107 protein-coding genes, 1 rRNA gene and 1 pseudogene (1 of these 109 running past the window's edge) are annotated in these 112,924 nt (G+C 75.0%); 45 read left to right on the top strand and 64 right to left on the bottom strand.

Going from position 1 to position 112,924, the window contains the following annotated elements; genetic code table 11:
• Window positions 1-241, bottom strand: the 5' portion of a protein-coding gene (locus ACWIX6_RS07020; RefSeq protein ID WP_448616122.1) for an acyl-CoA dehydrogenase family protein. The gene continues 818 nt to the left of window position 1, outside the view; the window shows 241 of its 1,059 coding nt (coding positions 1-241); the start codon lies at window positions 239-241; its stop codon lies beyond the left edge, outside the window.
• 76 nt (window positions 242-317) lie between these two features.
• Complete coding sequence (locus ACWIX6_RS07015) at window positions 318-1,487, bottom strand: acyl-CoA dehydrogenase family protein (protein WP_448616121.1); 1,170 nt, start codon at window positions 1,485-1,487, stop codon at window positions 318-320.
• 117 nt (window positions 1,488-1,604) lie between these two features.
• Between ACWIX6_RS07015 and ACWIX6_RS07010 the strand changes: the two genes are divergently transcribed.
• The 5 genes and pseudogenes from ACWIX6_RS07010 (at window position 1,605) to ACWIX6_RS06990 (ending at window position 5,700) form a co-directional block, all read left to right on the top strand.
• Complete coding sequence (locus tag ACWIX6_RS07010) at window positions 1,605-2,027, top strand: DUF1810 domain-containing protein (protein ID WP_448616120.1); 423 nt, start codon at window positions 1,605-1,607, stop codon at window positions 2,025-2,027.
• Window positions 2,028-2,131: 104 nt separating this feature from the next.
• Entirely contained in the window at window positions 2,132-2,383 is a 252-nt protein-coding gene (locus ACWIX6_RS07005) for a hypothetical protein (RefSeq protein WP_448616119.1), read from the top strand.
• A 395-nt stretch (window positions 2,384-2,778) separates the two neighbouring features.
• Window positions 2,779-3,813 carry a hypothetical protein gene (locus tag ACWIX6_RS07000; RefSeq protein WP_448616118.1) on the top strand — a complete coding sequence of 345 codons (1,035 nt, stop codon included), beginning with the start codon at window positions 2,779-2,781 and terminating at the stop codon, window positions 3,811-3,813.
• A 201-nt stretch (window positions 3,814-4,014) separates the two neighbouring features.
• A complete protein-coding gene (locus ACWIX6_RS06995; protein ID WP_448616117.1) occupies window positions 4,015-4,284 on the top strand; it encodes a hypothetical protein in 270 nt (89 codons plus the stop codon).
• Between the two features lie 220 nt (window positions 4,285-4,504).
• Window positions 4,505-5,700 (top strand): annotated as a pseudogene (locus tag ACWIX6_RS06990) (IS30 family transposase).
• A gap of 289 nt (window positions 5,701-5,989) precedes the next feature.
• Here the strand turns inward: ACWIX6_RS06990 and ACWIX6_RS06985 are convergent.
• Window positions 5,990-6,529 (bottom strand): acyltransferase, encoded by a 540-nt coding sequence (locus tag ACWIX6_RS06985; RefSeq protein ID WP_448616116.1) that lies wholly within the window; start codon window positions 6,527-6,529, stop codon window positions 5,990-5,992.
• A gap of 167 nt (window positions 6,530-6,696) precedes the next feature.
• Window positions 6,697-7,428: an alanyl-tRNA editing protein gene (locus tag ACWIX6_RS06980; RefSeq protein ID WP_448616115.1), complete on the bottom strand. Its 732-nt coding sequence runs from the start codon at window positions 7,426-7,428 to the stop codon at window positions 6,697-6,699.
• Window positions 7,429-7,552: 124 nt separating this feature from the next.
• On the opposite strand from ACWIX6_RS06980, the gene ACWIX6_RS06975 reads away from it, so the two are divergent.
• The gene (locus ACWIX6_RS06975; protein ID WP_448616114.1) at window positions 7,553-9,871 is read left to right on the top strand and encodes a HelD family protein; all 2,319 of its coding nucleotides are present in this window, start codon (window positions 7,553-7,555) and stop codon (window positions 9,869-9,871) included.
• A gap of 120 nt (window positions 9,872-9,991) precedes the next feature.
• Here the strand turns inward: ACWIX6_RS06975 and ACWIX6_RS06970 are convergent, their stop codons facing one another.
• From ACWIX6_RS06970 to ACWIX6_RS06950, 5 genes are all read right to left on the bottom strand, one after another.
• The gene (locus tag ACWIX6_RS06970) at window positions 9,992-12,277 is read right to left on the bottom strand and encodes a SpoIIE family protein phosphatase (RefSeq protein ID WP_448616113.1); all 2,286 of its coding nucleotides are present in this window, start codon (window positions 12,275-12,277) and stop codon (window positions 9,992-9,994) included.
• Between the two features lie 11 nt (window positions 12,278-12,288).
• Window positions 12,289-13,050, bottom strand: a complete 762-nt coding sequence (locus ACWIX6_RS06965; protein WP_448616112.1) for an alpha/beta fold hydrolase — start codon at window positions 13,048-13,050, stop codon at window positions 12,289-12,291.
• 103 nt (window positions 13,051-13,153) lie between these two features.
• Entirely contained in the window at window positions 13,154-14,725 is a 1,572-nt protein-coding gene (locus tag ACWIX6_RS06960) for an SIR2 family protein (protein ID WP_448616111.1), read from the bottom strand.
• Window positions 14,722-15,489, bottom strand: coding sequence for a phosphodiesterase (locus ACWIX6_RS06955; protein WP_448616110.1), 768 nt, complete (start codon window positions 15,487-15,489; stop codon window positions 14,722-14,724). The genes ACWIX6_RS06960 and ACWIX6_RS06955 overlap by 4 nt, the downstream gene beginning before the upstream one ends.
• A 344-nt stretch (window positions 15,490-15,833) precedes the next feature.
• On the bottom strand, window positions 15,834-16,460 hold the full coding sequence (locus ACWIX6_RS06950; RefSeq protein WP_448616109.1) for a hypothetical protein: 627 nt from the start codon (window positions 16,458-16,460) through the stop codon (window positions 15,834-15,836).
• 179 nt (window positions 16,461-16,639) lie between these two features.
• Here ACWIX6_RS06950 and ACWIX6_RS06945 point away from each other — a divergent pair, with 179 nt between their 5' ends.
• Together ACWIX6_RS06945 and ACWIX6_RS06940 are read left to right on the top strand one after the other, a co-directional pair.
• Complete coding sequence (locus ACWIX6_RS06945) at window positions 16,640-17,476, top strand: DUF1206 domain-containing protein (RefSeq protein ID WP_448616108.1); 837 nt, start codon at window positions 16,640-16,642, stop codon at window positions 17,474-17,476.
• An 82-nt stretch (window positions 17,477-17,558) separates the two neighbouring features.
• Window positions 17,559-18,422, top strand: a complete 864-nt coding sequence (locus ACWIX6_RS06940; RefSeq protein WP_448616107.1) for a DUF1206 domain-containing protein — start codon at window positions 17,559-17,561, stop codon at window positions 18,420-18,422.
• A 19-nt stretch (window positions 18,423-18,441) separates the two neighbouring features.
• On the opposite strand, the gene ACWIX6_RS06935 is transcribed toward ACWIX6_RS06940, so the two are convergent.
• The 3 genes from ACWIX6_RS06935 to ACWIX6_RS06925 form a co-directional block, all read right to left on the bottom strand.
• Window positions 18,442-19,389 (bottom strand): alpha/beta hydrolase, encoded by a 948-nt coding sequence (locus ACWIX6_RS06935; RefSeq protein ID WP_448616106.1) that lies wholly within the window; start codon window positions 19,387-19,389, stop codon window positions 18,442-18,444.
• A 130-nt stretch (window positions 19,390-19,519) separates the two neighbouring features.
• Entirely contained in the window at window positions 19,520-19,867 is a 348-nt protein-coding gene (locus ACWIX6_RS06930) for an STAS domain-containing protein (RefSeq protein ID WP_448616105.1), read from the bottom strand.
• A gap of 204 nt (window positions 19,868-20,071) precedes the next feature.
• On the bottom strand, window positions 20,072-21,193 hold the full coding sequence (locus ACWIX6_RS06925) for a 5-methyltetrahydropteroyltriglutamate--homocysteine S-methyltransferase (RefSeq protein WP_448616104.1): 1,122 nt from the start codon (window positions 21,191-21,193) through the stop codon (window positions 20,072-20,074).
• 93 nt (window positions 21,194-21,286) lie between these two features.
• Here ACWIX6_RS06925 and ACWIX6_RS06920 point away from each other — a divergent pair, with 93 nt between their 5' ends.
• Together ACWIX6_RS06920 and ACWIX6_RS06915 are read left to right on the top strand one after the other, a co-directional pair.
• Complete coding sequence (locus ACWIX6_RS06920; protein WP_448616103.1) at window positions 21,287-21,634, top strand: hypothetical protein; 348 nt, start codon at window positions 21,287-21,289, stop codon at window positions 21,632-21,634.
• Window positions 21,635-21,856: 222 nt separating this feature from the next.
• Window positions 21,857-22,237, top strand: coding sequence for a hypothetical protein (locus tag ACWIX6_RS06915; RefSeq protein ID WP_448616102.1), 381 nt, complete (start codon window positions 21,857-21,859; stop codon window positions 22,235-22,237).
• Between the two features lie 122 nt (window positions 22,238-22,359).
• Here ACWIX6_RS06915 and ACWIX6_RS06910 read toward each other — a convergent pair whose 3' ends face one another.
• Window positions 22,360-25,335: a sacsin N-terminal ATP-binding-like domain-containing protein gene (locus tag ACWIX6_RS06910; RefSeq protein WP_448616101.1), complete on the bottom strand. Its 2,976-nt coding sequence runs from the start codon at window positions 25,333-25,335 to the stop codon at window positions 22,360-22,362.
• A gap of 112 nt (window positions 25,336-25,447) precedes the next feature.
• On the opposite strand from ACWIX6_RS06910, the gene ACWIX6_RS06905 reads away from it, so the two are divergent.
• A complete protein-coding gene (locus tag ACWIX6_RS06905; RefSeq protein WP_448616100.1) occupies window positions 25,448-26,953 on the top strand; it encodes an aldehyde dehydrogenase family protein in 1,506 nt (501 codons plus the stop codon).
• Between the two features lie 29 nt (window positions 26,954-26,982).
• Entirely contained in the window at window positions 26,983-27,384 is a 402-nt protein-coding gene (locus ACWIX6_RS06900) for a thiol-disulfide oxidoreductase DCC family protein (RefSeq protein WP_448616099.1), read from the top strand.
• Between the two features lie 85 nt (window positions 27,385-27,469).
• On the opposite strand, the gene ACWIX6_RS06895 is transcribed toward ACWIX6_RS06900, so the two are convergent.
• Window positions 27,470-28,786 (bottom strand): MFS transporter, encoded by a 1,317-nt coding sequence (locus tag ACWIX6_RS06895; RefSeq protein WP_448616098.1) that lies wholly within the window; start codon window positions 28,784-28,786, stop codon window positions 27,470-27,472.
• A 72-nt stretch (window positions 28,787-28,858) separates the two neighbouring features.
• Here ACWIX6_RS06895 and ACWIX6_RS06890 point away from each other — a divergent pair, with 72 nt between their 5' ends.
• The 3 genes from ACWIX6_RS06890 to ACWIX6_RS06880 all read left to right on the top strand — a co-directional run bounded on the left by ACWIX6_RS06890 (window position 28,859) and on the right by ACWIX6_RS06880 (window position 32,472).
• On the top strand, window positions 28,859-29,890 hold the full coding sequence (locus ACWIX6_RS06890) for a GlxA family transcriptional regulator (protein ID WP_448616097.1): 1,032 nt from the start codon (window positions 28,859-28,861) through the stop codon (window positions 29,888-29,890).
• Window positions 29,891-30,094: 204 nt separating this feature from the next.
• Complete coding sequence (locus tag ACWIX6_RS06885) at window positions 30,095-31,840, top strand: DEAD/DEAH box helicase (protein ID WP_448616096.1); 1,746 nt, start codon at window positions 30,095-30,097, stop codon at window positions 31,838-31,840.
• A 116-nt stretch (window positions 31,841-31,956) separates the two neighbouring features.
• Complete coding sequence (locus ACWIX6_RS06880; RefSeq protein WP_448616095.1) at window positions 31,957-32,472, top strand: hypothetical protein; 516 nt, start codon at window positions 31,957-31,959, stop codon at window positions 32,470-32,472.
• Window positions 32,473-32,509: 37 nt separating this feature from the next.
• Here the strand turns inward: ACWIX6_RS06880 and ACWIX6_RS06875 are convergent, their stop codons facing one another.
• Window positions 32,510-33,034 (bottom strand): helix-turn-helix domain-containing protein, encoded by a 525-nt coding sequence (locus tag ACWIX6_RS06875; protein ID WP_448616094.1) that lies wholly within the window; start codon window positions 33,032-33,034, stop codon window positions 32,510-32,512.
• 53 nt (window positions 33,035-33,087) lie between these two features.
• On the opposite strand from ACWIX6_RS06875, the gene ACWIX6_RS06870 reads away from it, so the two are divergent.
• Complete coding sequence (locus ACWIX6_RS06870) at window positions 33,088-33,447, top strand: hypothetical protein (protein ID WP_448616093.1); 360 nt, start codon at window positions 33,088-33,090, stop codon at window positions 33,445-33,447.
• A gap of 1 nt (window position 33,448) precedes the next feature.
• On the top strand, window positions 33,449-34,366 hold the full coding sequence (locus tag ACWIX6_RS06865; protein WP_448616092.1) for an alpha/beta hydrolase family protein: 918 nt from the start codon (window positions 33,449-33,451) through the stop codon (window positions 34,364-34,366).
• Here the strand turns inward: ACWIX6_RS06865 and ACWIX6_RS06860 are convergent.
• Window positions 34,340-35,026: an alpha/beta fold hydrolase gene (locus tag ACWIX6_RS06860; protein ID WP_448616091.1), complete on the bottom strand. Its 687-nt coding sequence runs from the start codon at window positions 35,024-35,026 to the stop codon at window positions 34,340-34,342. The two genes, ACWIX6_RS06865 and ACWIX6_RS06860, sit on opposite strands and share 27 nt — an antisense overlap.
• A gap of 96 nt (window positions 35,027-35,122) precedes the next feature.
• Here ACWIX6_RS06860 and ACWIX6_RS06855 point away from each other — a divergent pair, with 96 nt between their 5' ends.
• The gene (locus ACWIX6_RS06855) at window positions 35,123-36,520 is read left to right on the top strand and encodes an NAD(P)/FAD-dependent oxidoreductase (RefSeq protein ID WP_448616090.1); all 1,398 of its coding nucleotides are present in this window, start codon (window positions 35,123-35,125) and stop codon (window positions 36,518-36,520) included.
• An 88-nt stretch (window positions 36,521-36,608) separates the two neighbouring features.
• On the opposite strand, the gene ACWIX6_RS06850 is transcribed toward ACWIX6_RS06855, so the two are convergent.
• Window positions 36,609-37,328, bottom strand: coding sequence for a mycothiol-dependent nitroreductase Rv2466c family protein (locus ACWIX6_RS06850; RefSeq protein WP_448616089.1), 720 nt, complete (start codon window positions 37,326-37,328; stop codon window positions 36,609-36,611).
• A 72-nt stretch (window positions 37,329-37,400) separates the two neighbouring features.
• Here ACWIX6_RS06850 and ACWIX6_RS06845 point away from each other — a divergent pair, with 72 nt between their 5' ends.
• Together ACWIX6_RS06845 and ACWIX6_RS06840 are read left to right on the top strand one after the other, a co-directional pair.
• Entirely contained in the window at window positions 37,401-38,336 is a 936-nt protein-coding gene (locus ACWIX6_RS06845) for a GGDEF domain-containing protein (protein ID WP_448616088.1), read from the top strand.
• A 148-nt stretch (window positions 38,337-38,484) separates the two neighbouring features.
• Entirely contained in the window at window positions 38,485-38,709 is a 225-nt protein-coding gene (locus tag ACWIX6_RS06840) for a hypothetical protein (protein WP_448616087.1), read from the top strand.
• A 2-nt stretch (window positions 38,710-38,711) separates the two neighbouring features.
• Here the strand turns inward: ACWIX6_RS06840 and ACWIX6_RS06835 are convergent, their stop codons facing one another.
• Window positions 38,712-39,722, bottom strand: coding sequence for a hypothetical protein (locus ACWIX6_RS06835; RefSeq protein WP_448616086.1), 1,011 nt, complete (start codon window positions 39,720-39,722; stop codon window positions 38,712-38,714).
• Window positions 39,723-39,772: 50 nt separating this feature from the next.
• Entirely contained in the window at window positions 39,773-41,272 is a 1,500-nt protein-coding gene (locus ACWIX6_RS06830; protein WP_448616085.1) for a phospholipase D-like domain-containing protein, read from the bottom strand.
• Between the two features lie 158 nt (window positions 41,273-41,430).
• Between ACWIX6_RS06830 and ACWIX6_RS06825 the strand changes: the two genes are divergently transcribed.
• Window positions 41,431-42,348 carry an AEC family transporter gene (locus tag ACWIX6_RS06825; protein ID WP_448616084.1) on the top strand — a complete coding sequence of 306 codons (918 nt, stop codon included), beginning with the start codon at window positions 41,431-41,433 and terminating at the stop codon, window positions 42,346-42,348.
• Between the two features lie 5 nt (window positions 42,349-42,353).
• Here the strand turns inward: ACWIX6_RS06825 and ACWIX6_RS06820 are convergent, their stop codons facing one another.
• Window positions 42,354-43,166 (bottom strand): SDR family oxidoreductase, encoded by an 813-nt coding sequence (locus tag ACWIX6_RS06820; RefSeq protein ID WP_448616083.1) that lies wholly within the window; start codon window positions 43,164-43,166, stop codon window positions 42,354-42,356.
• A 104-nt stretch (window positions 43,167-43,270) separates the two neighbouring features.
• Between ACWIX6_RS06820 and ACWIX6_RS06815 the strand changes: the two genes are divergently transcribed.
• Both ACWIX6_RS06815 and ACWIX6_RS06810 read left to right on the top strand, forming a co-directional pair.
• The gene (locus ACWIX6_RS06815; RefSeq protein ID WP_448616082.1) at window positions 43,271-43,807 is read left to right on the top strand and encodes a DinB family protein; all 537 of its coding nucleotides are present in this window, start codon (window positions 43,271-43,273) and stop codon (window positions 43,805-43,807) included.
• Window positions 43,808-43,896: 89 nt separating this feature from the next.
• Window positions 43,897-44,841 carry a S1C family serine protease gene (locus tag ACWIX6_RS06810; protein WP_448616081.1) on the top strand — a complete coding sequence of 315 codons (945 nt, stop codon included), beginning with the start codon at window positions 43,897-43,899 and terminating at the stop codon, window positions 44,839-44,841.
• A 209-nt stretch (window positions 44,842-45,050) separates the two neighbouring features.
• On the opposite strand, the gene ACWIX6_RS06805 is transcribed toward ACWIX6_RS06810, so the two are convergent.
• The 7 genes from ACWIX6_RS06805 to ACWIX6_RS06775 all read right to left on the bottom strand — a co-directional run bounded on the left by ACWIX6_RS06805 (window position 45,051) and on the right by ACWIX6_RS06775 (window position 52,083).
• Window positions 45,051-45,482: a hypothetical protein gene (locus ACWIX6_RS06805; RefSeq protein ID WP_448616080.1), complete on the bottom strand. Its 432-nt coding sequence runs from the start codon at window positions 45,480-45,482 to the stop codon at window positions 45,051-45,053.
• Window positions 45,479-45,736 (bottom strand): hypothetical protein, encoded by a 258-nt coding sequence (locus ACWIX6_RS06800; protein WP_448616079.1) that lies wholly within the window; start codon window positions 45,734-45,736, stop codon window positions 45,479-45,481. The genes ACWIX6_RS06805 and ACWIX6_RS06800 overlap by 4 nt, the downstream gene beginning before the upstream one ends.
• A gap of 119 nt (window positions 45,737-45,855) precedes the next feature.
• On the bottom strand, window positions 45,856-46,023 hold the full coding sequence (locus ACWIX6_RS06795; protein ID WP_448616078.1) for a hypothetical protein: 168 nt from the start codon (window positions 46,021-46,023) through the stop codon (window positions 45,856-45,858).
• Between the two features lie 89 nt (window positions 46,024-46,112).
• Window positions 46,113-46,979: a DUF817 domain-containing protein gene (locus ACWIX6_RS06790; RefSeq protein ID WP_448616077.1), complete on the bottom strand. Its 867-nt coding sequence runs from the start codon at window positions 46,977-46,979 to the stop codon at window positions 46,113-46,115.
• Window positions 46,980-47,624: 645 nt separating this feature from the next.
• Complete coding sequence (locus ACWIX6_RS06785; RefSeq protein WP_448616076.1) at window positions 47,625-50,510, bottom strand: vitamin B12-dependent ribonucleotide reductase; 2,886 nt, start codon at window positions 50,508-50,510, stop codon at window positions 47,625-47,627.
• 118 nt (window positions 50,511-50,628) lie between these two features.
• On the bottom strand, window positions 50,629-51,171 hold the full coding sequence (gene nrdR / locus ACWIX6_RS06780) for a transcriptional regulator NrdR (protein ID WP_448616075.1): 543 nt from the start codon (window positions 51,169-51,171) through the stop codon (window positions 50,629-50,631).
• A gap of 546 nt (window positions 51,172-51,717) precedes the next feature.
• Complete coding sequence (locus tag ACWIX6_RS06775; protein ID WP_448616074.1) at window positions 51,718-52,083, bottom strand: LysM peptidoglycan-binding domain-containing protein; 366 nt, start codon at window positions 52,081-52,083, stop codon at window positions 51,718-51,720.
• 444 nt (window positions 52,084-52,527) lie between these two features.
• Between ACWIX6_RS06775 and lexA the strand changes: the two genes are divergently transcribed.
• Complete coding sequence (lexA, locus tag ACWIX6_RS06770; RefSeq protein ID WP_448616073.1) at window positions 52,528-53,313, top strand: transcriptional repressor LexA; 786 nt, start codon at window positions 52,528-52,530, stop codon at window positions 53,311-53,313.
• Window positions 53,314-53,440: 127 nt separating this feature from the next.
• Here the strand turns inward: lexA and ACWIX6_RS06765 are convergent, their stop codons facing one another.
• The 4 genes from ACWIX6_RS06765 to ACWIX6_RS06750 all read right to left on the bottom strand — a co-directional run bounded on the left by ACWIX6_RS06765 (window position 53,441) and on the right by ACWIX6_RS06750 (window position 57,448).
• Window positions 53,441-54,526, bottom strand: coding sequence for a hypothetical protein (locus ACWIX6_RS06765; protein WP_448616072.1), 1,086 nt, complete (start codon window positions 54,524-54,526; stop codon window positions 53,441-53,443).
• Window positions 54,498-55,238 carry a phosphatase PAP2 family protein gene (locus tag ACWIX6_RS06760; protein WP_448616071.1) on the bottom strand — a complete coding sequence of 247 codons (741 nt, stop codon included), beginning with the start codon at window positions 55,236-55,238 and terminating at the stop codon, window positions 54,498-54,500. Before ACWIX6_RS06760 ends, ACWIX6_RS06765 begins: the two co-directional genes overlap by 29 nt.
• Before the next feature lie 124 nt (window positions 55,239-55,362).
• A complete protein-coding gene (gene hflX / locus ACWIX6_RS06755; RefSeq protein WP_448616070.1) occupies window positions 55,363-56,835 on the bottom strand; it encodes a GTPase HflX in 1,473 nt (490 codons plus the stop codon).
• Window positions 56,836-56,902: 67 nt separating this feature from the next.
• The gene (locus ACWIX6_RS06750) at window positions 56,903-57,448 is read right to left on the bottom strand and encodes an ArsR/SmtB family transcription factor (protein WP_448616069.1); all 546 of its coding nucleotides are present in this window, start codon (window positions 57,446-57,448) and stop codon (window positions 56,903-56,905) included.
• Window positions 57,449-57,517: 69 nt separating this feature from the next.
• Between ACWIX6_RS06750 and ACWIX6_RS06745 the strand changes: the two genes are divergently transcribed.
• Both ACWIX6_RS06745 and ACWIX6_RS06740 read left to right on the top strand, forming a co-directional pair.
• Window positions 57,518-58,804: an MFS transporter gene (locus tag ACWIX6_RS06745; protein ID WP_448616068.1), complete on the top strand. Its 1,287-nt coding sequence runs from the start codon at window positions 57,518-57,520 to the stop codon at window positions 58,802-58,804.
• 75 nt (window positions 58,805-58,879) lie between these two features.
• Window positions 58,880-59,065, top strand: a complete 186-nt coding sequence (locus ACWIX6_RS06740) for a hypothetical protein (protein WP_448616067.1) — start codon at window positions 58,880-58,882, stop codon at window positions 59,063-59,065.
• Window positions 59,066-59,069: 4 nt separating this feature from the next.
• Here the strand turns inward: ACWIX6_RS06740 and dapF are convergent, their stop codons facing one another.
• The 3 genes from dapF to ACWIX6_RS06725 are packed head-to-tail and all read right to left on the bottom strand — an operon-like array spanning window position 59,070 to window position 61,608.
• Window positions 59,070-59,957: a diaminopimelate epimerase gene (dapF, locus tag ACWIX6_RS06735; protein WP_448616066.1), complete on the bottom strand. Its 888-nt coding sequence runs from the start codon at window positions 59,955-59,957 to the stop codon at window positions 59,070-59,072.
• Complete coding sequence (gene miaA / locus ACWIX6_RS06730; RefSeq protein ID WP_448616065.1) at window positions 59,954-60,901, bottom strand: tRNA (adenosine(37)-N6)-dimethylallyltransferase MiaA; 948 nt, start codon at window positions 60,899-60,901, stop codon at window positions 59,954-59,956. The genes dapF and miaA overlap by 4 nt, the downstream gene beginning before the upstream one ends.
• Window positions 60,898-61,608 (bottom strand): hypothetical protein, encoded by a 711-nt coding sequence (locus ACWIX6_RS06725; RefSeq protein WP_448616064.1) that lies wholly within the window; start codon window positions 61,606-61,608, stop codon window positions 60,898-60,900. Before ACWIX6_RS06725 ends, miaA begins: the two co-directional genes overlap by 4 nt.
• 41 nt (window positions 61,609-61,649) lie before the next feature.
• Here ACWIX6_RS06725 and ACWIX6_RS06720 point away from each other — a divergent pair, with 41 nt between their 5' ends.
• Window positions 61,650-63,569 carry a DUF349 domain-containing protein gene (locus ACWIX6_RS06720; protein WP_448616063.1) on the top strand — a complete coding sequence of 640 codons (1,920 nt, stop codon included), beginning with the start codon at window positions 61,650-61,652 and terminating at the stop codon, window positions 63,567-63,569.
• A gap of 16 nt (window positions 63,570-63,585) precedes the next feature.
• Window positions 63,586-64,287, top strand: a complete 702-nt coding sequence (locus ACWIX6_RS06715; protein WP_448616062.1) for an alpha/beta fold hydrolase — start codon at window positions 63,586-63,588, stop codon at window positions 64,285-64,287.
• Window positions 64,288-64,355: 68 nt separating this feature from the next.
• On the opposite strand, the gene miaB is transcribed toward ACWIX6_RS06715, so the two are convergent.
• Window positions 64,356-65,792, bottom strand: a complete 1,437-nt coding sequence (miaB, locus tag ACWIX6_RS06710; RefSeq protein ID WP_448616061.1) for a tRNA (N6-isopentenyl adenosine(37)-C2)-methylthiotransferase MiaB — start codon at window positions 65,790-65,792, stop codon at window positions 64,356-64,358.
• A 42-nt stretch (window positions 65,793-65,834) separates the two neighbouring features.
• On the bottom strand, window positions 65,835-66,335 hold the full coding sequence (locus ACWIX6_RS06705; protein WP_448616060.1) for a hypothetical protein: 501 nt from the start codon (window positions 66,333-66,335) through the stop codon (window positions 65,835-65,837).
• A gap of 195 nt (window positions 66,336-66,530) precedes the next feature.
• Between ACWIX6_RS06705 and ACWIX6_RS06700 the strand changes: the two genes are divergently transcribed.
• From ACWIX6_RS06700 to ACWIX6_RS06675, 6 genes are all read left to right on the top strand, one after another.
• Window positions 66,531-67,286, top strand: coding sequence for an amino acid ABC transporter ATP-binding protein (locus ACWIX6_RS06700; protein ID WP_448616059.1), 756 nt, complete (start codon window positions 66,531-66,533; stop codon window positions 67,284-67,286).
• A 25-nt stretch (window positions 67,287-67,311) separates the two neighbouring features.
• Window positions 67,312-68,202 carry a glutamate ABC transporter substrate-binding protein gene (locus ACWIX6_RS06695; protein ID WP_448616058.1) on the top strand — a complete coding sequence of 297 codons (891 nt, stop codon included), beginning with the start codon at window positions 67,312-67,314 and terminating at the stop codon, window positions 68,200-68,202.
• A gap of 78 nt (window positions 68,203-68,280) precedes the next feature.
• Complete coding sequence (locus tag ACWIX6_RS06690) at window positions 68,281-68,928, top strand: amino acid ABC transporter permease (protein ID WP_448616057.1); 648 nt, start codon at window positions 68,281-68,283, stop codon at window positions 68,926-68,928.
• Window positions 68,925-69,833 (top strand): amino acid ABC transporter permease, encoded by a 909-nt coding sequence (locus tag ACWIX6_RS06685; protein WP_448616056.1) that lies wholly within the window; start codon window positions 68,925-68,927, stop codon window positions 69,831-69,833. Before ACWIX6_RS06690 ends, ACWIX6_RS06685 begins: the two co-directional genes overlap by 4 nt.
• A 294-nt stretch (window positions 69,834-70,127) precedes the next feature.
• Window positions 70,128-70,541, top strand: coding sequence for a GlcG/HbpS family heme-binding protein (locus ACWIX6_RS06680; RefSeq protein WP_448616055.1), 414 nt, complete (start codon window positions 70,128-70,130; stop codon window positions 70,539-70,541).
• A gap of 246 nt (window positions 70,542-70,787) precedes the next feature.
• Window positions 70,788-71,174, top strand: a complete 387-nt coding sequence (locus tag ACWIX6_RS06675) for a hypothetical protein (protein ID WP_448616054.1) — start codon at window positions 70,788-70,790, stop codon at window positions 71,172-71,174.
• A gap of 142 nt (window positions 71,175-71,316) precedes the next feature.
• Here ACWIX6_RS06675 and ACWIX6_RS06670 read toward each other — a convergent pair whose 3' ends face one another.
• The 5 genes from ACWIX6_RS06670 to ACWIX6_RS06650 form a co-directional block, all read right to left on the bottom strand.
• Entirely contained in the window at window positions 71,317-71,532 is a 216-nt protein-coding gene (locus tag ACWIX6_RS06670; RefSeq protein ID WP_448616053.1) for a hypothetical protein, read from the bottom strand.
• Window positions 71,533-71,622: 90 nt separating this feature from the next.
• Window positions 71,623-72,360 carry a regulatory protein RecX gene (locus ACWIX6_RS06665; protein WP_448616052.1) on the bottom strand — a complete coding sequence of 246 codons (738 nt, stop codon included), beginning with the start codon at window positions 72,358-72,360 and terminating at the stop codon, window positions 71,623-71,625.
• A 7-nt stretch (window positions 72,361-72,367) separates the two neighbouring features.
• Window positions 72,368-73,399: a recombinase RecA gene (gene recA, locus ACWIX6_RS06660; RefSeq protein WP_448616051.1), complete on the bottom strand. Its 1,032-nt coding sequence runs from the start codon at window positions 73,397-73,399 to the stop codon at window positions 72,368-72,370.
• Between the two features lie 196 nt (window positions 73,400-73,595).
• A complete protein-coding gene (locus tag ACWIX6_RS06655; protein WP_448616050.1) occupies window positions 73,596-73,790 on the bottom strand; it encodes a DUF3046 domain-containing protein in 195 nt (64 codons plus the stop codon).
• A 163-nt stretch (window positions 73,791-73,953) separates the two neighbouring features.
• A complete protein-coding gene (locus tag ACWIX6_RS06650; RefSeq protein ID WP_448616049.1) occupies window positions 73,954-75,348 on the bottom strand; it encodes an MFS transporter in 1,395 nt (464 codons plus the stop codon).
• Between the two features lie 57 nt (window positions 75,349-75,405).
• Between ACWIX6_RS06650 and ACWIX6_RS06645 the strand changes: the two genes are divergently transcribed.
• Window positions 75,406-76,593, top strand: coding sequence for a glycoside hydrolase family 3 N-terminal domain-containing protein (locus ACWIX6_RS06645; RefSeq protein WP_448616048.1), 1,188 nt, complete (start codon window positions 75,406-75,408; stop codon window positions 76,591-76,593).
• Here ACWIX6_RS06645 and ACWIX6_RS06640 read toward each other — a convergent pair.
• Window positions 76,590-77,735, bottom strand: a complete 1,146-nt coding sequence (locus ACWIX6_RS06640) for an acyl-CoA dehydrogenase family protein (protein ID WP_448616047.1) — start codon at window positions 77,733-77,735, stop codon at window positions 76,590-76,592. The two genes, ACWIX6_RS06645 and ACWIX6_RS06640, sit on opposite strands and share 4 nt — an antisense overlap.
• Window positions 77,736-77,778: 43 nt before the next feature.
• Entirely contained in the window at window positions 77,779-78,000 is a 222-nt protein-coding gene (locus tag ACWIX6_RS06635) for a KTSC domain-containing protein (protein WP_448616046.1), read from the bottom strand.
• Between the two features lie 123 nt (window positions 78,001-78,123).
• On the opposite strand from ACWIX6_RS06635, the gene ACWIX6_RS06630 reads away from it, so the two are divergent.
• Together ACWIX6_RS06630 and ACWIX6_RS06625 are read left to right on the top strand one after the other, a co-directional pair.
• On the top strand, window positions 78,124-78,540 hold the full coding sequence (locus tag ACWIX6_RS06630) for a VOC family protein (protein WP_448616045.1): 417 nt from the start codon (window positions 78,124-78,126) through the stop codon (window positions 78,538-78,540).
• A gap of 65 nt (window positions 78,541-78,605) precedes the next feature.
• Window positions 78,606-83,243 carry an ATP-dependent helicase gene (locus ACWIX6_RS06625; RefSeq protein WP_448616044.1) on the top strand — a complete coding sequence of 1,546 codons (4,638 nt, stop codon included), beginning with the start codon at window positions 78,606-78,608 and terminating at the stop codon, window positions 83,241-83,243.
• A 171-nt stretch (window positions 83,244-83,414) separates the two neighbouring features.
• Here the strand turns inward: ACWIX6_RS06625 and ACWIX6_RS06620 are convergent, their stop codons facing one another.
• Window positions 83,415-84,008 (bottom strand): antibiotic biosynthesis monooxygenase, encoded by a 594-nt coding sequence (locus ACWIX6_RS06620; RefSeq protein ID WP_448616043.1) that lies wholly within the window; start codon window positions 84,006-84,008, stop codon window positions 83,415-83,417.
• A gap of 165 nt (window positions 84,009-84,173) precedes the next feature.
• Between ACWIX6_RS06620 and ACWIX6_RS06615 the strand changes: the two genes are divergently transcribed.
• Window positions 84,174-85,037, top strand: coding sequence for a DNA-formamidopyrimidine glycosylase family protein (locus tag ACWIX6_RS06615; RefSeq protein WP_448616042.1), 864 nt, complete (start codon window positions 84,174-84,176; stop codon window positions 85,035-85,037).
• Between the two features lie 131 nt (window positions 85,038-85,168).
• Here ACWIX6_RS06615 and ACWIX6_RS06610 read toward each other — a convergent pair whose 3' ends face one another.
• From ACWIX6_RS06610 to ACWIX6_RS06550, 13 genes are all read right to left on the bottom strand, one after another.
• A complete protein-coding gene (locus tag ACWIX6_RS06610; protein WP_448616041.1) occupies window positions 85,169-86,017 on the bottom strand; it encodes a PspA/IM30 family protein in 849 nt (282 codons plus the stop codon).
• Between the two features lie 115 nt (window positions 86,018-86,132).
• Window positions 86,133-87,785, bottom strand: coding sequence for a glycoside hydrolase family 13 protein (locus ACWIX6_RS06605; protein ID WP_448616040.1), 1,653 nt, complete (start codon window positions 87,783-87,785; stop codon window positions 86,133-86,135).
• Between the two features lie 125 nt (window positions 87,786-87,910).
• Complete coding sequence (locus tag ACWIX6_RS06600; protein ID WP_448616039.1) at window positions 87,911-89,173, bottom strand: ABC transporter ATP-binding protein; 1,263 nt, start codon at window positions 89,171-89,173, stop codon at window positions 87,911-87,913.
• Window positions 89,174-89,224: 51 nt separating this feature from the next.
• Window positions 89,225-90,058 (bottom strand): carbohydrate ABC transporter permease, encoded by an 834-nt coding sequence (locus tag ACWIX6_RS06595; protein WP_448616038.1) that lies wholly within the window; start codon window positions 90,056-90,058, stop codon window positions 89,225-89,227.
• Window positions 90,058-91,020 (bottom strand): carbohydrate ABC transporter permease, encoded by a 963-nt coding sequence (locus ACWIX6_RS06590; RefSeq protein WP_448616037.1) that lies wholly within the window; start codon window positions 91,018-91,020, stop codon window positions 90,058-90,060. Before ACWIX6_RS06590 ends, ACWIX6_RS06595 begins: the two co-directional genes overlap by 1 nt.
• Window positions 91,017-92,360 carry an extracellular solute-binding protein gene (locus ACWIX6_RS06585; protein ID WP_448616036.1) on the bottom strand — a complete coding sequence of 448 codons (1,344 nt, stop codon included), beginning with the start codon at window positions 92,358-92,360 and terminating at the stop codon, window positions 91,017-91,019. The genes ACWIX6_RS06590 and ACWIX6_RS06585 overlap by 4 nt, the downstream gene beginning before the upstream one ends.
• A gap of 120 nt (window positions 92,361-92,480) precedes the next feature.
• Entirely contained in the window at window positions 92,481-93,710 is a 1,230-nt protein-coding gene (locus ACWIX6_RS06580) for a DUF4032 domain-containing protein (RefSeq protein WP_448616035.1), read from the bottom strand.
• A 121-nt stretch (window positions 93,711-93,831) separates the two neighbouring features.
• Window positions 93,832-94,602, bottom strand: coding sequence for a TetR family transcriptional regulator (locus ACWIX6_RS06575; RefSeq protein WP_448616034.1), 771 nt, complete (start codon window positions 94,600-94,602; stop codon window positions 93,832-93,834).
• Window positions 94,603-94,953: 351 nt separating this feature from the next.
• Window positions 94,954-95,397, bottom strand: a complete 444-nt coding sequence (locus ACWIX6_RS06570) for a helix-turn-helix domain-containing protein (RefSeq protein WP_448616033.1) — start codon at window positions 95,395-95,397, stop codon at window positions 94,954-94,956.
• 175 nt (window positions 95,398-95,572) lie between these two features.
• A complete protein-coding gene (locus ACWIX6_RS06565; RefSeq protein WP_448616032.1) occupies window positions 95,573-96,076 on the bottom strand; it encodes a CinA family protein in 504 nt (167 codons plus the stop codon).
• A 16-nt stretch (window positions 96,077-96,092) separates the two neighbouring features.
• A complete protein-coding gene (pgsA, locus tag ACWIX6_RS06560; protein ID WP_448616031.1) occupies window positions 96,093-96,755 on the bottom strand; it encodes a CDP-diacylglycerol--glycerol-3-phosphate 3-phosphatidyltransferase in 663 nt (220 codons plus the stop codon).
• Between the two features lie 7 nt (window positions 96,756-96,762).
• Window positions 96,763-98,202 carry a MiaB/RimO family radical SAM methylthiotransferase gene (locus tag ACWIX6_RS06555; RefSeq protein ID WP_448616030.1) on the bottom strand — a complete coding sequence of 480 codons (1,440 nt, stop codon included), beginning with the start codon at window positions 98,200-98,202 and terminating at the stop codon, window positions 96,763-96,765.
• 117 nt (window positions 98,203-98,319) lie between these two features.
• The gene (locus ACWIX6_RS06550; protein ID WP_448616029.1) at window positions 98,320-100,854 is read right to left on the bottom strand and encodes a DNA translocase FtsK 4TM domain-containing protein; all 2,535 of its coding nucleotides are present in this window, start codon (window positions 100,852-100,854) and stop codon (window positions 98,320-98,322) included.
• A 92-nt stretch (window positions 100,855-100,946) separates the two neighbouring features.
• On the opposite strand from ACWIX6_RS06550, the gene ACWIX6_RS06545 reads away from it, so the two are divergent.
• Window positions 100,947-102,896: a prolyl oligopeptidase family serine peptidase gene (locus ACWIX6_RS06545; RefSeq protein ID WP_448616028.1), complete on the top strand. Its 1,950-nt coding sequence runs from the start codon at window positions 100,947-100,949 to the stop codon at window positions 102,894-102,896.
• A gap of 68 nt (window positions 102,897-102,964) precedes the next feature.
• Here ACWIX6_RS06545 and ACWIX6_RS06540 read toward each other — a convergent pair whose 3' ends face one another.
• From ACWIX6_RS06540 to thyX, 5 genes are all read right to left on the bottom strand, one after another.
• Complete coding sequence (locus tag ACWIX6_RS06540; RefSeq protein ID WP_448616027.1) at window positions 102,965-104,677, bottom strand: ribonuclease J; 1,713 nt, start codon at window positions 104,675-104,677, stop codon at window positions 102,965-102,967.
• Window positions 104,674-105,570: a 4-hydroxy-tetrahydrodipicolinate synthase gene (dapA, locus tag ACWIX6_RS06535; protein ID WP_448616026.1), complete on the bottom strand. Its 897-nt coding sequence runs from the start codon at window positions 105,568-105,570 to the stop codon at window positions 104,674-104,676. The genes ACWIX6_RS06540 and dapA overlap by 4 nt, the downstream gene beginning before the upstream one ends.
• A gap of 10 nt (window positions 105,571-105,580) precedes the next feature.
• Window positions 105,581-106,240: a dihydrofolate reductase gene (locus ACWIX6_RS06530; protein ID WP_448616025.1), complete on the bottom strand. Its 660-nt coding sequence runs from the start codon at window positions 106,238-106,240 to the stop codon at window positions 105,581-105,583.
• Window positions 106,237-107,085, bottom strand: coding sequence for a thymidylate synthase (locus ACWIX6_RS06525; RefSeq protein ID WP_448616024.1), 849 nt, complete (start codon window positions 107,083-107,085; stop codon window positions 106,237-106,239). The genes ACWIX6_RS06530 and ACWIX6_RS06525 overlap by 4 nt, the downstream gene beginning before the upstream one ends.
• A gap of 70 nt (window positions 107,086-107,155) precedes the next feature.
• Window positions 107,156-107,908, bottom strand: coding sequence for an FAD-dependent thymidylate synthase (gene thyX, locus ACWIX6_RS06520; RefSeq protein WP_448616023.1), 753 nt, complete (start codon window positions 107,906-107,908; stop codon window positions 107,156-107,158).
• Window positions 107,909-108,018: 110 nt separating this feature from the next.
• Between thyX and ACWIX6_RS06515 the strand changes: the two genes are divergently transcribed.
• The 4 genes from ACWIX6_RS06515 to ACWIX6_RS06500 are packed head-to-tail and all read left to right on the top strand — an operon-like array spanning window position 108,019 to window position 110,010.
• Entirely contained in the window at window positions 108,019-108,438 is a 420-nt protein-coding gene (locus ACWIX6_RS06515) for a YkvA family protein (protein WP_448616022.1), read from the top strand.
• Window positions 108,439-108,487: 49 nt separating this feature from the next.
• A complete protein-coding gene (locus tag ACWIX6_RS06510) occupies window positions 108,488-108,661 on the top strand; it encodes a hypothetical protein (protein ID WP_448616021.1) in 174 nt (57 codons plus the stop codon).
• A gap of 16 nt (window positions 108,662-108,677) precedes the next feature.
• Window positions 108,678-109,163: a toxin-antitoxin system HicB family antitoxin gene (locus ACWIX6_RS06505; protein ID WP_448616020.1), complete on the top strand. Its 486-nt coding sequence runs from the start codon at window positions 108,678-108,680 to the stop codon at window positions 109,161-109,163.
• Between the two features lie 25 nt (window positions 109,164-109,188).
• Window positions 109,189-110,010, top strand: coding sequence for a DUF4097 family beta strand repeat-containing protein (locus ACWIX6_RS06500; protein WP_448616019.1), 822 nt, complete (start codon window positions 109,189-109,191; stop codon window positions 110,008-110,010).
• A 7-nt stretch (window positions 110,011-110,017) separates the two neighbouring features.
• Here ACWIX6_RS06500 and ACWIX6_RS06495 read toward each other — a convergent pair whose 3' ends face one another.
• Window positions 110,018-111,256 (bottom strand): winged helix-turn-helix domain-containing protein, encoded by a 1,239-nt coding sequence (locus tag ACWIX6_RS06495; RefSeq protein ID WP_448616018.1) that lies wholly within the window; start codon window positions 111,254-111,256, stop codon window positions 110,018-110,020.
• A 98-nt stretch (window positions 111,257-111,354) separates the two neighbouring features.
• Between ACWIX6_RS06495 and ACWIX6_RS06490 the strand changes: the two genes are divergently transcribed.
• The gene (locus tag ACWIX6_RS06490) at window positions 111,355-111,966 is read left to right on the top strand and encodes an N-acetyltransferase family protein (protein ID WP_448616017.1); all 612 of its coding nucleotides are present in this window, start codon (window positions 111,355-111,357) and stop codon (window positions 111,964-111,966) included.
• On the top strand, window positions 111,963-112,631 hold the full coding sequence (locus tag ACWIX6_RS06485; protein WP_448616016.1) for a DUF2461 domain-containing protein: 669 nt from the start codon (window positions 111,963-111,965) through the stop codon (window positions 112,629-112,631). Before ACWIX6_RS06490 ends, ACWIX6_RS06485 begins: the two co-directional genes overlap by 4 nt.
• A gap of 169 nt (window positions 112,632-112,800) precedes the next feature.
• Here ACWIX6_RS06485 and rrf read toward each other — a convergent pair.
• Window positions 112,801-112,917: ribosomal RNA gene (gene rrf / locus ACWIX6_RS06480) — 5S ribosomal RNA — on the bottom strand.
• Between the last annotated feature and the right edge of the window lie 7 nt (window positions 112,918-112,924).

Below are 112,924 nucleotides of genomic sequence, written 5' to 3'. Positions count from 1 at the left end.
GCTGCTCGGCGACCGGCACCGCGCCCGCCCCGCGGGCCAGGGTCGACACGATCGCGACGGCGTCGGCGAGCTCGCCGCCGGATCCGCCGGCCTCCTCGGGGAAGCCGACGCCGGTCAGCCCGGCCTCGGCCAGCGCGGACCACAGGCCGGCGTCCCACGGCCGGTCGTCGGTGAGGACGAACGGCTCGTGCCCGGCCAGGATGTCCCGGACGGTCTCGACCACCAGGTCGGTGTCGCTCATCGGTGCTCCCCGCTCGACTCCGCGCTCGTTCCGCTCCTCGGTCGCTGGCGCTCCCTGCGATGCTCGCTCGCTGTCGTCATCGCAGCCCCAGTCCCCTCGCCACGATCCCCCGCAGGATCTCGTTGGTGCCGCCGCGCAGCGTGAAGCCCGGCTGGTGCAGCTGCGCCTCGGCCAGCGCCCGGCCCAGCGGGTCCGGGGAGTCCAGGGAGGCCGGGACGTCGACGGCCCGGCGCACCTCCTCGATGACGTCGGCCTCGAAGGTCGTCCCGACGTCCTTCACCAGCGCCGCCGGGATGTCGGGCAGCTCCCCACGGTCCAGCGCCGCGGCGATCCGCAGCGACATCTGCCGCAGCGCCAGCAGCCGGGCGGACAGCCGGCCCAGCGCGGCCAGCCCGGCGGGGTCGCGGGTGTCGGCCACCCGGCGGCCGAACTCGGCGATCAGCGGGTAGGTCGACAGGAAGCGCTCCGGGCCGGACCGCTCGAACGCCAGTTCTGCGGTCACCTGGTGCCAGCCGGCGCCCTCCTCGCCCAGCAGCATGTCGCCGGGGACGACGGCGTCGTCGAAGACCACCTCGTTGAAGTGGTGGCCGCCGTCCAGGATCCGGATCGGGTTGACCGTGATGCCCGGCAGGGACAGGTCGACGAGCAGCTGGGTGAGCCCCTGGTGCTTGCCGCGCGGGCCCTCGCCGGGCGGGGCGGTGCGGACCAGGACGATGCCGTAGTGCGAGTGGTGGGCGTTCGACGTCCACACCTTGGCGCCGTTGACCACCCAGTCGCCGTCCCCGTTGCGTGCCGCGCGCGTGCGGATGGACGCCAGGTCCGAGCCGCTGTCCGGCTCGCTCATGCCGATGACGAAGTAGCACTCCCCCGCCGCGATGCGGGGCAGGATGTCGCGGCGCTGGGCCTCGGTGCCGTAGCGGAGCAGGTTCGGGCCCGACTGCCGGTCGGCGATCCAGTGCGCGGCGACCGGGGCACCGGCGGCGAGCAGTTCCTCGGTGACGGCGTAGCGCTCCATCGCCGTCCGCTCGTGCCCGCCGTACTCCTTCGGCCAGGTCATCCCCAGCCAGCCGCGCTCGCCGAGCTTGCGGGAGAAGTCGGGGTCGACGCCGGACAGCCAGGTGTCGACGTGCGTGCTGAAGGTGCCGGCCTCGAGCTCGGCGGCGAGGAACTCCCGCACCTCTCCGCGCACCCGCTCGGCGGCCTCCGACCGCGGCGCCGGGGCGAGGGCCAGCGGGTTGCCGCTCATGTGTCGCTGCTCATGTGTGCAGGTGCTCCCCACGTCGATGTGGTGTCCTGCGTCGGTTGTACAGGTCGCCGGCGTCCCGGGTTGCCGACGGGTGCGCCGGCGACGAGCGTGCGGGCGGTGGACGGGTTCGGGCTGCAGCGGTTCGTCGAGGCGCAGGACCGCGGCGGCACGTACGAGCAGGCGCTGCGCGAGCTGCGCGCCGGGCGCAAGCGCAGCCACTGGATGTGGTTCGTCTTCCCGCAGGTCGCCGGGCTGGGCCGGAGCGGGACAGCGCAGTACTACGCCGTCTCCGGGCTGGACGAGGCGCGGGCGTACCTGGCCCACCCGGTGCTCGGCCCGCGGCTGCGGGAGTGCGCCGCCGCGCTGACCGGGCTGGACGCCGCCGACCCGGTGTCGGTGTTCGGCCCGGTGGACGCCCAGAAGCTGCGCTCGTCGATGACGCTGTTCGCCGCTGCGGCGCCCGACGAACCGGTGTTCGTCCGGGTGCTCGACCAGTACTTCGGCGGCTCCCCCGACGAGGCGACGACCAGCCGGCTGTGACGCCACCTGCCCCCCGCCGCGCCCGACGGCTTCCGCCCTGAAGGCGGCCTTAGGGACACCGGATTTCTCGGACACGGGCACGGAAGCGCCCCTACCCTGACTCCATGGCGAAGCGAGAGGCCACCGAAAGGCTTTCAGCCTGGTACTGGTCCGGCCGTGACCGGGTCTCGCTGCACGACCTTGAGTACCTCGTGGCCGCCAACACACGGCATGACTGGCGAGAGACTGTCCTCCGGATGCGCCTGCCCGACTGGAAGAAGGCGGGCACGGTGAAGGGAAGCGATCCCCGTTTCGCCGTCGCCGCTGCAGAGCCAGGTCGCGTCTTCTGGCGAGAATTTGGTGAAGGAACAGAGTGACGAGATGAAGCCGCGTTTGAAGAGTTGCGGCGTACGTCCACCGTTCGAGAACTGAGCGCCGGGCGTTACTCCGACCCGGTGCACCGACGTGAGCCGCGCTGACTGAACGACTGCGCGGGTATCCCAAAGTGGGCCGCTCAGGGCGTCGGCACCACGTCGGTCACGCAGCTCCAAACGCCCTGGCGCCAGTCGCGACCGCGTCTATAGGAGCGACGTGTCCCTGTACGTACTAGTTTGTCGACGCTGCGACACGACGGGGGGCGTCACGACGGACCCAGCAGCGCGTGAAACGCGAGGCTTCACGGCAACGAGCACAAGGCGGAGCTTTGGTCTTCGCCGCCACCGGGCCCGCCGTCCCGTTCGGAGGCCCGGGGACCGTACGGCACGATCAGGGCATGGTGCTGTTCCGTGTCGCCGGCGAGGCGCTCGAACCGGTCGTGAAGACGACCTTCGCGATGGCGGAGATAAAGGAGCGGCAGGATCTCCAGCGCCTGCTCCGGCAGAGGCTTGACGTCCTCGGAGATGACCTCCTGTTCGTCGCGGAGGAGTACGGCGCGTTCGACGGCTCGCAGCGCCGCATCGATCTGCTGGCGATCGACAAGTCCGGACAGCTTGTCGTCATCGAGCTGAAGCGGACTGCCGACGGCGGCCACATGGACCTGCAGGCGCTGCGCTACGCCGCGATGGTGTCCACGATGACCTGGGAGCAACTGGTCGCCGTCTATGCCGAGCAGCACGAGGTGGACGCCGACGTGGCCCGAGAGACCCTGGAGCGGTGGACCGCTAGCGAGCCGGATGAGGACCGACAGCTGGCCGACCGGGTCCGCATCATCCTCGCCTCGGCGGACTTCAGCACCGAGATCACCAGCACCGTGCTCTGGCTGACCCAGCAGTACGCGCTCGACATCGCCTGCGTCCGGCTGGTGCCCTACCAGCTGGGGGCGGAGAAGCTAATCGACGTCCAGCAGATCATCCCGCTCCCCGAGGCCGTGGACTTCCAGATCCAGCAGCGTCGCAAGGAGACCGAGAAGGCGGCCGCGCTGGACGGCAGGGACTACACAAAGTACGACGTCACGGTCGGCGGGACGACCTCCGCCGGGCTCAGTAAGCAAACCGCGATCAAGACTATGGTCGTCGGCCTGTCCGGTAGCGGCCTGCCGCGGGCGGCGATCCAGGGCGCCACCGCGCCGAAGCGCTGGCACGCCGTCCAGCCCCTTGACGGCGAGTCCGTTCAGGCCGCGTTCGAGCGCCAGTTTCCCGATCGCGGCACCGGCTATTGGTTCGACCTCGCCATCAGCGACGAGCAAGGCTCCTGGGTCATGCCGCGCCTGGGTGGGACGAAGACGGAGCGCTACCTGGCTGACATGGTCGCGGCAGCCCAGGGCCATGTGCCGGTTTCCTGGTCGGTGGCGGCAGTCGACACGGTCTGAGCGAGCCCGCCTGTCGGCCCGGGCGTCAGACGCGGCGCGCTCGATGGTGTGCCGACTGCCGACCGCCCGTGTCCGCCACGCCCCCCCATCGGGTGTGGCCAAGGTGTCCCACGGTGGGCCGCTCAAGGACGGGGTCCGGCCGACGGGCGATCGCGAGGAGACGCCGGTGCGGTCGCCGACCACTAGCCCTACCGTCGGCACATGTCTCGAAGGCTTGTTCGCCTATACGTCGAAGCCGACGACGACGACGGCTACGTGCAGTTCGTCAACGACCTGTGGGCCCGCATGCCTGACGGGGACTGGCACCTCGTCCTGGACAGCAAGGCGAGTGTCGATCGCGCCAACGCGGACTACGACGCCCGCTACCGGCAGGGGGCGCCGAGGTGGACGATTGACGACGCCGCCGAGACCGAGGCGGACGCCGAGCGACTGGATGCGGTCGCTAAGGGCCGAAGTCGGTCGGGCAGCTGAGGATCGCGCACGGTAGTCGTCGCGGGATCGGACCCTGTGCACGGTTCCGCGGCAAGCAGCCGGCCCACTCCCGCTCACCTGCGGTCGGACTATGGCCTCGAGCTCGCGCCGAGCGAGCTCCTGGCGCCGGCCGCCAGGTGCCTCTGGTCCAGGTGTCCCAGAGTGGGCGGCGCGTTCAGGCGGTCGTCGCAACACCCCCCTTGTAGCGCGAGGTGTTGTGGTGGTTTCAGAATGGCGGCGCGTGCGGGATGAGCGGCAGCAGCGGTTCTGGGAGCTGGTGACGGCGGGAACGTCCTCTTCGCAGGCTTGCGAGGCTGTCGGCGTGGATCGGCGGCAGGGATACCGCTGGCGACGCGAATCGGGCGGTCGGCCGCCGTCGGCACCGCGGGTGGTGTCGACGCGGTATCTGTCGCTGGAAGAGCGGCTGCAGATCGCCGACCTGCATCTGGCCGGCGCGTCGATGCGCGCGATCGCGACTCAGCTCGGCCGCGCGCCGTCGACCATCAGTCGTGAAATACGGCGCAACGGGCCCGTCCCGGCGGCCGGGCGGGCCAGGTAAGCCCCGTACGCGGCGCACAAGCGCGCCGGGCTGCGGGCGCGGCGGCCCAAGCCGTTCAAACTGGAAGACGCACGGCTGGCGCTGGCGGTGCAGGACAAGCTGTGCCGGAAGTGGAGCCCGGCCCAGATCAGTGCCCACCTGGCCGGCGAGCATGGCAACGAGGCGGCGATGCGGGTGAGCCACGAGACCATCTACCAGGCGTTGTTCGTGCAGGGCCGCGGCCAGCTGCGCACCGAGTTGCACCGGCATCTGCGCACCGGTCGGGCCTGGCGCCGGCCCCACGGGTTCTCCGGCGCGACCACGGCCAAGATCTCCGGCATGGTCTCGATCAGCGAACGGCCGGCCGAAGCCGCCGACCGGGCGGTGCCGGCCATTGGAAAGGCGACCTGATTCTGGGCACCGGCTGCCGGCCGGCGATCGGCACTCTGGTCGAACGCCAGACCCGCTTCTGCCTGCTGGTGCACCTGCCCGACGGGCACGGCGCCCAGACCGTCCGCGACCGGCTGGTCGCGACGATCACGACCCTGCCCGAGCAGCTGCGCCGCTCGCTGACCTGGGATCAGGGCACCGAGCTGGCCCAGCACCAGGCCATCACGCTGGCCACCGACATGGCGGTCTACTTCTGCGATCCGCACTCGCCCTGGCAGCGCGGCAGCAACGAGAACACCAACGGACTGCTGCGCCAGTTCTTCCCCAAGAGCACCGACCTCTCGGTCCACAGCGCTGAGCACCTCGACGCCGTCGCCGCCGAACTCAACGGCAGACCCCGCCAGACCCTCGGATTCATCACCCCCGCCGAAGCCATGCAGCGGCTACTGTCCGACCCCGAAAAGCCAGTCGTTGCGACGACTGCATGAAACCGCCGGCCGCTGAGGGACCGGAGGCAGCTCGAGGCAGCCAGTACCGCCCGGTGCGGCACGCGCACAAGGAGTTGAGTGACATGCCGGTCAGCGTCCTGGCCGTGCGGTGTCTTCCGCAGCAGACCGAAGCCGACTTCGCCGCTCACGCATGCGTGGCCACAGGTCGATCGGCCACCGGTGACGTACGAGGGGATTGCCGGCAGCACCCTTGTTCGGCCCGACTCCACTCCTCAGTACTGACCGCGGCGCAGTTTCGCGGCCGTGCGCCAGCGGCGCAGCACCGCGATCACTTGCCGTCGAAGACGTTGCCCACCACCCGAACGCCCGCCCCGGCGACTATCGCGCCGGCATCCACGTCCCGGGTCACGACGGCGCCGTACCCGAGGACCGCAGCGTCTCCTACGGTGACGCCCTTGAGCACCGCCGCCCTTTCCGCCAGCCACACGTCATCGCCCAGACGCACCGGCCGGGTCGGTGAGGAGGTGTGCCGTTCGCTGGGGGCTGTGCCGTGGAAGTCGGTGTCGAAGATGGCGCCGGCGCCGAGCGTGGCCCGGGCGCCGATGACCACGGACTCCCGGGCTGCTATGTGGATTCCGTTGAGGTAGGAGTCCGGGCCGATCTCGATGACGGCGTCGCGGGCGAGCGTGTTGAGCCGGTTCGGCTGCGCGCTCTTGCTCTCGAGGTTGCAGCCCGCTCCGATCACCACTCGCCCGGGACCCCCCACCGTCAGCCGACCGGCGATCGTCACGCCAGGCCCCAGCTGGACGCGGGGATGGAGCCGTCGGAAGAGTGCGATCCGAAGTGCGCGCCGCAGCCTTCCGATCATGGCGGTGAGCTTGCCAGAACCCGGCACGCGGCACTGCCCCTGAATGGGCCGTTCGGGGCGGACGTCGGGAGTCGCGGCTCAGGTGTACTCAGCGCGAACCGGCGGCCGCCACAACACGAAGGCCCAGGTCAGCGGGCAGTTGAGGGTCGTCGCCGACGCAGCGCCGATCAGACGATCCGGACCCGGAGCCGCCGGAAGCCACGGCCCTTGTTCTCCATCTTGACGACCTCCACCCGGCCGACCATCGACGTGGACGCCACGTGCGTGCCGCCGTCGGCCTGGGTGTCCAGCCCGACGATGTCCACGATCCGCACCTCCTCGAGGTCGTCGGGGAGCAGGTTGGTCGCCGTCCGGATGATGTCCGGGATGGCGAAGGCCTCCTCCCGCGGCAGCACCTTCACCTCGATCGGCCGGTCGGCGGCCAGCTCGGCGTTGACCGACTCGGCGACCCTGTCCTTGAAGTCCGGCGGGACCTCGGCCAGGTCGAAGTCCATCCGGGCGGTCAGCGGCTCCATGTTGCCGCCGGTCACCAGCGCCCCGAAGTCGCGGAACACCACCCCGGTGAGCACGTGCAGCCCCGAGTGGGTGCGCATCAACGCGGTCCGGCGCTCGTCGTCCAGCGCTCCGCGCACCGCCGTCCCCACCGGCGGCAGGGGGTCCCCCTCCACCGGGAGCAGGTACAGCTCGTCGCCGCGCCGGGTGCCGGCGATGCGGGTGCGGACCCCACCCCACAGCAGCACCCCCTCGTCCGGCGGCTGCCCGCCGCCGCCGGGGTAGAACGCCGACCGGTCCAGCACGATCCCCGTCTCCGGGTCGGCCGACAGCACGGTGGCGTCCCACTCCCGCACCGTGGCGTCCACGAGGTCCAGCCGGTGGGTGTGTCCGTGCGCCGTCTCCACGGGTGCATCGTGCCCGACCCGACGCCGGGCGACGGGAAGAAGGCGCGGCCCACGTACGGTTGCCAGTCGCCACGGGCCACGCGCGTGCGCAGCCCGCCGCACCCTCCCGAGGAGCAGCACCCCGTTGTCGAGCTCGTCCCGCGACACCGCACCCCATCCCGACCTGGCCGCCGAGCAGGAGCACGTCACCGGCCTCTACCAGCGGCTGGACACGGCCCGCGCCCGGGCGGTGACCCGCATGCAGCAGGCCATCTCCGGACCGGTCGCCGGCAACCCGCAGGCGCTCGGCGAGCGGGAGGCCGCGGCCGACTTCCAGGCCCAGCGGATCACCATGCTCGACGCCGCCGAGCCCGGTCTGGTGATCGGCCGGCTGGACCGCACCGAGGTCGCCCAGCCGCTGTACATCGGCCGCACCGGCCTGGCCGCCGACGAGCCGGACGGCGACCCGGCGCTGGTCGACTGGCGCGCCCCGGCGGCCCGGCCGTTCTACACCGCCACCGCCTTCTCCCCTGACGGCGTCGCTCGCCGCCGGCACATCCGCACCCTGGGCCGCCGGGTCACCGACATCGACGACGAGGTCCTCGTCCTGGCCGAGGGCGAGGAGGCCGACCCGGCCGCGCTCACCGGCGAGGCCGCGCTGCTGCGCGCGCTCACCGCCGACCGCACCGGGCGGATGACCGACATCGTCCGGACCATCCAGGCCGAGCAGGACCGGATCATCCGCAGCGACGCCCGCGGGGTCCTCGTCGTCCAGGGCGGGCCCGGCACCGGAAAGACCGCCGTCGCCCTGCACCGCGCCGCCTACCTGCTCTACACCCACCGCGACCGGCTGGCCCGCAGCGGCCTGCTGGTCGTCGGCCCCACCCCGACCTTCCTGCGCTACATCGCCGACGTGCTGCCCGCCCTCGGCGAGACCGGCGTGCTGCTGTCCGGCCTCGGCCAGCTGCGCCCCGGCATCGACGCCCGCGCCGACGAGCGCCCCGAGGTCGCCGAGGTCAAGGGCCGGCTGGCGATGGTCGACGTGCTCGCCGCCGCGGTGAAGCAGCGGCAGACCCTGCCGCGCGGCGTCCGCGAGGTCGTCCTGGACGGCGTCCCGGTCAAGCTCCGCCCGGCCGACCTGTCCCGCGCCCGCACCGCCGGGCGCCGCGCCTCCCGGCTGCACAACCTCGGCCGCCCGGCCTTCGCCCGCACCGTCGTCGACCTGGTCGCGCAGCGCTACGCGGACCGGCTGGGCGCCGACGTGCGGGGCGGCACGGGCCTGCTGGACGCCGGGGACCTCGCCGCCATCCGCCGGGAGGTCCGCGGCGAGCCCGCCGTCCGGGCCCTGGTCGACGAGCTGTGGCCGCACCTCACCCCCGAGCGGGTGCTCACCGAGCTGTTCGCCGACCCGGACCGCATCGCCGCGGCCACCCCCGGCTGGGACGACGCCGACCGCGCCCTGCTGCACCGCGCGCCGACGGAGGACTGGACGCCGGCCGACGTCCCGCTGCTGGAGGAGGTCGACGAGCTGCTGGGCACCGACGACTCCGCCGAGCGCGCCCGGGACGAGCAGCGCCGGCGACGGGCCCGCGCCCACGCCCAGGAGACCCTCGACCTGCTGCACGGGTCGCGCTCCACCGACCTGGAGGACGACGAGGAGGGCGAGGAGCTCACCGCCGGGGACCTGCTGGACGCCGAGGGCCTGGCCGAGCGCGACGAGGAGCACGTCCACCGGACGGCCGCCGAGCGCGCCGCTGTGGACCGGACCTGGACCTTCGGCCACGTGGTCGTGGACGAGGCCCAGGAGCTCTCGGCCATGGCCTGGCGGCTGCTGGTCCGCAAGTGCCCGACCCGGTCGATGACCGTCGTCGGTGACCTGGCCCAGACCGGCAGCGCGGCCGGCGCGGACAGCTGGGCCGACGTGCTCAAGCCGCACGCCGAGGGGCAGTGGCGGCTGGCCGAGCTGACCGTCAACTACCGGACGCCGACCGAGATCATGGCCGTGGCCGCCGACGTGCTGGCCGCGAGCGGCTCCATGACGAGCGCGCCGCGGTCGGTGCGCAGCTCGGGCGTCCCGCCGTGGGCCGAGGAGGTCCCGGCCGAGGCGCTCCCCGCCCGGGCGGCGGCCGCCGCGGCCGAGCTGGCCGCGCAGGGTGGCACGGTGGCGGTGCTCGCCCCGCCCAGCCGGGTCGCCGGCCTCTTCGCCGCCCTGCAGGAGACGCTGCCGCGGGTCTCCGCCGGCCCGGACGCCGACTCCTCGGCCGGCCCCGTCGTCCTCTTCCCCGGTCAGGCCAAGGGGCTGGAGTTCGACTCCGTGCTGCTGGTCGACCCGCAGGGCGTGCTGGACGAGGGGGTGCGCGGGCACAGCGACCTCTACGTCGCCCTCACCCGGGCCACCCAGCGCCTCGGCGTCCTCTCCCCCGGCCCGCTGCCGGCCGAGCTCGCCCGGCTCGGCCGCCCCTGACCCACTCCCCTCGCCCGGCCCCGCTGCAGGGGCCCGCCGCGAGTAGGAGGACCCGCTCCTCCCCGACCCTCGCAAGCTCGGGCCGGGCCCCTGGAGCGGGCCAGGGGGCAGCGGGGTCCTTCAGCAGCAGCCGTCCCGGGTGAGGGCGAGCAGGGCGATGTCGTCCTCACGGTGGGTGCCGGCCAGGTCGGCGAGCAGCCGGTCGCACAGCTCGTCGGGGTCGCTGGTCTCCGTCCGGACGGCGGCGGCGCGCAGCCGGGCGAGCCCGGCGTCGATGTCGCTCCACCGGCTCTCCACCAGCCCGTCGGTGAACAGCACCAGCGTCGCCCCGGGCGGCAGCACGCCGGTCCACTGCAGCGCCGGCCCCGGCGGGGCGCCGAGCATCCGGGCCGGGCGGACCGGCAGGTACTCCGCGTCCCCGTCGGCGACCAGCAGCGGCGGCGGGTGCCCGGCCGAGGCGACGTGCAGCACCCCGGACGGCAGGTCGAGCGTGGCGAACAGCGCGGTGGCCATCCGCCGCAGTCCCAGCAGCGGCCAGCTGGCCTGCAGCCGGTCGATGACCGCCGACGGTGACGGCGACTCGACCAGCAGCGAGCGGTAGACGCTGCGCAGCTGGCCCATGGTGGCCGCGGCGGTGATGTCGTGGCCGACCACGTCCCCGACGGCGATCGCCACGTGCCCGCCCGGCAGCGGCGCCACGTCGTAGAAGTCCCCGCCGATCTCCGCGCCCCGGTTGGCCGCCAGGTAGCGCACGGCCACCGTCACCCCGGGCACCTCCGGGGGCTCCGGCGGCAGCAGGGTGGCCTGCAGGGTGTGCGACGTCCGCACCTCGAACTCGTACCGCTGCGCCTTGGCCAGGACCAGCGCGACCTGGGTGGCCAGCTGCTCGGCGACCTCGACGTCGGCCCGGGTGAACCGGCCGCGGCGGCGGTCGGCGCTCAGCGTGAGCACGCCGAGCGTCCGTCCCTCGGCCACCAGCGGCACGCTGATGATGCTGCTGAGCTCCAGGGCGCAGACCGCCGCCAGCTCGGCCGGGTCGCGGACCACGTCGGCGAGCCAGGCGTCGTCGACCGCCGGGAACCACTGGGTCCGGCGCTCGGCCAGCGCGCGCTGCGCCGGGTGCGGCAGGTCGCGGACCGGCGGGGCCCACTGGCGCAGCTCGTCGACCAGGTGCTGGCGGGCCGGGTCGCCGTGCCGGGCGGCCGCCCGCCGCGCGCCGTGCTCGGTGATCAGGTCCAGCAGGCACAGGTCGGCCAGCTGCGGGACGGCGAGCTCGGCGAGCCGCTCCACGGTCTCCAGCACGCCGGCGGCGCCGGCCATCAGGCGGGCGGCGTGCAGCAGGAACGCCGAGCGGTCGGCCTGCCGGGCGGTCTCCTCCCGCAGCCGCGCCCGCTCCAGCGCCTGGCCGGCCTGGCGGCCCAGCGTCTCCAGCAGCTCCTGGTCGCCGGCCGGCAGCCCGCCGTCCACCGGGTCGGCCAGCGAGATCAGCTCGTCCGGGTCCTGGCCGAGCCCGAGGACCAGGACGCCGAGCCGGCGGCTGTCGGCGGCGACCGGCACCACGACCAGACCGGTGAGCCCGGCCTCCTCCATCACGGCCTGCAGCTCCGGCCGCTGCTCCCGCATCCGCTCCCCCGCAGGGAGCACCCGCAGCCCCTCGGCCAGCTCCAGGGCCACCCGGCCGTCCGCGGCCGTGGCGAGCTGGTCCAGCAGGCCGGGTGGCAGCCCCTCGCTCCGGGCCACCACCAGGGCCGGCCCGGCCTCCCGCGGCGGCCCGCCCAGCGACACCGCCGGCAGCGGTTCCGGTTCCGCGGTGACCAGCCACAAGGCGGCGCCCCGGGCCGACATCGCCTGCCTCGCCCGGTCCACGACGACGGACGCCACGTCAGCGACCGTGGTGGCCCCAGCCAGCTCGACGACCACCTGCTGCAGCGTCCGGGCCCGCCCGCGGGACTCCTCGGCGAGCCGGTGAGCGGCCAGCAGCTCACGCTCGTAGCGGCGGCGGGCGGTCGCCTCGAACACCGTCGCCCGCACCATCAGCGGGGTGCCGTCGGGGTTGCGCACCTCGACCGCGTTGACCAGGCACGGCAGCAGCGTGCCGTCCACCCGGACCATGTCCAGGGCGATCTCCCGCACGGCGCCCTGCATGCGCAGCATCGGGGTGAGGTGGGTGTCGTGGAAGACCTGCCCGCCCACGCTCAGCAGGTCGCGCAGCCGGGTGCGCAGCAGCTGCTCGGGCGCCAGCCCGGTCCAGGCGCAGAGCGTGCGGTTGACCTTGATGATCGTGCCGTCGGGCAGTGTGGACAGGTACCCGCACGGGGCGTTCTCGTACAGCTCGGCCGGGTCGTCCTCCAGCAGCTGCTCCAGCTGCGCCCGGACCGCCTCGCTGCGCCTGCGTTCGGCAGCCATGGCCGGCCGGCTCAGAGGAACGACCGGATGGCGGCGGTCGTCTCGTCCGGCGCGCTGAGGTTCGGACAGTGTCCGGTAGCGGCGAGCTGGTGGAAGACGCTGCCGGGCACGTGCTCGTGGACGTAGCGGCCGACGACCTCGGGGGCGATGACGTCCTCGGAGCACTGCAGCACCAGCGTGGGCAGCCGCAGCGAGGGCAGGTCCGCCCGGTTGTCGGACAGGAAGGCCACCCGGGCGAACTGGCGGGCGGCGTCCGGGTGACTGCGGCAGAAGCTGCTGGTCAGCTCCGCGGCGAGCTCCGGCCGGTCGGGGTTCCCCATGATCGCCGGGGCCATCGCAGCCGACCAGGCGAGGTGGTTGGCGTCCAGGCTGTCCAGCAGCTCGGCCATGGCCTCGCGGGTGAACCCGCCGGTGTAGCCCTCGCAGTCCACGTACCGCGGGCTGGGCCCGACCATGACCATGGCGCCGAACCGCTCCGGCGCCTGCTGGTGGGCGAGCAGGCCGATCATCGCGCTCACCGAGTGGCCGACGAACACCACGTCGGTCAGGTCCAGCTCCTCGAGGATCTCGACGACGTCGCCGGCGTAGCCGCGCAGCGAGTTGTACTTGACCGGGTCGTAGGCGGAGAAGTCGGAGTTCCCGAACCCGACCAGGTCGAAGGTGACCACCCGGTGGTCGACCTGGAAGTCCGGCACCATGAAGCGCCACATGTCCTGGTCGCACCCGTATCCGTGGGCGAAGACGATCGGTCGGGCGTCCGGCACGCCGCTCACACGGACCACGTTCCGTGTGCTCACGAGCATGGGTCCGAACCTACGCGACGGGACCGTCCGGTATCCACATCCGCGCCATGGGCCGCACCCGTCCCGGCGTCGCTCACGCGGCCACCCCCGGGCCGGCGCCGTCGTCCCCGCGGGTCGGGTCCTCGTGGCCCAGCCGGGTCAGCAGCTCGCGGACCTCCTGCCCCGCCCAGCTCTCCCCCGAGCCGCCGGCGATCTCCGCCGCGACCCGGCCGAGCGCGGTGGACAGGGCCACCTCCTCCTCGTCCAGCAGTCCCCGGTAGGCGGGGTCGAGCAGGTAGCCGGTGGGCCGGCTGGACAGGCAGCCGAGCAGGTCCAGCAGCACCTCCAGCCGGCGAGCGGCCTCGCCGGCCGGGACGTCGGGGCCGGCCATCGCCACGGTGTCGACGTCCCGCTCCCACAGCCGGGCCCGAACCGGGTCCTCCTGCAGCGCCAGCACGGTCCCGCTGCGCCGGGAGTCGACGTCCACCCGCCCCTCCAGCGCGGTGCGCACCTGGTGGGCGATCCGGATCAGGTCGTCGTCCAGCATCGACGTGCCCACGAAGAGCACGTGCCGGGTGAGCAGCAGCGACTCCAGCACCCCGGCGAGCGCGCTGCCCGCGTCACCGGAACGCAGGTACTGCTCGCGGGTGAGCACGATGCTGTCCGGGTGGCCGGCGTCCCCGTGCAGCTTGACCAGCCACGCGCCGTCCGGGGTGGTCCCGTCGAAGGGCAGCACCCGCAGCGACCGGCCGATGTCGGCGGCGGCCAGCTCCACCAGCGGGTCGTAGTTGGTGGTGACGTACTCGCGCACCGGCAGCCCGGCGATCAGCGCGTGCGCCAGGGCGTAGGGGCCCGGGCCGAAGCGCTGCTGCACGTAGCCGACGAGCTCCTCGCGGCCCAGCTCGCGCGCCAGCAGCGCGGCGGAGTCCTGCGGCGGCAGCTGGGACAGCCCGCGCCGCAGGTCGTCGTCCATCCCGGCCCGGGTCGCCAGCTCGTCGAGCAGCTGCTCCCAGGTCGGCAGGCCCGCGGCGGCGCTGACCCCGGCGCCGAGGAAGACCGCCAGCCGGCCCTCCCGGGCGTGCCGGCCCAGTTGCTCGGCGACCGTCCGCAACTCGCCGGGCAGGTCCCAGCGGCCGCTCCCGCCGCGGCGCACCCGCTGCGCGGCGGCCAGGTCGCTGGGCCGCCGCAGCACCAGGGCGACGTCGTAGCCGTGCTCGTCGGCCGCCTGCCGGAGCACCGGCAGCAGCTGCTGCAGCAGCGCCCCGCGCTGTCCCGCCGCGCCGCCCCACCCGGTGCCCAGCGCCGGCAGCCCGACCAGCCGCCGGGCCCGCCCGTGCGCCGGCCTGGGCACCTCCCGCCGGGCGACCGCGGCCAGCGCCTCGCGCGCCCCGGCCAGCAGCCAGGGCAGACCCCGGCCGGCGTCGTCCACGGTGTCGACCAGCCAGGCCTGCCGGTCGCCGGACCCGGGGACGGCGAGCACCCGCTCGTCGCCCGACCAGCGGGCGGCCACGCAGGCACCGTCGTCGTCGGCGTCGGTGACCACGTCCGCCGGCAGCAGCGGCACCCAGCTGGCAGCCACCCGCAGCGACCGGTCGGTGGGCACCAGGACGTCGTCGCAGGACAGCCGGGTCAGGTCGGCGCCGACGACGAACACGTGGCCGCTCACCGCGCCCCACCGTCCGCGCCGGGCGCCGCGGTCCCCGGTACGGCGCCGTCCGGTCCGCCGGCGCCCCGGGCGGCCCGGACCCGGCGGGCGGCGGCGTACGCGGGCCGGCGGAACCGGGCCATCGGACCGTCGGCGCGCAGCCCGGGAGGGGCGTGCAGCACCGCGTCGACGTGCACCTCGGGGTCCAGCGGCCGCGCCGGGTCGCCGACCCGCAGGCGCGCGAACGGCTCCCAGGCGCCGCCCTCCAGGGACGCCGCCAGGGTGAGCACCAGCCCGCGCCGGGACACCGCGGCCGCCAGCGGGGCCGGGTCCGACGCCTCGGCCGGACCCTCCGGCAGCGCGGCGAGCCGGACCGTCCCCACGGCGGTGCGGTAGCCCATCAGCGAGCCGTAGGCGCAGCCGGCGTCCCGCCGCAGGACCGGCACCCAGCGGGACCACCGGCCCCGGCCGGTGGAGGAGAACAGCAGGTCGACCGGTCGGCCGCCCGGCCCGGCGGCGGGCAGCCGCACGGCCAGGCCCAGCAGGTCCGGCCACGGCTCGGGCAGGCCGACGCCGCGGGAGAACCGGACCGACGCCGGGGAGTCGGTCCGCTCGTCCAGCCAGCCGACCCCCCAGGGCACCGGCGGGCCGGTGCGCTCGAGCACCGCGGCGAACAGCGCACCCCGCGGGTGCATCGGCTTGTCGCCACGCAGCCGGGTGAGCCCGGCGATGGGGACGGCGACCGCGCGGCCGGCCAGGTCAGCGAGATCGGCGAGGGCGGGCACCTCCCCCGCCTACCCACCACCGGTGGGATCCACCGCGGAGCGGCCGGCAGCCTGCCCGGGCCTCGGTGCCTGCCGGGCGTCAGTGCCGGGATGTCCCGCAGTCGGTGCACCGCTTGCGGGGCGCGGTGTTGCGCCGCTGGCAGTTGTCGCAGGTCCACACCGAACGCTCGATCGTGCGCATGCCCGTCCCCCTCCGACCGGGTCGCCCCCGGCCCTCTGCACGGGCGGTCGGGACCCCGTGTCCCTCCGCCCGTCCCCACGCTAGCCGCGTCCGGTGACGGGGAGGTGTCCGGTTCGGAACGGCTGGACGACGTCCCGGCGCCGGCGCCCCCGGGCCGGGACCGTCAGCGGAGGGAGCCGCAGCCTCCCGCGCCGCAGGCGCAGCCACCGCAGCCGCCGGCCGGTGCGGGCGCCGGCCGGCGGGCGATCCGCCACATGCCGACCGCGCCGAGCAGGTTCGCCGCACCGAGCAGGGCCACCAGGCCGGCCACCACGGCGGTGCCCACGGCCAGCAGCGTGCCGGTGCCGCCGGTCCCCGCGAGCAGCCCCGCGCCGGCCAGCACGACGGCGGCGACGGCTCCGGACGCCGCCCGACCGGCCCCCGCCAGCGCGAGGGCGGGCGCCGCCAGGACGAGCATGGCCACGAGCGCCCACGCGGTCGCGGTCCCGGAGAGGAGCGCCACCGCGGCAGCGGCCACACCGAGCCAGACCGCCAGGGCCCCGGAGGCGGCGGCGGCCCGGCTCAGCGTCCCCGCCCGGCCCTCGCGCAGCATGGTCGCGCCGCGCACCGCGGCGAGGACCCCCAGCCCGGCCAGCAGCAGCCGCTCCCCGCCGTCCACCAGCAGGCCGAGCAGGCCGAGGGCCAGCAGGACGGCTCCGAGCACGGCCATCCGGGGCCACGTCGTCGGGGAGGCGTCGGCCGGCCGGGTGCCCGCGGCGGCCCGGCCACCCGCGGTCGCAGCGTTCGTCACGCGACCAGTCTCCCCCACCGCGACCGGTCGGCGTCCGGGCCCCCGCGCGGGCACGGAACCGCTGGTCAGATGGCGTGCCCGTTCGTCGCGCGGAGCACCCTCCGCTGTGTCAATCTGAGCGGCCACGGGGAGGACGACCCGGTCCGGGGCGGGCCACCCCGGCGACCGAAGGGACCACCGTGACCAGATCGGGCACCGCATCCAGTGCCGACCGCGCCGGCAACAGCGATGCGCTGGAGAACCTCGCCCGCGTCGGGCTGATCGCGTACGGCGTCGTGCACCTGCTGATCGCCTGGCTGGCCCTGCAGCTGGCCTGGGGCGGTGGCGGGCAGTCGGCCGACCAGTCCGGCGCGCTGGCCACGCTGGCCCAGCAGCCGTTCGGCAAGCCGCTGCTGTGGGTGCTGGCCCTGGGCCTGGTCGCGCTGGCGCTCTGGCAGCTGGGTGAGGTGCTGCGGCACCGCGCCGGCCTGCAGGCCAGCGGCGAGGCCCGCAAGGAGGCGGTCAAGAAGGTCGTCAAGGCCGTCGCCAAGACCATCGTGTTCCTGGCCCTGGCGGTGCTGGCCTTCCGGTACGCCGCCGGCGGCGGCCAGTCCAGCTCCGGGCAGCAGCAGCAGACCGTGTCCGGCGTGTTCGCCTGGCCCGGGGGCAGGTTCCTCGTCGGCATCGCCGCCCTGGTGATCATCGGGGTCGGCGTGCACCACGTGCGCAAGGGCCTGAAGAAGAGCTTCCTCAAGGAGATCGACACCGCGCAGGCCTCGGCGTCCCAGCGACGGGCCGTCGAGCGGCTGGGCCAGGTCGGCTACCCCGCCAAGGGCGTCGCGCTGGGGCTGGTCGGGGTGCTGGTCGCCTGGGCGGCGATCACCTTCGACCCGGCGAAGGCGACCGGCCTCGACGGCGCGCTGCGCACGGTGCTCGACGCGCCGTTCGGCAAGTGGCTGCTGTCGCTGGTGGCGCTGGGCATCGCGGCCTACGGCGTCTTCTGCTTCTTCCGCGCCCGCTACCCCCAGCGCACCTGACCCGCGCAGCTGAGCCGCGCACCTGACCCGGGCGTGGACCGCCCGACCGGCGGCCGGTCCGGCCGTCGGGCACGATCAGCCGGTGAACGCCGTGCTGCAGCGGGTGCACGACGCCGTCGCCTCCGCCCGCGAGGTCACCGACCACCCGGTGCTCACCCACCTGGCCCGGGTCGGGCTGGCCGCCTACGGCGTGCTGCACGTGCTCATCGGCTGGCTGGCCTTCCGGATCGCCTGGTTCGTGCAGCCGCAGTCCCAGGACGCCGACCAGACCGGTGCGCTGGCCACCGTGGCCAGCACCGCCGGCGGGTGGCTGCTGCTGTGGGTGATCGGGCTGGGCCTGCTGTCGCTGTCGCTGTGGCAGGCCGGTGAGGTGCTGCGCTGGTGGACCGGCCTGCTCCGGCCGGGGCACCGGCTGAAGGTCGCCTACGTGTGCGCGAAGTGCGGGGCGAAGGCGGTGGTCTACGCCGTCCTGGGGGTGACCGGGCTGTTCTTCGCCGTGGGCGCCGAGTACCGCGCCGCCGAGCGGTTCCGCGAGCTCACCGACGAGACGCTGGAGGTGCCCGGCGGCGCGGTACTGGTCGTGGCCGTGGGGATCGGCGTCCTCGGCGTCGGCGGCTACGTGGCGCTGCGCGGGGTCACCGGCGGGTTCATGAAGGACATCGACCTGGACGCCGCGCCCGACCGCTACGAGCCGGTCATCCTGCGGATCGGCCAGGTCGGCTACGTGGCCAAGGGGGTCGCCTTCGCCGTCTCCGGCGGGCTGCTGGTGTACGCGGCGGCGACCGCGGACGTGTCCACGGCGACCGGTCTGGACGGGGCGCTCAACGCCATCGGGGCGGTGCCGACCGGGCAGTGGCTGCTCACCGCGGTGGCCGTCGGCTTCGCCGCCTTCGGCGTCTACGCCCTGGCCCGGGCCCGCTACCCCGACCGGGACCCGTCGAGCTGACCCCCGGCCGGCCGTCGGCTCAGCGCCGGCCGTGCAGCAGGGCCGACGCCCTGGCCAGCACCCCCTCCAGCGCCTCGTCCGCCGCCGGGGAGAGGGCGACCAGGTGGGCGAAGCCGTGCGGCATGCCGGGGACGTCGAGCGCCTCGACCACTCCGCCGGCGGCCCGCAGCGCCTGGGCGTGGTCCCGGCCGGAGTCGCGCAGCGCGTCGACGCCCGCGGTCACCAGCAGCGCCGGGGGCAGCCCGTCGAGGCGGCCCTCGGCGGGGCTGATCCGCGGGTCGCCCAGGTCGACGCCGGACGGCACGTACTGGCGGGTGTACCAGGCCATGTCGGCCAGGGTCAGGAACGGCAGCCGGCCGAACTCGCGCACCGAGGGCTGGTCGGCGCCCCGGGCCACGTTGGGGTACAGCAGCAGCTGCGCCGCCGGCTGCGGACCGCCGGCGTCCCGCAGCTGCTGGCAGACGACCGCGGCCAGGTTGCCGCCGCCGCTGTCCCCGGCGACGGCGACCCGACTCGGGTCCCCGCCCAGCTCGCCGGCGGAGTCGAGCGCCCAGCGGGTGGCCGCCACGGCGTCCTCGACCGCCGCCGGGAACGGGTGCTCGGGCGCCCGGCGGTACTCCACGGACAGCACGACGGCCGGCAGCCGCGCCGCCAGCCGGCGGGCCAGCCCGGCGTAGTCGGCGACGCTGCCGACGGTCCACCCGCCGCCGTGCAGGAAGACGACCGTGGCGCCCTGGGGGTCCTCCGGGCGGTGGACCAGCCCGCGCAGGCCGTCGCCGAGGTCGACCTCGGCGCAGGGGACGTCGGGACCGCCGGCCAGCCCCTGGGTCAGCAGGTCGCTGAACCGGCGCCGGGCGGCCTCCAGCCCGACGACCTTCGCCGGGGGCCGGAGCAGCGGGTCCAGCCGGGTCAGCAGGTCGGCCAGCTCGGGGTGGAGCTGGGGCGGCAGGGTGACGTCGGCGTCCACCGGGCCATCCTGGCCCACCCGTCACCCGGCACCTCAGGGGCCTGCGCGCGACCTTGCGAGCTCTGCTCCTCCGGCCCCGTCCCGGGCCCCGCCCTGAGCCTGCGAAGGGTGGGGAGGACGGGGTCCTTCCTCAGTCGACGACGGTGAAGACGTCCCAGAGCCCGGTGATCTGCAGCGGGCGGACGACGGCGCGCGCGGTGCCGCAGCGCACGAGCAGTACCCGGCCGGCGGCGGTCGCCGCACGGTGCGCGGTGGCCAGCGCGGACAGGCCGGCGGAGTCGAGGAAGGTGACCTGGGACAGGTCCACCTCCACCGGTGTGGTGGCAGGACGGGCGAGCACCTCGAGGAGGCACTCGCGCAGGCCCGGAGCGGTCGAGGAGTCGATCTCCCCTGCGACGGTGACGGTGCAGCCCTCGGACGAGGTGCTCACCTGGACGTCGCCACGGGTGGGATCGATCTCTACAGGAAGTGCGGTCATGGACGCCTCCGCGGACCTGACAGGCCGGCGGCGGGACCCACCGGCAGGTGCGTCGGACTGGGTTCGCCCGATCGCGGCTGTTGGTTGAACCGCGCACCTGACGTTAGGGACCAGATCGGTTGTGCGCAAGAGGCGTCCGGCGTGGCGTACCCGACCAGGCCGGGTCCTCCGACCCCGTCCGGCCCACCGGCCGGGGCTCGGAGGTCAGCCCCAGACCTCCTGTGCGGTCTCCACCACCAGCGCCAGCTTGGCGACCTGCTCGTCACGGGTGAGCGCGTTGCCCTCCACCGTGGAGGAGAACCCGCACTGCGGGGATAGGGCCAGCTGCTCCAGCGGCACGTACCGCGACGCCTCGTCGATGCGCCGCTTGAGGTCGTCCTTGCTCTCCAGCTCCGGCCGCTTGGTGGTAACCAGGCCCAGGACGACGCGCTTGCCCGGCGGCACGAAGCGCAGCGGCTCGAAGCCCCCCGAGCGGGCGTCGTCGAACTCCAGGAAGAACCCGTCGACCTCCAGTCCGCCGAACAGCGCCTCGGCGACGAAGTCGTACCCGCCCTCGGCCACCCAGGAGGAGCGGAAGTTGCCCCGGCACATGTGCGTGGTCACCGTCAGCCCCGCCGGCCGCCCGGTGAGCGCCGCGTTGATCTGCCGGATGTAGCGCTCGTGCTGGTGCTCGGCGTCCCGGCCCTGCTCGGCGAGCTCGGCGCGCTGGGCCGGGTCGTTGAGGTACGCCAGCGACGTGTCGTCCAGTTGCAGGTAGCGGCAGCCCTGGGCGGCGATGCCCTGCACCTGCTGGCGATAGGCCGCCGACAGGGCGTCCCAGAAGGAGTCCTCGTCGGGGTAGACCGCCGGGTCGATCGCCGCCGGGCCGCCGCGGTAGTGGACCATCGAGGGCGAGGGGATCGTCAGCTTCGCGGTCTGCCGGTCGGACACCTGGCCCTGCAGGTAGCCGAAGTCCGCGGCGAAGATCGGCTCGTCGATGGACAGCGGGCCGTCGACGTGCAGTCCGGCCGGGGTGAAGTCGATCGTCCCGTCGGCGTTCTTGAAGTGCACCGCGATGTTCTGCTGGACCTTGCTGATCCCGTTGATGGCGTAGATGAAGTCCATGTGCCACGAGGCGCGGCGGAACTCGCCGTCGGTCGCCGTGGACAGGCCGACGTCCTCCTGCAGCCGGACGACGTCGGCGATCGCCTCGTCCTCCATCCCTCGCAGCTCGTCGGCGTCGATCTCGCCGGCCGCGTGCCGGGCGCGGGCGTCGAGCAGCCCCTTGGGCCGCAGCAGGCTGCCGACGTGGTCGGCGCGGAACGGGGGGCCGGAGACGTCGGGCATGGGGTCAGCATGCCGCAGCCGGCCCCGGTCGGGAGCCCGGGAGCCCGCCGGAGCGGTCACCGGCCGTCCCGCCGGCGGGCGGATACTGGGGGCATGTCCAAGTGGGTCGTCGTGTCCGGGGTCGCCTGGGTCGTCCTGAGCGTGCTCGCCTTCCTCGTCGACCCGGTGCTCGGGGCGTTCGTCGGCATCTTCGGCGCCATCGGCGTCGTCGTCGTGTTCCTGGCCGGCAGCTACGATCAGCACCCCGACTACGCGGCCCGCGAGCTCGCCCGCTCGCAGCGTCGGGCGGCCAAGCGGGAACGGGACAAGGTCAGGAACAAGGACGCCATCGAGGCGGACCGGGCCCGGTACGCCGCGCACCAGGCCAAGCTCGCCGCCAGGCGCGAGGACGCCGAGCGGAAGGCAGCCGAGCGGGAGGCGGCCGAGCGCCGTCCGTCCTGAGCCGGGAAAACCGGTCGACCCCGGCGGGCAGGAGCCCTAGGGTCTCCGGGCATGGGCACCTCCTCTCTGCGGCTGCGCACCTCCTGAGCTGACCGCCGCGGGCGCACCTCGGCGCCCGCCGTCGCCGGCGGTCCTCAGCGACCCGCCCGCGACCGCTCCCTCCCCGTTCCCGGCTGCCTGCCGGACGCCGCGGGCAGCCCTGCCCACCTCCTGGAGGCCCCCGTGTCACGACCCACCGCCGTCCTGCCCGCCGCCGTCGCCGAGGCCCGCGCCCAGCTCGCCGACGAGGCGCAGCCCGGTTTCGACCGGCTGGTGCACGCCCTGCTCACCTCCCCCGGGGCCGCCCGCCGGCCGGCGCTCGGCGCCGCGCTGCGCGGACAGCTGCCTGGCACCGCCGGTGTGCGCTGGCTGCACGCCGAGGGGGTGGCACCGACGGCCCGGGCCGCGGACCTGACCACCGCGCAGTGGCTGTCGCTGCACGCCGCCTGGCTGGCCAACGCGCCGGCGCCGCGGGGCGGGGACCGTCCGGCCGGACGGACCGGCCGGGCCGACAGCCGGCACGGCCACGCCCCCGGCGCCCAGGCCGCCCCGCGCTGGTTCTGAAGAAGGACCCTCCTGCCCCCCATCGCTCGCACGCTCGCGACGGGCCCCTGCAGGAGGGCCATCACGACCCCGGGGCCGGGACGGGGCCGGCACGGGGCCGGGACGGGGCCGGGACGCCGCCGCTACTCGACGGCGTCCTCGGCGGCCAGCCGGGCCGCCTGGTCGGGGTGGGCGAAGGCCTCGGCCAGCGCCTGGCGGAGCGGCCAGGCGCCGGCCCGCCAGGCCAGTGCCCGACCGAGCGCCGCCGGGCTCCCGTCCACGGCGTCGGCCCCGGCGCCGTCCGCCGGCCACCAGGGCACCGCGCGGTCGCCGGTCACGGTCAGCCGCCGGTGCACCGCCACCCGGCCGGTCAGCGCCGGCACGCCGAGCCGGGCGGCGGCCAGGTCGGCACCGGGGACGGCGGCCCAGTCCAGCTCGCGGTCCGGGCGGCTGGTCGGCCGGGCGCGGACCACCTCGCTGGCCAACGGCAGGTCCAGCAGGTCGGCCACCGGGCCGGGAGCGCCGCCGGCCGGCACCACGTCCCGATCGACCAGTGGCTGTAACCACGGCGCGTCCAGGACCACCGCCTCAGCGCTGACCTGCGCCGGAGCCACCCGTACCCGGTCCGGCGGGGAGACGTCGACGCCGTCGAGCGCCGCGGCCAGCCGGGCGTACACGTGCCGCAGCACCAGCGGCGGCACGGTGCGTGCCGGGTCGCCGAGCCGGTCCAGCAGGTCCAGGGCGTCGTCGACGTCGGCGAGCACGTCGGTCAGCGTGGCGGGGGGCGCGACCAGCGCCAGGACGGCGTCGTCCAGCGGCGGAGCGGGTTCGTACAGTCCCTGTAGCTCCGTGCTCGCCGGGTGCCGCAGCCGGTCCGGGCGCCGGCCGCCGAGCACGGGGGACGTGCGCAGCCACCAGCGCAGGTACCCGGGGACGACGGTGCCGCCCAGGTCGACGTCGGCCCGGGCGGCGGGCGGCAGCGCGGCCAGCAGCGGCAGCGCCCGGGGCCAGTCGCGCACCAGCTCGAGGTCCCGGACGGCGGTCAGCGGCGGCCAGGCCGGCGGCGGGGCGTCCGGGGGCAGCCGGTCGAGCACGGCGTCCACCCAGTCCCCGACGCGGTCGACGTCGAGGTCGTCCGGGTCCTCGGCGGCGAGCACGGCGAAGGTGTCCAGCACCCCGACCGCCCGCAGGGCCGCGGGGTCCTGTCCGGCGGCGAAGTCGGCGTCCAGGGTGCCCAGCGAGCCCGGTTCGAGCGCCGCGGCCAGCGCCGAGCCGGGCAGCACCAGCTCGCCCGCCGCGGCCCAGCCCCCGTCGTCGTCCGGCAGTGCCAGGTCGGCCAGCCACGGCAGCTCCCCCGGCGCGGTGCCCGCGGCGGCGACCAGGCCGAGCACCGCGGCGGCCACGTCCTCGACGTCGTCCTGCTCGTCGGGGTCGCCGTCGTCCGCGCGCTCCAGCGACGTCTCCACCCCCGTCCGCACCTTCGGGTCGGCCAGCACCGCGGCCGCGGTGGCCGGCCGGGCGCCGAGCCGTTCCAGCACCCGCCGGGCCGGGCCGGCCGCCGCGGCCGGGTCGGCGATCGGCAGCCCGAGCGGGGCGAGCCGGTCCACCGGCACGGCCTCGTCGGCGAGCAGCACCCCAGCCGGGCTGTGCGCGGTCCGGCCGTCGGCCAGCGGCACCGGCAGCCCGGCGAGCTCATCCCGGTCGGCGTCGGCGAGCGCCGCGTACAAGGCGGCCCACCACTGCGGAGGGCGGTGCACGCCGCGGACCGCCTCGACCACCTCGGCGAGCCCGGCCCGCCGCACGCCGAGGACCCGCAGCGCCCGGGCGGCGTCGCGCCGCGACCAGCCGGCCGGGAGCAGGCCGGGCAGCACCCCGGTGAGCGCGGCGACCCGCTCGGGGACCGGGTCGTCCAGGGCGACGGCCCGGTCGGGGCGCTGCAGGGCCGGCTCCCCGGCGGCCGGCAGCCAGGCGGCAGCGGTCAGCCGGTCCAGCACCGCACCACCGAGCGCCGCGTCGAGCTCCGCGGCGGCCAGCGCGGCCTGCGGCACGAACCCGAGCAGCACCGGGTCGGGGTCCTCGACCGACGCCAGCTCGGTGAGCAGGTCGGCGTAGGCGTCGGCGGCCGCGGCGACGAGGGCGTCGGTCACCGGCCCGGGGACGACGTGCCGCCGGTCCGGCCCGAGCGGGAACGGTGCGATCAACCGGGCGGGCAGGGACAGCGGCTCGTCGCTCGCGGTCGGTGAGTGCAGCACCTGCCGGCCGGCCAGCGGGCGCGGGCGGCCGTCGTCCAGGGGCACGGCCCAGGTGAGGGTCCAGGCACGGCGGTCCCGCTCCTCGACCGGCCGGTCGGCGAGCAGCACCGCCGGCAGCTCCCCGGAACGGCGCAGCACGTGCCAGGCCGTCGTCCGGTCGCCGTCCGTCACGTGTGCTCTCGGTACCGAGAGCGCGGCGGACAGCCGCCGGACGGCGCCGTCGAGGACGACGTCGACCTCGCTGAGCCCGGGCAGGGCCAGCAGCAGCTCGGCCTCGAGCGCGGTCAGGGCCGCCCGGACGGCGTCCTCCGACCCGGGGCGCAGCGGCAGCACGACCTCGGTGGCGAAGCCGGAGGGTGGCGCGCCGTCGTCCTCGAACGGCAGGCGCAGGACCGGCACGGTGCCGCCGCGGCGGGCCAGCTCCCCGGCCAGCGCCGGGACCGCGGCGACGGCCGCCCGGGTGTCCTCGGCGCTGAACCGGACAGACCGCCCGATGGACCGGACGGCGGGCGCGTCGCTGACCGCGAGGACGGCGGCGAAGCCGACCCCGAACCGGCCGACGCTGCCCGGCTCGTCCCGCTTGGCCGAGGCGCGCAGGGTGGCCAGCGCCTGCACGCCGGCGTCGTCGAGCGGCGCCCCGGTGTTGGCGGCGCGCAGCACGCCGCCGGCGAGCTCGAGCCGGAGCCGGCCGGGGACCCCGGCGCGGGAAGCGGCGTCGGCGGCGTTCTGCGCCAGCTCGACTAGCAACCGGTCCCGGTAGCCGCCGCGGACCAGGTCCTCCTCGGCGTTCGCGTCCTCCCGGAAGCGGGCCGGGGAGTCGGTCCAGGCGGCGAGCACGCGACGGCGCAGCTCAGCGGGGTCGGCCACCGCCCGAGTATGTCGCCGCGGCCGCCGTCCCCCGGTCACCGGTCGCGGCGGTCCGGCGGCGGTCCGGCGGCGCCCCGGCGCCGTGGGCTACCGGTGGGTAGCCTGCCGCAGCATGGCGCTCCCCGACCCCGTCGACGACCGGGACCCGGCGACCGGCACGTTCACCTCCACCGACCCGGCGTCGGGTGCGGTGGTCGGCGTCTTCCCGGTGCAGGACGCCGACGCGGTGGCCGCCGCCGTCGCCCGCGCCCGCACCGCGGCGGAGGAGTGGGCCGCCCTGGGCTTCGCCGAGCGGCGGCTGCGGCTGGCCGCCTACCGCGGGCACGTCGCGCGGCGGGTCCACGAGCTGGCCGACCTGGTGCACCGGGAGAACGGCAAGCCGCGCGCCGACGCCGTCCTGGAGGCCACCCTGGCCATCGACCACCTCGCCTGGGCCGCGGCGCACGCACCGCGGACCCTCGGCCCGCGCCGGGTGCGGGCGGGCCTGCTGGCGGCCAACCACGCCGCCCACCTGGAGTACCAGCCGCTGGGCGTGGTCGGCGTGATCGGCCCGTGGAACTACCCGGTGTTCACCCCGATGGGCTCGATCGCCTACGCGCTGGCCGCCGGGAACGCCGTCGTCTTCAAGCCCAGCGAGCACACCCCCGCGGTCGGCAGCTGGCTGGCCGACGCCTGGCGGGCCGCCGTCCCGGACGTCGCCGACGCCCTCCAGGTCGTCACCGGCGACGGGTCGACCGGCGCCGCGCTGTGCCGGGCCGGCGTCGGCAAGCTGGCGTTCACCGGGTCGGCCGCCACCGGCCGGAAGGTGATGGCCACCTGCGCGGAGACGCTCACCCCGGTGCTCATGGAGTGCGGCGGCAAGGACGCCATGATCGTCGACGACGACGCCGACGTGGCCGCCGCGGCGGACGCTGCGGTGTGGGGCGGGATGAGCAACGCCGGGCAGACCTGCATCGGCATCGAGCGGGTGTACGCCACCTCGGCGGTCTATGACCGGTTCGTGGCCGAGGTGACCCGCCAGGTGGGCGGCCTGCGCCCGGGCGCGGACGACGCCGCCAGCTACGGCCCGATGACCATGGCGAGCCAGACCGACGTCGTCCGCCGGCACCTGGACGACGCCCGCGCAGCCGGTGGCCGGGTCGCCGCCGGCGGCGCCGTGGAGGGCGGCTACGTCGCCCCGACCGTGCTGCTGGACGTGCCGGAGACCTCGGCCGCGGTGCGCGAGGAGACCTTCGGGCCGACGCTGACCATCACCGAGGTGACCGACGCCGAGGAGGCGCTGCGGCGGGCCAACGACTCGACGATGGGGCTGGGCGGCTCGGTGTTCAGCGGGACCCCGGCCCGGGCGATGGACCTCGCCCGCCGGATGCGCAGCGGCATGACGTCGATCAACTCGGTGCTGACCTTCGCCTCGGTCCCCGCGCTGCCCTTCGGCGGGATCGGCGAGAGCGGCTTCGGCCGGATCCACGGCGAGGACGGCCTGCGCGAGTTCGCCCGCGCCAAGGCGATCACCCGCCGGCGGTTCCCACTGCCGATCGAGATGATGAGCTTCGGCCGCCCGGCCCGGGCCGCCGACGTCCTCGCCGGCGTGATGCGCCTGGTGCACGGCCGGCGCTGATCCGACTCCCCCGAGCCCAGGAGTCCTCCATGCCGCCACCGACGCTCGTGTTCGACGGCGACTTCGCCTTCTGCAGCCGCTGCGCCGCCGTGGCCGCGCGGGTGCTGCCCGGCGACTGCGTGGTGGTCCCCTGGCAGCGGTTCGACCTGGCGTCGGCCGGGGTGACCGCGGAGCGGGCACGGTCGGAGGTGCTCTGGATCGGGCGGGACGGCGCGGTGAGCGGCGGCGCACCGGCGGTGGCCCAGGCGCTGCGCTCGGCGGGCGGCTGGTGGTCGGTCCCCGGCGCCCTGCTGTTGCTGCCGCCGCTCAGCTGGGTCGCACCCTGGGTCTACCGGCTGGTCGCCGCCAATCGGTACCGGCTGCCCGGCGGCACGGCCGCCTGTCGCGTCCCGCCGCCGGGAGCCGGTGCTGCCGGGCCGCCTCCAGGATGAGCCCACGGTCCACGACGGGAGCCGTGGCACGGCCGGTGCGCTGATCCCCCAGGCGCACATTCGGTACCGAAAGCGCGCCCGGGGGTCAGCCGTGGGCCTCGGCCGCGGCCGCGGGGGTCGGTTCGACGGGCAGCGCGGTCTCCGGCGGGGTCGGCCGGCGGCGGATGGAGACGGACAGCGCGGCGGCGATCAGGCAGAGCAGCGCGGCGGCGTACCAGGCGCCGTCGTAGGAACCGGTCACGTCGCGGATCACGCCCGCCCCGAAGGCGGCCAGCGCCGCACCCACCTGGTGCGAGGCGAAGACCCAGCCGAAGACCACCGGCGCGCGGGCGCCGAAGTACTCCCGGCACAGCGCCAGCGTCGGCGGCACGGTGGCGACCCAGTCCAGGCCGTAGAAGACGATGAACGCGATCATGCTGACCTGGAGGTCGGTGCCGAACAGCTGCGGCAGCAGGAACAGCGACAGCCCGCGCAGCGCGTAGTACGCCAGGAGCAGCAGCCGCGGGTCGAGCCGGTCGGTGAGCCAGCCGGAGAACACCGTGCCGACGACGTCGAAGACGCCGACCACCGCCAGCAGCGCCGCGGCCGTCGTCACCGGCATGCCGTGGTCGTGCGCCGCGGGGATGAAGTGCGGCTGCACCAGGCCGTTGGTGGAGGCGCCGCAGATCAGGAACCCGCCGGCCAGCAGCCAGAACGGCCGGGTCCGGACGGCCTGGGTCAGCCCCTCGATCGCGGTGCGCGCCGGGTTGCCGCGCACCGGGTCCACGTCGTCGGCCGAGGTGCCGCCGTACGGCGCCACGCCCAGGTCGCGCGGCCGGTCGCGCAGCAGCCAGGCCACGAACGGGACGACGGCGAGCGCGGCCGCGGCCGTGCCGAGGGCCGCCGGGCGCCAACCCCAGCGCTCGCTGACCAGCGCCACGACCGGCAGGAACACCAGCTGGCCGGTGGCCCCGGCCGCGGTGAGCACACCGGACACCAGGCCGCGGCGGGCGACGAACCACCGGCCGCTCACCGTGGCCACCAGCGACAGCGCCATCGACCCGGTGCCCAGGCCGACCAGCACCCCCCACAGCAGGAGCAGCTGCCAGCTCGCGGTCATGAACACGGTCAGCCCGCTGCCCACGGCCACCACCAGCAGCGCGGTGATGACGACCCGGCGGATGCCGAACCGGTCCATGAGGGCCGCGGCGAACGGCGCGGTGACGCCGTAGAGCGCCAGGTTGATCGCCACCGCCAGCGAGATGGTGGACAGCGACCAGCCGAACTCGTCGCGCAACGGGTCGATCAGGACCCCGGGGACGGCGCGGAACGCGGCGGCGCCGATCAGGGCCAGGAACGTCACGGCCGCCACCCACCACGCTGGGTGCACGCGGTGGACGCGGGGGGACAGCGCGGTGGTCACGTCGCCAGATCCTCCGGGTCGGGCGGCGCCGTGGCCAGTGGCCGGTCGGCCAGCATGTGCAAGGATCCGGCCATGTCTCGACCGGTCGGAACCACCACCGTGGTGCCCCGGCGGCACGAGGTCGTCGTCCTCGCCCTGCCGAACACCGTGGCCTTCGAGCTCGGCCTGCCGCACCGGTTCCTGGGCAGCGCGGTCGACGCCGCCGACCGCCCGCTGTACCGGGTCCGGGTGGCCACCCTGGACGGCGGGCCGGTGCGGACCTCGGCCGGCTACTCGGTGCTGCCCGAGCACGACGCCTCGGCGCTGGAGGGGGCGGAGACCGTCGTCGTCCCCGGGGTGTACGGCGGGTCCGCGATGACCGACGGGACCGTGTCGGCCGAGCTCGGCGAGGCGCTGCGCCGGGCCGCCGGCTCCGCCCGGCTGGTCTCCATCTGCACCGGCGCCTTCGTCCTCGCCGCCGCCGGCCTGCTGGACGGCCGCCCGGCGACCACGCACTGGATGCACAGCGCGGCGTTCGCGCGGCTCTTCCCGTCGGTGGACCTGGACCCCGACGTGCTGTTCGTCGACGACGGCGAGGTGCTCACCTCGGCCGGCAACGCGGCCGGCATCGACCTGCTGCTGCACCTGGTCCGGCGCGACCACGGCGCCGAGGTGGCCAACCGGGTCGCCCGGCGCAGCGTCGTCCCCCCCTGGCGGGACGGCGGCCAGTCCCAGTTCATCGAGCGCCCGGTCCCCGACGTCGGGGACAGCGGGACGGCGGCGACCCGACAGTGGGCGCTGGACCGGCTGGGCGAGCCGCTGTCGCTGGCCGACCTCGCCGCACACTCCGCGATGAGCGTGCGCAGCTTCACCCGCCGCTTCCGGCAGGAGACCGGGCTGAGCCCGGCCCGCTGGCTGACCCAGCAGCGGGTGGCACTGGCCCGGCGGCTGCTCGAGTCCACCGACACGCCGGTGGAGCGGGTCGCCGCCGACGCCGGCTTCGGGACGACGGCGTCGCTGCGCCAGCACCTGCACAGCGCCATCGGGGTCGCGCCGCTGGCCTACCGCCGGACCTTCCGCGGCACCCCCGATGTGATCAGGGACTCCTCCGCCTCCCCGTCCTGAGCCGCGGCGTCTGGCAGAGTGGGGTGCACCGGCGCCGCCCCCCGCTCATCCGAGAGCGGCAAGGACTCGACGTCGGCGCGAGGCAGCGCCACCGAGGCGCGCCGGCGACCCGACGTCCGACCCGGATGCACGCGACGCGGCCCCATCGAGGCGGCCCCGCGCCCGGCGGACCGACGGGAGCCACCGGACTCCCCGAGGACCCACGTGACCACCCCTTCGTCCAGCCCTGCCCAGCACGGCGGCGCCGACCGCCCGCGCCGCCGCGCCACCCGGCCCGCCACGGCCCCCAGCGGCCAGCCGCACACCCCCGGCCCGGCGGCGCACGCCCCGGCCGGCCCCTCCCCCGCCCCCGCCGGCTCCGGCCCGGCCGCCGAGCACGGCGACGGCCCGCGGAACCGCCGCCGGCGCGGCACCCGCGGCCGCGGCGTCGGCCCCCGCCCGGAGGACGCCGGCGCCCCGCGCACCGACGCGCCGTCCGCGCCGGTGGCCGACACCTCCACCGCGGCCGTCGTCCCGGTCGGGGACGAGGCCACCGTCCTGCCGACGGACACCACCTTCGCCGACCTGGGCGTCCCGGCCCCGCTGGTCGAGGTGCTCACCGCCAGCGGCATCACCGCGCCCTTCCCGATCCAGGTCGCCACGCTGCCCGACACCCTCGCCGGGCGCGACGTGCTCGGCCGCGGGCGCACCGGCTCGGGCAAGACGCTGGCCTTCAGCCTCCCGCTGGTCGCCCGGCTGGCCGCCTCCACCACCCGCCGGCAGCCCCGCCGCCCGCGCTCGCTGATCCTGGTGCCGACCCGCGAGCTGGCCAACCAGGTCGCCGCCGTCGTCGACCCGCTGGCCCGCGCGCTCGGCATGCGCACCACCGTCGTCTTCGGCGGGGTCGGCCAGAACCCGCAGGTGTCGGCGCTGGCCGCCGGCGTCGACGTGCTGATCGCCTGCCCGGGTCGGCTGGAGGACCTCATCGGCCAGGGGCACGCCGACCTGGGCGCCGTCGAGGTGACCATCCTCGACGAGGCCGACCACATGGCCGACCTGGGCTTCCTGCCCGGGGTCAAGCGGCTGCTGGACCGCACCCCCAAGGTCGGGCAGCGGCTGCTGTTCTCCGCCACCCTGGACAACGGCGTCGACGTGCTGGTCAAGCGCTACCTGGACCGGCCGACCACCCACTCGGTCGACCCGGCCGTCGCCCCGGTCGCCACCATGACCCACCACGTGTTCCGGGTCGACGCGGCCGACAAGCCGCAGATCGTCACCGAGCTCGCCTCCGGCCTGGGCCGCAGCGTGCTGTTCACCCGCACCAAGCACCAGGCCAAGAAGCTGGCCAAGCAGCTCACCGCGGCCGGCGTGCCCGCGGTCGACCTGCACGGGAACCTCAGCCAGAACGCCCGCGAGCGCAACCTCGAGGCGTTCAGCTCCGGGGAGACCCGGGTCATGTGCGCGACCGACATCGCCGCCCGCGGCATCCACGTGGACGACGTCGCGCTCGTGGTGCACGTCGACCCGCCGGCCGAGCACAAGGCCTACCTGCACCGCTCGGGCCGGACCGCCCGGGCCGGTGCCGGCGGCATCGTCGTCACCATCGCCACCCCCGACCAGGCCGGTGAGGTGCGGCTGCTGACCCGCCAGGCCGGCATCACCCCCGAGGTCGCGGCGATCAAGCCCGGCGCCCGGGAGATCACCGCGCTCACCGGGCCGGCCGCGCCCCACGTCGAGCCCGCCCCGGCACCGGCTCCGCAGCCGCAGGGCACGGGCGGTGGCGGTCGCCGCCGCAGCGGGGGCGGTGGCGCGCCGTCGCCGTCCGGCCGGTCCGGCCGCGGCTCCGGCTCGGGCTCCGGCTCGTCGGCCGGCCGCTCGCAGGGGCCGGCGCGCACCCGCGCCGAGCTCGCCGCCCGCGCGGGTCAGCCCCCGGCCGGCGGCAGCCGGGGCAGGGGACGCTCCGGGCGCTGACCCCGGCAGCCTCGAGAACGGGCCGGTGGTGGTCATCCGTGGACGGTGACCACCACCGGCCCGTTGTCGTCGGGGCCCCCGCCCGGCGGGCGGGCGGCGGACGGGGAAGGATGCGGTTGAGCCCTGTACCAACCAGCACCAACCCGTTCTCCAGTGAGGTCGTCATGCGCCTGCCCATCACCGCCACCGAGATCGCCCCCCGCCTCGCGACCGGTGCGTTCATCCTCAACTCCGGCCTCGGCAAGCGGAACGCCGACGAGGGCACCGCGGCAGGGCTGCACGGCTTCGCGGCCAGCACCTACCCGTTCCTCAAGGACGTCCCGCCGGCCACCTTCGCCAAGGCGCTGGCGACCACCGAGATCGCCATCGGCGCCGCCCTGCTCACCCCGTTCGTGCCCACCGCCGTCGCCGGCGCCCTGCTCACCGGCTTCTCCGCCGGCCTGCTGGGGCTCTACCTGCGCACCCCGGGGATGACCAAGCCCGGGCTGAGCGTGGCCCCGACCCAGGAGGGCCTGCCGGTCTCCAAGGACGTGTGGATGCTGGGCATCGGGATCGCCCTGCTCACCCGCGGCCTCGTCGACCGGGAGCCGCGGACCGCGACGGCCCGGAAGCGGGCCGGTCGGCGCGTCTGACCGCCGGCGCCCGGCCGGCGGACGGAGGCCGGCGCGGTCAGTCCCCCGGGAGCAGCACCGTGCTGAGCAGCCGCCGCCGCCGCTCCCCCTCGGGCCGGTTGGCCATCCGCCCACCGACCAGCTCGCGGACCTCGGTCAGGAACTCCGCGAACTCCTCGTCGTCCAGCCAGAGGGCCGCCTGGCTGTAGCCGACCCCGTCCCGCCCGGCGTCGACGTCGCCCCGGTCCAGCCAGCGGCCGAAGTCGGCCAGCAGGCTGGCCACGAACGCGGTGAAGGCCCGGCCGTGCTCCTCCGCCGTCATCGTCGCGGCGTCGGCCGGCGCGACCCGGGCCGCCTCGACGACCAGCCGGTAGCTCCGCTCCGCGGCCCCGCGGACCCGCCGCTCGGCCGCCACCTCCAGCAGACCGGCGTCGGCGAGGACGGCGACGTGCCGGTACAGGCTGGCCGTCGGCACGTCGGGCAGCAGCTCGTGCAGCTCGGCGGTGGTCAGCACGCGGTCGCCGAGGAACGCCTGGACGACGCGCAGCCGGACCGGGTGGAGCAGCAGGTCGGCGGACGCCATGGATCACCGTTCTCAATGTTGACAACGTTCTTGGTCTTGGGAATGATCCTCTCATGGCGACCGTGCAGCTGACCACCGAGACCCTGACCGTCCACCTCACCCGGGCCGAGAAGGTCCTGGGCGTGCTCCGGGACCTCTCCGTCCCGCTCGAGGCCGTCGAGGAGGTCACCGTCGTCCCCGACGCGCTGGCCGCCGTCCGCGGTCTGCGCGCCCCGGGCCTGGGGCTCCCCCGTCTCCGGATGATCGGCACCTGGCGCCGGCCGGGCGAGCGGACGCTGGTCAGCGTGCGCCGGGGCGAGCCGGCGCTGCGGATCCGGCTGCGGGGCCAGCGCTTCACCTCGGTGCTGATCGGGCTCCCCGACCCCGCGGGCACCGCGGCGGAGGTCACCCGGCTGCGCCAGCCGGTCCGCTGACGTGCGCGAGCTCGAGCTCACCTTCGGCCCGCCACGGCTGGCCGGCACCCTCGCGCTCCCGGACGGCGACGGGCCGTGGCCGGCCGTGCTGCTGGCCTCCGGGTCGGGCCCGCTGGACCGCGACTCCAACCACCGCCGCGCCCGCTTCGACGTCGCCCGGCAGCTGGCCGCGGCCCTGGCCCGCGCCGGGTTCGCGTCGCTGCGCTACGACAAGCGCGGCGTCGGGGCGACCCCGGGCGACTGGCGGACGGCGGGGCTCTACGACAACGTCGACGACCTCGCCGCTGCCCGGGACACCCTGGCCGCCCGGCCCGAGGTCGACGCCGGCCGGCTGCTGGTGGCCGGGCACAGCGAGGGCGCCCTGCTCGCCGCCGCGCTGGCCGCCCGGGGTGCGCCGCTGGCGGGGCTGGTGCTGCTGTCGTGCAGCGCACGCCCCGGGCGGGAGCTGCTGCGCTGGCAGGCGCGCCGGCTCGGCCCGACCCTCCCGGCGCCGGTCCGCGGGCTGCTCCGGCTGTTCCGCACCGACCTGGAGGCGAAGGTGGCCGCCAACCACGAGAAGATCGCGGCCACGACGACCGACGTGGCCCGGATCGGCGGCGTGCGGCTGAACGCCCGCTGGACCCGGGAGTTCCTGGCCCACGACCCGCGCACGGACCTGGCCCGGGTGCGGGTGCCGGTGCTGGCGCTGACCGGCGACAAGGACCTGCAGGTCGACCCGGACGACCTGGACCGGATCGCCGCCACCGTGCCCGGTCCGGTCGAGGTGCACCGGGTCCCCGACCTCACCCACACGCTGCGCCGCCAGCCCGGCCCGGCGTCGATGCGGGCCTACCGGGCCGAGCTGCGGCGACCGGTGGACCCGGTCGTGATGGACACCGTGGTCGACTGGTGCTCAGCCCGGGTCGGCCAGGTCGCGTAGCAGGTCCTCCAGCAGGCGGGCGACGTCGTCGGGGTGCGTCTGCACCGTCATGTGCGCCGCTCCGGGGAGCTCCTCGAGCCGCCCCCGCGGCGCGCGGGCGGCCAGGTGCACCGCCCAGTCGTGCGGGCACAGCCGGTCCCTGGCGCCCCGGACGACGACCACCGGCACCGCCACCTCCGCCAGCCGGTCGTCGATCCGGTCGGGGGCCGTGGCCCGCCAGAGCGCGACCATGGCCCGCGGCCCGGTCCGCCGGTACTGCGCCACCGTGAGCGGGAGCTGCCTCAGCTGCTCGTGCGCCGCCGTCCGCAACCACCGGACCACCAGCACCGGGATCCGGCGCATCCGCGGGTCGGTGGTCGGCCCCAGCAGCAGGACGCCGCGGACCCGGGGGTCGCCGGCGGCGGCGGCCACCACCTGGCAGCTCTGCGAGTGACCGACCAGCACGAGCGGACCCGGGCCGAGCGCGGCCAGCAGCAGGGCGGCCAGCTCGTCGGTGGGCGGCGCCAGCATCCGGCGGCCCATGCCCGGCAGGTGCACCACCTCGCCGGCCGTCCGCCGCCGCACCCGTGCGGACGACCGCCGGTCCAGCCCGAGGCCGGGGACGAACACCAGCCGGGGAACACCTGGCGCCCGGGCGGTGCTGAACGGGGTGGAGCTCACCGCGCCACCTGCGGACCCGCCCGGCCCTCCCGGGCGGCCGGGAGCAGACCCTGCAGGATGCGAGGATGAGTCATCATGACGACATCAGGAGATGCTGTGACCGACGGCCAGAACACGCTCTCGCGCCCCCGCGTGGTCATCATCGGGTCCGGGTTCGGCGGGTTGTTCGCCGCCCAGCGACTGCGCAAGGCCCCGGTCGACGTCACCCTGGTCGCCAAGACCACCCACCACCTGTTCCAGCCGCTGCTCTACCAAGTGGCCACCGGGATCCTCTCGCAGGGCGAGATCGCGCCGGCGACCCGGGAGATCCTCCGCTCGCAGGACAACGCCCGGGTGGTGCTCGGTGAGGTGACCGACATCGACCTGGCCGCCCGCACCGTCACCTCGACCATCCTGGGCCGCACCACGGTGCACCCCTACGACGAGCTGATCGTCGCGGCCGGCGCCGGGCAGTCCTACTTCGGCAACGACCACTTCGCCGAGTTCGCCCCCGGCATGAAGAGCATCGACGACGCCCTGGAGCTGCGCGGCCGCATCTTCGGCGCCTTCGAGCTGGCCGAGCTGGCCACCGACCCGGCCGAGATCGACCGGCTGCTCACCTTCGTCGTCGTCGGTGCCGGCCCCACCGGCGTGGAGATGGCCGGGCAGATCGCCGAGCTGGCCCGCCGCACCCTGCGCCGCGACTTCAGCCGCATCGACCCGAGCTCGGCGCGGGTCATCCTGCTCGACGCCGCCTCCCAGGTGCTGCCGCCGTTCGGCGAGCTGGGCAAGAAGGCGCACCGGAAGCTCAACGAGATCGGCATCGAGGTCCAGCTCGGCGCGATGGTCACCGACGTGGACGCCGACGGGCTGGTGGTCAAGGACGCCGACGGGCAGGAGCGCCGGATCCGGGCGGCCACCAAGATCTGGGCCGCCGGCGTGCAGGCCAGCCCGCTGGGCAGGCTGCTCGGTGAGCAGTCCGGCGCCGAGGTCGACCGGGCCGGGCGGATCGCCGTCCAGCCGGACCTGACGCTGCCCGGGCACCCCGAGGTGCACGTCGTCGGCGACATGATCAGCCTGGACCGGCTGCCCGGCGTGGCGCAGGTCGCCATCCAGGGTGGCCGGTTCGCCGCCGACGCCATCACGGCCCGCGCGGCCGGCCGCCCGACGGCACCCCGGTTCCGCTACCACGACAAGGGCAGCATGGCGACGATCTCGCGGTTCTCCGCGGTCGCCCAGATCGGCAGGCTGAAGCTGTCCGGGTTCATCGCCTGGATGATGTGGCTGGTCGTGCACCTGGCCTACATCGTCGGCTTCCGCAGCCGGGTCACCACGGTGCTGCACTGGATGGTCAGCTTCCTCGGCCGGGGGCGCTCCGAGCGCGTCGCCACCCAGCAGCAGGTCTACGGCCGGCTGGCACTGGAGGAGCTCGGGCCGGACTTCGAGGTGTCCAAGACCGGCGGCCGGCACCACCACGGCGAGACGGTCGACGTCACCGGCCGCCGCTCCGCCTGACCTCCCCGGCCCGGCAGGACCCCGGCCCGGCCTCCGCACCGCGGGCGCCGGGCCGCTCCGCGTCGGCGACCGCATCGGGCGGGGACCGCTACCTCTTCTGCCGGCGGCTGCCGGCGTGCCAGTCCTCCTGCGCGCCCACCGCACCGGGCTGGACGCCGAAGGCCGGCAGCTGCGGACGCTCGCGGAGGCTGCGCTTGAGCTCGGCGAAGCCGGGGAAGGACGCCAGGCCGACGACGTGGTCCCACAGCTGCACGGCCTCGGACTCCGAGGGGAGCCGGCTGATGACCGGGCCGAAGAAGGCCACCCCCTCCGGCGGCCGGAAGTGCAGGATCGGGGTGCCGACGTCCTTGCCGGTCAGCGACAGGGCCTCGTCGGTCTCCGCCTGGACCTGGGCGTCCCAGGAGCTGTCCTCCAGCGCCGCGGACAGCTCGGCGGGCAGTCCGGCGGCGCGCAGCGCCGGGTCCACGAACCCCTGCGTGCCGCGCCGGGCACCGGCGTCGTCCACCGGTCCGGACTCGAACACCCGCTCCCCCAGCGCCTCGTAGAGCGCGGCGACGGCCGGGGCCCCGTGCTCGGCCCGGGTGCGCGCGGCCACCCGCAGCAGCCGCAGCCCGGCGGTGTGCCCGGCCTCGTACTCGGGCGGGAAGTGCGCCGCGTAGTCGATGTGCGCGTTGAGCAGGCGCAGCGAGATGAACCGCCACTCGACCGCCATCGAGCGCTGCGCGCTCACCATGCGGACCCACTTGCTGGTCATCCACGCGAACGGGCACACCGGGTCGAAGTAGAAGTGCAGGTCCACGGGCTTCACCCGTCGACGGTAACCCCCCTTCAGGAGTGCCGCGGACCGGTCGATGATCGGCGTGCGATGGACGAGACCCCGATGGACGATCAGCACGGCGGACGCCCCCCCGGGGTGGTCCTGCTGGTGCTCCTGCACGCCCTGGCCGGGGTCCTGTGCCTGGTCGGCGCCGTCTGGCCGCCGTCCGCGGACACACCCGTGCTGCTCACCGCGCTGCTCGGGGTGGTCGGCCTGACCACGGCCGCCGTGCTCTGGACGGTCGGCACCCGGGTGCCGGCCGCGACGCACGCCGGCCTCGCCCTGGTGTCCGGCGGGGTGGCCCTGCTGGCCTGGCGGTCGGCGACCGCGGTCGGCGTCGTCGGGCTGGGCCCGGTGCTGATCACGATCGGCCTCTACGCCGCGCACTTCTTCCCGCTGCCGGTCGCCCGGCTGCACGCCGGACTGGCCGTCGTCCTCGCGACGGCGGGGGCACTGGCCGCCGCACCCGGCGGCTTCGGGCTGCACTGGTCGCTCGCCGTGCTGGCCACCGGGGTGCTGACCGAGGTCCAGGGCCGGCTGAGCGCACAGCTGCGCGCCGCGGCCTCCACCGACCCGCTCACCGGCCTGGCCAACCGGCGCGCCTGGGAGGCCGAGGCCACCCGCAGCCTGGCCCGGGCGCACCGCGCCGGGGAGCCGCTGACCATCGCCGTGATCGACCTGGACGGCTTCAAGCAGGTCAACGACAACGAGGGCCACGGCGCGGGGGACGAGCTGCTGCGCCGGCTCACCGCGCAGTGGTCCACCCGGCTGCGCGGCTCGGACCTGCTCGGGCGGCACGGCGGCGACGAGTTCGTGCTCTGCCTTCCCGACACCGACGCCCCCGGCGCGCAGGAGGTGCTGGACCGGCTGGCCGACGGGGCGCCGGCCACCTGGTCGGTGGGCACGGCGACCGTCCGGGAGGGCGACTCCCTCACGTCCCTGCTGGCCCGGGCGGACTCCGCCCTCTACCGGGAGAAGGGCCGCCGACCCGGCCGGTGACCGCTCCCGGACCGGGCCGCCGGCGCCACCACGCCGCGTCACCGCTCCACCGAGGGTGGACCCGCGATGGGGTGAAGCAGCCCGCCCATCCTCCCCGCGGCCCCCTGCGGAGGCGTCGGATGCGGGCATGCCGTGGTGGGGATGGACAGTGACCGCGTGGGCCGGGCTCAGCCTGGTGGTGGCCGTCGGGTTCGTCGTGGCGCTGCGGGCGGGCGACCGGCGGCGGCTCCCCGACGAGGCCCGGCACGACGTCCCCGATGACCCGGACGCCGTGCCCGACGACACGGTCGACGACCCCGGTGGGCCCAGCGCCGGGGACCCGGATGACCCGGACGACGACCGGCCCCCGCCGAGGCCGCCGGACGGCGGCTGAGCTCAGCCGCCGTCGGTGTCGGGGGCGTCGCCGGTGTCCCGCAGCCGGGCCAGCCGCTCGGCCGCGCGGTCCCGGATCGCGGCCGCCGTCTGCGCCCGGCGGACGGCGGCGTCCCGGCGCTGCTCGGCCTGGTGCAGGTCACCCGTGGCGGTGCCGGCCCGCTTCTCGGTGCGCCGCAGCTCCTCCTGCAGCTCGGTGAGCCGCGCCTGGAGCTCGGTGACCCGGTCGTGCAGCTCGGTCGCCCGGGCGGCGGTGTCGGCGACGCGCTGCTCGGCGGTCTCGGCCGCGGCCGCGGTGTCCCGGGCGACGGAGGCGGCCTCCGCGGCGTCCTGCTCGGCCTGGGCCAGCTCCCGCCGGCGGGCCTCCTCGGCCTCCTGCCGGGCGCGTTCCTCCGCCTCGCGCCGGCGCTGTTCGCGGGCGGCCGCCCGGTCGCGGCCGCTGCGCCCCGCCCCCGTCCCGGTCCTGGCCGCCTTCCGGGCCGGTGCCACCGGCGCCCGCCCGGCGGACGGCACGGTGGGGGCGACCGCGCCGCTGAGGTCGACCGGGCCCAGCCCGTTGTAGGACAGCGCGCCGGTGAGCCGGCCACCCAGCAGGGCCTCCCCGGCGTCGGCGTCGGCGACCGCGGCCCGCAGGGTGCCCTCGACCTGCTCGGCGATCGCCGTGCTCACCGGGTGCCCCTCCTCCGCGGCCAGCGCGCGGGCCTGCCGGGTGAGCGCGGCGACGACCTGGGAGCGCTGCCGGCCCAGCTCCTTGAGCTGGTCCCCGGACAGGGCGGCCTGCGCCTCGCGCAGCAGCGCGCCGAGCTCGATGAGCTGGGCGATCTCGTCGTGCCGTCGGCGGACCACGAGGTTGCACACCCACGCCGCCGTCGACGGCTTGGGCAGCGCGGCGATGTCGCCGGCCAGGTCCTTGTCCCCGGCCTCGCGGGCCCGGTCCCGGGCGGCGGTCCGCGCGGCGATGAACTCCTCGGGCGGGACGGCGTAGAGCTCGTCGGCGACGTCGGCGAGGTCCATGCCGCCATCGTGCCGTGCCCCGGGGCGCGGGGACGGCCGCCGGCGTCGGGTCAGCGCCGGAGGAACGCCCGCCGGATGCGGGTCCACCGGTTCGGGGTGTGCTCGGCGTCCAGCAGCTCGGTGGCGGACAGGACCCGGTCGACCAGGTTCTGCTCCGGGGCCCGGAAGGGGCGCAGCGACCGTCCCTCGGTCCGGAGCAGGCTCTCCACCGCACGGACGAGGGAGCCGTCGTGCGCCGCCACCGCGGCGGCGACCGCGTCCGGCTCGACGCCCAGGTGCTCACCGAGCAGCCGGTGCCGGACGCCGAGGACGGCGGCGGCCAGCTCGTCCCGGCGCGGGTCGTCCGGCCGGGCCTCGACGGTGACGTCGCACTCGGTGTCCAGGCCCATCGACCGGTTGTTGAGGTTCGAGCTGCCGATCCGCAGCACCCGGTCGTCGACCACCATCACCTTGGCGTGCACGTACACCGGCTGCCCACCGGCGGTGACCGGGACGTACATCCGGAAGCGGTCGTGCACGTCGGCCCGCCCGACCATCTCGAGCAGCCGCGCCCGTGCGGTGCCCATCGCCTTCTCCTCCAGCCACCCGACGGCCGACAGCGGGGTCACCAGGACGAACTCCGGGCCGTCGGCCTCCCCCAGCCGCTCGGCGATGGCCTCGGCGATCCGGCGGTTGGCGAAGTACTGGGCCTCGATGTAGACCGTCTCCCGGGCGGCGGCGACGGCGGCCAGCCAGAGCAGCTCGATCTCGTGCACCAGCTCGACGTCGCCGTGCTCCGGGCGGGTCCGGGACACGGCGACGTCCACGTCGGTCAGCAGCGGCGGGACGCCGTCGGGCCAGCAGTGCTGCACCCCCTCGACCGGCTCGAGCCGTTCCCCGGTGCCGCTGTGCCACCGCTCCCGGGCGAGGTCGCCCAGGGCCCGGGCCGCGGGCCCGGAGACCATGCTGGTCACGTCGTGCCACGGGCCGGTCGACCGCCGCGAGGTCGGCCGGTGCCGGTGCCGGTGCCAGTCGAGGTGCTCGGAGGTGTCCCACCGGTCGGCGGTCACGTCGATGCCGCCGGCGAAGGCCAGGCAGTCGTCGACTACCACGATCTTCTGGTGGTGCGCGGCGCCGAGCGGGTGGTGGTGGTCGGCGACGAACCGGAGCCGGTCGGGTGAGCGCCGGTCCAGCAGCGCCACCGGCAGCAGCCCGCGCCACAGCGACTCGACCATGCCCAGGCCCCACTGCAGGACGCCGACCTCCAGGTCCGGGTTGGCCCGGACGGCGGTCTCCAGGACGCGCCCGAGCCGGTCGTCCTTCGCCCGGCCGGGGGTGCGGGGGTCCAGCCGGATGCGCGGCTCGAAGTCCCAGCCGATGAACAGCACCCGCCGCTGGGCGCGGAGCACCGCCTGCTTGAGGACGGCGAAGTAGTCGGCGGCGTCGACGAAGACGGTGAGCTCGGTGGCCCGCTCGATGCGCCAGCAGGTCTCACCGGGCACCAGCAGGACGCCGTCCCGGACGTCCGGGACCGGGCGCCCGGCGGTCGACGGGACGGCACTCTCGCTCACCGGCCCCAGTGTGCCGGGTCCGATGATCATGGGACGTCGGACGGCCGCGGGATCCCCCGTACGGGCCAGGTCGGGGCGGTCGGCATCCTGGGGGCCGTGACGACCCGCCTGCGCCCCGGCGGCGCACCCCGCCCGGGGGCCGGCCGGCCCGTCGTCCGGTGAGCGGTGTCCTGTCCGGCTTCGTCGTCATCGGGACCGTCATCGCCGTCGGCTACCTGCTCGCCCGGAGCGGGACGCTGGGCCCGCACGCCCCCGAGGTGCTGTCCCGCGCGGCGTTCTCGGTGGCCACCCCGGCGCTGCTGTTCACCACGCTCGCCGCGGCCGACCTGTCCGCCGTCTTCTCCACCACGCTGGTCGTCACCTCCGGCGCGGCCCTGCTGTCGGCCGGGCTGTTCGTCCTCGTCGGCGCCGTGCGCCGCTGGGGCGTGGGGACGACGACCATCGGCGCGCTCGGCGCCAGCCAGGTGAACGCGGCGAACCTGGGCATCCCGATCGCGGTCTACGTGCTCGGCGACGCCAGCGCCGTCGCGCCCGTGCTGCTCTTCCAGCTGGTCCTGCTGATCCCCGTGGGGCTGACCGTGCTCGACGTCGCGACGGCGGACGGCGAGGGGTCGGTGTGGTCGCGGGTGTGGGCGCCGTTCCGGAACCCCGTGCTCATCGGCTCGGTGGCGGGGCTGGCCGTCTCGGCGACGGGCTGGACGCTGCCCTCGCTGTTGATGGAGCCGATCGGGCTGATCGGCGGGCTGGCCGTGCCCGCGGTGCTGCTGGCGTACGGCATGTCGCTGCGGGGCAGCCCGCTGCCCGGCCGGGGTCCCGACCGCGGTCCGGTGCTGCTGGCGGTGGGGCTCAAGCTGCTCGTGGCGCCCGGGGCGGCGTGGCTGCTCGGCACGGCACTGGGCCTGGACCGCCCCGAGCTGCTCGTCGTGGTCGTGCTGTCCGCGCTGCCGGCCGCGCAGAACCTGCTGGTCTTCGCCGTCACCTACCGGACCGGCGTGGACCTCGCGCGGGAGGCGATCACGTTGAGCACGGTGCTGTCCGTGCCGGTCCTGTTCGCGGTGGCGGCGCTGCTCGGCTGACGCGCTCAGGGCCGGCGCCAGTCGTCGCCGCTCATGTGGGAGCCGGCCATCGGGCCCATCTGCAGCATGCCGCCGTCCACGGCCCAGGACGCCCCGGTGACGTAGCCGGCCGCCGGGGAGGCGAGGAAGGCGATGACGGCGGCCACCTCCCGCGCGTCGCCGGGGCGGCCGAGCGGGACGCCGGGGCGCTCGTGCCCGGGCGCCCGCGGGTCCTCGTCCTCCTGGCCGGTCATCGGGGTGGCGATCTCGCCGGGGGCGACCGCGTTGACCGTGATGCCGTGCTCGGCGAGCTCGAGGGCGGCCACCCGGGTGAGCAGGCCGAGGCCGCCCTTGGCGGCGCAGTAGGCGCCGGCGCCCACCCGCGGCTGGTGCTCGTGCACGCTGGTCACGTTGACGATCCGGCCGCCGCGGCCGGCGGCGACCATCCGCCGCCCGGCGCGCTGCAGGCAGAGGAAGGCGCCGTCCAGGTCGGTGGCGATGACCTCGCGCCAGGTGTCGTAGTCGGTGTCCAGCAGACTCGACGAGTGCCCGGTCCCGGCGTCGTTGACCAGGACGTCGATGCCGCCCAGTGCGTCGGCGAGCTCGTCGACCACGTCGGCGGCGCCGGGCAGCGCGGTCAGGTCCAGGTGCCGCACCTCGGCCCGCCGCCCGGCCCGGCGGACCAGCTCCGCCGTCGCCTCCCCGTCGGACTCGTCGCGGTACCAGGTGATGCCGACGTCGTGGCCCTGCTCGGCCAGGGCGACCGCGGTGGCCCGCCCGATGCCCGACTCCGACCCGGTGATGACGGCGACCCGGCGGTCCCCTGCGCTCCCGTTCATGCCCCCGCGCTACCCGGTCGCGACGTGCCGATGCGCTCCCGGACGGAACTGTCGTCGGGCGGTCCTAGCGTGGGCTGACCGACCCCGACGACGGAGGCAGCGCGATGACCAGCACGGAGACGACCGCCGACCGCACCCCGCCGACCGGTGAGCGGGCCGACCTGGTGGAGGCGCTGCGGGCGCACCGCGGGTTCCTGCTGCACACGGTCCAGGGGCTCACCGACGAGCAGGCCCGGCTGCGCCCCACGGTCAGCGAGCTGTCCCTGGGCGGGCTGGTCAAGCACGTGGCCGCCACCGAGCGGGTCTGGGTGGACTTCGTGCTCGAGGGGCCCTCGGCGTTCCCCGCGAACGACGAGGCGGCGTGGGCCGCACGGGCGGCGGAGTTCACCCTGCTCGAACACGAGACCCTGGCCGAGGTGGTCGCCGGCTACGCGGAGGTGGCGCGCCGCACCGACGAGCTGGTGCTCGGCCTGCCCGACCTGGACGTGTCCCACCCGCTGCCGGAGGCGCCGTGGTTCCCGCCGGGCGCCCGGCGGTCGGCCCGCCGTGTCTTCGTGCACCTGGTCGGCGAGACCGCCCAGCACGCCGGGCACGCGGACCTGCTGCGCGAGGCCATCGACGGCCAGAAGACGATGGGCTGACCGTTCGCGCACGGCACAACGCCCGGGCCCCCGTCGAGCTCCGGGAGGCGTTCACTTGGTCCTTGTAATCATGTGATCAGGAGGACGCCGTGGACCTCGGACCCCCAGCCGCCGGCGAGCTGGACGCCTACTCCCGCATCGTCACCCGGGTGGCCGCCGAGCTGACCCCGCACGTGGCCGCCCTGCAGGTGACCGGACCGGGCGGACGTGGCGGTGCCGGCTCCGGGGTGGTGTTCACCGAGGACGGGCTGGTGCTGACCAACGCGCACGTGGTGGCCGGGGCCGCCGGCGGCCGGGCGGTGTTCAGCGACGGGTCGGAGACGGCGGTGGACGTCGTGGGCGCGGACCCGCTGTCGGACCTGGCGGTGGTCCGGGCGCGGACGGCGACCCCTCCCCCGGCCGTGCTCGGGGACGCCGCGGACCTGCAGGTCGGCCAGCTCGTCGTCGCGGTCGGCAACCCGCTCGGGCTGGCCGGGTCGGTGACCGCCGGGGTGGTGAGCGCGCTGGGCCGGTCGCTGCCCACCCGGGACGGCCGGACGGCACGCGTGGTGGAGGACGTCATCCAGACCGACGCGGCGCTCAACCCGGGCAACTCCGGCGGCGCCCTCGCCGACGCGTCCAGCCGGGTGGTCGGGATCAACACCGCGGTCGCCGGATGGGGTCTGGGACTGGCGGTGCCGGTCAATGACACGACCCGGACGATCATCGCCACGCTGGTGCGCGACGGCCGGGTGCGGCGGGCGTACCTGGGGCTGGTCAGCAGCCCGGTGCCGCTGCCGGCTGCGCTGGCCGAGCGGACCGGACAGCGGCGGGGGCTGCGGATCGTCGACGTCATCGCCGGGTCACCGGCCGACCGGGCCGGGCTCAAGGCCGGGGACCTGGTGCTGGAGGCCGGCCGCCGGCCGGTGGCCGCGGCGCAGAGCCTGCAGCGGCTGCTGTTCGGCGAGGCGATCGGGCAGCCGCTGCCGGTGACCGTCGTCCGCCGCGGCGCGATGGTGGACGTGGTCACCGTGCCGACCGAGCTCACCGGCTGACCACGACGGGCGGCCCTTCGCGGGCAGGCAGCCGCCGGCCCGCCACGGGGGCGACGTCCGGCAGCCCGCCGACCGGGGATCCGGCCGAGGAAGGTCACCGGCAGACCTCTTCCGTCGCCGCCGTGGCGGTGCGGGGCGGTACCCGCACCGCCCGGCCCGCGGACCGGCCGCCGGCCCCGGAGGCCACCGCGGCCGGCGTGGTCGCGTGGTCAGCGCCGCCGACGGCGGCCCACCAGCGCGACGATGAGGAGGAGGGTTGCTGCGGCCGCGAAGGGAGCGGCGCCGCTGCTGCGGAGGGCGCCGGCCGGGTGCACGCGTGCGTGACGTGAGCCGAGCAACGCCGAGCCGGCGGGCCACTCCACGTCGGCGCCCAGGCTCAGCACCCGGCCGGCCGGTCCGTCGAACCGCGCGGTGAGCCCGTGCCCGGCCAGGGCGTCGGCCACCCGGGCCAGCTCCTCGCGGCCGGGCGGCCCCTGAGTGGTGGCGCCACCCGCCACCCGCACGGCGCTGAACAGCCGCCGCACGTCCGGGGAGGTCACCGCGATCTCGTCCCCGGAGGCCCGCACCTGCACGGGGACGCCGTCGACCTCGAGCCGCAGGTCGGCGGTGACGTCGAGGCGCGGTCGACCCTCCGGGGTCATCCCCGGCTGGCGTTCTCGGCGGTGGTGATGCGGAGCGTGCCGTTGAGCTTCCAGGTCGCGCGTGGAGCCTGCGGACCGGTCTCGCGGGGCACCTCGACGGTCATGTCGACGAACTCGTAGTTGATCGCCGCGCCCTTGCCGGTGAGGTAGGACCACATCTCCTTGCCGAGGTCGGCGAAGCTGGTCGTCTCGTGCGACTTGATGTCGCGGCTGCCGGTGGCGGCGTCGCGGCTCGTCGTCTGGGGGGTGGTCATGGCTGCTCCTTGGCTCGAAGAACGTCTCCAGGGCCCTTCTACCCTTGCTCCCGTCGGCGGAACGCGACACGCGGACGCGGTCGCTGCGCCACCCGGTCCGCCGGCCCGACGGCCGCTCGTCAGTCGCCGTCCGCGTCCCCGCCGCCGCTGAGGTAGGGGTCCGGCCCGGGGGACCAGGCACGCGGCCCGGCCTCCGGGACCGGGTGCACCTCCACCTGCTCGCTGCGGTCGGTGCGGGCGCCGGCGACCAGGTCGTCGACCGGGATGGCGTACGGGCTGTCGGTCATGCGGCAGGGTCCCGCGGCGACCCTTCGGTGTCGAGGCCGTCACGTGCGTCCTCGGCGGCGCGGTCCGACGGCCGGACGATCGAGCCGGGTCAGGGCACGGCCACCGACTCGCCGGTGGACGCGTCGGCCGGGGCGGACGGCCGCGACCGCCGCGGCAGTTCCGGCGGTGCGGCGTGTGCCCGCCAGACGGTCCGCTCATCCGCGGTCCCGTACAGCTCCCCTTCGTACGCCTTGACCGCCGCGACCATCACGATGCTGACCACGACGAGCAGCGACCACGAGCCGAGCTTGGCTGCGTGGACGAGCGTCCACACGGACTCCTGCGACGGGTACTGCCACGCCCGCAGCAGGGTGGCGGCGTTCTCCGCCAGCCAGAGGAAGGAGCCGATGAGCACGAAGGACAGCGCGAGCGGCATCGCGTGGCGGCGCCGGCCGACGGTGAAGTGCACCCAGGTGCGCCGAGTCACCCAGAGCAGCGCCACTGCCAGCACCAGGCGGACGTCCGCCGTCACGTGCGAGGTGAAGAAGTTCAGGTAGACGAGCGCCGCCACGCACGCCGTGGCGCGGGCTCGGTAGCCGGTGATCCGCAGGTCCATCCGGCGCCAGGCCTGGCAGACGTAGCTGCCGACGGCGGCGTACATGAAGCCGCTGTACAGCGGCACGCCGCCGATCGAGGCGACGCCGGTGTCGGGATAGGACCACGACCCCTGCCGGACCTTGAAGAGCTCGAGCGCCAGACCCACGAGGTGGAAGCCGAAGATCACCGCGACCTCGCGACCGGTCTCCCACCGGACGAGCCACAGCACCAGCGTGACCGCGAGACACCAGAGCAGCAGTGCGTCGGCCGGGTCGATGGGGAGTGGGACGAACCGGACCAGGGCCAGTCCGAGGAAGAACAGGACGGCGAACAGGCAGCACTGCGCCTCGACCCAGCCGAACCGCAGCAGCTGTCGCATCCGCAGCAGGCTAGGTCAACGGCGACCCGGTCCGGGTCCCCGTGGTGCGGCGCGCGTGTCGGATCCGGCTCCGGTGCGCGGAACGTCTGCGCTCGTCAGCTGTCGATGTCGAGCGCCACCTCGTCGCCGCGCGCAGCTGCGCGTGCTGCCAGGGGCGGGGACGGTCGTCGGGGCTCTCGAACGCCGGCATCGTCCCCACCGTCCACGATGCCGAGCCGGACGACCACGCCAGCGGCGTCCATGGGGCTGCCCGGGCTCGGCTGCTGCTCCGTCACGCGTACGCGCGACGGAGCAGCAGCCGGACACCTCGACGGCGTCACCGACGACGATGGTCAGCCCGAGGGCCCGCTCGTAGCAGACGAGCCTCGCGTCGTCAGGCCCCAGTCCGCACAGGTCCGGTGCTCCGACGTCGTCCATGGGGGCATGGTCCTGCACTGACCAGCTCCGCGGGAGGGTCTCGCGCCGCCGCTCAGGGACCGAGCACCAGCAGCGGTGCCCGTGGTCGACGGGACGACCCGACCCGCCGCCACGAGGTCCTGCAACGGCGCAAGGGGTGGGCGACCACCTGGTCGCCCACCCCTTGCTACCTGCCGAGCGTCACCGGTGTCGACATGCTGGAGTCCTCACCGATGCTGAGCTCCGAGGTCAGCTGCAGCCGCTGGTGGAGCCGCAGCCCTCGCAGACGTAGCAGCTGCCGGCCGGGCGCATCTTCGTGCCGCAGGTCATGCACAGCGGCGCGTCGGTGGCCGTCCCGGTGACCAGCTCGAGCAGCTCGGCCGAGGAGTGGGCCTCCTTGACCGACGTCGGTCCGGCGGGGGTCACCTTCTCCTCCACCTTGGCGGTCTCGATCGGCGCGGAGCCGCGCAGCTGCTCCAGGTCGACCTCCTCCTCCACCGTGGTGGTCGAGGCGGAGCTGCCGTAGGTGCCCGCGACCTGGGCGGCCCGCTCCTCGGCGGTGAAGATGCCGAGGTTGGCCCGCTTGTCGACCGGCAGGTGGTCCAGCGCCAGCCGCCGGAAGATGTAGTCCATCACCGACTGGGCGATCCGGATGTCCGGGTCGTCGGTCATGCCGGCCGGCTCGAACCGCATGTTGGTGAACTTCTGGATGTAGGTCTCCAGCGGCACACCGTGCTGCAGGGCGAGGGAGATGCCGATCGAGAAGGCGTCCATCACCCCGGCCAGGGTCGAGCCCTGCTTGCCCAGCTTGAGGAAGACCTCACCCAGGCTGCCGTCCTCGTACATCCCGGCGGTCATGTAGCCCTCGGCGCCGGCGACGCTGAAGGACGTGGTGACGCTGGTCCGCTTCTTGGGCAGCCGCTTGCGCACCGGGTGCGACAGCGCCGACGGCGCGGCGGCCTCGGCGACCGGGGCCTCGGCCTTGGTGCCGTCGTTCTTGCCCTTGCCGCCGGACAGCGGCTGGCCGACCTTGCAGTTGTCGCGGTAGATGGCCAGCGCCTTGAGGCCCATCTTCCAGCCCTGGAAGTAGATGTTCTCCACGTCCTCGACGGTCGCCGTCTCCGGCATGTTGACCGTCTTGCTGATGGCGCCGGAGATGAACGGCTGCACCGCGGCCATCATCCGGACGTGGCCCATCGGGGAGATGGCCCGCTCCCCCATCGCGCAGTCGAAGACCTCGTAGTGCTCCGGGCGCAGGGTGGGCGCGTCCACGACGTGCCCGTGCTCGGCGATGTACTCGACGATGGCCTCGACCTGCTCGTCCTGATAGCCCAGGCTGCGCAGCGCCCGCGGGACCGTCTGGTTGACGATCTGCATGGACCCGCCGCCGACCAGCTTCTTGAACTTGACCAGCGAGAAGTCCGGCTCGATGCCGGTCGTGTCGCAGTCCATCATGAAGCCGATGGTCCCGGTGGGGGCCAGCACGGAGGCCTGGGCGTTGCGCCAGCCGTTCTCCGCCCCGACGGCCAGGCACTCCTGCCACTGCGCGGTGGCGAGCTTGAGGACGTCGGCGTCGTCGGCGCCGACCGGGCGGATCGCGTCGTTGGCGGCGGCGTGCTTGCGCATCACCCGGGCGTGGGCGTCGGCGTTGCGGGCAAAGCCGTCGTAGGCACCGACGACGCCGGCGAGCTCGGCGGAGCGCCGGTAGGCGGTGCCGGTCATCAGCGAGGTGATCGCCGCGGCCAGGGTCTGCCCGCCCCGGGAGTCGTAGGCGTGGCCGGTGGCCATGAGCAGCGCGCCCAGGTTGGCGTAGCCGATGCCGAGCTGCCGGTAGGCCCGGGTGGTCTCGCCGATCGGGTCGGTCGGGAAGTCGGCGAAGCAGATGGAGATGTCCATCGCGGTGATGACCAGCTCGACGGCCTTGACGAAGGTCTTGGCGTCGAACGTGCCGTCGTCCTTCAGGAACTTCATCAGGTTCAGCGACGCCAGGTTGCACGAGCTGTTGTCCAGGCTCATGTACTCCGAGCAGGGGTTCGAGGCGTTGATCCGCCCCGTCTCGGGGTTGGTGTGCCAGTCGTTGATGATGTCGTCGTACTGGATGCCCGGGTCGGCGCACTCCCACGCCGCCTGGGTGACCTTGCGGAACAGGCTCCGGGCGTCCACGGTGTCGATGACCGAGCCGTCCGAGCGGGCCCGGAGCCCGAACTCGCGGCCCTCCTCGACCGCCCGCATGAACTCCTCGTTGACGCGCACGGAGTTGTTGGCGTTCTGGTACTGGACGCTGGTGATGTCCTTGCCGCCGAGGTCCATGTCGTACCCGGCGTCCCGCAGCGCGCGGATCTTGTCCTCCTCGCGCGCCTTGGTCTCGACGAACTCCTCGATGTCGGGGTGGTCGATGTCCAGGACGACCATCTTCGCCGCGCGCCGGGTGGCGCCACCGGACTTGATGGTGCCGGCGGAGGCGTCGGCGCCGCGCATGAAGGACACCGGGCCCGAGGCCGTCCCGCCCGAGGACAGCAGCTCCTTCGAGGAACGGATGCGCGAGAGGTTCAGCCCGGCGCCCGAGCCGCCCTTGAAGATCAGGCCCTCTTCCCGGTACCAGTTCAGGATCGAGTCCATCGTGTCGTCGACGGCGAGGATGAAGCAGGCGCTGACCTGCTGCGGCGACGCGGTGCCGACGTTGAACCAGACGGGCGAGTTGAAGCTGAACACCTGGTGCAACAGCATCCAGGTGAGCTCGTGCTCGAAGACCTCGGCGTCGCCCTCGCTCGCGAAGTAGTCGTGCTCGCGGCCGGCCGCGCCGTAGGTGAGGACCACCCGGTCGATCAGCTGGCGCAGGCTCGTCTCGCGCTGCGGGGTGCCGACGGCCCCCCGGAAGTACTTGGTGGTGACGATGTTGGTGGCGTTGACGCTCCACTCGGCCGGGAACTCGACGCCCCGCTGCTCGAAGTTGACCGACCCGTCGCGCCAGTTGGTCATCACGACGTCGCGGCGCTCCCAGGTCACCTCGTCGTAGGGGTGCACCCCGGGCGTCGTGTACACGCGCTTGACCTTGAGCGCCTTCGCGCGGTTGGGCGCCTTGCCCCCACTGCGGCGGGCGCGGGTGGCGGCGAGGCGATCGGTGGTCTCGGTCATGACGTGGAGCTCTCCCTGGTCGTGTTCGCTCGGCTGGTGCGGACGGCGGCTGGGGAAGAGCCGCGCGAGGTGCTGCGCTGGTGCCTTGGTACCGGTCGGTGCTGACAGTTCCGTCGGGTCACCCCGCACCCGCGGTGGACGGGTTCCGCCCGGCGCCCCGCCGGCGCACCGGCGGGTCCGGCGGCAGGCCGGGGAGGGGTGGCGTGCCGCCCGGCAGGTGCCGGGCGCGGAGCTCCGCGATCTCCTTCTCGAAGTCCTCGACCGAGTCGAAGGCGCGGTACACGCTGGCGAAGCGGAGGTAGGCCACCTCGTCCAGCTCACGCAGCGGGCGGAGGATCGCCAGGCCCACCTCGTGGCTCGGGACCTCGGCCGAGCCGGTGGCCCGGACGGCGTCCTCGACGCGCTGGGCGAGCAGGGCCAGCTGGTCCTCCCCGACCGGCCGGCCCTGGCAGGCCCGGCGGACACCCGCGACGACCTTGGCGCGGTCGAACGGCTCGCTCACCCCGCTGCGCTTGACGACCGCGAGGACTGCCTCCTCGACGGTGGTGAACCGCCGACCGCAGCCGGGGCAGGCGCGCCGGCGCCGCGTGGTCGAGCCCTCGTCGGTCTCCCGGGAGTCGACGACCCGGCTGTCCGGGTTGTGACAGAAGGGGCAACGCATGCGCCGTGCACCTCCTCTCCGACGTGTCGCGACCGGTGGGACGACGGCTTCCTGCACCGCCGCCCCCGCCGGGTCCCCGCAGCCGCCCTGTGGACCCACCCGGGGACATCCGGTGGACGTCCAGGGGAGAACGTGGGGATCGGCTGTGGATGCCCTACATCCGTGTAACTACTAGATGTTGTGGTTGGACCGTACGTCCACCCCTATAGGTGTGCAAGCGCTGCAGGGCGTGTCGTCTTCCCGGCCGACCCGGCCGACCGATCCACCCCTCCCGTCACAGGCCTGGGACGAGCCGGGACAGCGGCGCCACGGCGCTCCGTGGCAGGTGGGGGCGGCCATGGAGCCCCACCGACCCGCCGGCGGCCGGGCCGACCGGGGGGACGAGTCGACGGGACCCGGGTCGACACGGGACGGCGCTGCAGTACGACTCGTCGGCGGAGGTCGGTCGACCCGCCGACGAGGCCCGCCGGCGGACCCGGCAGTACCGGACGACCCGGCGCTGCGGGGAGGGGCAGGCGAACCCGCGGCCCGGCGGAGCCGCAGGACTCAGGGCAGCTGCAGCAGCTGGCCCGGCACGATCCCCACGCCGTCCAGGTCGTTCACCTCGACGATGGCGTCCACGACGGCCCGGCGGTCCTCCTCCGGCGCCACGTCCCCGGCGATCGACCACAGGGTGTCCCCGGACCGCACCACGACGCTGCTGTCCCCCACGGGCTGGAGCCCTCCCGGACTCCCGCCGACCACGGCGGTGGCCGCGAGCGCGACGGCGATCCCGGCGGCCACGGACAGCGCGGCCACCACCCGGCGGCCTCGTCGGGTCAGTCGCAGCGGGGCCAGGCCGCGGGCCGGCCCGGGGGCGCCGACCCGGCGCGCGGGCGCGACCCCGACCCGACCGGCCCGGGCAGCGGTCACTCCGCCCGGCAGCGGCGCCGGCCCCGCGGGGCGGAGCCCGGCAGCCCGCCCGGGCGCCGAACCCGGCGCACGGACCCCCGCCGCCCGCCTGGCCTCCGCTGACGGGACCGCCCGGCTGCGCGCCGCCGAGATCGGCACCACGGCCGCCCGCGGCGCCGCCCCGGCAACCCGTCGGCGCCCCCCGGACCCGCGCCGGACGACCGGTCGGTCACTGAGCTGCACACTCGCCATCGGACCCGCTCCTCGCATCCCGGCACCGCTGACGTGGTCGAACGCGTGTTCGACCGGGGTGCCGACCGATGTCTACCGCAGGACGCCGACGGATCCACCGCGACACGGGTCTGCTTCGAACAAGTGTTTGAAACGGGCCGTCGGAGGCGCTACTGTCCGTGTCGATCAAGGGTGCGCGGACGACGTGCCCGGACAACCGGGCGAGGGGGACACATGGCGGTCGACAACGGGACACCCGGCGGCTCGGCGGGCACGTCCCGGCGCAAGCGGGCGGGCCAGCAGACCGCGGGGGACGACGGGGGCACCGTGCGCGAGTTCCCGGACCGGGGTGAGTCCGGCGACGGGCTGACGCAGCGCCAGCGCCGGGTGCTCGAGGTCATCCGCGACTCCATCGAGCGGCGCGGCTACCCGCCCTCGGTACGGGAGATCGGCGAGGCCGTCGGGCTGTCGTCCGCCTCCTCGGTCGCCCACCAGCTCTCGGTCCTGCAGCGCAAGGGCTGGCTGCGCCGCGACCCCAACCGACCGCGGGCGCTCGACGTCCGGCTCCCGGGCGAGGTCCCGGGCGACGCACCGGCCGTCGGCACCGCTGCGGCAGCGGCCGGCACGGACGAGGCCCCGGCGCCGGTCCCGACCTACGTGCCGATGGTGGGCCGGATCGCCGCCGGTGGGCCGGTGCTCGCCGAGCAGGCGGTCGAGGACGTCTTCCCGCTCCCCCGCGAGCTGGTCGGCGACGGCACGCTCTTCATGCTGAAGGTGACCGGTGACTCCATGGTGGAGGCCGCCATCTGCGACGGCGACTGGGTGGTGGTGCGCCAGCAGCCGACCGCGGAGAACGGCGAGATCGTCGCGGCCATGATCGACGGCGAGGCGACCGTGAAGACCTACAAGCGCCGCGACGGCCACGTCTGGCTGCTGCCGCACAACCCCGCGTACGAGCCCATCCCGGGCGACGACGCCACCGTGCTCGGTCGGGTCGTCACCGTGCTGCGCCGCCTCTGACCCGCGTCCGGTCCGGCCTGCCCACCCCTCGGTGCGGGCCGGACCGGACGGCGGGTGCCGACCGGCACCGCAGTTGAGGACGGGGCACGGACGAGGCGGTGGGGCGGCACAGGTCCCGGCGGGTGGGTCAGCCGAACCGGCGCAGCCGGCCCCAGATCCACACCACGACGGTCGCGACCAGTGCGGCGATGACGCCGGCCACCACGGCCGACACCTCGGTGGGCGCCGGGGTAACCGCCACCGCCCCGGCCGCCGGGTCGCTCGCGCCGGCCGGGGCGACCGGGACCGCCGCCGCGTCGAAGGGCACCGCGGTCACCGCCGACGGCAGTCCCTCGCCGGCGACCAGCAGGCCGCGGCTGTCGGCGTCGAAGCTGATCGCCTCCCCTTGGGGAGCCTCGGGCAGCGCGACCCGGACCGGAGCCCCTTGGAGGGCCCCGACGACGTCGGAGTCGGCCAGCGGCCAGACGTAGGCGTCGGTGTAGGTGCGCAGCGCCAGCCGCTGCCCGTCCGCCGAGACCGCTCCCCCGGTGACCATCAGCTGGCCGGCCCGGCCGACCGGTCCGCCCGGTGTGCCGGTGAGGGTGAAGCCGAGGTCGGCGACCTTGGCCATCGGCAGCGTCGCCCCGTCGGCGAGCGGTGTCTCCGGCCGGTAGACACCGCTGGCGCCCAGCACCTCCTTGGTCACCAGGTACGGCGTCCCGTCCGGCGCCAGCAGCAGCGCCTCGGCGTCGTGCGGCCCGTCGGGGTAGGTCAGCCGGGTGATGGTGCTGGCGCCGTCGGGCCGGAGCCCGATCAGGGCCACCGTCTGCCGACTGGCCTGGTTGTCCCCGATGTCGGCCAGCCAGAGGGTGCCGTCCGCGGCCAGGGCGAGGTCCTCGGGGTCGTACGGGTCGATCGGCGCCGAGCGCACCTCACCGACCGCGCAGGAGGCGTCGAGGGCGAACACCTCGGCCTGCGCGCCGCCGTCGTTCATCGCCAGCAGCGTCGCCCCGGCGGTGGTCAGCCCGGAGATCTCCGGCAGCCGGGGGTCGCCGATCTCGCACCGGGTCACCGGAGCCCCGAAGGCCCCCGTGGCGCCGGCGGTCGTCTCCGCGCCGGCGGGGAGGGCCGGGAGCACCGCCCAGGTGAGCGCGAGCGGGACGGCGGCCAGCACCGGACCGGTGCGCCGTCGGCGACCGGCCTGGTCACGCCGGTGAACGGCCTGCTCGGGCACCGGCCCAGCGTGACAGCACCTGCTGGTCGAGCAGGTGCACCACGCCCAACAGCAGGATGCCGACGGCGGCGCCGACGACCGCGTCGGTGACCCAGTGGAAGTCCAGGGCCACCATGGCCACTCCTGTGGCCACCGGCCCCAGCAGGCTCACCGCCCAGGCGGCCCGCTGCAGCCGCTCGGACAACCCGTACTCCACCACCTGCCAGCGCGCGACACCCCACATCAGCACGGCGTTGGCCACGTGCCCGGAGGGGTAGCTGGCGCCGTCGCGGTGGAAGAAGGAGCCGGGGTAGGCCGGCGCGGTGCGTCCGGTGCCGTACTTGAAGGCGTAGACGACGGTCGTCAGGAGCACCAGCGCGGCCACCACCCGGACCAGCGGGACCAGGGTGCGCCGCCGCCAGGCCAGCCAGCCGACCAGGGCGGCCAGCACGATGAGGATGAAGCCGCGTCCGCCCGCCTGGGTGAAGGCCCAGACCGGCCAGTAGGCGTCGGAGTCGCGCAGGTCCCAGGCGCTCACCACCTCGGAGACCTGCAGGTCCATCCGCTCGAGCCAGCCGCGGCTGAGCAGGTCGATCGTCACGCCGGTGGCCAGCACGGCGGCCGCGACCACCAGCCACCACGGTGGGCGGCCGGTGCCGATGACCGGGTCCGCGCGCCGGGCCGACGGGCGGCCGACGGGCTCCGCCGTCCACTGCACCGCGCCGCTGGTCACCGGCCCACGGTACCGGGACCGTGACCTGCCCGTGATCCTCCACGGCGCGCGTCGGCCGCCCGGTCCCCGGCCCCGGGGGACACCGCGGCCCGGGTCGCCGGCGGCGACCCGGGCCAGGTGCGGGTCAGGAGACCGGTGCGGCGAACTCCGTCAGTGCGGCCGCGAGGGCGGCGTCCACCCGGGCGGTCAACCGGGTCCCGGAGGCCGCGTGCTCCTCGGTGAGGACCTCGCCGTCCCGGTGGACCCGGGCGACCAGGTCACCCCGGTCGTAGGGCACCAGCACGTCGACGTCGACCGACGGGTGCGGCAGCCGGGCGGCGATGACGTCGCGCAGCGCCTCGATCCCGGCCCCCGTCCGGGCGGACACCCACGCCGCACCGGGCAGGGCCTGGCGCAGCGCGAGGACGTCGTCCTCGCTCATCGCGTCGACCTTGTTGACCACGATCAGCTCGGGCACCGCGGCGGCGTCGATCTCCCGGAGCACCACCCGGACGGCGTCGATCTGGCCCAGCGGGTCGGAGTCCGAGCCGTCGACGACGTGGACCAGCAGGTCCGCTGCCGCGACCTCCTCCAGCGTGGACCGGAAGGCGTCGACCAGCTGGTGCGGCAGGTGGCGCACGAAGCCGACCGTGTCGGTCATGGTGAACTCGCGGCCCTCGGGGGTCTGCGCCCGGCGGACCGTCGGGTCCAGGGTGGCGAACAGCGCGTCCTGCACGAGCACCCCGGCGTCGGTGAGCCGGTTGAGCAGGCTGGACTTGCCGGCGTTCGTGTACCCGGCGATGGCGACGCTCGGGACGGCGTTGCGGTCACGCGAGCTGCGCTGCGTGGCCCGGGCCGTCGCCATCCCGGCGATCTCCCGGCGCAGCTTGCTGACCCGCGACCGGATGCGCCGACGGTCGGTCTCGATCTTCGTCTCACCGGGACCGCGGGTACCGATCCCGCCACCGCCGGCGACCCGGCCACCGGCCTGCCGGCTCATCGACTCACCCCAGCCGCGCAGCCGCGGCAGCATGTACTGCATCTGGGCCAGCTCGACCTGCGCCTTGCCCTCCCGGCTGGTGGCGTGCTGGGCGAAGATGTCCAGGATCAGCGCGGTCCGGTCGACCACCTTGACCTTGAGGATCTTCTCCAGCTGGTTGAGCTGGCCGGGGGTCAGCTCACCGTCGCAGACCACCGTGTCGGCACCGGACGCGGCCACGATGTCGCGGATCTCGTTGGCCTTGCCCGAGCCGACGTAGGTCGCGGCGTCGGGCTTGTCGCGCCGCTGCACCAGGGCCTCGAGCACCTGCGAGCCGGCGGTCTCGGCCAGCGCGGCGAGCTCGGCCAGGGACCGCTGCGCGTCGCTCGCCGTCCCTTCGGTCCACACGCCGACCAGCACCACGCGCTCCAGGCGCAGCTGCCGGTACTCGACCTCGGTGACGTCGGTGAGCTCGGTGCCCAGCCCCGCGATCCGGCGCAGGGCGCCGCGCTCCTCCAGGGCGTAGGAACCGGTCGTGTCGTCGGGGAGGGGCTCCTCGGCGGAGGGCACCGAGCGCGCGGCCTTGTCGGCGCGCGCCTCGGCTGCGTCCAGGATGGCTCGGTTCTGGGCTGTCGTCATCGTCTCCAGCGTCGCACGCCCCTGCGACAGGGGCACCTGAGTTGTCGTCATCGCCGGGTACAACACCTCAGACCTCCGGGTGCATCCCGATGTACACCGACCACTTCGCGCCGTCCGGGTCCGGCGGCCGGCGGGCGTACTCGTCGAGCAGCCCGTGCACCCGCTCCCGGAACTCCGCCAGCGCCTCGGGCCCGAGCCGCAGACCGAGCCGCGAGCTCTCCAGCCGGGCCTCCCCGACGGCCGCGACCTCCTCCAGGAAGGCCGCGAGCACCACGTCCCCGGCAGCGCCGGCGGCACCGGCGTCGTCCATCAGCCAGCTCTTGCGGGTGGCCCGGTAGGGCACCTCGCGGGCGTTGCGAGCCCCGCGCCGCTCCGCCTCCGGCGCCAGGAAGCCGGTGTCGACGAGCGTCCGCACGTGGTGCAGCACGGTGGCCGGGTTGCGGTCCAGCCGGGCGGCGAGCTCCTTGTTGGTCAGCGGTTCGTGCAGGCACAGCCGCAGGATCCGCAGCCGGACCGCCGAGGCGAGTGCCCGCGCCTCGGCGTCCGTGGCCGGGCGCCGCTCCCCGGTCACCAGCGGCGCCGGCCGGTCGCCCTGGGTTGGCTGGTCGGTCACCTGCGGCAGCCTAGGACAACACGCCGACAAGTGATTGACACTCACCAATCACTGGCTCAGGCTCCCGGCATGACCTCGCTGTCACCTCCCGCGCCACCGGCGACCCGCAGCCTCTGGCGGCACCGCGACTTCGTGCACCTGTGGGCCGCCGAGACGGTCAGCCAGGTCGGCACCCAGGTCACCATGCTCGCGCTGCCCGTGTTGGCGGTCGCCCTGCTCTCGGCGACGCCGCTGCAGATGGGGGTCCTGACCGCGCTGGAGACCGCCGCGTTCCTCGTCATCGGGCTGCCCGCGGGCGCCTGGGTCGACCGCTGGCGCCGCAAGCGGGTGCTGGTCGTCGCGGACCTGGTGCGGGCGATCACGCTGGCCACCCTGCCGGTGGCGTGGCTGCTCGACGTCCTCACCCTGGGCCAGGTCTTCGTCGTCGCCGCGGTCACCGGCACCGCCACGGTGTTCTTCGACGTGGCCTACCAGAGCTACCTGCCCGCGCTGGTCGAGGCCGACCGGATCGTCGACGGCAACGGCAAGCTGGAGGCCAGCCGGGCGATCGCGCAGGTCGCCGGCCCGGGGGCGACCGGCGCCCTGCTGCGCGTGCTGGGCGCCCCGCTGCTGATCGCCGTGGACGCCGTCTCGTTCCTGCTGTCCGCGCTGCTGCTGGGCGGCATCCGCACGCCCGACCGGGCCCCCGACCGGGCCGCCCGGCGGCCGCTGCGCACCGAGATCGCCGAGGGGCTGGCCTTCGTCGTCCGGCACCCGCTGCTGCGCCGGATCGTGGCCTGCACCGGCACGGCCAACCTCTTCGGCACGATCACCACGACGCTGCTGGTGCTCTTCGCGCTGCGCCGGCTGGGCCTGTCGGAGAGCGTGCTGGGCTTCGTCTTCTCCGCCGGCGCGGTGGGTGGCCTGCTCGGCGCCTTCACCGCCGCGCCGTTCGCCCGGTGGGTGGGCGAGGGCCGGGCGATCCCGCTCTCGGCGCTGCTGCTGCTCCCCTTCGCCGCGCTCACCCCGCTCGCAGCCCTGGGCTCGCCGGTGCTCCTCCTGGTCGTCAGCCAGTTCGGGATCAGCTGGGCGATCGTGGCCTACAACGTCACGCAGGTCAGCTTCCGGCAGCGGCTGTGCCCGCCGGAGCTGCTCGGCCGGATGAACGCCTCCGTCCGGTTCCTGGTCTTCGGCACCATGCCGCTCGGCGGCCTGCTCGGCGGCGTGCTGGGCACCTGGCTGGGCGTCGTCCCGGCGCTGTGGGTGGCGGCCGCGGGCCAGGGGGTGGCGGCGCTGTGGGTGACGGCCAGCCCGCTCATCCGGATGCGGGACCTCCCGGTCGGGCAGCGCCCGGCGGCCGGGGGCGCCGACGGCTGACCGCGTCCGGTTGCCCTCCCGGGCGGCGGGTAGGGGCTCCGGGCAGGTGACCGCTGTCGAGGAGAGGACGCCGACATGAGCAGCACGCCCGACGAGGAGTTCGACGACCCGGGCCGCGACCCCAAGGGCCTGGCCGTGCCGCGCAACCCGCTCGCAGGTGCCGACCAGGACTCCGGACAGGGCGAGCCGGAGGGCAGTCCCAGCATCGAGGGTCAGTCGATGGTGCCGGAGGCCCCCGGGGAGGACGACCGGCACGCCTGACGGTTCAGCCGGCGAGCCACTCCCCGGTCAGCGTCCCGACGCCGACCACGACGGCCGGGCCGCCCAGCACGGTGGTCCGGCCGTCGAACCCGACGCTCAGCCGGCCGCCGGGGACGTCGACCGTGACGGTCCCGGTGGTGGCCCCCGCCGCGGTCAGCGCGGCGTACGCCGCGGCGCAGGCGCCGGTGCCGCAGGACCGGGTCTCCCCCACCCCGCGCTCGTACACCCGCATCCGCACGTGCGGCCCGTCCGGCCCGTCCGGCAGCACGTTCACCACCTCGACGTTCACGCCCTCGGGGAACATCCCCGGGTCCACGTCCGGCAGCCGGGTCAGGTCGACGTCGGCGACCGGGACGTCGGTCAGGCAGACCAGGTGCGGGTTGCCCATGGACACCCCGAGGCCACCGAACCGGCGCCCGCCGACCCCCGCCCCGCCGGGCCCCAGCTCGCGGGCCGGGCCCATGTCCACCCAGTAGCCGCCCTCGGGGCGGACGCCGACCCGCCGCGGCCCGCCCCGGGTGCCGACCAGGACCCCGTCGTGGGCGTCGGCCGCGTCGAGCAGCCCCTCGGCGAACAGCACGTGCAGGAACAGCCGGATGCCGTTGCCGCACATCTCCGCGTGCGAGCCGTCGGCGTTGCGGTGGTCCATGAACCACTCGCACCGCGGCAGCGCCTCGCCCAGCACGGCCGGGGCGTCGGGCACGTGCCCGCTGCGCACCACCCGCAGCACGCCGTCCCCGCCCAGCCCCGCCCGCCGGTCGCACAGCCGCCGGACCAGCGCCGCGTCCAGCCGGGTCTCCGGCCACACCGTGCCGTCCGGGTCGGGGAGGACGACGAAGTCGTTCTCGGTGCCGTGGCCCAGCAGCACCCGCGGGCCGGAACTGTCGATCACCGGTCGATCGTACGGTCGCCGACGAGGGCGCCGACCGCGTCGACCAGGTCGGGCCGGGCGGCGTCGAACCAGGTGGTGGCGGGGTCCCGGCGGAACCAGGACCGCTGGCGCCGGACGAAGCGCCGGGTGGCGGTGACCGTCCGCTCGCGCGCCTCCGCGGCGGTGAGCGCGCCGTCGAACTGCTGCAGCACCTGGGCGTAGCCCAGCGCGCGGGACGCGGTCGGTCCCTCGCGGAGCCCGTCGGCGTCCAGGGCGGCGACCTCCTCGACGAACCCGGCCGCCCACATCCGGTCCACCCGCTCGCCCACCCGGGCGTCGAGCTCCTCGGCCGACCGGTCCAGGCCGACGACGACCGCCGGGTAGTGCGGCCGGGGTTCGGGCATCCGGGCGGTGAAGGGACGGCCGGTCAGCTCGACGACCTCGAGCGCGCGGACCAGCCGCCGCCCGTTGCTGGGCAGGATCGCCTGGGCGGCGGCCGGGTCGACCAGGGCCAGCCGGGCGTGCAGGGCCTCCGGCCCGACGGCGTCGAGCTCGTCGGTCAGCCGGGCGCGCACCGCGGCGTCGGTCCCGGGGAACTCCAGCTCGTCCAGGACGGCGCGGACGTAGAGACCGGAACCGCCGACGAGCAGCGGCAGCACACCGGCGGTGCGCAGCCGGTCGACCTCGGCGCGGGCGCGCTGCCGGTACTCCGCCACCGACGCCGGTTCGCGCACGTGCCAGAGGTCCAGCAGGTGGTGCGGCACCCCCTCCCGCTCGGCGACGGTGGGCTTCGCCGTCCCGATGTCCATGCCGCGGTAGAGCTGCATCGAGTCGGCGTTGACCACCTCCCCGCCGAGCCGGTGCGCCAGCGCGACGGCCAGCGCCGTCTTGCCGGTCGCGGTCGGCCCGACGACGGCGACCACCGGCGGCAGACCGGCCGCCCCCGCCGTCCCCGGGCCGGTCACGGGACGTGCCAGTCGGCGACGAGGTACCCGACCCCGAACGGGGCGTCCTCGTAGCGCAGCCGGCCGACCACCGGCCGGCCGGCCAGCGCCGTGCCGACGGCCCGCCACACCGGCACGCCGGCGGCGAGCAGCCGCTCGCCCTCGTCGGGGTCCAGGGCGGCCAGCGCGCCGGGGTCGCCGGCGGCCAGGGCGGCCGCGACCGCGGCGTCGAAGCCCGCGGCCGCCGGGTCCAGGTGGCCGGGTGCCTTCTCGGTGCGCCGGGCCGAGCCGTCCCCCATGGCCAGCACCCCGACCGCGGCGGGGAGCGCGGCCAGGGCCGCGCCCAGGTCGCCGGGTCCGACCCCCAGCCGCATGCCGGTGTGGCCGGCCTGGTCCAGCAGCCAGGCGCCGACGGTGTGCGCCAGCGGCAGCCGGCGTCCGCCCGGGCGCAGCCGGCCGGAGAAGGGGACCTCGAGGTCGACGCCGTACCCGCGCATGTCCCCACCGTCCCCGGCGCCGAACCGGACGGCGCCGGCCCGCCCGTCGTCGGGCACGCCGGCCCCGACCACCACCACCACGTCCGGTGAGTGCTCCAGGACGGACTGGACCGCGGCCAGCACCGCGGCCCGCAGCACCGAGGTGGCGTAGGTGGCCGCCCCGCCGACGGCGGGCACCAGCAACGGTGGACACGGACAGAAGGCCACGGTCACCGGGGCGGGAGGACTCACGCCAGGCAGTGTCGCGGATGCATCGTGGGAGACTCCGTGGCGTGTCGAGCACGGAGAACACCGGAGACCAGACGCCGCACGTCGACCCCTCCCTGGATGAGACGCTGCCGGCGTCGAGCGGCCCAGCGCCGACCGCCGACGGGACGGGCAGCCCGGACGCCGCCGGAGGGCCCGCGTCGCCCGCGGGAGAGGCGGCCGGGGGGGCGTCCTCCGCGGTTCCCCCGCAGGCCGGGACGCCGGCGGTCGAGGACCCGGCGGGCACCGCGGTCGCCGACGCCGCGGTCGCCGACACCCCGGTCGACGCGCCGTCCCCGGCCGAGGCCTCCCACCTCGCCGCCGCCGCGGCCTCCGGTGACCTCGGCGACGCCTCGACGGGTGACGGCCCCGCCGGCGACCCGACCGGGGAGTCCGCCGGGGAGTCGGCCGGCGACCTGGCTGCCGCCGCGGCCGCCGGAGACCTGGGCGGCACCCCGGACGAGGCCGGCACCTCTCCGGCCGCCGACGCCGACCCCACTCCCGCAGCGCTGACCGACGCCGTCCCGCCGTCGGTCGGGGAGCTGCCCGCCGCCCCGGGGTCCGACTCACCTGCGCCGCAGCCGCCGGTCCCGCACGCCCCCGTCCCGCACGCGCCCGTCCCGCACGCGCCGGTCCCGCACCCGCCCACCCCGCACCCGCCGTCCCAGCACGCGCCGGCGCCCGCCGCCGCCGAGTCCGCCGTCCCGCCGGCCGAGGCGCCGCCGGCCGCGCCGGCGTCGGACCCCACGCTGTGGGGCCGGGTCGACGAGGAGGGCACGGTCTACGTGCGCACCGCTGACGGCGAGCGCGCGGTCGGCTCCTGGCAGGCCGGCGAGCCGGCCGCCGGGCTGGCCCACTACGGACGCCGCTACGACGACCTGGCCACCGAGGTGTCGCTGCTCGAGGCCCGGCTCGCCGCGCACACCGGCAACCCGGGCGAGATCAAGGCCAAGGCCCAGGGGCTGGCCGACACCATCCCCACCGCGACCGCTGTCGGTGACCTGGACGGCCTGGCCGCCCGGGCCCGGGCGATGGTGAGCACCGCCGACGCCGCGCTGGCCGCGAGCCGGGCGGAGAAGGCCGCGGTCCGCGCCGCGCAGGTGCAGCGCAAGGAGGCGCTGGCCGCCGAGGCCGAGCAGATCGCCGCGGACTCCACGCAGTGGAAGGCCGCCGGCGACCGGCTGAAGGCGATCGTCGAGGAGTGGAAGACGATCAAGGGCATCGACCGCAAGACCGACGAGGCGCTGTGGCAGCGGTTCGCGGCGGCGCGGGACGCCTTCGGCCGTCGCCGGGGGGCGCACTTCGCCACCCTGGACGCCCAGCGCGCGGAGTCCCGGGCGGCGAAGACCGCGCTGATCGCGGAGGCCGAGCGGCTGTCCACCTCCACCGAGTGGGGCCCGACCAGCGCCGCGATGCGCACCCTGATGGACCGCTGGAAGGCCGTGCCGCGCACCGGCCGGGACACCGACGACGACCTGTGGAAGCGGTTCCGCGGCGCCCAGGACGTCTTCTTCGCCGCCCGGACCGCGAACGACCAGCAGCGCAGCAGCGAGGAGCTGGCCAACCAGCAGCAGAAGGAGCAGCTGCTGGCCGAGGCGGAGAAGCTCGACCCGGCCAAGGACCTGCGGGGCGCGCAGAACGCGCTGCGGAAGATCCAGGAGCGCTACGACGCGGTCGGGCACGTGCCGCGCGGCGCGATGCGCGACCTGGAGGACCGGATGCGGGCCGTGGAGGAGAAGGTCCGCGGCGCCGCGGACTCCTCCCGCCCCCGGACCGCCCCGGAGAACCCGCTGCTGACCTCCATGCGGGCGGCGGTCGCCAAGGCCGAGGACCAGCTGGCCAAGGCCGAGGCCTCCGGCGACGCCCGTCGGGTCGGCGAGGCGCAGGCCGCGCTCGCCACCCGGCGGGAGTGGCTGGCCGAGGCGGAGAAGTCCAGCCGGCGCTGACCGGACCTGCCACCCCATGACCACCTACGTCCTGGTCCACGGCGCCTGGGGCGGCGCGCACGGTTTCCGCCGGGTCCGCCCGCTGCTCACCGCCGCCGGTCACGAGGTGTTCACCCCGAGCCTGACCGGCATCGGGGAGCGGGTGCACCTGACCGGTCCGCAGGTGCGCCTGAGCACCCACGTGGAGGACGTCGTCAACCACGTGCTGTACGAGGACCTCAGCGGGATCGTGCTGCTCGGGTTCTCCTACGGCGGCTTCGTGGTCGGCGCGGCGATGGAGCACATCGGCGACCGGGTCCGGTCGCTGGTCTTCCTCGACGCGTTCGTCCCCGAGGACGGCGACACCGTCCTCGGGCTGCTCGGCCGGCCGGCCGCGACCGCGATGGTCGGCGCGCCGTGGCTGGTGCCGCCCGTCGACCGGCAGTTCGACGACCCGGCAGAGGCCGCGTTCGCGGTCCCGCGCCGCACGCCGCAGCCGATCGGCTGCTTCACCGAGCCGGTCCGGCTGGCCCGACCGCTGGAGGAGTACGCCGTCCGGCGGGTCTACGTGCGGGCCACCGCCGACGCCCCGGACGCGGCCGGCGCGGCCGCGTTCGACGCGGCGGCCGCCCGGGCCCGCCGCTCACCGGCGTGGGAGTACCGGGAGATCGCGACCACCCACCTGGTCCCGCACAACCGCCCGCAGGAGCTCGCCGACCTGCTGCTCGACCTGGCCTAAGCGCTCGCTGCTCGGGGCGCCCGGAGGCGCCCGGGGTCGCTCGGGCCGGGTCGCTCAGGCGGGGAGGCTCAGGCGGGGACGCCGATCCGCGGCATGCCCAGCAGCACGCCCGGCGTCGTCGGCGTCGTCCCGGCCTCGTGCGCGTCGCCGGCCCGGGTGCGCCGGTGCGACAGCAGCGGGCCGTCGGCCACCAGGTGGTGCGGGGCGGCCTGGGTGACCACGGTCTCCACCACGTCGCCGGGACGGATGCCCGGAGCGGCGGTGAAGTGCACGAGCCGGCCGTCCCGGGCCCGCCCGGACAGCCGGCCGGTGGCGGCGTCCTTGCTGCCCTCGCCCGCGGCGACGAGCAGCTCCACGGTGCGCCCGACCTGCGCGCGGTTCTCCGCCCAGCTGATCTCCTCCTGCAGCGCGGTCAGCCGCAGGTAGCGCTCCTGCACGACCTCCTTGGGCAGCTGGCCGTCCATCTCGGCGGCCGGCGTCCCGGGGCGCTTGGAGTACTGGAAGGTGAAGGCGCTGGCGAAGCGGGCTCGGGCGACGACGTCCAGCGTGGCCTGGAAGTCCGCCTCGGTCTCCCCGGGGAAGCCCACGATCACGTCGGTGGTGATCGCCGCGTCGGGCATCGCGGCGCGGACCCGGTCGATGATGCCCAGGAAGCGCTCCTGCCGGTACGCGCGGCGCATCCGGCGCAGGACGTCGTCCGAGCCGGACTGCAGCGGCATGTGCAGCTGCGGGCACACCGCCGGGGTCTCGGCCATGGCGGCGATGACGTCGTCGGTGAACTGGCTGGGGTGCGGGCTGGTGAACCGGACCCGCTCCAGCCCCTCGATCGCCCCGGTGGCCCGGAGCAGGTCGGCGAAGGCGCCGCGGTCGCCGAACTCGGCGCCGTAGCTGTTCACGTTCTGCCCGAGCAGGGTCACCTCCAGCACGCCCTGGTCGACCAGCGCCTGCACCTCGGCGAGCACGTCCCCGGGACGGCGGTCCTTCTCCGTGCCGCGCAGCGCCGGGACGATGCAGAACGTGCAGGTGTTGTTGCAGCCGACGCTGATCGACACCCAGCCGGAGTAGGCGGAGTCGCGCTTGGCCGGCAGGGACGAGGGGAAGACCTCGAGGGCCTCCGCGATCTCCACCTGCGCCTCGGCGTTGTGCCGGGCGCGCTCCAGCAGCGCCGGCAGCGACCCCACGTTGTGGGTGCCGAACACGACGTCGACCCAGGGGGCGCGGCGGACGATCTCGCCGCGGTCCTTCTGCGCCAGGCAGCCGCCCACGGCGATCTGCATGCCCGGGCGGGCGTCCTTGACCGGGCGGAGGTGCCCGAGGTTGCCGTAGAGCCGGTTGTCGGCGTTCTCCCGGACCGCGCAGGTGTTGAGCACGACCACGTCGGCGTCGTCGCCCTCGGCCGCGGCCCGGTACCCGGCCGACTCCAGCAGGCCGGACAGCCGCTCGGAGTCGTGCACGTTCATCTGGCAGCCGTAGGTGCGCACCCGGTAGGTCTTGCCCTGTTCCACGCCGCGATCGTACGGACGACGGCCCGGCCGCCGGTCCGGCCGTCAGCCGGCGGGGTCGAGGAACCGGTCGTGCACGAAGGCGGTGGCCTGCACGGCCACGTACTTGTTGCCCGCGTCGACCACCCAGTCCCGCACCGTCCAGCGGCTCGGGGAGTAGACGCCCAGCGCCGCACCAGCGAGCACGTCGACCGGGTAGAGGACGCCGAACAGCACGTGGACCGCCCGCTGTCCCCGCAGCCCGGCCAGCGTCACCAGCCCGTGCGCCGCGCCCCACGCGCCGCCGAGCGCGAAGTGGGTGACCCAGTTGAGCCGGGTCCGCCCGCGGGCGGTCCTCGGGTGGAGTGGCAGCACCGCCTCGGCGATGTCGGCCGGCGCGTAGCTCGGCGGGCGTCCGGTCAGCGGCATCTCGACCAGGAGCTGGAACGCCGTCATCGCCGCCGTCCCCACCTCTCCGGCCAGGACCCCGCGCGCGAGGGCGGTGGCGATGCGGGACGGTGCCGTGCCGGACGGTGTCGTGGACTCCGGGTCGGGGGTCGGCGCCATGTCCGGCCGGTACCCGGACCCGCTCCCTCCACCCGGCCGCCGCCCCACCTCCCCGCCGTCCCGCCCGGCCGACGGGCCACCCAGGGTGACGGCGCGCCGGACGGCGCGGCTCCCCGGCATCGGGGCGGCTTCGTTACAGCTTCGTGATGGCCCCGCGACCTGCCCGGGTGGCGACGCCGCCTAGGGTCACCCACCGTGACCGAACGTCCGACCGGAGAGCCTCTCGTCCGCCTGTCCGGCGTCAACAAGTGGTTCGGCGAACTGCACGTCCTGCAGGACATCGACCTGACGATCGACCGCGGCGAAGTGGTCGTCGTCATCGGGCCGTCCGGCTCGGGCAAGTCGACGCTGTGCCGGACCATCAACCGGCTCGAGTCCATCGAGTCCGGCGAGATCACCATCGACGGCCAGCGGCTGCCCGACGAGGGCAAGGAGCTCGCCCGGCTGCGCAGCGACGTCGGGATGGTCTTCCAGAGCTTCAACCTCTTCGCGCACAAGACCGTGCTGGAGAACGTGACCCTCGGCCCGGTCAAGGTCCGCAAGCAGTCCAAGGGCGACGCGGAGAAGCGCGCCCGGGAGTTGCTGGACCGGGTGGGGGTGGGCCACCAGGCCGACAAGGTCCCCGCCCAGCTGTCCGGTGGCCAGCAGCAGCGGGTGGCGATCGCCCGGGCGCTGGCCATGGACCCCAAGGTGATGCTCTTCGACGAGCCGACCTCCGCGCTGGACCCCGAGATGATCAACGAGGTCCTGGAGGTGATGGTGGGGCTGGCCCGGGACGGCATGACGATGGTCGTGGTCACCCACGAGATGGGCTTCGCCCGGCGGGCGGCCAACCGGGTCGTGTTCATGGACGCCGGCCGCATCGTGGAGTCCGCCGTCCCGGAGACCTTCTTCACCAACCCGACGTCCGACCGGGCCAAGGACTTCCTCTCCAAGATCCTCAACCACTGACCCACCCGAACACCGAGAGGACCCCATGCGCATCACCCAGAAGATCGCCGCGATCGCCGCCTTCGGCGTCGTGCTGGCCGGCTGCTCCAGCGAGGCCGGCAACCAGGCCGAGGAGGCCGCCGAGGGCACCGCCGAGGTCGCCGAGGACGTCTCCTTCGAGGCGGGGACGACGATGGCCGAGCTCTCCGAGGCCGGCACCATGACCGTCGGCACCAAGTTCGACCAGCCCGGCTTCGGGCTGCTGAACCCCGACGGCGTGCCCGAGGGCTTCGACGTGGAGATCGCCAAGATCGTGGCCGCGGAGCTGGGCATCGCCGCGGAGGACATCGAGTGGGTCGAGACCGTGTCGGCCAACCGGGAGCCGTTCATCCAGAACGGCCAGGTCGACATCGTGGTGGCCACCTACACGATCAACGACAAGCGCAAGGAGGTCATCGACTTCGCCGGGCCGTACTACGAGGCGGGCCAGGACATCATGGTCGCCAAGGGCAACCCGGAGGGGATCGAGGGCCCGGAGGACCTCGCCGGCAAGAACGTCTGCTCGGTGGAGGGCTCGACGCCGGCGGAGAACATCCGCACCCAGTACCCCGAGGCCCAGCTGACGCTGTTCGACGTGTACTCCAAGTGCGCCGACGCCCTCACCAACGGCCAGGTGCAGGCGGTCACCACCGACAACGTCATCCTGACCGGCCTGGTCGCCGGCAACCCCGAGGGCTTCGAGCTGGTGGGCAACCCGTTCACCGAGGAGCCCTACGGCATCGGCCTGACCAAGGGCGACGACGAGTTCCGGGACTTCATCAACGACGTCCTGGAGCAGTCCTACGAGGACGGCACCTGGGCCGACGCCTGGGACCGCACCGCCGGTGCGATCAGCGGCCAGGAGGCCCCCGAGCCGCCGGCCGTCGACCGCTACTGACCCGACCGGACCGGCACCGCCGGGACGGGGCCTCCCCGCCCGGCGGTGCCGCGCTCCCCAGCCTCGAGAGGAGGCGCTGTGCAGTTCTTCGTCGACAACTTCCCGCTGCTCCGGGACGCCTTCCTCACGACGCTGAGCCTGTCCCTGCTCGGCGGCCTGCTGGCCCTGGTGCTCGGCACGCTGCTCGCCGCGTTCCGGGTCAGCCCGATCACGCCGCTGCGCGGCCTGGCCACCTTCTACGTGGAGACCTTCCGCAACACCCCGCTGACGGTGGTCTTCTTCTTCATGATCTTCGGCCTGCCGCAGATCGACTTCTCGCTGTCCTTCTTCACCGGGTCGGTGGTCGCCATCGGCCTGTACACCGCGGCGTTCGTCTGCGAGGCGGTCCGCTCCGGCATCAACGCCGTCTCCCCGGGCCAGGCCGAGGCCTCCCGGGCGATCGGGCTCACCTTCGGGCAGTCGCTGCGCGAGGTGGTGCTGCCACAGGCGTTCCGCACGGTCGTCCCGCCGCTGGGCAACGTGTGGATCGCGATGGTCAAGAACACCTCGATCGCCGCCGGGTTCGCCGTCACCGAGCTGACCGCCTCCCTGCAGCGGCTGTCCAACGCCAACGCCGGTGAGCTGCTGCTGGTGCTGCTGGCCGTGGTGGCCGGCTACATGCTGATCACGGTCCCGTCGGCCTACGCCATCAACCGCGTCGAGCGCCGGGTGGCGATCCTGCGATGACCACGCCCGTCCTCTTCGACCTGCCCGGCCCCAAGGCCCGCGCCCGGATCCGCATCGGCACCGTCGTCGGCGCCCTGCTGGTGCTGGCGGTCGTCGCCTTCGTGCTCGTCCGGCTGGCCGGCAACCAGCAGCTGGACCCACAGCGCTGGGCGGTGCTGTTCGACCCGGCCAGCGGCGTGCCCCAGGCCCTCGGCGAGGCGCTGGTCCGGACGCTGCAGGTGGCCGCGGTCGGGATGGTCTTCGCCACCGTCTTCGGGCTGCTGCTGGCGGTGGGCCGGCTGTCGGACCACCGCTGGGTGCGCATCCCGGTCGCCACGCTGATCGAGTTCTTCCGCGCCATCCCGCTGCTGGTGGTCATCTTCACGCTGTACTTCGTGCTCCCGAGCTTCGGGGTCCGGCTCAGCGCCTACGCCGCGCTCACCGGCGGGCTGGTGCTCTACAACATGGCCGTGCTGGCCGAGATCTTCCGCGCCGGCATCCTGTCGGTGGACCGGGGCCAGCGGGAGGCGGCGTTCGGCATCGGCCTGCGCAAGTCCCAGGTGATGACCCTGGTGCTGCTCCCCCAGGCCGTCCGGCGGATGCTGCCGGTGCTGGTGGCGCAGCTGGTCGTGCTGCTCAAGGACAGCTCGCTGGGTTTCATCATCGGGTACTTCGAGCTGCTCCGGCAGGCACGCAGCCTGGTGGAGTTCTTCACCCCGCGCTTCGGCAACGAGTACACCTTCCAGCTCTACGTGGCCGCCGGGCTGATCTACATCCTGATCAACGTGGCGCTCTCCCAGGTGGCCAAGGTGATCGCCCGGCGCACCAACCGGGACCGCCGCACCGCCGGGACGACGGCGGTCGGGCTGCCCGACGAGATCACGCCGCTGGACGCCGCCACCCCGGGACCGTCCCGGACCGCCTGACTGCCCCTGCACCGTCCGGCCCGTCCCAAGGGTCGGCGACGGCCCGCCCGTCCCGACGCCATGGCCGTTCCACGTGCTGCAGGGCACTCGTGCTCACCGTGCTGTCCGACGGCCCTCGGCGATCGGCCCGGACGGTGACCTCCCAACGACACAGGGGTGGCATGTGGAGCGGTGGCCTGGATCACGCTTTACTACCGCCACGGAGTCCGGAGGTCCCGTCGGACCTCCGGAGCCGTCCCATCCCTGCTGCAGGCAGGGCGCACCGTCGCATCACCCGAGTGCAGTGGAGGCACGATGGGCAGGCAGATCACCCTGGAACAGGCGGATGCGGTCATCGAAGCCTGCAAAGCGGAGGCGACGACCATCGGGCAGCCGATGAACATCGCCGTGGTCGACGACGGGGGCAACCTGGTCGCGTTCGCGTCCATGGACGGCACGAAGCTCATCGGCGTCGACATCTCGCAGAAGAAGGCGCTGACCGCCGTCTACTTCCAGACCGACACCCGCGAACTGGCGGGCCTCGTGCAGCCCGGACAGCCACTCTTCGGCATCGAGTCGACCACCGGTGGGCGCCTCGTCGTCTTCGGTGGTGGGGTGCTGTTGACCGATGCCGACGGTGCGGTCACCGGTGGCGTCGGCGTGAGCGCCGGGACGGTCGAGGAGGACCACCAGGTCGCCGAGGCCGGCCGGAGGGCGTACTCGGGCTGACGTCCGGCCCGGCGACCACCGGGCCGACGTCCCGAGGCGGGTCACCGGGCGGCGGCCCGCCCGCGGGTGGTGTCACGTGGCCGCCGGATGCGCGCATGGTCGACCTCAGTTGTGCCACGCGTGACGGGGGCTGCTGGTCCGCACACCGCGTCGCGTCGACCGGCGCGCGGATTGACGGGTCGACGGTGCACTGCTTGGCACTTCCAGCCCGTTCCGGCCCGGGCACGGACTGCCGAGATCAAGGGCATGACTGCCGCAGCTCCCGTCCTAGCCCCGGACCTGGCCGACACGGCCCAGCTGTTCGTGAGTCGGCTGCGCTCGTCGGCCGCGGGGTTCGCCGCTGCCGCCGGCGCGGAGTCCGCGGTCGTGCGGGAGGCGGTGCCCCCGGCCCGGCACCGCCGCTCCCGCTGCCGCGTCGTGCTGCGCTACCCGTCGGGCGAGGAGAGCGACGTGACCTTCCTCGGCCCGGTGAGCTCGCCGGCGCGGGCCAAGGAGCTGACCATGTCGCAGTTCAACACCTCGATCCAGCTGTGGCTCGGTGCCGGCCAGGAGCGCGGCCGCCGCTGGCTGGTGCCGGACGACGACGCCGCCGACGGTGTGGCCGTCGACGTGATCGCCTGGCTGGACCGCTGACCACCGGTCGTCGCCGGCCACGCGACGACTCCTGAACGCCGACAGCCCGGATCCTGACGGATCCGGGCTGCTGGCGTTGTGGGCTGCTGGCGTCCAGGCTCTCGGCGTTCTGGGCAGCGTCCTGGGGCGGACGGGGGTGCGGTCAGCCGCCCGACCGGCCACCGCCGAGCAGCCAGCTGTGCTGATTGCCGCGACCGCGGGCGGCCTCCGGGCCGGAGACGGTGCGGCCGGCCACGTCGGAGGAGGTGCGGCCGGCATCCAGCTCGGCCAGCGCCTCGAGGCGGCGACGCCGGCTCCGGACCAGGCGGATGGTCAGCAGGACCGCGCACAGCGCAACCAGGGTGAGCACGAGGTCCATCAGGGCCCTCCGGTCGACGGCGCCCCGGCCGGGGTGCTCAGGCGCCCAGTATGCGGCCGCGGGTGCGGAGGGGCGCCGGTCGTCACCCGGTCAGGGCAGGTCCGGCCCGTCGGCCTCGGGATCGTCGTCGGCGCCGGTGAACAGGTCGTCGAGCGCCTCCCGGACCACGATGCCCGCGAGGCCGCCGCCGTAGCCCTTGCGGGCCAGCATGCCGATCAGGCGCCGCTCGGCGGTGACCCGGTCCAGGCGGCGCATGCCGGGCGCCTTGCGCTCCACCAGCCGGCGGGCGGTGTCCCACTCGAGCTGGGGGTCGAGCTCGGCGACCGCGGCGGCGGCCACGTCGCCGTCGACGCCCTTGGTGCGCAGCTCCTGGGCCAGCGCCCGGCGGGCCAGGCCCCGGCCGGCCTGGCGTGAGGACACCCACGCCGCGGCGAACGCCGCGTCGTCGATCAGCCCGACCTCGGTGAACCGGTCGAGCACCGCCTCCGCAGCCTCCGGGGGCACGTCCTTGCGGTCCAGCAGCTCTGCCAGCTGCTGCCGCGTCTTCGCGGCCCCGGTGAGGGCGCGCAGGCAGATCCCGCGGGCCACGGCCTCCGGGTCGGCCATCTCGTCGTCGGCCGGGCCGTCCGCGGGGCCCGGTTCGCCCGGGGCGCCGGGATCGGCGGGCTCCTCGGCCGGCCTCCGGCGTCGGGCCCGGCCGCCGTCGCCGAAGGAGGACCGGCCGCCCCCGAAGCTGCCCCGGCCCGAGCCACCGGCGCGGCGGCGACCGGGCCGGCGGGCGCCCTCGCCCGCCGGCTCCGGGCCCTCGTCGAACAGGGAGTCGGTCACCGGAGGATCAGAAGTCCGCCGGCTCGTCCGCGGGCGCGTCGAGCTTCGGCCCGATGCCCAGCTTCTCCTTGATCTTCTTCTCGATCTCGTCGGCCAGGTCGGGGTTGTCCCGCAGGAAGGTGCGGGCGTTCTCCTTGCCCTGCCCGAGCTGGTCGCCCTCGTAGGTGTACCAGGCACCGGACTTGCGGACGAAGCCCTGCTCGACGCCGATGTCGATCAGCCCACCCTCGCGGCTGAAGCCGGTGCCCCAGATGAGGTCGAGCTCGGCCTGCTTGAACGGCGCGGCCACCTTGTTCTTCACGATCTTGACCCGGACCCGGCTGCCGACCGCGTCGGTGCCCTGCTTGAGGGTCTCGATGCGGCGGACGTCGAGCCGGACCGAGGAGTAGAACTTCAGCGCCCGGCCACCGGTGGTGACCTCCGGGGAGCCGTAGACCACGCCCACCTTCTCGCGCAGCTGGTTGATGAAGATCGCGGTGGTGCCGGAGTTGCTGAGCGCACCGGTGATCTTCCGCAGCGCCTGGCTCATCAGCCGGGCCTGCAGACCGACGTGGCTGTCGCCCATCTCGCCCTCGATCTCGGCGCGGGGCACCAGGGCGGCCACCGAGTCGATGACGATGACGTCCAGCGCGCCGGAGCGGATCAGCATGTCGGCGATCTCGAGCGCCTGCTCACCGGTGTCGGGCTGGCTGATCAGCAGCGCGTCGGTGTCCACGCCGATGGCGCGCGCGTACTCCGGGTCCAGGGCGTGCTCGGCGTCGATGAACGCCGCGATGCCCCCCGCGGCCTGGGCGTTGGCCACCGCGTGCAGGGCGACCGTCGTCTTGCCGGAGGCCTCCGGGCCGTAGACCTCGACGACGCGGCCGCGGGGCAGGCCGCCGACGCCGAGGGCGATGTCGAGGGCGATGGAGCCGGTCGGGATCACCTTCATCGCGACCTCGGGCGAGTCGCCCAGGCGCATGACGGAGCCCTTGCCGAACTGCTTGTCGATCTGGGCGAGGGCCATGTCGAGGGCCTTGTCGCGGTCGAGCGTTGCCATGGTGGCCACCTTCTGGTGTCGCGGGAAGCGGGTCGTCGCCGACGCTAGGGCGGGGGTCCGACAGTTTCGCCGGACCGGGCCCACCTGTGGACGACGTCGAGCCCTGTGGACGCCAGGCTAGGCCGAACGTGTGTTCGAATCCAGCGACACGCCAGAGGACGTGCCCAGGGGCGTGCCGGGCAGCAGGAGGGAGCCCTCAGCGCCTCTTCGGTGGGACGTCGTACTCGTCGCAGATGGCCAGCCAGACCGACCGCACGGGCACCCCGGCCTCGATGGCCTCCACCGCCGTCCGCCCGCCGACGGCGGCGAGGACGTGGTCCCGGGCCACGCTCTCGGCGCGGATCGACCCGAACTGGTCGCGCATCCTGGACCAGAACTCCTGCAGGCGCACGGGCACGACGGTACCCACCAGGGCTCCGGGCGACCGCCGGCACCGTGCCCCGCGCCTAGGCTGGACCCATGTTCCCCAGCACCGGCTCGGGCACCTGGGACCTCCTGCTGCAGCTCGCCGTCGCAGCGGTGCTGCTGGTCAGCATCCTGCTGCTGGTCCGCGACTACCGCCGGCGCCGCTGACCGCCGTCGGCCGGGGCCGGACCGCTGTCCGCCCGCTCCGCACCGCCCGAGGGGGCACCGGCCGGGTCGGGGGCCGTCGTCCCCGGAGCCCGGCGGGCACCGGCCCACACGACCGCCAGCGGGACGACGAGCGCTGCCGAGACCACCGCCACCAGACCGAAGCCGCCCCAGGCCAGCAGCGGCCCGCCGACGGCGCCGGCCAGCGCGGCACCGAGGCCCATGAGCAGGTCGGTCGCGCCCTGCGCCGTGGGGCGCACGTCGGCGCCGACCGCCTCGGTGACCATCGTGGAGCCCGCGACCAGCCCGCAGGACCAGCCGAGGCCGAGGGTGAACAGCCCGGCCCCCAGCTGGACGGCGGCTCCTGGCGGCGCGGTCCCGGCCACCAGCGCGGCGAGCAGCAGCAGCACAGCGCCCAGGGCCACGGTTGCCGAGCGCCCGGCCCGGTCGGCCAGCCAGCCGACGACCGGCGAGAAGAGGTACATGCCGGCCACGTGGACGCTGATCACCAGGCCGATCACCCGCAGCGTCGTGCCGCCGGCGTCCAGGTGGCCCGCGCCCATGTGCACCGGCGTCATGACCATGAGCCCGACCATCACCGCGTGCGAGACGACGACGGCGGTCAGCCCCAACCGCCCGCCCGGGGTCGCCCATACCGCAGCCAGCGCCGCACGGGTCCCCGTCCGCCGCACGGCCACCTGCGGGCCCGCCCCGGCCTTCAGCCGGCGGGCCAGCAGCAGCGGGTCGGGCCGCAGCAGCACCAGCGCCCCGGCCGCGACGACGGCGAACACCGCGATGGGCAGCACGAACGCCCCGCCCAGGGGCGGCAGGCCCAGCCCCCGGCCCAGGTCGTCGCCGGGGCCGGCGAGGTTCGGCCCGAGCACCGACCCGACGGTGGTGGCCCAGACGACCAGTGACAGCGCCCGGCCGCGGCGCTCGGGCTCGGCGAGGTCCGCGGCGGCGTACCGGGCCTGCAGCGTGCTGGTCGTGGCCGCGCCGAAGAGGAAGAGCCCGGCGACGAGCAGCAGCAGCGAGGACAGCGCGGCCGCGGCGACCACCAGCAGCGCCCCGCCCATGGCGATGCCGTAGCCCAGCGCCAGCCCCGCCCGCCGGCCGGCCCGGTCGCTCACCCGGGCCAGCGGCAGGGCGATCACCGCGGCCCCCAGGACGCTGGCGGTCTGGCCCAGACCGGCCGCGGCGTCCGAGCCGGCGACCTCCCGGGCGAGCAGGCCGCCGACGGTGATGCCCACGGTGACCCCCAGGCCGCCGAGGGCCACGACGGCCGACAGCAGGGGCAGCGTCCGTCGCTGGACGGCGGCCGCCTGCGCCGCGGCGGATGACGCGGGGACCTGCGGGGCGGGGGGCAGGTCGCCGGTCACGCGGCGAGTCTGCCCGCCCGGTCGCACTCCGTCACCCCGGGTGGGTACACAGGGAGGATGCGCAGCCGAGCCGCCCGTGCCGCCCTGCTGACCGGCGCCCTGCTGCTGACCGGCTGCGGGAGCGGGGCGTCCGGGACGCCGGCCGCCTCGGCTCCCCGGCCGCCGGACCCGACGTCGGCATCGGGGGACCGGTCCCCGGACGCCTCCCCGGCGCCGGCCGGGTCGTGCGCCGAGCAGACCCTGGCCGGGCTGGACCGGCGGGCACGGGTGGGGCAGCTGCTCATGGTGGGGGTACCGGCGACCGACCCGGTCGGCGGCTACGGGTCCGTGGCCGACGTCGGCGTGGGCGGGGTCTTCCTCGCCGGCCGCAGCGCCGCCCCCGCCGAGGAGGTCGGGGCCGCCGTCGCCCGGCTCCAGGAGGCGGTGGAGCTGCCGCTGCAGGTGGCCGTGGACCAGGAGGGCGGCGCGGTCCAGACGCTGCAGGGCCCCGGCTTCGACCGGCTGCCGCCCGCGCTGGAGCAGGCCCGCCGGCCGCCGGAGGAGCTCCGCCGGACGGTCGCCGGGTGGGCCGGGCAGCTGCGGGCCGCCGGCGTCACCATGGACCTCGCGCCGGTCGCGGACACGGTGCCCGCCGGCACCGAGGACGCCAACCCGCCGATCGGGGAGTACGACCGCCACTACGGCACCGACCCGGCCGCGGTGTCCGCGGCGGTGACCGCCGTGGTCGCCGGGCTGCAGGACGCCGGGGTCGCCGCCACGGTCAAGCACTTCCCCGGGCTGGGCCGGGTCGACGTCAACACCGACACCGACACCGGCGCCGCGGACCCCGAGACCTCCCCGACCGACCCCCACCTGCAGCCCTTCGCGGCGGCGGTGGACGCCGGTGCCGCGGCGGTCATGGTCAGCTCGGCGCGCTACCCGCAGCTCGACCCCGACCGCTCGGCCGTCTCCTCCCCGGCCGTCCTGGCCCTGCTGCGCGACCGGCTCGGGTTCGACGGCGTCGCGGTCAGCGACGACCAGGGCGCCGCGGTGGAGGTGTCCGACGTCCCGGTCGGCCAGCGGGCGGTGGACGCGGTCGGCGCCGGGGTGGACGTCGTCCTCACGATCGTGGCCGAGGACGCCGCGACGATGGCCGGGGCACTGACCGAACGCTCGGAGGCCGACCCGGGGTTCGCCGAGCGGGTGGACGAGTCGGCCCTGCGGGTGCTGGCCCTCAAGGAGCGGTTCGGCCTGCTGACCTGCTAGAGGCCCATCGACCGCCCGACGATCTCGCGCATGATCTCGTTGGTGCCGCCGTAGATCGACTGCACGCGGGCGTCGCGCCAGGCCCGGGCCACCGGGTACTCCTCCATGTAGCCGTAGCCGCCGTGCAGCTGCAGGCAGCGGTCGGCGACCCGGTTCTGCAGCTCCGTCGTCCAGTACTTGGCCATGGCGGCGTCGGTCGCGGTGAGGTCGCCGCTGCCCAGCTGCCGGATGCACTCGTCGAGGAACGTGCGCGCGATGGTCACCTCGGTCTGCAGCTCGGCGAGCACGAACCGGGTGTTCTGGAAGGAGCCGACCGGCTTGCCGAACGCCGTCCTCGTGGTCACGTACTCCACCGTCTGGCCCAGCACCGTCTCGGCCATGGCCACCGCCGTGACGGCGATGGACAGCCGCTCCTGGGGCAGGTTCTCCATCAGGTGCCCGAAGCCGCCGTGCTCGGTGCCCAGCAGGTTGGCGGCCGGCACCCGGACGCCGTCGAAGAACAGCTCGGCGGTGTCCTGGGCCTTGAGCCCGACCTTGGCCAGGTTGCGGCCGCGGGTGAACCCGGGCATGCCGCGCTCGACGACCAGCAGGCTGGTGCCGCGCGAGGCCGGCGCGTCCGGCGCGGTCCGGGCGACGACGACCACCAGGTCGGCGTTGACGCCGTTGGTGATGAAGGTCTTGGCGCCGTCGAGCACCCAGTCGTCGCCGTCCCGGCGCGCGGTGGTGGTGATGCCCTGCAGGTCGCTGCCGGTCCCCGGCTCGGTCATGGCGATGGCGGTGACCAGCTCGCCGGCGCAGAAGCCGGGCAGCCAGCGCGCCTTCTGCTCCTCGGTGGCCAGGTCGCGCAGGTACGGGCCGACGACGTCGTTGTGCAGCGGGAAGCCCACGCCGGTCGCGCCGATCCGGGTGAGCTCCTCGTCCAGGACGGCGGCGTAGCGGAAGTCGCGCACCCCGCCGCCGCCGTACCGCTCGTCCTGGTCCATGCCGAGGAACCCCTGCGCTCCCGCGCCGGTCCACACCTCGCGCGGGACGATCCCCTCGTCCTCCCACCGGGCGTGGAAGGGCGCCACCTGCTTCTCCAGGAACGCCCGGACGCTGTGCCGGAAGTCGTCGTGGTCGGCCTGGTAGAGCGAACGGCGCATGCTCCGGAGTCTGGCCGAGCCGGTGGGCCGGCGGGAACCGGGGTCAGCCCGCCCGGTGCACGGGGCGGTACGCGTACCGGGGCTTGATCCGCGCGTTGAGATGGCGGCCGAGGCTGTCGGCCTCCAGGAAGGCCAGCGCCTCCTCAGGCGGGACGTCGAGGTAGTCGTAGACCCCGCCGCCGTGGAACTCGACCTCGAGGACGGAGTGCTCGAGGTCGTACCCGACAGCGCGGATGGTGGAGGACTGCACACGCGCTCGCCTCATCACCGCTCCCCCGGACCCGCAGAACTACACGAGTGTAGTTCTGAGCGAGTCGAGGGAACGGCTCGTCGACATGTCGACGAGCGTCCGGAGGCGGCCACCCGGGTCGGCCTCCATGCTCACCCCATGGCCATCCCCACCAGGTCCTTCTCCCACGTCCGGCTGACCGTCAGCGACATCGACCGGTCCCGGGCCTTCTACGACGACGTCTTCGGCCTGCCGGTCGCCTTCGAGGTCCCCGCCGACGCCGACGAGGCGACCCGCGAACAGCTGTGGTGGCTCTACGGCGGCGTCGTCTACGCCCTCGGCGACTCCCTGCTCGGGCTGCGGCCGGTCGGCGGTGACCGGTTCGACGAGGACCGCACCGGCCTGGACCACCTGAGCTTCGCCGTCGCCTCCCGCGCCGAGCTCGACGCCGCGGTCGCGGTCCTCGACGAGCGCGGCGTCGCGCACGGAGGGGTCAAGGACATCGGCGTCGGCGCCATCCTGGAGTTCCGCGACCCGGACGGCATCGCGCTGGAGCTGTTCGCGCCGGCGGGCTGACCGCCCGGGGCTCTCAGCCTGGCGGGGGACGGCGAACTGTCGTCCCCCTGTGGACACTGGACGACGTGCCCGCCGCCCCGTCCGCCCCCTCCTCGGCGCTGGACCGGTTCTCCGCGCCGACCCAGGCCTGGTTCACCGGTGCCTTCGCCGAGCCGACCGCGGCCCAGGAGGGCGCGTGGCAGGCTATCAGCAGCGGTGAGCACGCGCTGGTGGTGGCGCCCACCGGGTCGGGGAAGACGCTGGCGGCGTTCCTCTGGTCGCTGGACCGGCTGGCCGCCGGGCCGCCGCCGGCCGACGAGCTCACCCGCTGCCGGGTGCTCTACGTCTCCCCGCTCAAGGCGCTGGCCGTCGACGTCGAGCGCAACCTGCGCGCCCCGCTGGCCGGGATAGGCCAGGCCGCGGCGAGGCTGGGCCTGCCGCGGCCGGAGATCGCCGTCGGCGTGCGGTCCGGGGACACCCCGGCCGACGAGCGGCGCGCCTTCGCCCGCCGGCCGCCGGACATCCTGATCACCACACCCGAGTCGCTGTTCCTGCTGCTGACCAGCCAGGCGCGGGAGGCGCTGCGCGGGGTGGAGACGGTGATCCTCGACGAGGTGCACGCCGTCTGCGGCAGCAAGCGGGGAGCGCACCTGGCCGTGTCCCTCGACCGGCTCGACGAGCTGCTCGAGCGGCCGGCGCAGCGGATCGGCCTCTCGGCCACCGTCCGCCCGATCGAGGAGGTGTCGACCTTCCTGGCCGGCGGGCGGCCGGTGCAGGTCGTGGCCCCGCCGTCGACCAAGCAGTGGGACCTCTCGGTCGTCGTCCCGGTCGAGGACATGAGCACCCTGGGCCAGCCGACGGGCGAGCTGGAGGGCTCCGCGGCGGGCAACCAGCCGCGGACGTCGATCTGGCCGGCAGTCGAGGAGCGGGTGCTCGACCTCATCGAGGGCCACCGCAGCACCATCGTCTTCGCCAACTCCCGCCGGCTGGCCGAGCGGCTGACCAGCCGGCTCAACGAGCTGGCCTACGAGCGGACCACCGGCGAGACGCTGCCGCCGGGCACCAGCGCCGCGCAGGTCATCGCGCAGGCCGGTGCGGGCGGCGGGCTGCCGGTGGACTTCCGCCCGGTCGCCTCCGCGCACCACGGGTCGGTGTCCCGCGAGCAGCGCGCGGTCGTCGAGGAGGCGCTCAAGAGCGGCCAGCTGCCCGCCGTCGTCGCCACCTCGAGCCTGGAGCTGGGCATCGACATGGGCGCGGTCGACCTCGTCGTCCAGGTGGAGTCCCCGCCCAACGTGGCCGCCGGGCTGCAGCGGGTGGGTCGGGCCGGGCACCAGGTCGGCGCGGTCAGCGAGGGCGTGATCTTCCCGAAGTTCCGCGGCGACCTGGTGCAGAGCGCCGTCGTCGCGGAGCGGATGCGCGCCGGGGCGATCGAGTCCACCCGCTACCTGCGCAACCCGCTGGACGTGCTGGCCCAGCAGGTGGTGGCCATGGTGTCCGAGCGGCCCCGCACGGTGGACGAGGTGGCCGCCGTGCTGCGCCGGTCGGCGGCCTTCGCCTCGCTGCCGGACTCCGCCCTGCACGCGGTGCTGGACATGCTGGCCGGCCGCTACCCCTCCGACGCGTTCGCCGAGCTGCGGCCCCGGCTCACCTGGGACCGGGTCACCGACACCCTCACTGCTCGCTCCGGCGCCCAGCGGCTGGCCGTCACCAGCGGCGGCACCATCCCCGACCGCGGCCTGTTCGGCGTTTTCCTGGTGTCCGGTGCCGGGGAGGGCGGCAAGCGCGTCGGGGAGCTCGACGAGGAGATGGTCTACGAGTCGCGCACCGGCGACGTCTTCCTGCTCGGGTCCTCCTCCTGGCGGATCGAGGAGATCACCCACGACCGGGTACTCGTCTCCCCGGCCCCCGGTCAGCCGGGGAAGATGCCGTTCTGGCACGGCGACACCCTGGGCCGGCCTCTGGAGCTGGGCCGGGCGCTCGGCGCCTTCCTGCGCGAGGTCGGGTCGGCGACGCCCGAGGCCGGCGCCGAGCGGGCGCGGGCGGCCGGGCTGGACGAGTGGGGCGCGGCGAACCTGCTGGCCTACCTGGCGGAGCAGAAGCAGGCCACCGGCCACCTCCCCGACGACCGGACGCTGCTGGTCGAGCGGTTCCGCGACGAGCTGGGCGACTGGCGGCTGGTCGTGCACTCCCCCTTCGGCGCGCAGGTCAACGCCCCGTGGGCGCTGGTGCTGGCCGCCCGGCTGCGGGAGCGGTACGGCGTCGACGTGGCCTCCATGCACTCCGACGACGGGATCGTGCTGCGACTGCCGGACACCACCGGCGAGGTCCCCGAGGCCGACCTGGCGCTGCTGGACCCGGACGACGTGGAGCGCGAGGTGACCGCCGAGGTGGGCAACTCGGCGCTGTTCGCCAGCCGGTTCCGGGAGTGCGCCGCACGGGCGCTGCTGCTCCCCCGCCGTGACCCCCGCCGGCGCACGCCGCTGTGGCAGCAGCGGCAGCGCGCGGCCCAGCTGCTGTCGGTGGCCAGCGAGTTCTCCGCCTTCCCGATCACCCTGGAGGCCGTGCGGGAGGTGCTGCAGGACGTCTACGACGTGCCCGGGCTGGTCGAGCTGATGGCCGACGTGCGGGCCCGTCGGGTCCGCCTGGTCGACGTGCAGACCCAGACGGCGTCCCCGTTCGCCCAGTCGCTGCTGTTCGGCTACGTCGGCCAGTTCATCTACGAGGGCGACGCGCCGCTGGCCGAGCGGCGGGCGCAGGCGCTCGCGCTGGACACCGGCCTGCTCGCCGAGCTGCTGGGCCGCTCGGAGCTGCGCGAGCTGCTGGACTCCGACGCCCTCGGCGAGATCGAGGCCGAGCTGCAGCGGCTGCCCCTCGACCGGCACCCCCGCGACGTCGACGGCGGCGCCGACCTGCTCCGGGTGGTCGGCGACCTGACCGTCGCCGAGGCCGGCGTCCGCGGCGTGCCGGCAGCCTGGCTGGAGGAGCTGGTCACCACCCGCCGGGCGCTGCAGGTGCGGATCGCCGGCGAGCTGCGGTACGTCGCCATCGAGGACGCCGGGCGGCTGCGCGACGCGCTGGGCACCGCGCTGCCGGTGGGTGTGCCCGAGGTGTTCACCGAGCCGGTCGCGGACCCGCTCGGCGACCTGGTCGGCCGCTACGCCCGCACCCACGGTCCGTTCGTCCCCGGCGAGGTGGCCACCCGGCTCGGGCTGGGCGTGGCCGTGGTGACCGCCACGGTGCAGCGGCTGGTGGGCAGCGGGCGCCTGGTGACCGGGGAGTTCCGTCCCGGCGGGATCGGCCAGGAGTGGTGCGACGCCGAGGTGCTGCGGTCCATCCGCCGGCGCAGCCTGGCCAAGCTCCGCCAGGAGGTCGAGCCGGTCCCGGTGGGCACGCTGGCCCGCTTCACGCCGTCCTGGCAGTCGGTGGGCAGCCGGCTCCGCGGCGTGGACGGCGTGCTGGCGGTGGTGGAGCAGCTGGCCGGGGCGCTCGTGCCGGCCTCGGCGCTGGAGACCCTGGTGCTGCCGTCCCGGGTGCCGGGCTACTCCCCCGCCATGCTCGACGAGCTGACCAGCGCCGGCGAGGTGCTGTGGGCCGGTGCCGGGAGCTTGTCCGGCGGGGACGGCTGGATCACCCTGGTGCCGGCCGACGTGGCACCGCTGCTGCTGCCCGAGCCGCCCGGCGGTGCGGTCGACGAGGGTGGGGCGGCCGCCCAGGTGCTCGAGGAGCTGGCCGGCGGGCAGGCGCTGTTCTTCCGGTCGCTGTCGGACCGGGTGGGGGCCACCGACGACCAGGCGTTCTCCGACGTGGTCTGGGACCTGGTCTGGGCCGGCGCCCTCACCAACGACACCCTCGCCCCGCTCCGCGCCCGGCTGGCCGGCGGCGGCACCCACCGCAAGGCCCCCGCCGCGCCGCGGGCCCGGCTCGACCGATCGCGGTACGGCCGGACCCGGCTCGGCCGGCCCGCTCTGCCCAGCCGCACCGGCCCGCCGACGGTGGCCGGCCGCTGGTCCCGGCTGCCGGACCTGGAGCCGAACGGCACCAAGCGGACGACGGCGCGCGCGGAGTCGCTGCTCGAGCGGCACGGCGTGCTCACCCGCGGGGCGGTGATGGCCGAGCAGGTCCCGGGCGGCTTCTCGGCGGTCTACCCGGTGCTGCGGGCGTTCGAGGAGAACGGGCGGGCGCGCCGCGGGTACTTCGTCGAGTCACTGGGGGCCGCGCAGTTCGGCACCCCCGGGTCGGTCGACCGGCTGCGCAGCTTCGCCACCCTCGACCGGGTGCCCGGCGGCGCGGTCGTGCTGGCCGCCACCGACCCGGCCAACGTCTACGGCGCCGCCCTGCCCTGGCCGGAACGGACGGTCGGCACGGCCGAGGACCCGGCCGGAGAGGAGGTGCCGGCGGTGGACCTCGGCGAGGGCACCGGGCGGCGCAAGGCCACCGGACACCGGGCCGGCCGCAAGGCCGGCGCCCTGGTGGTGCTGGTCGACGGGGAGCTCGTGCTCTACGTCGAGCGGGGCGGGAAGACGCTGCTGTCCTGGACCGAGGACGAGACCGCCCTCAAGGAGGCGGCCACCGCGTTGTCCGGCGCCGCGGCGTCCGGCGCGCTGGGGCGGATGACGGTGCAGAAGGCCGACGGCGCCTCGGTGCACGAGGCGGGCCCGCTGTCCGCGGCGCTGCAGGCGGCCGGCTTCGCCGCCACGCCGCGGGGCTTGCGGCTGCGCGGCTGAGCCACGGGGGTTGTGGCTGAGCCGCGGGGGTCGCGGCGGGGCCGCGCGGCCGGGCGGCGGGGCCGCGCGGCCGGGCGGCGGGGCCGCGCGGCGTCTGGCTGAGCCGGGCAGCGTGCCGCGGCGCGGTCGAGCCGTGCGCGTCGCGGTTGCGCGGCGGTGTCGGCGACCGGCTCAGCCTCGGCGTCGGCGGGAGCCCTGCAGCCACGGCCCGAGCCAGCGGCTGAGCCGCGGCATGAGCACGCGCAGGGCGCTCACCACGTAGACCGCCGACAGCAGCAGCCGGAGGAGCCACGGCCAGTCGGCGACAAAGGGCATCGCGACCAGCTGGAAGCTCGTGGTGAACACCAGCACGACGGCGACAGTGAGGACCCAGCTGCGCCAGGCCGGCCCCGGCCTCGCCGGGACGGCGAAGAAGGTCTCCAGCCCGACGGCGCGGGCCACCCGCTCGTCCTCGACCAGCCGGCTCACCCGCTCCAGCGCCGCGCGCCGCTCCGGCGAGCGCTCCCACGCGGCCAGCGACGCGTCGTCGGCGAAGCGGTACACCAGGTGGAACTCGTCGCTGCCGGGCCCCGGCCGCAGCAGCGAGGACCCGAGGTGGCCCGCGAAGGTGGCGACCAGCTCCTGCACCTCGGCCGCCCACTGCTCGAAGGCCTCGCGCTGCTCGGCACGCACGACCCGCGCGACGGTGACCGTCACCGGCTGCGTCTCCGGGTCGGCGGAGGCCCCGGTCAGCCGGTCGGGCAGCTTGCGCAGTCGCGTCGTCACGTCCACGGGTCCCTCAGCGCTGAGCGATCGGGGGCTGTTCCCGGTGTCGTCGCCCTCACAGGGGACCGGCCGGGAGTCCGATGTGCGCCCAGGGCTGTCTCGTGGGCCGCGAGACAGCACTGCCCGCACGACGGCGGGGAGCAGGCCGGCCTCCGGACGGGGATCATGGACGACGTGCCCGAAGGAGACACCGTCTGGCTGGCGGCGAAGCGGATGAACACCGCGCTGGCCGGTGCCGCGCTGCGGCGCGGCGAGTTCCGGGTGCCCCAGCTGGCGGCCGTCGACCTCACCGGCGCCACGGTCACCGAGGTGGTCCCCCGCGGCAAGCACATGCTCACCCGGCTGGCCGACGGCCGGACGCTGCGCACGCACTACCGGATGGACGGCAGCTGGCACATCTACCGGCCGGGCTCCACGTGGAAGGGCGGCCCGGCGTACGACGTCCGCGCCGTGCTGGCCACCGACGAGTGGGAGTGCGTGGGGTACCGGCTGCACGACATGCGTCTGGTGCCGACGGCGCAGGAGTCCGAGCTGGTCGGCCACCTCGGCCCGGACGTGCTGGGCCCGGACTGGGACCTCGAGGAGGTGCTGCGCCGGCTGCGCAGCCAACCCGACGAGCAGATCGGCGTCGCCATCCTCGACCAGCGGAACCTGGCCGGCCCCGGCAACCTCTACAAGGTCGAGTCGCTGTTCCTGGCCGGTGTGCACCCCTGGATGCGGGTGGCGGACGTCCCGGACCTGGCCGGTCTGGTGGAGCGGGCCCGCACGCTGATGCTGGCGAACCGCGACCACCCCGAGCAGAGCACCACCGGCAGCACCCGCCGCGGCGAGGACCACTGGGTCGCCGGCCGCAAGGGGCGGCCCTGCCGCCGGTGCCGCACCCCGATCCTGCTCGGCGACCAGGGTCCGGACCTGCAGGAGCGGGTCACCTGGTGGTGCCCGACCTGTCAGGCCGCCACGAGCCCGATCGACCCCTCGGCCCGTACCGGGGAGCCCGGCCGCCCGCCGTCGCTGGCCAGCCGCTACTGAACACCGGAGCCCCGCCGCCCTGACGGACGACGGGGCTCCGCCCCGGTCCCCGCGCCTGCGAGGCGTGGGTCAGGCCTCGTCCCGAGGCTCACCCCGAGCGTGCGAGGGGTGAGGAGGACGAGGTCCTTCCGTCACTGCTCCGGGCGCTCGGCGGACGGCTGGGCAGCCGGCTGGGCGACCGGCTCACCCGGCTGCGCGTCGGTGCCCTGACCAGGGCCGAGGGCACCGGCCGCCGGGGTGCCGGTGACCGCGGGGGTGCCCCCGGACATCCCGGACCGGATCTGCTGCAGCCGCGAGGCACCCGCGACGTCGAGGGTGGCCTTCTGCACCTCGAGCATCCGGCCCTCGACCGAGGTCTGGGCCAGCTCGGCCTGACCGAGGGCGTTGGCGTAGCGGGCCTCGATCTTGTCCCGGACGTCGCCCAGGCTCGGTGTGTTCCCCGGCGCGGAGAGCTCGTTCACCGACCGCAGCGAGGCGGACACCTGCTCCTGCATCTTGGCCTGCTCCAGCTGCGAAAGCAGCTTGGTGCGCTCGGCCAGCGTGGTCTGCAGGCGCATCCGGCTCTGCTCCACCGCCCCCTTGGCCTGCTCGGCGGCCTGCAGCGCCTCGTCGTGGCTGCGCTTGAGGTCCTCCATGGACTGCTCGGCGGCGACCAGCTGGGTGGCGAAGGCCTGCGCGGCGTCCTCGTACTCGGCGGCCTTCGCGACGTTGCCCGACGCCCGGGTCTGGTCGGCGAGGACCAGGGCCTGGCGGGCGGAGGCCTGCAGCTGCTCCACCTCGCCGAGCTGGCGGTTCAGCCGCATCTCCAGCTGCCGCTGGTTGCCCAGCACGGCCGCGGCCTGGTTGGCCAGCGCCTGGTGACGCTGCTGCTCGGACTCGATCGCCTGCTGGATCTGCACCTTCGGGTCGGCCCGCTGGTCGATCTGGTTGTTGGCCGAGGCGGTGAGGTACTTCCACAGCTTCACGAACGGGTTGGGCATGGCTCCTCCTGTCCGGCGCCGCGTCCCGCCGGCGGCGGCGACCACGACCCGGGAACGCTGTCCGTGCCATCGTCCCAGGCGGTTGCCCGGAGCAGCCACCGCGCCGCCGCCGGGGTCACCCGCGCAGGCGTAACCAGGCCGCCGTGTCCGCCGGGAGCTCCCCGTCCGTGGGGCCGCTGGCCAGGAGGACGACGCCGCTCGCCGGCAGCTCGACCGGCCGGTCGCCGAGGTTCACGACGCAGCCGAAGTCCGGTCCTCGCCGGAACGCCAGCACGTCTGCACCGCCGTCGAGCCAGCTCAGCGGGGCCTCGTGCAACGCGGGCAGCGACCGCCGGAGGCGGAGCGCGCTGCGGTAGAGCGACAGGGTGGAGCCGGGGTCGTCCCGCTGCACCTCGGCGGTGAGGTGGGCCCACTCCGGCGGCTGCGGCAGCCACGGCGACACCCCGTCGTCCGTGAAGCCGAAGGGCGGGACCCGGCCGGACCACGGGAGGGGCACCCGGCACCCGTCCCGGCCCCGGGCGGTGTGCCCGGACCGCTCCCACGTGGGGTCCTGGAGCGCGTCCTCGGGGAGGTCCTCGACCTCGGGCAGCCCCAGCTCCTCCCCCTGGTACAGGTAGGTCCCGCCCGGCAGCGCCAGGGTGAGGAGCGCGGCGGCCCGGGCCCGCCGGAGCCCCAGGACGGGGTCGGCGGGCGCGGCGGCGGTGTCGAAGCCCATGGTGGCGGCCCGGCTGTCGGTCCGGCCGAACCGGGTCGCGTGCCGCGTCTCGTCGTGGCTGGACAGCACCCAGGTGGCCGGCGCACCCACGGGCTCGAGCGCGGCCAGCGTCGCATCGACGACCCGCCGCAGCTCGGTGGCCTCCCAGGGGCACTTGAGGTAGTCGAAGTTGAACGTCGTGTGCATCTCGTCGGGCCGCACGTACCGGCTGAGCCGCTCCGGGCCGTTCACCACCGCCTCGGTGACGAACAGCCGGTCGCCGTCGTACTCGTCGCCGATCCTCCGCCAGCGACGGAGCACCTCGTGAACGGAGTCGACGTCCCAGTACGGGCTGTCCACCCACGAGCTCGACTCGAACAGCGCTCCGGGCCCGTGCCCCGCATCGGGGAGGCCGGCGGCCTTGGCCATGGCGGGCACCGCGTCGATGCGCAGCCCGTCGACCCCCCGGTCGAGCCAGAACCGCAGGATGTCGTCGAAGTCCCGCCGGACACCGTCGTGGTCCCAGTCCAGGTCCGGCTGCTGGGGCGCGAAGGTGTGCAGGTACCACTGCTCGCCGGTCCCGTCCGGACCGGTCACCCGGGTCCAGGCCGGCCCGCCGAAGGCGCTGATCCAGTCGTTGGGCGGCTCGCTGCCGCCTGCCCGGCCGTCGCGGAAGAAGTACCTCGCCCGTTCCGGGGAGCCGGGCCCAGCCGCGAGCGCCGCCACGAACCACGGGTGGTGCTCCGAGGTGTGGTTGGGCACCAGGTCGGTGATGACGCGCAGCCCGGCGCGGTGCGCCTCCTCCAGGAGGGCATCGGCCTGGCCCAGCGTTCCGAACCGGGGGTCGATGTCGCAGTACTCGCGGACGTCGTAGCCGCCGTCGGCCATCGGGGACGGGTACCACGGGGTGATCCAGAGGGCGTCCACCCCGAGGTCGGCCAGGTACGGCAGGCGGCGCCGCAGCCCACCGATGTCGCCGACGCCGTCGCCGTCGGAGTCGGCGAAGCTGCGGAGGTACACCTCGTAGATGACTGCCGTGCGCCACCACGGGCGCTCCGCGTCGGCGGAGGTCACGGACGACGTCCTCCTCTCCCGGTCAGCGGGGCACCGGTCCGCCCCGGGCCGGGACGGCACGACCGACCCCGGCCGTAACCGACGACGACCGGGGTCGGACGCTGCGGGGTTGCTGTTCCGGCGTCTCAGGCGGCGCCCGCGCGACGCTCGGAGACCCGCGCCTTGGCCTCCTCGACCTGCTCGACCCGGTCCTCGGCGGCCATCCGGGTCAGCGCGGCCCCGGCCTCGGCGTCCCGGGTCAGGTTCTCACCGGTCGCCGGGTCGAAGACGTGCACCTTCCGGCTGTCGAGCCAGAAGTCGGCCTCCCGGCCCTCCCGGATCCGGCTCGTGGCGTCGATGGAGACGATCGCCTGGGTGCGCAGCTCCTCGGCGTCCAGCTCGCGGGACAGGTCGCGCAGCTGGTTGCGGATGGCGTCGGGTGCCTCGTAGGGGATGTAGGCGAACTGGGAGTCGCCCAGCCACTCGGTCACGTCCACCCGGGCCCGGAAGACCGATCCCAGCGGGCGCTTCGCCTCGTCGACCAGCGACGCGTCCTCGAAGTACTCCGGCCGGATGCCTACCATGAGCAGGTCCTTGCCGCGGACGGCCGCCGCCCGGCGCTCGTCGAGCCGGATGTCGCCGAACGGCGTGCTCAACGTGTCGCCGTTGACGCCGGCCGGCAGGAAGTTCATCGGCGGGGACCCGATGAACCCCGCGACGAACAGGTTGACCGGCTGCTCGTAGAGCTCCCGGGGCGAGGCGACCTGCTGGATCTTGCCCTTGCGCAGGACGCAGACCCGGTCGCCCAGGGTCATGGCCTCGGTCTGGTCGTGGGTGACGTAGACGGTGGTGATGCCCAGCCGGCGCTGCAGCCGGGAGATCTCGGTGCGCATCTGCCCGCGCAGCTTGGCGTCCAGGTTGGACAGCGGCTCGTCGAAGAGGAAGGCCTCGGCCTGCCGGACGATCGCCCGCCCCATCGCTACCCGCTGCCGCTGGCCGCCGGAGAGGTTGGCCGGCTTGCGCTCCAGGTGCTCGTGCAGCTCCAGGACGTCGGCGGCCTCGGTGACCCGGCGGCGGACCTCGTCGTCGGAGGTCTTGGCCAGCCTGAGCGGGAAGGCGATGTTCTCGTACACGGTCAGGTGCGGGTAGAGCGCGTAGTTCTGGAAGACCATCGACAGGTTCCGCTCGCGCGGCGCCTTGTCGTTGACCCGCTTACCGCCGATGACCATGTCGCCGCTGGTGATGTCCTCCAGGCCGACGATCATCCGCAGCAGCGTGGACTTACCGCAGCCGGAGGGGCCGACGAGGATCATGAACTCCCCGTCGGCGATGTCCAGGCTGACGTCGTTGACGGCCGGGAACCCGTCCCCGTACTGCTTGACGATGTTCTTCATCTCGATGGAGGCCATCGGTCTCGTTCTCCTCGATCAGTCGGGCGGTGAGTCGGGTGGGAGGGCGGGTCAGCCCTTGACGGCACCGTTGGTCAGGCCGGCGACGATGCGCCGCTGGAACAGCAGGACCAGGAGCACGACCGGGATGGTGACGATCACCGCGGCGGCGGCGATGGCCCCGGTCGGGTCCTCGAACTGCGAGGCACCGGAGAAGAGCCCCAGCGCGGCCGGGACCGGACGCGACGCGGACGTCGAGGTCAGCGAGATGCCGTAGACGAAGTCGTTCCAGGCGATGAAGAAGGCGATGATCGCGGTGGTGAACACCCCGGGGGCGGCCAGCGGGACGATGACCTTCCGGAACGCCTGCCACGTGGTCGCGCCGTCGACCTGCGCGGCCTGCTCCATCTCCCAGGGGATCTCCCGGAAGAAGGCCGACATGGTCCAGATCGAGATCGGCAGGGTCAGCGACAGGTACGGGATGATCAGCCCCGGCCAGGTGTCGTAGAGCCCGATCTGCCGCCAGACGTTGAACAGCGGCGTGACGATCGAGATGACCGGGAAGATGGCCACGGCCAGCGCGGTGGACAGCACCAGCTTCTTGCCGGGGAAGTCCAGCCGGGCGATCGCGTAGGCGGCGAACATCGACAGCAGGCAGGAGATCGCGGTGGCGATCAGGCAGATGCCGAAGGAGTTCCGCAGCGCCGGCAGGAACAGGTCACTGGCCGTGCCGGTCAGGATCGTCGAGTAGTTCTCACCGGAGAAGATGGTGGGGAGGAAAGAGCCGTTGGCGATGTCGGCCGGCGCCTTGAACGACAGCGACACGATCCAGGCGATGGGGAACAGGCAGTAGAAGACGATCAGTACCCCACCGACCATCCACCAGATGCGCTCTCGGCGCGACATCAGTTGTCCCCCCTCGTCCCGGCCAGGTCGACCTTGAAGCCCTTGATGAACAGTGCGGCGATGAGCACGACGGCGAGGAACAGGAGCACCGACACCGCCGAGCCCAGCCCGATCTCCAGCCGGGCGATGGTCTGGCGGTAGGCCAGGAAGGACACCGACTCGGTGCTGTTCGCCCCGCCGGTCATGACGAAGATGCTGTCGAAGACCCGGAAGGCGTCCAGCGTGCGGAACAGCAGGGCGACCATGATCGCCGCCTTCATGTTCGGGATGGTGACCTTCCACATCCTCTGCCACCAGCTGGCGCCGTCGACCTTGGCCGCCTCCTGGAGCACCTCGGGCACCTGGGCGAGACCGGCCAGCAGGAGCAGCGAGATGAAGGGCGTTGTCTTCCAGATCTCGGCCAGGCAGACGACCAGGATCGACGTGCCGAACTCGCCGAACCAGTCGGTGTCCGCCGCGACGCCGGGCAGCCAGGCGAACCAGCTGTTGACGAACCCGGTGTTGATGTCGAAGGCGAACTGCCAGGCGAAGGCCGAGACGACGGTGATGACCGCGTAGGGGATGAGGATCGCCGCCCGGACCACCGGCCGGATCGACGACAGCGCCTTGGCCATCACCAGGGCCAGCGCGAAGCCCAGCACCAGCTCGACCGCGACGGTGATAACGGTGATGAGCACCGTGACGCCGATCGCGGTCCACCACAGCTGGTCGGTGAGGATGACCAGGTAGTTGGTCAGCCCGGTGAACGACCGGTTGTCCGGGTCGGTGAGCCGGTAGGAGAACAGGGAGTCGTAGACGGCCTGCAGGATCGGATAGGCGGTGACCAGGAGCATCACCAGGAACGCCGGTCCGGCCAGCAGCCAGCCCAGCTTCCGCTCGGCCCGGGACCGGTCGCTGATGCCGCCCTTCGGCGCGGAGACCGGCTGGGTCTTCTCGACCGGTGGGAGGGTGGTCTGGGTCATAGCAGCTGCTCCCCTGCCAGGACGGAACTGATGAGTTCGGTGGCCTGCTCACCGGTCTTGTCCGGAGTGACCGACGACGGCGGGTGGTAGGTGCGCTGGATGCCCCCGGAGACCTCGCTGTAGTACGCGGTCTGCGGGCGTGAGGCGGCGAGCTCGAGCGACTCGCGGATGACCGGGGCCATCGGGAAGACCTCGAGGACCTCCGGGTCGTCGTACACGGCGGTGTCCGACGCCGGGTTGCCGTTGGTCGTCATGTAGTACGCCTGGTTCTCCGTGGTCGTGATGCACTCGGTCGCCGCGTAGGCGAGGTCCGGGTGCAGGGAGGAGGCGCCCACCGCGAGGTTGATCCCGCCGTAGGGCGGCGCCGCCGGCTCGTCCTCGACCACTCGCGGGTAGACCGCCCAGCCGTAGTCCTCGGGCACCGAGGCATCCATCGTGCCGGCCTCGACGGCGGACAGGGCGCGGCCCCAGACGAAGGGCCAGTTGACCATGAAGCCGGCCCCCTCGCTCTCGAAGCCGACGACGTTGGCGTCCTCGCCGGCCGTGGAGAACGCCGGCCCGGTGACGCCGCTGTCGGCGACCATCTGGATGACCTCGGCGGCCCGCCGGCCGGCCTCGGACGTCAGGCCGAGCTTGGTGTCGGCCGGGTCCTCGGTGCTCTCCTCGATGATCGAGCCGCCGGCAGACTCGACCAACGCGTTGACCCAGACGGTGAGTGCCTCGGCGCGGATGCCCTGGGCGCCCAGCGTCGTCCCGGTCTGCTGCGCGGCCTGCACGATCTGCTCCCAGGTGACCGGCTGGGTCATGTCCAGCCCGGCCTCCTCGGCGACGGACTTGCGGTACCAGAGCAGCTGGGTGTTGGCCCAGAACGGCACGGCGACCAGCTCGTCGTTCCAGGTCGAGCCCTCGATCGCGGACTCCACGACGTCCTCGGTGACGCGCTGCTCGACCTCGTCGGGGACGTCGGCGAGGAAGCCGGCCTCGGCGAACTCGGGTATGTAGGGCGGGTCCAGGCTCATGATGTCGATCGAGGTGTCGTTGGCGGCGAGCCGGCGGATGAGCTGCTGCCGCTGCTCGGAGGACTCCCGGGGCAGCTGGGCCACCGTGATGGTGTACTCCCCGCCCGCGGCCTCGGTGCAGCGCGCGGCGATCTCGGCCTGACCCCCGGAGTCGGGGTTGATGTACCAGGTCAGGTTCGGTGTGCCCCCACCGCCGTCCCCGCCGCACGCGGCCAGCATCGAGGTCAGGACGGCGGTCGCCGCGCCGGCTGCCAGCGTGCGCCGGGCGCGCCGGATCCGGCCCCGATCCGATCGCCTGCCCCCGCGTCCGTGTACGTCCACCGGCATGGTCTCCCGTCGTCGGCGGTGACAGGCAGTCACCGCAGTGCAGGGAGCGTGGCCCCGTTCACAGGGGCTGTCAACCGGAGCGAAATCCGTGCGTTACCGACCTCCGGCCAGGGCTCAGGACCGGTCGGCGAGGGCGGAAGGCGTGGTCAGTTCCTCCGGCGTGGCGGGCAGCACGGTCTCGACGTAGGAGCGCGTCGCCGCCGTCGTCCCGACGTCCCGGCCGGCCTTCTCGGACAGGAACCACCGGTGCTCCAGCACCTCGTGGAAGACCTCGGCGGGCTCCAGCCGGCCGACCAGACCGGTGGGGATCGCGTCGACGACCGGCTGGTAGACCTCGGCCAGCCATCGGTGGCCGGCGACGGTGTCGGGCACCGGCCGCCCGCTGCGCTGCTCCAGGTAGGCGCGGAAGGACCGGATGTCGTTGAGCAGCCGCCGGGCCTGGTTCTCCCCGACCTCGAGACCGGTGAGCCGGAACAGCTCCCGCCGGTGGTGCCCGGGCTCGGCCACCCGGGTCTCCACCCGCAGCCGGGCGCCGTCCTCGGAGGTGACCAGCTCGACCTCGTCGACGTCGAAGCCCAGGTCGTTGAGGCGCTGCAGCCGCTCCGCGACCCGGTAGCGCTGCTCGTCGGGGCGGAAGACCTCCTCGCGGGTCACCTCGTCCCACAGCGCGTCGTAGCGGGGCCGCAGGCTCTCGGCGACCTCGATCGGGTCGATGCCGGGTGGCAGGAGTCCGCCGGCGCGCAGGTCCATCAGCTCGGCCCCGACCCGCTCGTAGGCGAGGTCCAGGTCGTAGGCGCGCTTGCGGCCGGAGATGCTCGGGTGCCGCTCGACGGTCTCGGCGTCCACCAGGTAGGCCGCGAAGGCGCCGGCGTCGAGGCGGAACAGCGTGTTGGACAGCGAGCAGTCGCCCCAGTAGACGCCGGCCAGGTGCAGCCGGACCAGCAACGCCACCATGGTGTCCATCAGCCGCTCCGCCGAGTCCGCGCCGCGGCGGCTGGAGAACAGGTAGCGGTAGGACATGGAGTACTCGAGGTAGCGGGTGACCAGGACGGCGTCCTGCCCGCCCGGGCGGTCCACGCAGATCCCGACCACCGACACCGACGGCAGGCCCTCCTCCTCGAAGTCGCCGAGGAGCGCGTACTCGTGCCGGGCGAGCGGCTCGGCGATCTCCTTGAGCGCGTAGACCCGCCCGTCGTGGGCGGTGAAGCGCACGACGTGCCGGGAGATGCCCCGCTGCGGCACGTCGATGAGCACGCTGGACGGCCACTCCTCGAGCGGGGTGTCCCAGGGGAGGGCGAGCAGTCCCGCCGCGTCGGCGGCGGGAGGGCGGAAGAGGTACCTCATGGCGCGCTCCGTGGGGTCGCCGGGTGGTCCCCGCCGGCGCGGACGGCGACGGACCCGCCCGTGATCGTACGGCCGGCCACCGCCGGGCGCGGACGGCGGCGGACGGCGGCGGGCGGCGCGGTCAGGCCTGCAGCATCCGGGTCATCTGGGCTGCCTGCTGCGCGCGCTCGGCGGGGTTCCCGGGCTGCAGCACCAGGCCGAGCAGCCAGCGGCCGAAGACCTCGGCGGCCACCCGGGTGAGGCCCAGGGCCGTCCCGAGCGCGACGGCGATGTCCGCCCAGCGGTCGGCGTCCGTGGTGAGCATCCGGGCCAGCGTCTCGGGCTCGGTCTCGGCCAGCCGGCGGAGCACCGGGTGGGCGCCGACCTCCTCGGCCAGCGCCGGTACCGCGACGGTCAGCGGCAGCTCGGTGGCCAGGGCGGCGAGCCGGTCCAGCTCGTAGGCCAGCAGGGCGGCGGCGACGTCGTCCTTGGTGCGGAAGTGGTTGTACAGCGTGGCCTTGGCCACCCCGGCCGCGGCGGCGACGTGCTGCATGGTGGTCCGGCGCAGGCCGCGCTCGGCGAAGGCCGCCCGGGCGCCGGTGAGCAGGCCACGGCGGGTCCGGCTCATCGGGCCGGTGGGCCGGGCGGGGCCGCCGGCGCGCGGGGCGCGGGCGGCGGTGGGCCGGGGTGCCGGCACCGAGACGGCCAGCGCGGGGACCGGGTTGGTCATCTGCACGCCGGCCGGCGGCGGGGTGGACCCGGCGCCCGGGGGAACCGGCGCGGTCACGTGCTGCCCCGCCGGCGCGTCCCCGGAGTCCGCGACGCCCACGCTCCCCGGCCCCTCGGGCTGGGCCGAGGAGGGCACGGGCGGCCGGGACAGCGACGGGAAGGAGTACCCGGTGGTGGCTGGCATGCACTCTGTGTCCCATCCCGGTAGCACCGGGTCAAGGACGTCGGCCGCACAGCGTGATCGTGTCGCGCGACCAGCCCCACCGGCCGCACCCGTCGCCCGCGGCCCCGACGCCCGCGGAGACCCCACTGCAGGGGCCCGCCGCGAGCTCGCGAGGCCGGCCACCCTTCAGGGGCGCGCCGAGCCTGCGAGGCGTGGGGGGCAGCGGTCAGGCCCCGTCCTCGAGGCCCCGCTGCAGGGGCCCGCGCCGAGCCTGCGAGGCGTTGGGGGGCAGCGGTCAGGCCCCGTCCTCGAGGCCCCGCTGCAGGGGCCCGCGCCGAGCCTGCGAGGCGTGGGGGGCAGCGGAGTCCTTCCTCAGGCGGCGAGGCAGACGGCGCCGCCGCGCGGGGCGGCACCGCGCGCCGGTCGGCTCCCGACCAGCGCCAGCGCGGGCTCGGCAGCGGTCGGAGCGGCAGCGGGCTGCTCCGCGGCCGGCGCGGCGGCGTCCCCGGCGGTCTCCACCGGCACCGTCGCCTCCCGGACCACCCGCTCCCCGGCCACCGAGCGCACGGGCTGCCGGGCCGGGGCGGCCGTGCGCAGCTCCAGGCTCACCTCGGCGAGCAGGTCGGCCAGCTCGACGTCCAGGGCGTCGCAGATCGAGGCGAGCAGCTCCGAGGACGCCTCCTTCTGGCCGCGCTCGACCTCGGAGAGGTAGCCCAGGCTGACCCGGGCCGCGCCGGAGACGTCGCGCAGCGTGCGGCGTTGGCGCAGCCGGTGCCCGCGCAGGGTGTTCCCGAGCTGGGTCCGCAGCAGCGTCATGGCCGTCTCCCGTCCTGTCCTGCGAGCCGTCCTGCCGGCTGTGCCCCGAGCGGGCACACCCGGGGCGACGAGCGACTCCACCGAGCACCGCCGTCCTCCGGCCGTACCGAGGGACGTCGTGTGCTCACCGTACGCGGGGGGCAGCTTCCCGGCCGGGCGGCCCGGCTGCGTCCGCTCATGGCGTAACGCCGCCCGGGGCGGCCCCGTTCCCGCCCGTCATCCGCGCCAGGAGGGCGGCGCAGGCCGCCTCGACGGCGCCGGCGCGGACGGCGGCCCGGTCCCCGGGCAGGTCGAGGACCACCACCTCGGTGGCCCTCCGATCGCTGACGCCCAGGTACACCCGTCCGGGGCCGTGCCCGTCGACGGGGTCCGGCCCGGCGACCCCGGTCAGCCCGACGCCCCAGGTGGCCGCGCACCGGGTGCGGATGCCCTCGGCCAGCGCGGCGGCCGTCGGCTCGCTGACCGGGCCGTGCTCGGCCAGCAGCCCGGCGGGCACGCCGGCCAGCGCCGTCTTCAGGTCGGTGGCGTAGACGACGGCCCCGCCGCGCAGCGTGGCACTGGCCCCCGGGACCGAGGCGAGGGTGGCGCAGAAGAGGCCGGCGGTGAGCGACTCCGCGGCCGCCACCGTCTCCCCGCGCGCGAGGAGCGTCTCGTGCAGCTGCCGCACCGGGGAGGTCACGCGGCGCCGGTCCCGGTCACGCCGCCGTGTCGGTCCGGTCGCCGGAGCCGCGGCCGGCGCGCCGGGCCGCCGCGGCCTTCATCGCCCGCGCGCTGGTCCGGCGCAGGGTCAGCGCCCGGTACACGTAGTCGATGCCGGTCAGCACGGTCAGCACCAGGGCCGCGCCCATCACCCACCACCGCGCCGAGGCGAGCAGCCCCGACAGCGGGAGGATGTAGAGCCCGATGGCCAGCGCCTGCAGGACGGTCTTGGCCTTGCCGCCCCGGCTGGCCGCGATGACCCCGTGCCGGATCACCCAGAAGCGGAGCAGGGTGACGCCGACCTCGCGGACCAGGATGGTGAGCGTCACCCACCAGGCGAGCAGGCCGAGCACCGACAGCCCGATCAGCGCCGTCCCGGTGAGCGCCTTGTCGGCGATCGGGTCGGCCAGCTTGCCGAACTCGGTGACCTGGTTGCGGCGGCGGGCGATCATCCCGTCGTAGCGGTCGGTGATGATCGCCAGGGTGAAGACCAGCGTCGCCCAGCCGCGTCGGGCCTCGTCGGAGCCGTCGCCGGACATCAGCAGGACGGCGAACAGCGGGACGACGGCCAGCCGCAGCACCGTGAGCGCGTTGGGCAGGTTCATCAGGCGCACGGTCGTCGGCGGGGTGGCCGCCGGGTCGGGCGCGACCGAGCTCATGCCGGGCTCAGCGTCCGGCCGGGAGCAGCGCCGGGACGAGCGCGGTGGCCAGCAGGTCCACCCCCACGGTCCCGGTGACCTCGGCGGGCACGACCTGCCCGAGGACGGCGTCGGCGGGCACCCCGCTGACCAGCGTCGTGCCGTCGGCGTCGGGGTCCTGGTGCGCGGCGTGCCCGGTCCAGGTGCCCACCCCCTCCTCGGCGGAGAGGTCCTCGGTCAGCAGCACCTCCACCCGCTCGCCGATGCGCTCCTCGGCCCGCTGGGCGGTGAGCTGCTCGACCAGGTCGGTGACCCGCCGGACCCGGGCGTCGATCTCTGCCTGGTCCAGCTTCCCGGGCAGGCCGACGGCCTCGGTGCCCTCCTCGTCGGAGTAGCCGAAGACCCCCACGGCGTCCAGCCGGCCCTCGGTCAGGAAGCGCTCCAGTTCGGCGACGTCGTCCTCGGTCTCGCCGGGGAACCCGAGGATGACGTTGGTCCGGAAGCCCGCCCCGGGCGCGAGGGCGCGGGCGCGCTCGATGATGCCGAGGAAGTCCGCGGTGCCGCCGAAGCGCCGCATCCGGCGCAGCAGGGTCGGCGACGAGTGCTGGAAGGACAGGTCGAAGTAGGGCGCGATGCCGGGGGTGGTGGCGATGACGTCGAGCAGCCCGGGACGCATCTCGGCCGGCTGCAGGTAGGCCACCCGCACCCGGGCGATCCCCGGGACGGCGGTCAGCTCGGGCAGCAGCCGCTCCAGGCTCCGCAGGTCGCCCAGGTCCTTGCCGTAGGAGGTGGAGTTCTCGCTCACCAGCACCAGCTCGGTGACGCCCTGACCGGCCAGCCACCCGGCCTCGCCGAACACCTCGGCCTGCGGGCGGGAGACGAACGCGCCGCGGAAGGTGGGGATGGCGCAGAACGCGCACCGGCGGTCGCAGCCGGACGCCAGCTTCAGCGCCGCGGACGGGCCGCCGGCCAGCCGGCGCCGCTTCAGCCAGTCGTGCCCGGGGATGGCCGGCGCCGCGGCCGCGGCCGCGGTCCGCGCGACCGGGCTGATCGGCAGCAGCGTGCGCCGGTCCCGGGGGGTGTGCGGGACCAGCGGCCGACCGGTCAGGACGTCGTCGAGCCGGTCGCCGATGGCCGCGTAGTCGTCGAAGCCGAGGACCGTCGCCTCCGGCAGCGCGCCGGCGAGGTCGGCGCCGTAGCGCTCGGCCATGCAGCCGACCGCGACCACCCGGGCACCGGTGTCCCCGGCGGCCAGGATGGCGTCGACCGAGTCCTTCTTGGCGCTGTCGATGAAGCCGCAGGTGTTGACCAGGACGGCGTCCGCGCCGTCGGCGTCCTCGACCAGCTCGTAGCCGTCGCCGGCCAGCCGGCCGGCCAGCTCCTCGGAGTCGACCTCGTTGCGGGCGCAGCCCATGGTGACGACGGCGACCCGGCGAGGGGAGGGAGGAGGGGCGGGCAGAGCTGGCACCTGCCCATCCTAGGTGACGGACTCCGCTGCCCCCCGCCCGGAAAGGAGTCCGGTCCGACCCTGCTGCAGCGGCCCGCGCCGAGCCTGCGAGGGGTGGGGGGCAGCAGGGTCCTCTCCCTACGCCTCGACGCCGGCCCCGCCGCGCAGGGTGAACATCACCGACTCCAGCTCGTCGGGCTTCACCAGCACGTCGCGGGCCTTGGACCCCTCGGAGGGCCCGACGATGCCGCGGCTCTCCATCAGGTCCATGAGCCGGCCGGCCTTGGCGAACCCGACCCGCAGCTTGCGCTGCAGCATCGAGGTGGAGCCGAACTGGCTGGTGACCACGAGCTCGACGGCCTGGACGAGCAGCTCCAGGTCCCCACCGATGTCCTCGTCGATCTCCTTGGCCTCGCCCGCCGCGGCGGTGAAGACCTCCTCGCGGTACTCCGGCTCGGCCTGCCGCTTGGTGAACTCGACGACGGCTTCGATCTCGGTGTCGGAGACGTAGGCGCCCTGCAGGCGGGCGGGCTTGCCCGCGCCGATCGGCATGAAGAGGGCGTCTCCCATGCCGATCAGCTTCTCCGCGCCCGGCTGGTCGAGGATGACCCGGCTGTCGGTGAGGCTGGAGGTGGAGAACGCCAGCCGGGACGGCACGTTGGCCTTGATCAGGCCGGTGACCACGTCGACGCTGGGCCGCTGGGTGGCCAGCACCAGGTGGATCCCGGCGGCACGTGCCTTCTGGGTGATCCGGACGATCGACTCCTCGACGTCGCGCGGCGCGACCATCATCAGGTCGGCGAGCTCGTCGACGATGGTGAGGATGTAGGGGTAGGGCGTGTAGACCCGCTCGCTGCCCGGGGGCGCGGTGATCTCCCCCCGCTCGACCTTCTTGTTGAAGTCGTCGATGTGCCGCACGCCGGTGGCCCGCATGTCCTGGTAGCGCTGCTCCATCTCCTCCACCAGCCAGGCCAGCGCGGTGGCGGCCTTCTTGGGGTCGGTGATGATCGGCGTGATCAGGTGCGGGATGCCGTCGTAGGGCGTGAGCTCGACCATCTTCGGGTCGATGAGGATCATCCGGAGCTGCTCCGGGGTGGACCGCAGCAGCAGCGAGGTCAGCAGCGAGTTGATGCAGCTGGACTTGCCGGCGCCGGTGGCGCCGGCGACCAGCAGGTGCGGCATCTTCGCCAGGTTGGCGCAGACGAAGCCGCCCTCGATGTCCTTGCCCAGCCCCACCAGCATCGGGTGCGGGTCCTGCCGGGCGACCTGCGAGCGCATCACGTCGCCGAGGCTGACCGTCTCGCGGTCGGTGTTGGGCACCTCGACACCGACCGCCGACTTGCCCGGGATGGGGGCCAGGATCCGGATGTTGTCGTTGGCCACCGCGTAGGCGAGGTTCTTGGTCAGCGCGGTGATCTTCTCGACCTTGACCGCGTTGCCCAGCTCGATCTCGTACCGGGTCACCGTCGGGCCGCGGGTGAAGCTGGTGACGTCGGCGTCGATGTTGAACTGCGTGAGGACGCCGCGGATCGCCTCGGTGACCACGTCGTTGGCCTTGGACGATGCCCGCGGCGGCGTGCCCGGGCGCAGCACGGTGAGCGGGGGCAGCGTGTAGTCGCCCTGGACCGGCTGGATGGCCAGCTGGACCGGCTCGTCGATCGGCGGCAGCTCCTCCGGCGCCGCGGTCCGGTCGACCACGGGCGGCCGGCGCAGCTGCACCGGCTCGGGGGGGCTCTGCAGCACCGCCTCGTCAGCGTCGTCCAGGGCCGCGGTGTCGACGACGCCGGTGTCCAGCGTGTCCTCGACCGCGGCGGCCTTCCGCCCCCGCCGGCCGCGCGGCGCGGGTTCGGGCTCGGGCTCCTCCTCGACGTCGAACAGGTCGTCGTCGTACTCGTCGTCGTCGTAGTCGTCCTCGTCACGGCCCAGGGTGCGGTCCACCCAGCCGCGCAGCCGCTCGGGCACCTGGTGCACCGGGGTCGCGGTGACCACCAACAGCCCGAAGGAGGCCAGCAGCACCAGCAGCGCCACCGCCACGACGGCACCCAGCCCCGCCTCCAGGGGCGTGCCGACCAGCCAGCCGAGCAGGCCGCCGGCGCCGGTGCGCCCGTCCGCCGGCGCGGCCTGGGGTCCGACGACGTGGGCGGTGCCGAGCACGGCGGCCCCGACGCACAGCCAGCCGATGATCAGCCGGCCGCGGGCCTCCGGCCGCGGCGGGTGCCGCAGCAGCCGGACGGCGACGAGGAAGAGGACCACGGCCAGCACCATGACCAGGGAGCCGATGGCCCACCGCACGCCCTCGGTCAGCGCGACCCCCACCGGGCCGATGCCGTTGGTCCACGCCGCGGCGCCGATGACGATGGCCAGCCCCAGCACGGCCAGCCCGACGCCGTCCCTGCGGTGCTCCGGCGCCAACGGCTCGTTCTCGTCGGGACGGGCGACCGAGCGGGCCAGGCCGCCGGCGCCGCGGGCCAGCAGCGACCAGGTCCCGGCAGCGGCGCGCCAGGCACCCGCGCTGAGCGAGGACTGCTTGGGCTTCGCGGCGGGGCGACGGGCCGCGGTGGACCCGCGGGTGGCGGGGGGTCGCTTCTTCGAGGCGGTGGCACCCGAGCGGGGACGCGCTGTGCCGCCGCCACGCGCCGGCCGCCGGTTCGACGTCGTCGCGCGTGCAGGCATGGGTCGACGGTAGCCGCGGGACGCCGGTCGCACAGTCAGGTGGGCGCAGCGTGTCCGTCCCGGCCGCCGCCGGGATGGTTACGGTCCTGACCGTGACCGCAGCGACCGAGCCCCTCCCCCACGGCAGCTGGCCGACACCAATCACCTCGGAGCTGGTGGTCCGGGAGGCCGCCCGGCTCGGGGAGGTGGTGGTCGACGGCACCGACGTGTGGTGGGCGGAGTCCCGGCCCAGCGAGGGCGGGCGGTCGGTGCTGGTGCGCCGGTCCGCCGACGGCAGCACCACCGACCTGCTGCCCGCGCCGTGGAACGCCCGGACCCGGGTGCACGAGTACGGCGGCGGCGCCTGGACGGTCTCGGCCGGCACCGTGTGGTTCACCTCCTTCGCCGACCAGCGGCTGTACCGCGTCGACCCGGGCAGCGCCGAGCCGGTCGCGGTCACCCCCGAGCCGGAGGTCCCGGCGGGCGTGCGGTTCGCCGACCTGCGGGCCGACGGCGACGGCGTGCTGGCCGTCCGGGAGACCCACGCCGCGTCGGGGCGGTCCGCCGACGTCGTCCACGAGGTGGTCCGGGTCGCCGGCGACGGGACCATCGACGTGCTGGTGAGCGGGCCGGACTTCGTCTCCGACCCGCGGCGGGAGGCCGACGGCCCCGCGCTGGCCTTCCTGCGGTGGGACCACCCGGACATGCCCTGGGACGCAGCCCAGCTCGTGGTCCGGGACGCCGCGGGCACCGGGCACGTGCTGGCCGGGGGGCCCGGCGAGTCGGTCGTCCAGCCGGAGTGGGGCGAGGACGCCGCGCTGTGGTGGCTGTCGGACCGGACCGACGTCTGGTCGCTGTACCGACGGCGGCCGCACGGTGAGGTCGAGCTGGTGTTCGACGCGGGCAGCGACATCGCCGGCCCGCAGTGGGTGTTCGGGCAGAGCCGGTACGCCCTGCTGGACGACGGCCGGGTGGCGCTCGCCTACGGCCGGGAGGGCGCCGACCGGCTGGCGGTGCTCGACCCCGACGACAGCACCGCGCGGGAGTTCGACCTGCCCTACGCGTCGTTCGGGCAGCTGCGCGCGGCCGGCGACTCGGTGGTGTGCGTGGCCGGCGGGCCGGCGTCCGAGCCGGTGGTGCTGCGGGTCGCGCTGGACGACGGCTCGGCCGAGGTGCTGCGGCCGGCCCGCGACCTCGGGCTCGACCCGGCCTGGTTCTCCCGCCCCGAGCACGTCACGTTCCCGACCGTGGCGGGCGACTCCGGGGTCGGCGAGGCGCACGCACTGGTCTACCCGCCGACCAACCCCGACGTCACGGCCCCGCCCGGCGAGCTGCCGCCGCTGCTGGTCGTCGTGCACGGCGGTCCCACCGCCGCGGCGTCACCGGTGCTGAGCATCGGCGTCCAGTACTGGACCTCCCGGGGCTTCGCCGTCGCCGACGTCGACTACCGCGGCTCCACCGGCTACGGCCGGCGCTACCGCGACGCGCTGCGCGGCCGCTGGGGCGTCGCCGACGTCGACGACGTCGTCTCGTGCGCCCGGTGGCTGGCGGAGCAGGGCCGGGTCGACCCGGCGCGGATGGCGATCCGGGGCGGCTCGGCCGGCGGGTACACCACCCTGGCCGCGCTCACCTTCCGGCCCGGCGTGTTCGCCGCGGGCGCCAGCCACTACGGGGTGGCCGACCTCGCGGCGCTGGCCGCGGACACCCACTCCTTCGAGTCCCGCTACCTGGACGGGCTGGTCGCGCCCTGGCCCGAGGGCGAGGCCGTCTACGCCGAGCGCTCCCCCATCCACCACACGGAGTCGCTGGACACGCCGTTGGCGGTCTTCCAGGGCGACGAGGACGCCGTCGTCCCGCCCGAGCAGGCGGAGATGCTGGTCGCCGCACTGCGGGCGAAGGGCGTCCCGCACGCCTACCTGCTCTTCCCCGGCGAGCAGCACGGCTTCCGCAAGGCGGAGAACATCCGCGCCGCGCTGGACGGCGAGCTGTCCTTCTACGCCCAGGTCCTCGGCTTCGACCTCCCGCCGCAGGAGGGCATCCCACCGATCGAGGTGGTGCGCTGAACCACTGACGGCCCCGTCCAGGGCACCGCCGCGAGCTTGCGAGCGGTGGGGAGGACGGGGTCCTTCTGCTAGACCTCGAGGACGGTGGGGATGATCATCGGGCGGCGGCGGTAGGTGTCGGACACCCACTTGCCCACCGTCCGGCGGATGACCTGCGACAGCCGGTGCGGGTCGACGTCGTCCTCGGCCAGCGCCCGCTTCAGGTTGTCCTCCACCAACCCGAGGACGGCGTCGAAGGCGGCCGGGTCGTCGGAGAAGCCGCGGGTCGACAGGTGCACCGGCCGGACGATCGTCCGGGTCGAGAGCTCGATCACCACGGTGAGGGCGACGAAGCCCTCGTCCCCGAGGATCCGCCGGTCCTGCAGGGACTCCTCCCCCACGTCACCGACGTTGAGCCCGTCGACGTAGACGTTGCCGATCGGCACGCTGCCCACGATCGAGGCCTTGCCGTCCACCAGGTCGACGACGACGCCGTCCTCGGCCAGCAGGACGCGGTCGCGGGCCATCCCGGTCTGCTCGGCGAGCTCGGCGTGCGCCCGCAGGTGCCGCCACTCGCCGTGCACCGGCATGAGGTGCCGTGGCTTGGCCACGTTCAGCAGCGTGCGCAGCTCGCCGGCCGGGGCGTGCCCGGAGACGTGCACCATGGCCGTCTCCTTGTGCACCACGGTGGCGCCGAGCCGGGCCAGGCCGTTGATCACCTTGTAGACGGCGGTCTCGTTCCCGGGCACCAGCGAGGACGCCAGGATGATCGTGTCGCCGGCCTCGATGGTGACCTGGTGGTGGTCGCCGCGGGCCATCCGGCCCAGCGCCGACAGCGGCTCGCCCTGCGACCCGGTGCTGATCAGCACCACCTGCTCCGGCGGCATGGCGGTGGCCTCGTCCAGCTTGACCATCAGCCCCGGCGCGACGTGCAGCAGCCCGAGGTCCTGGGCGACCCCCATGTTGCGGACCATCGAGCGGCCCACCAGGGCCACCTTGCGCCCGTGCTTCACCGCGCAGTCGAGCACCTGCTGGATGCGGTGCACGTGGCTGGCAAAGCTGGAGACGATCAGCCGCTGGGTGGCCCGCTCGAACACCGAGTCCAGCACCGGGCCGATGTTGCGCTCGGAGGTGACGAAGCCGGGCACCTCGGCGTTGGTGGAGTCGGCCAGCAGCAGGTCGATCCCGGCGACGCCCAGCCGGGCGAAGGCGCCCAGGTCGGTGAGCACGCCGTCCAGCGGCAGCTGGTCCATCTTGAAGTCGCCGGTGTGCACCAGCGTGCCGGCCGGGGTGTGCACCGCGACGGCCAGCGCGTCGGGGATGGAGTGGTTGACGCTGATGAACTCGGTGTGGAACGGGCCGGCCAGGTGGTCGTCGCCCGCGGCCACCTCGACCAGCACCGGGTCGATCCGGTGCTCGCGCAGCTTGGCCCGCACCAGCGCCAGGGTGAACCGGGACCCGACCAGCGGGATGTCGGCCCGCAGCCGCAGCAGGTACGGGATGGCGCCGATGTGGTCCTCGTGCCCGTGGGTCAGGACGACGGCGGCGACGTCGGCCAGCCGGTGCTCGATGACGCCGAAGTCCGGGAGGACCAGGTCGACGCCGGGTTGCTCGGCCTCGGGGAACAGCACCCCGCAGTCGATGACCAGCAGCCGGCCGTCGAACTCCAGGACGGCCATGTTGCGGCCGATCTCGCCCAGCCCGCCCAGCGCCATGACCCGCAGGCCGCCGGCCGGCAGCGGCGGCGGCAGGGAGAGCGAGAGGTGCGGCTGCGGGTTGAGCTGGGTGGGACTGGAGGTCACAGGGCGACTCCTCCGGCGGTGAGGTCGGCGCGCAGCTGTTCCACCTGCTCGGGAGTGGCGTCGACCAGGGGCGGGCGGACCGGACCTGCGGGCAGCCCCAGCTCGCGCAGCGCCGCCTTGACCAGGATCGTGCCCTGGGTGCGGAAGACCCCGGTGTAGACCGGCAGCAGGCTCTCGTTCACCGCGCGCGCCGTGCCCAGGTCGCCGGCCTCGACCGCGGCGATGAGCTCGGCCAGCCGCGGCCCGACCAGGTGCCCGACGACGCTCACCACACCGACCGCGCCGACCGCGAGCAGCGGCAGGTTCAGCATGTCCTCGCCGCTGTAGTAGGCGAGGTCGGTGCGGGCCAGGGTCCACATCACCGCACCCAGGTCGGCCTTGGCGTCCTTGACCGCGACGATGTTCGGGTGCTCCGCGGCGCGGACCAGCGTTTCCACCTCGATCGGGACCACCGACCGCGGCGGGATGTCGTAGAGCATCACCGGCAGGTCGGTCGAGTCCGCGACGGCGGTGAAGTGCCGCAGCAGGCCGGCCTGCGGCGGCCGGTTGTAGTACGGGGTCACGACCAGCAGGCCGTCGACGCCGAGCCGGGCGGCGGCCTGCGCCTTCTCGATGGAGTGCGCGGTGTCGTTGGTGCCGACCCCGGCGACGACCGTGGCCCGGTCGCCGACCGCGTCCAGCACCGCCTCGAGCACCGCGTGCTGCTCGCCGTCGCCGACGGTCGGCGACTCCCCCGTCGTCCCGAAGACGACCAGCCCGTCGTGGGCCTGCCGGTCGACCAGGTGCGCGGCGAGCTGCTGGGCGCCGGCCAGGTCGATGGACCCGTCCTCGGCGAAGGGGGTCACCATCGCGGTGAGCACCCGCCCGAAGGGCCGCTCCGGGTCAGTGGTCATGCCGGTGAATCTACCGACCTCCCTGCGACCCCCGCGGACCGCGCCGGTCGACGGCGGGGACGTCGGGCAGGACGTCGGCGAGCACCGTGGCCACGCCGGCGGAGGGGGCTCCCGGCCCCCTCGTCCAGTGCGAGACGGCGAACCGGAGGCCTGCCGAGGACGGGGACCACCCCTCGGCGGGCAGCCGCCGGGCACGCACCCAGTCCGCGTCCAGCGCGGGCGCCCAGGTGTCGCCGGGGAGCGCGACGTCGACCTCGGTCACCACGGCCTCCGCGGCGTGCGGCAGCACCGCCCGGTACAGCGCGCCGCCGCCGATCACCCACGGGTCGCCGTCCAGCGCGAGGACGTCGTCCAGCGACCGGACCACCTCGGCACCCGGCTCGTCCGGGTCCAGCGTGGAGCTGAGCACCACGTTGCGCCGGCCGGGCAGCGGCCGGAACCGGGGCGGCAGCGACTCCCAGGTGCGCCGTCCCATGACGACCGTGGAGTCCAGCGTCAGCGCGCGGAACAGCCGGAGGTCCTCGGGCAGGTGCCACGGCAGGGCGCCGTCGACACCGATGACCCCGCCGTCCGCCTGCGCCCACACCATCCGGAGCCGGTTGCCCTGCGCACCCGGCGACCTCCCCGGCCCGGTGCCCTGCCCGACGGGTGAGCTCGCACGCTCGCTCACACGGCCACCGCACCCCGGATCGCCGGGTGGTGCCGGTAGTCGACGAGGTGCAGGTCCTCGTAGGCCTGGTCGAACAGCGAGGGTGCGGGGTCGATCTCCAGCTGGGGGAAGGGCAGCACCTCGCGGGCCAGCTGCTCGCGGACCTGCGGCAGGTGGTTGGTGTAGATGTGGCAGTCGCCGCCGACCCAGATGAGGTCGCCGGGCTCCAGCCCGACCTGCTGGGCGACCATCCGGGTGAGCAGGGCGTAGCTGGCGATGTTGAACGGGACGCCGAGGAACAGGTCGGCGCTGCGCTGGTAGAGCTGGCAGGAGAGCCTGCCGTCGCTGACGTGGAACTGGAACAGCGCGTGGCACGGCGCCAGGGCCATGTCCGGCAGCGCGGCGACGTTCCACGCCGAGACGACCATGCGCCGGGAGTCCGGGTCGGTCCGGAGGGTGTCGAGCACCTGGGACAGCTGGTCGATCGAGCCGCCGTCGGGCGTGGGCCAGGACCGCCACTGGACGCCGTAGACCGGGCCCAGGCTGCCGTCCTCGGCGGCCCACTCGTCCCAGATCGAGACGCCGTGCTCCTTGAGCCAGCCGACGTTGCCCTCGCCGCGGAGGAACCACAGCAACTCGTAGGCGACCGACTTGAAGTGCACCTTCTTGGTGGTCACCAGCGGGAAGGACGCCGACAGGTCGTAGCGGAGGCGCTCGCCGAAGAGGCTGACCGTCCCGGTGCCGGTGCGGTCGGACTTCGAGCTGCCCGTCTCCAGCACCCGGCGGAGCAGGTCCTCGTACTGCGTGTCGATCCGCGGCGGCGCGTCCGCGCGGACGGCGTGCTGCTGGACGGCGACCTCGGACATGTCGACTCCTCGTCGCGAGTGGTGGGTGTCGCGGGTGGTGGTGGGTGGGGATGGTCCAGCTGAAGGCCGGTCAGCCCTCGGCGACGAGGGGGCTGGCGGCGACGTACGTGCCGTCGGCCAGCTCGCTGATCCGGAAGTCGCCGAAGACGTTGCCGGCCACCCGCTGCAGCTCGCGCAGGCAGGCCACGGCCAGCTCGCGGATCTCGACATCCGCGTGCTCGCTGGCCCGCATGGCGACGAAGTGCCGCCAGGCCCGGTAGTTGCCGGTGACCACGATCCGGGTCTCGACGGCGTTGGGCAGCACCGCGCGGGCGGCCTGCCGGGCCTGCTTGCGGCGCAGCGTCGCGTTCGGGACGTCGGCGAACCGCTTCTCCAGCCCCTCGAGGAGGTCGGTGTAGGCGGCCAGCGCTGCGTCGGCGGCGGCGAGGAACTCCTCGTGCAGCACCGGGTCCTCGGCGATGACGCCGGGCTCCACGACGGCGGCGTCGCGCTCGGGCACGTAGCGCTGCGAGAGCTGGCTGTAGGAGAAGTGCCGGTGCCGGACGAGCTCGTGGGTCAGCGACCGGGAGACGCCGGTCAGGTACATGCTGACGGTGCCGTGCTCGAGCACCGACAGGTGGCCCACCTCGAGGATGTGCCGCAGGTAGCCCTCGTTGGTCGCGGTCGCCGGGTTCGGCTTGTCCCACGACTGGTAGCAGGCCCGGCCGGCGAACTCGGCGAGCGCCTGCCCGCCCTCCGCGTCGCTCTCCCAGGGCACGTCGGCCGGCGGGGTGAACTGGGTCTGCGCGACGACCTGTACCCGCAGCGGGGCGATTGCTGGCACGCGCCGAGCGTACGCAGCCGACCGGCCGGACTCGACCTCCCGGCAGTGTGGCCTCGTCGACACCACCCCACCCGTCCCAGGCGTCGGGCCGCTCGGCCATGCTCCTGCCCGTGGACGCACTCCGCGCCGCGCTGCCCGTGCTCGGCGCGGTGGCCGGCAGCCTGCTGGTGCTCTGGCTGCTGCTGCTGGTGCTGCTCTGGCTGCGCCGTCCCGACGACCTGACCGTGCGCGAGGCGCTGCGCCTGCTGCCCGACGTGCTGCGGCTGGTGCGCAGGCTGGCCGCCGACCGTGATCTGCCGCTGGCCCTGCGGCTGCGGGTGTGGCTGCTGCTGGCCTATCTGCTCTCCCCCCTCGACCTGGTGCCCGACGTGCTGCCGGTGGTCGGGTACGCCGACGACGCCGTGCTGGTGGCCTGGGTGCTGCGCTCGGTGGTGCGCCGGGCCGGGGACGCGGCGCTGGCCCGGCACTGGCCGGGCACGGACGGCGGGCTGGCCGTCGTCCGCCGGCTGGCCGGACTGCCGACGAGGTGACGCCAACCTGACACTGGACTTGACGTCAATATGGTGTCACCATGGCGTCATGGACAACTGGTCGTACATCGAGGAGCTGCGGAGCCGGCTCGACCGGTCCGGGCGCTCCGGCGGCAGAGGGCACCCTGGGAGCGCGGACCGGGACGTCGCCCGGATGCTGTCGCCGTGGCGTCGCGGCTGGCGCCGGGGCGAGGACCCGGACGCCACCCACGGGCGGGGATGACGCCACGATGGCGTCCATGGACCTGAGCGACCACGTCGACGCGCTGCGCGCCCACCTGCTGACGGCGGCCGCCGCCGGCACCGAGCAGACCCGGGAGACCGCCCGGCTGCTGGCCGACACCCTGGAGCCGGCCGTCCGGCTGGCCGTCACCGACGCCTTGTCGGCCATGGCGGCCGAGGTCACTGCGGCCTGGGACGGCGGGCTGGTCGACATCCGGATGCGCGGCCGGGACCCGGAGGTCGTGGTGGTCCCCGCATCGCACGAGCCCGACACGGCACCCCCGGCCGAGGAGCCTGCGGCCGACGACGACGGCTCGACCGCCCGGATCAGCCTGCGCCTGCCCGAGTCCCTGAAGTCCCGGGCGGAGGACGCCGCCGCCGCGTCCGGCACGTCGCTCAACACGTGGCTGGTGCGCGCCGTCGCCGCCGGCCTGCGCGCCCCCGCCGAGCCCCCGCGCTCCGGCCGCGGGCCCCGTTCCTGGTCCGGCTACGCCCGGAGCTGACCGCTCACCCACCCCTGGAGGTCCGATGACCGTCCGCACGCACCGCGTCCCCCTGTCCGACTCCCTGCGCGCCCTGGAGGTGCGCAACCCTGCCGGCACCGTCACCGTCCGCGCGGTCGACGACGCCGACGAGCTGGTGGTCACCGTCGAGCCGCTCGACGAGACCGCCGCGCAGCTCGTCGACCGGGTCGACCTGGTCGTCACCCGGTCGCACCTGCGGGTCTCGGTGCCCGAGCGCCGCCTGCAGCGGACGCCGTCCTTCGCGATCGAGCTGCGCACCCCGCCGGGCGCCGCCGTCCGCGTGGCGGTCGCGTCCGCGGACGTGGCACTGCACGGCCGGCTGGGCCGCGCGGAGCTCACCAGCGCCAGCGGCGACGTGTCGGTGGAGGCGTGCACCGAGCTGGAGGTGCGGACGGCGAGCGGGGACACCCACGTGCACGGGGTCGACGGCGCCGTCACCATCGGCACCGCGTCCGGCGACGTCCGGCTCGGCTCGGCCGGCGGCCCGGCGCTGCTGCGGACGGCCTCCGGGGACGTCGTGGTCGACGAGGTGACCGGCGACCTGTCCGCCCGCACGGCGTCCGGCGACGTCAGCGTGGCCCGGGCCTCCGGCGGCGCCGTCCGGCTCAAGACGGTCTCCGGCGACGCGACGGTGGGCGTCGAGCCGGGGCTGCGGCTGTGGCTGGACCTGCGGAGCGTCTCCGGCCGGCTGGACTCCGACCTCGACGAGGACGACGCGGCGCGTGACGGCGGCAGGGCAGCGGAGCTGACGGTGCTGCTGCAGTCGGTTTCCGGCGACCTGCGGATCCGGCGCGCCCTCCCGCGCCCGGTGCCCGACCGCGGCTGACCGGCGCTCAGGCCCCGCGGCCGGCAGCGACGCCCCGGACGGCGACGGCCGCCGCGAGGTCCCCGGCCAGGTCGCCCCGCCCGGCGACGGACAGGTCGTCGAGCTCCATCCAGTCGGCCATGAGCCGCAGCTCGGCGGCCAGCTCGGCGGCGACGACGGCGACGTCCACGCCCGGCTCGGTGTGCGCGGCCTGGACGCGGAGCACCCCGGCCTGCCGGTCGGCCTTGAGGTCGACCCGGGCGACCAGCCGGTCGCCGAGCAGGAAGGGCAGCACGTAGTAGCCGTGCACCCGCTTGGCGGCCGGGGTGTAGATCTCCAGCCGGTAGCGGAAGCCGAAGATGCGCTCGACCCGCGGCCGCTCCCAGACCAGGGAGTCGAACGGTGTCAGCAGCGCCCGGGCCCGGGCCCACCGCGGTCGGCGGGCCAGCGGGTCGAGCCAGGCCGGGCGGCCCCAGCCGGTGACCTCGACCGGCAGCAGCTCGCCGGCGTCCACCAGGTCGGCCAGCGCCGCCCTGGTGTCGTCGACGCGCAGGCGGAAGTAGTCGGCGATGTCGCGGTCGGTGCCCACGCCCAGCGCGCGGGCCGCGGTGCGCACCAGTTCCCGGACGGCGTCCTCCTTGGCCGGGGTCGGCGCCTCCAGGACGGCGGCCGGCAGCACCCGCTCGGTGAGGTCGTAGACCCGCTCAAAGCCGGCGGTCCGGGCGCGGGCGGTGAGCGCGCCGGTGAAGAACAGGTACTCCAGCGCCACCTTGCCGGCGTGCCAGTTCCACATGGTGCCCGGCCGGTTCGGGCGCTCGGCCAACAGCTGGCTGGCCCTCAGCGGCCCACCCTCGCGCACCAGCTCCAGCACCTCGGCGACGTATCCGGGCCGCTCGCGCTGGAGCCGGACCATCGAGCCCCAGGCGTGCTGCTCGGCGGCGGCCATCTTCCAGCGCAGGTGCGGGTGCAGCCGGACGGGGAGGAAGGACGCCTCGTGCGCCCAGTACTCGAACAGGGCGTGCCGGCGGTTGGCCAGGTCGTCGAGAGCCGCTCGCGGATAGGGGCCCAGCCGGCTGAACGCGGGGAGGTAGTGGCTGCGGGACAGCACGTTCACCGAGTCGATCTGCACCACTGCCAGCCGGTCGACGGTGCGGGAGAGCTGACGGACGCCCACCTCGCCCTCCGGCCGCGGCCCGGCGAGCCCCTGGGCGGCCAGCGCGATGCGCCGGGCCAACGCGGCCGGGACTCGCTCGACGGGTGTCTGCACAGGGGGCATCGTGCCGTGGGGGTACGACGTCGGCGCTCCCGCCCCGCGCCTGGCCTCTGCCCGGTCCCCGCCCGGCGGGGTCCGCCTACGCTGCCCGGGTGGACCTCCCCCCGCTGCGCCCCGGTCCGTCGGGCCGGGCCGAGGTCTCGGTACGCCCCGCCGTCCCCGCCGACGCGGAGACCCTGGCGCGGGTGCAGCTGATCACCTGGCGCACCGCCTACCGCAGCCTGTTGCCACCTGCCGTCCTCGACGAGTGGGACGACGCCGCGGCCGCCGCGGCCTGGCGGCGGGCCATCGCCTCACCGCCGACCCCCGCCCACGGGGTGCTGGTGGCGGAGGAGTCCGGGACCCTGGTCGGCTTCGCCGCCTACGGGCCCGCCGAGCTCGCGGCCGACGAGGCGCCGTCCCCCGAGGGACCGAGCACCGAGGTGGGCGCCCTGCTGGTTGAGCCCCGCTGGGGACGTCGCGGGCACGGCAGCCGGCTCGTGGCGGCGGTGGCCGACGTGACCCGTGCCGACGGCACGGCCCGGTTGCTCATGTGGCTGCCGGAGGCCGACCGGGTGACGGCCGGCTTCCTGGAGAGCGCCGGCTGGGCCCGCGACGGGTGGGCGCGCACGCTGGACACCGGGACGTCGACCATCCGCGAGGTCCGCTGGCACGCCCTGCTGCTCGACGACAGCCCGGACCCGCTTCCCGGCGGCGCCGGGTGACGGGCTTTGCGGGCTTCCCGGACGAGGGGCTGGTCTTCTACGAGGGCCTCGAGGCGGACAACAGCCGCACGTACTGGCAGTCGCACCGGCAGACGTACGACACGGCGGTCCGGGCGCCGCTGCAGGCGCTGGTCGAGGAACTGGCCCCCGAGTTCGGCACGCCCAAGCTCTTCCGGCCGTACCGGGACGTGCGGTTCAGCAAGGACGAGACGCCGTACAAGACGCACCAGGGGGCCGTACTACACCGGGAGAGCGCCGGCGTGGGGTCGATGTACGTGCAGCTCTCCGCGGACGGGCTGTGGATCGCCGGTGGCTGCTGGCGTCTGCAACCGGACCAGGTGGAGCGCTACCGGCGTGCCGTGGCAGACGACGTCCAGGGGCCCCGGCTGGCTGCCGAGGTCGAGCGGCTGCGCGCCGCCGGCTGGTCCATCGACGGCGAACGGCTGACGCGCGCCCCGCGCGGGTACCCGGCCGACCACGAGCGGATCGAACTGCTGAAGCACAAGGCGCTGCACGGGGCCCGGGGCTGGGAGCCGACCGACTGGCTGCACCGCCGGGATGCCATCGACCGGGTCCGGGACGGCTGGCGTCAACTGACGGAACTGACCGTGTGGCTGGCCGACAACGTCGGTGCCTCGACCGCCCCGCCCGATCGCCGCCGCTGAGCTGGACGGACCTGGGTGGGCGGGTTTGTCCGGGCTCGAGTCCGCGCTTTCGGTACCGAAAGCGCGGACGGGGTTTCCCGGGTCCGGCCGGGGTGCTGGGCGCCGGGTCCGGGCGTGGACGCGCGGAACGGGGCCACAGCGATGCTGTGACCCCGTTCCGGGAATGATTGTCCGGCGGCGTCCTACTCTCCCACCCGGTCCCCCGGGCAGTACCATCGGCGCTGAAAGGCTTAGCTTCCGGGTTCGGAATGAGACCGGGCGTTTCCCTTTCGCCATGACCGCCGTAACACTGT

The organism is Modestobacter sp. URMC 112 (assembly GCF_053502575.1).
Note: the sequence above shows the minus strand (reverse complement) of the source record. Positions and strands in the feature narration are given on the sequence as shown.

Coding starts and splice junctions, on each gene's coding strand:
- ACWIX6_RS07015 (WP_448616121.1), bottom strand. CDS start 1,487: ATGAGCGGCAACCCGCTGGCCCTCGCCCCGGCGCCGCGGTCGGAGGCC.
- ACWIX6_RS07005 (WP_448616119.1), top strand. CDS start 2,132: ATGGCGAAGCGAGAGGCCACCGAAAGGCTTTCAGCCTGGTACTGGTCC.
- ACWIX6_RS07000 (WP_448616118.1), top strand. CDS start 2,779: ATGGTGCTGTTCCGTGTCGCCGGCGAGGCGCTCGAACCGGTCGTGAAG.
- ACWIX6_RS06995 (WP_448616117.1), top strand. CDS start 4,015: ATGTCTCGAAGGCTTGTTCGCCTATACGTCGAAGCCGACGACGACGAC.
- ACWIX6_RS06985 (WP_448616116.1), bottom strand. CDS start 6,529: ATGATCGGAAGGCTGCGGCGCGCACTTCGGATCGCACTCTTCCGACGG.
- ACWIX6_RS06970 (WP_448616113.1), bottom strand. CDS start 12,277: ATGGCTGCCGAACGCAGGCGCAGCGAGGCGGTCCGGGCGCAGCTGGAG.
- ACWIX6_RS06930 (WP_448616105.1), bottom strand. CDS start 19,867: ATGACCGCACTTCCTGTAGAGATCGATCCCACCCGTGGCGACGTCCAG.
- ACWIX6_RS06925 (WP_448616104.1), bottom strand. CDS start 21,193: ATGCCCGACGTCTCCGGCCCCCCGTTCCGCGCCGACCACGTCGGCAGC.
- ACWIX6_RS06920 (WP_448616103.1), top strand. CDS start 21,287: ATGTCCAAGTGGGTCGTCGTGTCCGGGGTCGCCTGGGTCGTCCTGAGC.
- ACWIX6_RS06905 (WP_448616100.1), top strand. CDS start 25,448: ATGGCGCTCCCCGACCCCGTCGACGACCGGGACCCGGCGACCGGCACG.
- ACWIX6_RS06900 (WP_448616099.1), top strand. CDS start 26,983: ATGCCGCCACCGACGCTCGTGTTCGACGGCGACTTCGCCTTCTGCAGC.
- ACWIX6_RS06890 (WP_448616097.1), top strand. CDS start 28,859: ATGTCTCGACCGGTCGGAACCACCACCGTGGTGCCCCGGCGGCACGAG.
- ACWIX6_RS06875 (WP_448616094.1), bottom strand. CDS start 33,034: ATGGCGTCCGCCGACCTGCTGCTCCACCCGGTCCGGCTGCGCGTCGTC.
- ACWIX6_RS06870 (WP_448616093.1), top strand. CDS start 33,088: ATGGCGACCGTGCAGCTGACCACCGAGACCCTGACCGTCCACCTCACC.
- ACWIX6_RS06845 (WP_448616088.1), top strand. CDS start 37,401: ATGGACGATCAGCACGGCGGACGCCCCCCCGGGGTGGTCCTGCTGGTG.
- ACWIX6_RS06835 (WP_448616086.1), bottom strand. CDS start 39,722: ATGGACCTCGCCGACGTCGCCGACGAGCTCTACGCCGTCCCGCCCGAG.
- ACWIX6_RS06820 (WP_448616083.1), bottom strand. CDS start 43,166: ATGAACGGGAGCGCAGGGGACCGCCGGGTCGCCGTCATCACCGGGTCG.
- ACWIX6_RS06815 (WP_448616082.1), top strand. CDS start 43,271: ATGACCAGCACGGAGACGACCGCCGACCGCACCCCGCCGACCGGTGAG.
- ACWIX6_RS06805 (WP_448616080.1), bottom strand. CDS start 45,482: ATGACCCCGGAGGGTCGACCGCGCCTCGACGTCACCGCCGACCTGCGG.
- ACWIX6_RS06800 (WP_448616079.1), bottom strand. CDS start 45,736: ATGACCACCCCCCAGACGACGAGCCGCGACGCCGCCACCGGCAGCCGC.
- ACWIX6_RS06795 (WP_448616078.1), bottom strand. CDS start 46,023: ATGACCGACAGCCCGTACGCCATCCCGGTCGACGACCTGGTCGCCGGC.
- ACWIX6_RS06790 (WP_448616077.1), bottom strand. CDS start 46,979: ATGCGACAGCTGCTGCGGTTCGGCTGGGTCGAGGCGCAGTGCTGCCTG.
- ACWIX6_RS06785 (WP_448616076.1), bottom strand. CDS start 50,510: ATGACCGAGACCACCGATCGCCTCGCCGCCACCCGCGCCCGCCGCAGT.
- nrdR (WP_448616075.1), bottom strand. CDS start 51,171: ATGCGTTGCCCCTTCTGTCACAACCCGGACAGCCGGGTCGTCGACTCC.
- lexA (WP_448616073.1), top strand. CDS start 52,528: ATGGCGGTCGACAACGGGACACCCGGCGGCTCGGCGGGCACGTCCCGG.
- hflX (WP_448616070.1), bottom strand. CDS start 56,835: ATGACGACAGCCCAGAACCGAGCCATCCTGGACGCAGCCGAGGCGCGC.
- ACWIX6_RS06745 (WP_448616068.1), top strand. CDS start 57,518: ATGACCTCGCTGTCACCTCCCGCGCCACCGGCGACCCGCAGCCTCTGG.
- ACWIX6_RS06740 (WP_448616067.1), top strand. CDS start 58,880: ATGAGCAGCACGCCCGACGAGGAGTTCGACGACCCGGGCCGCGACCCC.
- ACWIX6_RS06715 (WP_448616062.1), top strand. CDS start 63,586: ATGACCACCTACGTCCTGGTCCACGGCGCCTGGGGCGGCGCGCACGGT.
- ACWIX6_RS06705 (WP_448616060.1), bottom strand. CDS start 66,335: ATGGCGCCGACCCCCGACCCGGAGTCCACGACACCGTCCGGCACGGCA.
- ACWIX6_RS06695 (WP_448616058.1), top strand. CDS start 67,312: ATGCGCATCACCCAGAAGATCGCCGCGATCGCCGCCTTCGGCGTCGTG.
- ACWIX6_RS06685 (WP_448616056.1), top strand. CDS start 68,925: ATGACCACGCCCGTCCTCTTCGACCTGCCCGGCCCCAAGGCCCGCGCC.
- ACWIX6_RS06680 (WP_448616055.1), top strand. CDS start 70,128: ATGGGCAGGCAGATCACCCTGGAACAGGCGGATGCGGTCATCGAAGCC.
- ACWIX6_RS06675 (WP_448616054.1), top strand. CDS start 70,788: ATGACTGCCGCAGCTCCCGTCCTAGCCCCGGACCTGGCCGACACGGCC.
- ACWIX6_RS06670 (WP_448616053.1), bottom strand. CDS start 71,532: ATGGACCTCGTGCTCACCCTGGTTGCGCTGTGCGCGGTCCTGCTGACC.
- recA (WP_448616051.1), bottom strand. CDS start 73,399: ATGGCAACGCTCGACCGCGACAAGGCCCTCGACATGGCCCTCGCCCAG.
- ACWIX6_RS06645 (WP_448616048.1), top strand. CDS start 75,406: ATGCGCAGCCGAGCCGCCCGTGCCGCCCTGCTGACCGGCGCCCTGCTG.
- ACWIX6_RS06640 (WP_448616047.1), bottom strand. CDS start 77,735: ATGCGCCGTTCGCTCTACCAGGCCGACCACGACGACTTCCGGCACAGC.
- ACWIX6_RS06635 (WP_448616046.1), bottom strand. CDS start 78,000: ATGAGGCGAGCGCGTGTGCAGTCCTCCACCATCCGCGCTGTCGGGTAC.
- ACWIX6_RS06630 (WP_448616045.1), top strand. CDS start 78,124: ATGGCCATCCCCACCAGGTCCTTCTCCCACGTCCGGCTGACCGTCAGC.
- ACWIX6_RS06615 (WP_448616042.1), top strand. CDS start 84,174: ATGGACGACGTGCCCGAAGGAGACACCGTCTGGCTGGCGGCGAAGCGG.
- ACWIX6_RS06610 (WP_448616041.1), bottom strand. CDS start 86,017: ATGCCCAACCCGTTCGTGAAGCTGTGGAAGTACCTCACCGCCTCGGCC.
- ACWIX6_RS06600 (WP_448616039.1), bottom strand. CDS start 89,173: ATGGCCTCCATCGAGATGAAGAACATCGTCAAGCAGTACGGGGACGGG.
- ACWIX6_RS06595 (WP_448616038.1), bottom strand. CDS start 90,058: ATGTCGCGCCGAGAGCGCATCTGGTGGATGGTCGGTGGGGTACTGATC.
- ACWIX6_RS06590 (WP_448616037.1), bottom strand. CDS start 91,020: ATGACCCAGACCACCCTCCCACCGGTCGAGAAGACCCAGCCGGTCTCC.
- ACWIX6_RS06580 (WP_448616035.1), bottom strand. CDS start 93,710: ATGAGGTACCTCTTCCGCCCTCCCGCCGCCGACGCGGCGGGACTGCTC.
- ACWIX6_RS06575 (WP_448616034.1), bottom strand. CDS start 94,602: ATGCCAGCCACCACCGGGTACTCCTTCCCGTCGCTGTCCCGGCCGCCC.
- ACWIX6_RS06570 (WP_448616033.1), bottom strand. CDS start 95,397: ATGACGCTGCTGCGGACCCAGCTCGGGAACACCCTGCGCGGGCACCGG.
- pgsA (WP_448616031.1), bottom strand. CDS start 96,755: ATGAGCTCGGTCGCGCCCGACCCGGCGGCCACCCCGCCGACGACCGTG.
- ACWIX6_RS06550 (WP_448616029.1), bottom strand. CDS start 100,854: ATGCCTGCACGCGCGACGACGTCGAACCGGCGGCCGGCGCGTGGCGGC.
- dapA (WP_448616026.1), bottom strand. CDS start 105,570: ATGACCACTGACCCGGAGCGGCCCTTCGGGCGGGTGCTCACCGCGATG.
- ACWIX6_RS06525 (WP_448616024.1), bottom strand. CDS start 107,085: ATGTCCGAGGTCGCCGTCCAGCAGCACGCCGTCCGCGCGGACGCGCCG.
- ACWIX6_RS06510 (WP_448616021.1), top strand. CDS start 108,488: ATGGACAACTGGTCGTACATCGAGGAGCTGCGGAGCCGGCTCGACCGG.
- ACWIX6_RS06505 (WP_448616020.1), top strand. CDS start 108,678: ATGGACCTGAGCGACCACGTCGACGCGCTGCGCGCCCACCTGCTGACG.
- ACWIX6_RS06500 (WP_448616019.1), top strand. CDS start 109,189: ATGACCGTCCGCACGCACCGCGTCCCCCTGTCCGACTCCCTGCGCGCC.